This window comes from Paenibacillus sp. E222 (assembly GCF_013401555.1).
Classification (GTDB): domain Bacteria; phylum Bacillota; class Bacilli; order Paenibacillales; family Paenibacillaceae; genus Paenibacillus.
Genome location: NZ_CP058552.1, coordinates 3,978,813 through 4,094,155 on the forward strand (window position 1 = coordinate 3,978,813; position 115,343 = coordinate 4,094,155).

111 protein-coding genes, 1 pseudogene and 1 other annotated feature (1 of these 113 only partly in view) are annotated in these 115,343 nt (G+C 45.4%); of the genes and pseudogenes, 83 read left to right on the forward strand and 29 right to left on the reverse strand.

Annotated features, from left to right (window positions below; translation table 11 throughout):
- Positions 1-103: 103 nt before the first annotated feature.
- The 3 genes from HW560_RS17970 (at position 104) to HW560_RS17980 (ending at position 2,308) form a co-directional block, all read left to right on the forward strand.
- Positions 104-838 carry an SDR family NAD(P)-dependent oxidoreductase gene (locus tag HW560_RS17970; RefSeq protein ID WP_179264108.1) on the forward strand — a complete coding sequence of 245 codons (735 nt, stop codon included), beginning with the start codon at positions 104-106 and terminating at the stop codon, positions 836-838.
- A gap of 73 nt (positions 839-911) precedes the next feature.
- Positions 912-1,511, forward strand: coding sequence for an NADPH-dependent F420 reductase (locus tag HW560_RS17975; RefSeq protein ID WP_179264110.1), 600 nt, complete (start codon positions 912-914; stop codon positions 1,509-1,511).
- Positions 1,512-1,753: 242 nt separating this feature from the next.
- Positions 1,754-2,308 (forward strand): TetR/AcrR family transcriptional regulator, encoded by a 555-nt coding sequence (locus HW560_RS17980; protein ID WP_218834968.1) that lies wholly within the window; start codon positions 1,754-1,756, stop codon positions 2,306-2,308.
- A gap of 185 nt (positions 2,309-2,493) precedes the next feature.
- Here the strand turns inward: HW560_RS17980 and HW560_RS17985 are convergent, their stop codons facing one another.
- The gene (locus HW560_RS17985; RefSeq protein ID WP_179264112.1) at positions 2,494-2,766 is read right to left on the reverse strand and encodes a hypothetical protein; all 273 of its coding nucleotides are present in this window, start codon (positions 2,764-2,766) and stop codon (positions 2,494-2,496) included.
- Between the two features lie 531 nt (positions 2,767-3,297).
- Here HW560_RS17985 and HW560_RS17990 point away from each other — a divergent pair.
- The 10 genes from HW560_RS17990 to HW560_RS18035 all read left to right on the forward strand — a co-directional run bounded on the left by HW560_RS17990 (position 3,298) and on the right by HW560_RS18035 (position 11,556).
- On the forward strand, positions 3,298-4,338 hold the full coding sequence (locus tag HW560_RS17990; protein ID WP_179264114.1) for an SPFH domain-containing protein: 1,041 nt from the start codon (positions 3,298-3,300) through the stop codon (positions 4,336-4,338).
- Positions 4,335-5,438, forward strand: a complete 1,104-nt coding sequence (locus HW560_RS17995; protein ID WP_257031356.1) for a diacylglycerol kinase catalytic domain-containing protein — start codon at positions 4,335-4,337, stop codon at positions 5,436-5,438. The genes HW560_RS17990 and HW560_RS17995 overlap by 4 nt, the downstream gene beginning before the upstream one ends.
- Positions 5,439-5,542: 104 nt before the next feature.
- Positions 5,543-6,274 carry a ZIP family metal transporter gene (locus tag HW560_RS18000; protein WP_090900344.1) on the forward strand — a complete coding sequence of 244 codons (732 nt, stop codon included), beginning with the start codon at positions 5,543-5,545 and terminating at the stop codon, positions 6,272-6,274.
- Positions 6,275-6,463: 189 nt separating this feature from the next.
- The gene (locus tag HW560_RS18005) at positions 6,464-7,072 is read left to right on the forward strand and encodes a hypothetical protein (RefSeq protein ID WP_179264116.1); all 609 of its coding nucleotides are present in this window, start codon (positions 6,464-6,466) and stop codon (positions 7,070-7,072) included.
- A gap of 39 nt (positions 7,073-7,111) precedes the next feature.
- A complete protein-coding gene (locus tag HW560_RS18010) occupies positions 7,112-7,762 on the forward strand; it encodes a hypothetical protein (protein WP_179264118.1) in 651 nt (216 codons plus the stop codon).
- Positions 7,759-8,319, forward strand: a complete 561-nt coding sequence (locus HW560_RS18015) for a hypothetical protein (protein WP_257031357.1) — start codon at positions 7,759-7,761, stop codon at positions 8,317-8,319. Before HW560_RS18010 ends, HW560_RS18015 begins: the two co-directional genes overlap by 4 nt.
- A gap of 77 nt (positions 8,320-8,396) precedes the next feature.
- Positions 8,397-9,149, forward strand: coding sequence for an SMI1/KNR4 family protein (locus HW560_RS18020; RefSeq protein ID WP_179264120.1), 753 nt, complete (start codon positions 8,397-8,399; stop codon positions 9,147-9,149).
- 3 nt (positions 9,150-9,152) lie between these two features.
- A complete protein-coding gene (locus HW560_RS18025) occupies positions 9,153-10,454 on the forward strand; it encodes a beta-propeller fold lactonase family protein (protein ID WP_179264122.1) in 1,302 nt (433 codons plus the stop codon).
- 44 nt (positions 10,455-10,498) lie between these two features.
- The gene (locus HW560_RS18030; RefSeq protein WP_090902493.1) at positions 10,499-10,927 is read left to right on the forward strand and encodes a hypothetical protein; all 429 of its coding nucleotides are present in this window, start codon (positions 10,499-10,501) and stop codon (positions 10,925-10,927) included.
- Positions 10,928-10,944: 17 nt separating this feature from the next.
- Positions 10,945-11,556, forward strand: a complete 612-nt coding sequence (locus HW560_RS18035) for an SMI1/KNR4 family protein (RefSeq protein WP_257031358.1) — start codon at positions 10,945-10,947, stop codon at positions 11,554-11,556.
- 101 nt (positions 11,557-11,657) lie between these two features.
- On the opposite strand, the gene HW560_RS18040 is transcribed toward HW560_RS18035, so the two are convergent.
- Positions 11,658-11,945 carry a hypothetical protein gene (locus HW560_RS18040; RefSeq protein ID WP_179264124.1) on the reverse strand — a complete coding sequence of 96 codons (288 nt, stop codon included), beginning with the start codon at positions 11,943-11,945 and terminating at the stop codon, positions 11,658-11,660.
- 25 nt (positions 11,946-11,970) lie between these two features.
- Here HW560_RS18040 and HW560_RS18045 point away from each other — a divergent pair, with 25 nt between their 5' ends.
- The 3 genes from HW560_RS18045 (at position 11,971) to HW560_RS18055 (ending at position 13,543) form a co-directional block, all read left to right on the forward strand.
- A complete protein-coding gene (locus tag HW560_RS18045) occupies positions 11,971-12,486 on the forward strand; it encodes a hypothetical protein (protein ID WP_179264126.1) in 516 nt (171 codons plus the stop codon).
- Positions 12,470-12,634, forward strand: a complete 165-nt coding sequence (locus HW560_RS18050; protein ID WP_179264128.1) for a leucine-rich repeat domain-containing protein — start codon at positions 12,470-12,472, stop codon at positions 12,632-12,634. Before HW560_RS18045 ends, HW560_RS18050 begins: the two co-directional genes overlap by 17 nt.
- Positions 12,635-12,838: 204 nt before the next feature.
- A complete protein-coding gene (locus HW560_RS18055) occupies positions 12,839-13,543 on the forward strand; it encodes a cupin domain-containing protein (RefSeq protein ID WP_179264130.1) in 705 nt (234 codons plus the stop codon).
- A gap of 144 nt (positions 13,544-13,687) precedes the next feature.
- Here HW560_RS18055 and HW560_RS18060 read toward each other — a convergent pair whose 3' ends face one another.
- Positions 13,688-14,734, reverse strand: coding sequence for an aromatic ring-hydroxylating oxygenase subunit alpha (locus HW560_RS18060; protein ID WP_179264132.1), 1,047 nt, complete (start codon positions 14,732-14,734; stop codon positions 13,688-13,690).
- Between the two features lie 360 nt (positions 14,735-15,094).
- On the opposite strand from HW560_RS18060, the gene HW560_RS18065 reads away from it, so the two are divergent.
- Entirely contained in the window at positions 15,095-15,541 is a 447-nt protein-coding gene (locus tag HW560_RS18065) for a carboxymuconolactone decarboxylase family protein (protein ID WP_090900316.1), read from the forward strand.
- 36 nt (positions 15,542-15,577) lie between these two features.
- Positions 15,578-16,504, forward strand: a complete 927-nt coding sequence (locus tag HW560_RS18070; RefSeq protein ID WP_179264134.1) for a sigma-70 family RNA polymerase sigma factor — start codon at positions 15,578-15,580, stop codon at positions 16,502-16,504.
- A gap of 86 nt (positions 16,505-16,590) precedes the next feature.
- On the opposite strand, the gene HW560_RS18075 is transcribed toward HW560_RS18070, so the two are convergent.
- Both HW560_RS18075 and HW560_RS18080 read right to left on the reverse strand, forming a co-directional pair.
- Positions 16,591-17,547: a hypothetical protein gene (locus tag HW560_RS18075; RefSeq protein WP_179264136.1), complete on the reverse strand. Its 957-nt coding sequence runs from the start codon at positions 17,545-17,547 to the stop codon at positions 16,591-16,593.
- A 213-nt stretch (positions 17,548-17,760) separates the two neighbouring features.
- Positions 17,761-18,387 (reverse strand): spore coat protein, encoded by a 627-nt coding sequence (locus HW560_RS18080; protein ID WP_179265846.1) that lies wholly within the window; start codon positions 18,385-18,387, stop codon positions 17,761-17,763.
- Positions 18,388-18,536: 149 nt separating this feature from the next.
- On the opposite strand from HW560_RS18080, the gene HW560_RS18085 reads away from it, so the two are divergent.
- Positions 18,537-19,070: a hypothetical protein gene (locus HW560_RS18085; protein ID WP_090900308.1), complete on the forward strand. Its 534-nt coding sequence runs from the start codon at positions 18,537-18,539 to the stop codon at positions 19,068-19,070.
- Between the two features lie 34 nt (positions 19,071-19,104).
- Positions 19,105-19,833 (forward strand): DUF1361 domain-containing protein, encoded by a 729-nt coding sequence (locus HW560_RS18090; RefSeq protein WP_090900305.1) that lies wholly within the window; start codon positions 19,105-19,107, stop codon positions 19,831-19,833.
- Between the two features lie 119 nt (positions 19,834-19,952).
- Here the strand turns inward: HW560_RS18090 and HW560_RS18095 are convergent, their stop codons facing one another.
- Entirely contained in the window at positions 19,953-20,927 is a 975-nt protein-coding gene (locus tag HW560_RS18095; protein ID WP_111620674.1) for a serine hydrolase domain-containing protein, read from the reverse strand.
- Positions 20,928-21,249: 322 nt separating this feature from the next.
- Here HW560_RS18095 and HW560_RS18100 point away from each other — a divergent pair, with 322 nt between their 5' ends.
- The 4 genes from HW560_RS18100 (at position 21,250) to HW560_RS18115 (ending at position 26,989) form a co-directional block, all read left to right on the forward strand.
- Entirely contained in the window at positions 21,250-23,586 is a 2,337-nt protein-coding gene (locus HW560_RS18100; protein ID WP_179264138.1) for an ABC transporter permease, read from the forward strand.
- 10 nt (positions 23,587-23,596) lie between these two features.
- Positions 23,597-24,361: an ABC transporter ATP-binding protein gene (locus HW560_RS18105; RefSeq protein WP_179264140.1), complete on the forward strand. Its 765-nt coding sequence runs from the start codon at positions 23,597-23,599 to the stop codon at positions 24,359-24,361.
- A 28-nt stretch (positions 24,362-24,389) separates the two neighbouring features.
- Positions 24,390-25,715, forward strand: coding sequence for an MFS transporter (locus HW560_RS18110; protein ID WP_179264142.1), 1,326 nt, complete (start codon positions 24,390-24,392; stop codon positions 25,713-25,715).
- Between the two features lie 200 nt (positions 25,716-25,915).
- Positions 25,916-26,989, forward strand: coding sequence for an ankyrin repeat domain-containing protein (locus tag HW560_RS18115; RefSeq protein ID WP_179264144.1), 1,074 nt, complete (start codon positions 25,916-25,918; stop codon positions 26,987-26,989).
- Between the two features lie 135 nt (positions 26,990-27,124).
- Here the strand turns inward: HW560_RS18115 and HW560_RS18120 are convergent, their stop codons facing one another.
- Positions 27,125-28,657 carry a hypothetical protein gene (locus tag HW560_RS18120; RefSeq protein WP_179264146.1) on the reverse strand — a complete coding sequence of 511 codons (1,533 nt, stop codon included), beginning with the start codon at positions 28,655-28,657 and terminating at the stop codon, positions 27,125-27,127.
- A 306-nt stretch (positions 28,658-28,963) separates the two neighbouring features.
- Between HW560_RS18120 and HW560_RS18130 the strand changes: the two genes are divergently transcribed.
- The 3 genes from HW560_RS18130 (at position 28,964) to HW560_RS18140 (ending at position 30,876) form a co-directional block, all read left to right on the forward strand.
- Positions 28,964-29,206, forward strand: coding sequence for a hypothetical protein (locus tag HW560_RS18130; protein WP_179261362.1), 243 nt, complete (start codon positions 28,964-28,966; stop codon positions 29,204-29,206).
- 223 nt (positions 29,207-29,429) lie between these two features.
- Positions 29,430-30,014, forward strand: coding sequence for a cupin domain-containing protein (locus tag HW560_RS18135; RefSeq protein WP_090900280.1), 585 nt, complete (start codon positions 29,430-29,432; stop codon positions 30,012-30,014).
- Between the two features lie 169 nt (positions 30,015-30,183).
- Positions 30,184-30,876, forward strand: coding sequence for a hypothetical protein (locus HW560_RS18140; RefSeq protein WP_090900277.1), 693 nt, complete (start codon positions 30,184-30,186; stop codon positions 30,874-30,876).
- Positions 30,877-30,961: 85 nt separating this feature from the next.
- Here the strand turns inward: HW560_RS18140 and HW560_RS18145 are convergent, their stop codons facing one another.
- Positions 30,962-31,849 (reverse strand): LysR family transcriptional regulator, encoded by an 888-nt coding sequence (locus HW560_RS18145; RefSeq protein ID WP_090900275.1) that lies wholly within the window; start codon positions 31,847-31,849, stop codon positions 30,962-30,964.
- Between the two features lie 112 nt (positions 31,850-31,961).
- Between HW560_RS18145 and zwf the strand changes: the two genes are divergently transcribed.
- The 4 genes from zwf (at position 31,962) to HW560_RS18165 (ending at position 37,050) form a co-directional block, all read left to right on the forward strand.
- Positions 31,962-33,479, forward strand: a complete 1,518-nt coding sequence (gene zwf / locus HW560_RS18150) for a glucose-6-phosphate dehydrogenase (RefSeq protein ID WP_179264148.1) — start codon at positions 31,962-31,964, stop codon at positions 33,477-33,479.
- A 33-nt stretch (positions 33,480-33,512) separates the two neighbouring features.
- Positions 33,513-34,178: a fructose-6-phosphate aldolase gene (fsa, locus tag HW560_RS18155; protein WP_063563123.1), complete on the forward strand. Its 666-nt coding sequence runs from the start codon at positions 33,513-33,515 to the stop codon at positions 34,176-34,178.
- A 60-nt stretch (positions 34,179-34,238) separates the two neighbouring features.
- Positions 34,239-35,657 (forward strand): NADP-dependent phosphogluconate dehydrogenase, encoded by a 1,419-nt coding sequence (gene gndA, locus HW560_RS18160; RefSeq protein ID WP_090900269.1) that lies wholly within the window; start codon positions 34,239-34,241, stop codon positions 35,655-35,657.
- A 289-nt stretch (positions 35,658-35,946) separates the two neighbouring features.
- A complete protein-coding gene (locus tag HW560_RS18165; RefSeq protein WP_179264150.1) occupies positions 35,947-37,050 on the forward strand; it encodes a metallophosphoesterase in 1,104 nt (367 codons plus the stop codon).
- A 146-nt stretch (positions 37,051-37,196) separates the two neighbouring features.
- Here HW560_RS18165 and HW560_RS18170 read toward each other — a convergent pair whose 3' ends face one another.
- The gene (locus tag HW560_RS18170; protein ID WP_179264152.1) at positions 37,197-38,222 is read right to left on the reverse strand and encodes a hypothetical protein; all 1,026 of its coding nucleotides are present in this window, start codon (positions 38,220-38,222) and stop codon (positions 37,197-37,199) included.
- Between the two features lie 275 nt (positions 38,223-38,497).
- Here HW560_RS18170 and licT (HW560_RS18175) point away from each other — a divergent pair, with 275 nt between their 5' ends.
- The 4 genes from licT (HW560_RS18175) to HW560_RS18190 all read left to right on the forward strand — a co-directional run bounded on the left by licT (HW560_RS18175) (position 38,498) and on the right by HW560_RS18190 (position 43,636).
- Positions 38,498-39,340, forward strand: coding sequence for a BglG family transcription antiterminator LicT (gene licT / locus HW560_RS18175; RefSeq protein ID WP_053780809.1), 843 nt, complete (start codon positions 38,498-38,500; stop codon positions 39,338-39,340).
- A 144-nt stretch (positions 39,341-39,484) separates the two neighbouring features.
- Positions 39,485-41,404, forward strand: a complete 1,920-nt coding sequence (locus tag HW560_RS18180; protein WP_179264154.1) for a beta-glucoside-specific PTS transporter subunit IIABC — start codon at positions 39,485-39,487, stop codon at positions 41,402-41,404.
- Positions 41,405-41,454: 50 nt separating this feature from the next.
- Positions 41,455-42,918 (forward strand): glycoside hydrolase family 1 protein, encoded by a 1,464-nt coding sequence (locus HW560_RS18185; protein WP_179264156.1) that lies wholly within the window; start codon positions 41,455-41,457, stop codon positions 42,916-42,918.
- A 124-nt stretch (positions 42,919-43,042) separates the two neighbouring features.
- Positions 43,043-43,636, forward strand: coding sequence for a 5' nucleotidase, NT5C type (locus HW560_RS18190; RefSeq protein WP_090902484.1), 594 nt, complete (start codon positions 43,043-43,045; stop codon positions 43,634-43,636).
- Between the two features lie 30 nt (positions 43,637-43,666).
- On the opposite strand, the gene HW560_RS18195 is transcribed toward HW560_RS18190, so the two are convergent.
- Positions 43,667-44,548: a helix-turn-helix domain-containing protein gene (locus HW560_RS18195; protein ID WP_179264158.1), complete on the reverse strand. Its 882-nt coding sequence runs from the start codon at positions 44,546-44,548 to the stop codon at positions 43,667-43,669.
- A gap of 137 nt (positions 44,549-44,685) precedes the next feature.
- Here HW560_RS18195 and HW560_RS18200 point away from each other — a divergent pair, with 137 nt between their 5' ends.
- The 10 genes from HW560_RS18200 to HW560_RS18245 all read left to right on the forward strand — a co-directional run bounded on the left by HW560_RS18200 (position 44,686) and on the right by HW560_RS18245 (position 56,869).
- A complete protein-coding gene (locus tag HW560_RS18200; protein WP_179264160.1) occupies positions 44,686-47,397 on the forward strand; it encodes an alpha-L-rhamnosidase in 2,712 nt (903 codons plus the stop codon).
- Positions 47,398-47,576: 179 nt separating this feature from the next.
- The gene (locus HW560_RS18205) at positions 47,577-47,972 is read left to right on the forward strand and encodes a VOC family protein (protein WP_109998375.1); all 396 of its coding nucleotides are present in this window, start codon (positions 47,577-47,579) and stop codon (positions 47,970-47,972) included.
- Positions 47,973-48,021: 49 nt separating this feature from the next.
- A complete protein-coding gene (locus HW560_RS18210) occupies positions 48,022-48,549 on the forward strand; it encodes a GNAT family N-acetyltransferase (protein ID WP_090900242.1) in 528 nt (175 codons plus the stop codon).
- A 151-nt stretch (positions 48,550-48,700) separates the two neighbouring features.
- Entirely contained in the window at positions 48,701-49,789 is a 1,089-nt protein-coding gene (locus HW560_RS18215; RefSeq protein ID WP_179264162.1) for an acyltransferase, read from the forward strand.
- A gap of 181 nt (positions 49,790-49,970) precedes the next feature.
- Positions 49,971-50,531 (forward strand): DEAD/DEAH box helicase family protein, encoded by a 561-nt coding sequence (locus HW560_RS18220; protein WP_090900236.1) that lies wholly within the window; start codon positions 49,971-49,973, stop codon positions 50,529-50,531.
- 23 nt (positions 50,532-50,554) lie between these two features.
- The gene (locus HW560_RS18225) at positions 50,555-50,860 is read left to right on the forward strand and encodes a DUF456 domain-containing protein (protein WP_090900233.1); all 306 of its coding nucleotides are present in this window, start codon (positions 50,555-50,557) and stop codon (positions 50,858-50,860) included.
- A 700-nt stretch (positions 50,861-51,560) separates the two neighbouring features.
- Positions 51,561-52,400, forward strand: a complete 840-nt coding sequence (gene licT / locus HW560_RS18230) for a BglG family transcription antiterminator LicT (protein WP_179264164.1) — start codon at positions 51,561-51,563, stop codon at positions 52,398-52,400.
- A gap of 365 nt (positions 52,401-52,765) precedes the next feature.
- Positions 52,766-54,682 carry a beta-glucoside-specific PTS transporter subunit IIABC gene (locus tag HW560_RS18235; RefSeq protein ID WP_090900227.1) on the forward strand — a complete coding sequence of 639 codons (1,917 nt, stop codon included), beginning with the start codon at positions 52,766-52,768 and terminating at the stop codon, positions 54,680-54,682.
- Positions 54,683-54,716: 34 nt separating this feature from the next.
- Positions 54,717-56,159, forward strand: a complete 1,443-nt coding sequence (locus HW560_RS18240; RefSeq protein ID WP_179264166.1) for a 6-phospho-beta-glucosidase — start codon at positions 54,717-54,719, stop codon at positions 56,157-56,159.
- A gap of 311 nt (positions 56,160-56,470) precedes the next feature.
- Positions 56,471-56,869 carry a RidA family protein gene (locus HW560_RS18245; protein WP_090900221.1) on the forward strand — a complete coding sequence of 133 codons (399 nt, stop codon included), beginning with the start codon at positions 56,471-56,473 and terminating at the stop codon, positions 56,867-56,869.
- Positions 56,870-56,989: 120 nt separating this feature from the next.
- On the opposite strand, the gene HW560_RS18250 is transcribed toward HW560_RS18245, so the two are convergent.
- Together HW560_RS18250 and HW560_RS33900 are read right to left on the reverse strand one after the other, a co-directional pair.
- Positions 56,990-57,901 (reverse strand): S8 family peptidase, encoded by a 912-nt coding sequence (locus HW560_RS18250; protein ID WP_257031359.1) that lies wholly within the window; start codon positions 57,899-57,901, stop codon positions 56,990-56,992.
- A gap of 21 nt (positions 57,902-57,922) precedes the next feature.
- Positions 57,923-58,150 carry a hypothetical protein gene (locus HW560_RS33900; protein ID WP_257031360.1) on the reverse strand — a complete coding sequence of 76 codons (228 nt, stop codon included), beginning with the start codon at positions 58,148-58,150 and terminating at the stop codon, positions 57,923-57,925.
- A 220-nt stretch (positions 58,151-58,370) separates the two neighbouring features.
- Between HW560_RS33900 and HW560_RS18255 the strand changes: the two genes are divergently transcribed.
- The 4 genes from HW560_RS18255 (at position 58,371) to HW560_RS18270 (ending at position 60,431) form a co-directional block, all read left to right on the forward strand.
- The gene (locus tag HW560_RS18255) at positions 58,371-58,895 is read left to right on the forward strand and encodes a GNAT family N-acetyltransferase (protein ID WP_090900215.1); all 525 of its coding nucleotides are present in this window, start codon (positions 58,371-58,373) and stop codon (positions 58,893-58,895) included.
- 90 nt (positions 58,896-58,985) lie between these two features.
- Positions 58,986-59,846, forward strand: coding sequence for a Cof-type HAD-IIB family hydrolase (locus HW560_RS18260; protein WP_179264168.1), 861 nt, complete (start codon positions 58,986-58,988; stop codon positions 59,844-59,846).
- Positions 59,847-59,878: 32 nt separating this feature from the next.
- Positions 59,879-60,139 (forward strand): hypothetical protein, encoded by a 261-nt coding sequence (locus HW560_RS18265; protein WP_179264170.1) that lies wholly within the window; start codon positions 59,879-59,881, stop codon positions 60,137-60,139.
- A 109-nt stretch (positions 60,140-60,248) separates the two neighbouring features.
- Positions 60,249-60,431 carry a YjfB family protein gene (locus HW560_RS18270; protein WP_024630505.1) on the forward strand — a complete coding sequence of 61 codons (183 nt, stop codon included), beginning with the start codon at positions 60,249-60,251 and terminating at the stop codon, positions 60,429-60,431.
- Between the two features lie 114 nt (positions 60,432-60,545).
- Here HW560_RS18270 and HW560_RS18275 read toward each other — a convergent pair whose 3' ends face one another.
- The 6 genes from HW560_RS18275 to HW560_RS18300 form a co-directional block, all read right to left on the reverse strand.
- Positions 60,546-61,271, reverse strand: a complete 726-nt coding sequence (locus HW560_RS18275; RefSeq protein WP_179264172.1) for an HAD family hydrolase — start codon at positions 61,269-61,271, stop codon at positions 60,546-60,548.
- A 73-nt stretch (positions 61,272-61,344) separates the two neighbouring features.
- Positions 61,345-62,394, reverse strand: a complete 1,050-nt coding sequence (locus tag HW560_RS18280) for a zinc-dependent alcohol dehydrogenase (protein WP_079693960.1) — start codon at positions 62,392-62,394, stop codon at positions 61,345-61,347.
- 239 nt (positions 62,395-62,633) lie between these two features.
- A complete protein-coding gene (locus tag HW560_RS18285; protein ID WP_179264174.1) occupies positions 62,634-63,872 on the reverse strand; it encodes an aspartate aminotransferase family protein in 1,239 nt (412 codons plus the stop codon).
- A 90-nt stretch (positions 63,873-63,962) separates the two neighbouring features.
- Positions 63,963-65,171: an MFS transporter gene (locus HW560_RS18290; protein WP_179264176.1), complete on the reverse strand. Its 1,209-nt coding sequence runs from the start codon at positions 65,169-65,171 to the stop codon at positions 63,963-63,965.
- A gap of 271 nt (positions 65,172-65,442) precedes the next feature.
- On the reverse strand, positions 65,443-66,078 hold the full coding sequence (locus HW560_RS18295; RefSeq protein WP_179264178.1) for a DUF1963 domain-containing protein: 636 nt from the start codon (positions 66,076-66,078) through the stop codon (positions 65,443-65,445).
- A 72-nt stretch (positions 66,079-66,150) separates the two neighbouring features.
- Complete coding sequence (locus HW560_RS18300; RefSeq protein WP_179264180.1) at positions 66,151-67,035, reverse strand: hypothetical protein; 885 nt, start codon at positions 67,033-67,035, stop codon at positions 66,151-66,153.
- A gap of 200 nt (positions 67,036-67,235) precedes the next feature.
- On the opposite strand from HW560_RS18300, the gene HW560_RS18305 reads away from it, so the two are divergent.
- On the forward strand, positions 67,236-67,931 hold the full coding sequence (locus tag HW560_RS18305) for a pseudouridine synthase (protein WP_179264182.1): 696 nt from the start codon (positions 67,236-67,238) through the stop codon (positions 67,929-67,931).
- 100 nt (positions 67,932-68,031) lie between these two features.
- Here the strand turns inward: HW560_RS18305 and HW560_RS18310 are convergent, their stop codons facing one another.
- The 3 genes from HW560_RS18310 to HW560_RS18320 form a co-directional block, all read right to left on the reverse strand.
- On the reverse strand, positions 68,032-68,955 hold the full coding sequence (locus tag HW560_RS18310; RefSeq protein ID WP_179264184.1) for a DMT family transporter: 924 nt from the start codon (positions 68,953-68,955) through the stop codon (positions 68,032-68,034).
- Positions 68,952-69,803 carry an AraC family ligand binding domain-containing protein gene (locus HW560_RS18315; protein ID WP_179264186.1) on the reverse strand — a complete coding sequence of 284 codons (852 nt, stop codon included), beginning with the start codon at positions 69,801-69,803 and terminating at the stop codon, positions 68,952-68,954. Before HW560_RS18315 ends, HW560_RS18310 begins: the two co-directional genes overlap by 4 nt.
- A 205-nt stretch (positions 69,804-70,008) precedes the next feature.
- A complete protein-coding gene (locus tag HW560_RS18320) occupies positions 70,009-71,136 on the reverse strand; it encodes an NADH:flavin oxidoreductase (RefSeq protein ID WP_257031361.1) in 1,128 nt (375 codons plus the stop codon).
- Positions 71,137-71,361: 225 nt separating this feature from the next.
- Here HW560_RS18320 and HW560_RS18325 point away from each other — a divergent pair, with 225 nt between their 5' ends.
- The gene (locus tag HW560_RS18325; protein WP_090900174.1) at positions 71,362-71,946 is read left to right on the forward strand and encodes a TetR/AcrR family transcriptional regulator; all 585 of its coding nucleotides are present in this window, start codon (positions 71,362-71,364) and stop codon (positions 71,944-71,946) included.
- A 148-nt stretch (positions 71,947-72,094) separates the two neighbouring features.
- On the opposite strand, the gene HW560_RS18330 is transcribed toward HW560_RS18325, so the two are convergent.
- A complete protein-coding gene (locus tag HW560_RS18330) occupies positions 72,095-73,348 on the reverse strand; it encodes a cytochrome P450 (RefSeq protein WP_179264191.1) in 1,254 nt (417 codons plus the stop codon).
- Between the two features lie 97 nt (positions 73,349-73,445).
- On the opposite strand from HW560_RS18330, the gene HW560_RS18335 reads away from it, so the two are divergent.
- From HW560_RS18335 to HW560_RS18345, 3 genes are all read left to right on the forward strand, one after another.
- The gene (locus HW560_RS18335) at positions 73,446-74,603 is read left to right on the forward strand and encodes a YhgE/Pip domain-containing protein (RefSeq protein WP_179264193.1); all 1,158 of its coding nucleotides are present in this window, start codon (positions 73,446-73,448) and stop codon (positions 74,601-74,603) included.
- Positions 74,604-74,674: 71 nt separating this feature from the next.
- Positions 74,675-75,220: a PadR family transcriptional regulator gene (locus HW560_RS18340; protein WP_177185748.1), complete on the forward strand. Its 546-nt coding sequence runs from the start codon at positions 74,675-74,677 to the stop codon at positions 75,218-75,220.
- Positions 75,221-75,250: 30 nt separating this feature from the next.
- Positions 75,251-75,562 carry a Dabb family protein gene (locus tag HW560_RS18345; RefSeq protein ID WP_256222145.1) on the forward strand — a complete coding sequence of 104 codons (312 nt, stop codon included), beginning with the start codon at positions 75,251-75,253 and terminating at the stop codon, positions 75,560-75,562.
- Between the two features lie 117 nt (positions 75,563-75,679).
- On the opposite strand, the gene HW560_RS18350 is transcribed toward HW560_RS18345, so the two are convergent.
- Positions 75,680-76,735: an S-layer homology domain-containing protein gene (locus tag HW560_RS18350; RefSeq protein WP_179264195.1), complete on the reverse strand. Its 1,056-nt coding sequence runs from the start codon at positions 76,733-76,735 to the stop codon at positions 75,680-75,682.
- Positions 76,736-77,089: 354 nt separating this feature from the next.
- Between HW560_RS18350 and HW560_RS18355 the strand changes: the two genes are divergently transcribed.
- A complete protein-coding gene (locus tag HW560_RS18355; RefSeq protein WP_179264197.1) occupies positions 77,090-78,406 on the forward strand; it encodes a nucleobase:cation symporter-2 family protein in 1,317 nt (438 codons plus the stop codon).
- Between the two features lie 157 nt (positions 78,407-78,563).
- Here the strand turns inward: HW560_RS18355 and HW560_RS18360 are convergent, their stop codons facing one another.
- Complete coding sequence (locus tag HW560_RS18360; RefSeq protein ID WP_179264200.1) at positions 78,564-79,004, reverse strand: YhfM domain-containing protein; 441 nt, start codon at positions 79,002-79,004, stop codon at positions 78,564-78,566.
- A 224-nt stretch (positions 79,005-79,228) separates the two neighbouring features.
- Here HW560_RS18360 and HW560_RS18365 point away from each other — a divergent pair, with 224 nt between their 5' ends.
- From HW560_RS18365 to tyrS, 4 genes are all read left to right on the forward strand, one after another.
- Positions 79,229-80,698: a protein adenylyltransferase SelO gene (locus HW560_RS18365; RefSeq protein WP_090900150.1), complete on the forward strand. Its 1,470-nt coding sequence runs from the start codon at positions 79,229-79,231 to the stop codon at positions 80,696-80,698.
- Positions 80,699-80,764: 66 nt separating this feature from the next.
- Positions 80,765-81,223, forward strand: coding sequence for an Imm63 family immunity protein (locus HW560_RS18370; protein WP_179264201.1), 459 nt, complete (start codon positions 80,765-80,767; stop codon positions 81,221-81,223).
- Positions 81,224-81,228: 5 nt separating this feature from the next.
- Positions 81,229-81,678 (forward strand): DMP19 family protein, encoded by a 450-nt coding sequence (locus HW560_RS18375; protein ID WP_179264203.1) that lies wholly within the window; start codon positions 81,229-81,231, stop codon positions 81,676-81,678.
- 99 nt (positions 81,679-81,777) lie between these two features.
- Positions 81,778-81,999, forward strand: a binding site (T-box leader).
- Between the two features lie 126 nt (positions 82,000-82,125).
- On the forward strand, positions 82,126-83,385 hold the full coding sequence (gene tyrS / locus HW560_RS18380) for a tyrosine--tRNA ligase (protein WP_090900141.1): 1,260 nt from the start codon (positions 82,126-82,128) through the stop codon (positions 83,383-83,385).
- Positions 83,386-83,531: 146 nt separating this feature from the next.
- Here tyrS and HW560_RS18385 read toward each other — a convergent pair whose 3' ends face one another.
- The 4 genes from HW560_RS18385 to HW560_RS18400 form a co-directional block, all read right to left on the reverse strand.
- Entirely contained in the window at positions 83,532-83,810 is a 279-nt protein-coding gene (locus tag HW560_RS18385; RefSeq protein ID WP_024630486.1) for a YxcD family protein, read from the reverse strand.
- Between the two features lie 5 nt (positions 83,811-83,815).
- The gene (locus tag HW560_RS18390) at positions 83,816-84,322 is read right to left on the reverse strand and encodes a hypothetical protein (RefSeq protein ID WP_090900138.1); all 507 of its coding nucleotides are present in this window, start codon (positions 84,320-84,322) and stop codon (positions 83,816-83,818) included.
- A gap of 98 nt (positions 84,323-84,420) precedes the next feature.
- A complete protein-coding gene (locus HW560_RS18395) occupies positions 84,421-84,987 on the reverse strand; it encodes a PadR family transcriptional regulator (RefSeq protein WP_090900135.1) in 567 nt (188 codons plus the stop codon).
- A 174-nt stretch (positions 84,988-85,161) separates the two neighbouring features.
- Positions 85,162-85,737 carry a beta-class carbonic anhydrase gene (locus HW560_RS18400; protein WP_090900131.1) on the reverse strand — a complete coding sequence of 192 codons (576 nt, stop codon included), beginning with the start codon at positions 85,735-85,737 and terminating at the stop codon, positions 85,162-85,164.
- 223 nt (positions 85,738-85,960) lie between these two features.
- Between HW560_RS18400 and HW560_RS18405 the strand changes: the two genes are divergently transcribed.
- The 20 genes from HW560_RS18405 (at position 85,961) to glnA (ending at position 111,071) form a co-directional block, all read left to right on the forward strand.
- A complete protein-coding gene (locus tag HW560_RS18405; protein WP_090900128.1) occupies positions 85,961-87,475 on the forward strand; it encodes a carboxypeptidase M32 in 1,515 nt (504 codons plus the stop codon).
- Between the two features lie 147 nt (positions 87,476-87,622).
- A complete protein-coding gene (locus tag HW560_RS18410; protein ID WP_090900125.1) occupies positions 87,623-88,627 on the forward strand; it encodes an ABC transporter substrate-binding protein in 1,005 nt (334 codons plus the stop codon).
- A 30-nt stretch (positions 88,628-88,657) separates the two neighbouring features.
- A complete protein-coding gene (locus tag HW560_RS18415) occupies positions 88,658-89,452 on the forward strand; it encodes an ABC transporter ATP-binding protein (protein ID WP_090900123.1) in 795 nt (264 codons plus the stop codon).
- 38 nt (positions 89,453-89,490) lie between these two features.
- Entirely contained in the window at positions 89,491-90,282 is a 792-nt protein-coding gene (locus HW560_RS18420; protein WP_371121628.1) for an ABC transporter permease, read from the forward strand.
- Between the two features lie 454 nt (positions 90,283-90,736).
- Positions 90,737-91,714 (forward strand): aromatic acid exporter family protein, encoded by a 978-nt coding sequence (locus tag HW560_RS18425; RefSeq protein ID WP_090900120.1) that lies wholly within the window; start codon positions 90,737-90,739, stop codon positions 91,712-91,714.
- Positions 91,715-91,789: 75 nt separating this feature from the next.
- Entirely contained in the window at positions 91,790-92,350 is a 561-nt protein-coding gene (locus HW560_RS18430; RefSeq protein ID WP_076289080.1) for an outer spore coat protein CotE, read from the forward strand.
- 112 nt (positions 92,351-92,462) lie between these two features.
- On the forward strand, positions 92,463-93,713 hold the full coding sequence (locus HW560_RS18435; RefSeq protein WP_257031362.1) for a putative amidoligase domain-containing protein: 1,251 nt from the start codon (positions 92,463-92,465) through the stop codon (positions 93,711-93,713).
- A gap of 200 nt (positions 93,714-93,913) precedes the next feature.
- Complete coding sequence (gene mutS / locus HW560_RS18440; RefSeq protein ID WP_090900117.1) at positions 93,914-96,715, forward strand: DNA mismatch repair protein MutS; 2,802 nt, start codon at positions 93,914-93,916, stop codon at positions 96,713-96,715.
- A 21-nt stretch (positions 96,716-96,736) separates the two neighbouring features.
- Entirely contained in the window at positions 96,737-98,944 is a 2,208-nt protein-coding gene (mutL, locus tag HW560_RS18445) for a DNA mismatch repair endonuclease MutL (RefSeq protein WP_179264205.1), read from the forward strand.
- 17 nt (positions 98,945-98,961) lie between these two features.
- A complete protein-coding gene (locus HW560_RS18450; RefSeq protein ID WP_076289083.1) occupies positions 98,962-99,747 on the forward strand; it encodes a class I SAM-dependent methyltransferase in 786 nt (261 codons plus the stop codon).
- A complete protein-coding gene (gene miaA / locus HW560_RS18455; protein ID WP_373565003.1) occupies positions 99,731-100,678 on the forward strand; it encodes a tRNA (adenosine(37)-N6)-dimethylallyltransferase MiaA in 948 nt (315 codons plus the stop codon). Before HW560_RS18450 ends, miaA begins: the two co-directional genes overlap by 17 nt.
- A 242-nt stretch (positions 100,679-100,920) precedes the next feature.
- Positions 100,921-101,142, forward strand: a complete 222-nt coding sequence (locus tag HW560_RS18460) for a hypothetical protein (RefSeq protein WP_109998341.1) — start codon at positions 100,921-100,923, stop codon at positions 101,140-101,142.
- A 233-nt stretch (positions 101,143-101,375) separates the two neighbouring features.
- Positions 101,376-101,618: an RNA chaperone Hfq gene (gene hfq, locus HW560_RS18465; protein ID WP_017687918.1), complete on the forward strand. Its 243-nt coding sequence runs from the start codon at positions 101,376-101,378 to the stop codon at positions 101,616-101,618.
- A 167-nt stretch (positions 101,619-101,785) separates the two neighbouring features.
- On the forward strand, positions 101,786-104,443 hold the full coding sequence (locus tag HW560_RS18470) for a penicillin-binding protein 1A (RefSeq protein WP_179264209.1): 2,658 nt from the start codon (positions 101,786-101,788) through the stop codon (positions 104,441-104,443).
- Between the two features lie 283 nt (positions 104,444-104,726).
- Complete coding sequence (locus tag HW560_RS18475; protein WP_024630470.1) at positions 104,727-105,290, forward strand: ribonuclease FAU-1 family protein; 564 nt, start codon at positions 104,727-104,729, stop codon at positions 105,288-105,290.
- Positions 105,291-105,399: 109 nt separating this feature from the next.
- A complete protein-coding gene (locus HW560_RS18480; RefSeq protein WP_109998339.1) occupies positions 105,400-106,371 on the forward strand; it encodes an AAA family ATPase in 972 nt (323 codons plus the stop codon).
- Between the two features lie 120 nt (positions 106,372-106,491).
- A complete protein-coding gene (hflX, locus tag HW560_RS18485; RefSeq protein WP_076289089.1) occupies positions 106,492-107,778 on the forward strand; it encodes a GTPase HflX in 1,287 nt (428 codons plus the stop codon).
- An 84-nt stretch (positions 107,779-107,862) separates the two neighbouring features.
- Positions 107,863-109,116, forward strand: coding sequence for a methionine gamma-lyase family protein (locus HW560_RS18490; RefSeq protein ID WP_179264211.1), 1,254 nt, complete (start codon positions 107,863-107,865; stop codon positions 109,114-109,116).
- 83 nt (positions 109,117-109,199) lie between these two features.
- Positions 109,200-109,613 carry a MerR family transcriptional regulator gene (locus HW560_RS18495; protein WP_063563200.1) on the forward strand — a complete coding sequence of 138 codons (414 nt, stop codon included), beginning with the start codon at positions 109,200-109,202 and terminating at the stop codon, positions 109,611-109,613.
- Positions 109,614-109,742: 129 nt separating this feature from the next.
- Complete coding sequence (gene glnA / locus HW560_RS18500) at positions 109,743-111,071, forward strand: type I glutamate--ammonia ligase (protein WP_076289091.1); 1,329 nt, start codon at positions 109,743-109,745, stop codon at positions 111,069-111,071.
- A gap of 69 nt (positions 111,072-111,140) precedes the next feature.
- Here the strand turns inward: glnA and HW560_RS18505 are convergent, their stop codons facing one another.
- Positions 111,141-111,446: a tyrosine-type recombinase/integrase gene (locus HW560_RS18505; protein ID WP_257031363.1), complete on the reverse strand. Its 306-nt coding sequence runs from the start codon at positions 111,444-111,446 to the stop codon at positions 111,141-111,143.
- Positions 111,447-111,680: 234 nt separating this feature from the next.
- On the opposite strand from HW560_RS18505, the gene HW560_RS33905 reads away from it, so the two are divergent.
- The 4 genes and pseudogenes from HW560_RS33905 to HW560_RS18520 form a co-directional block, all read left to right on the forward strand.
- On the forward strand, positions 111,681-111,914 hold the full coding sequence (locus HW560_RS33905) for a CD3324 family protein (protein ID WP_090900093.1): 234 nt from the start codon (positions 111,681-111,683) through the stop codon (positions 111,912-111,914).
- Positions 111,915-112,076: 162 nt separating this feature from the next.
- Positions 112,077-113,096, forward strand: coding sequence for a phosphotransferase enzyme family protein (locus HW560_RS18510; protein WP_090900090.1), 1,020 nt, complete (start codon positions 112,077-112,079; stop codon positions 113,094-113,096).
- 781 nt (positions 113,097-113,877) lie between these two features.
- Positions 113,878-114,066 (forward strand): annotated as a pseudogene (locus HW560_RS34445) (peptidase G2 autoproteolytic cleavage domain-containing protein); the annotation flags it as partial.
- Positions 114,067-114,777: 711 nt separating this feature from the next.
- Positions 114,778-115,343 carry the 5' portion of an abortive infection system antitoxin AbiGi family protein gene (locus HW560_RS18520; RefSeq protein ID WP_090900084.1) on the forward strand. It continues 304 nt past the right edge of the window, so only the first 566 of its 870 coding nucleotides appear in the window; its start codon is at positions 114,778-114,780; its stop codon lies beyond the right edge, outside the window.

Sequence of the window (115,343 nt, forward strand, 5' to 3'; positions counted from 1 at the left end):
CATATACAGCATTTGGTGACTGGATCAGTAAAATCCATAAGGTACAGCAATCTGTGCAAATGGGCCAGAGAAGCTGTCCAACACAATGAAAGGGTGTAAATTCATGAGAAAGCTTGAAGGTAAGGTTGCAGTCATCACGGGGGGCGCTACCGGCATCGGCCTCGCCGCAGCAAAACGATTTATCGAGGAGGGCGCCTTCGTCTTCATCTTCGGCCGCAGGCAGGAAGCGCTCGACTCCGCTGTGGCAGAACTTGGGCCCAACGCCCGCGCGGTGAAGGGCTCGGTCTCCGATCTGGCCGACCTCGACCGACTCTACGCGGCGGTGAAGTCCGAGCGCGGAACTCTTGACATCGTCTTCGCCAATGCCGGGGCGGGAAGCCAGCTTCCGCTTGGCGAGATCACCGCTGAGCACATTGACGAAGTCTTCGATACCAATGTGAAGGGTTCTATCTTCACTGTCCAGAAGGCGCTGCCGCTGATGGGCCAGGGAGGTTCGATCATCCTAACGGGATCGAGCGCTGGAACCACGGGCGCCCCGGCAATGAGCGCCTACAGTGCGAGTAAGGCGGCAGTGCGCAACCTCGCGCGGACCTGGGCGGAGGACCTGAAGGGCACCGGCATTCGGGTAAACGTACTGTCGCCCGGAGCGACAGCAACCGAGCTCGCGAAGGAATCGCTAGGCGAGGAGGGCCAAAAAGTCTTCGCCTCGATGACTCCGCTCCAGCGCATGGCTGATCCGGCGGAGATTGGGGCGGTGGCCGCCTTTCTCGCATCATCGGACAGCAGCTTCATGACTGCCAGCGAGGTCGCCGTCGACGGCGGTCTAGCGCAAATCTGACACGCTCGCCTGACCGGACACTCCATTCGATATGCGGAGCCCGTAGGGCGTGTAAACCAAAGGAGAAGAATATATGAGTTACGCAATTATTGGATTCGGTAAGATCGGCCAGGCTCTTGCTAAGGCGTTTGCCCGAAGTGGCATTGAAGTATCCGTTGCAACCACTCGCGACCCGGAAAGCTTTGCATCCGCTGCGGCCGCGATCGGACCAGAGATCATTCCCAAAAAATTGGCAGACGCCGTCAAGGCGGACATCATCTTTCTAGCTGTCCGTTTCGAGTCGCACCCCGATGTCGCGAAGGCGCTCCCCAATTGGCAGGGGAAGACCATCGTCGATGTAACCAATGCCTACGGTGTGCCTCCTGAGGAACTGGGAGGACAGCCTTCTTCCAAGTTCATCGCGCAGGCCTTCACTGGTGGACGATTGGTCAAGGGCTTCAACCATTTGGGGGCTGCCGTCCTTGAGCAAGATCCGGCTGTTCATGGTGGCAGGAGAGTCGTGTTCCTGGCGAGCGACGATGACGGCGCAGCAGCGGAGATTGGTGTGCTTGCGGAAAATCTCGGTTTCGCGCCGATCAAACTTGGCGGGCTTTCGGAAGGCGGACTGCTTGTGCAGGCGCGCGGAAATAGCTGGGGTCAACTGATCTTTAAGGATTTGTTCAAGCTCGACTGATGGATCGTGATCGCAAATTCCGATGCAATCTTGCCTCGTGGACAAGGGGCAGCCACAGTTTGATTGAAGTGGGGGCGACGCCGGTAGACAGACGATTGCCGATCATCTGGCGGAGGAAGATTGAATTTGATATAATGATTTCGATGGAATGTCCCAAAAACAAATCTTTTTGTGGTTTTTACAGATCAAGTTATAACTAGGCGTATGCCGAGAAAAGTCGCGTATTTTGAGTGGGGTGAAACATGATGCGAGCCGACGCCAGAAAAAATTACAGTCATCTACTTGCAGTCGCGCGTGACGTCGTCGCCGAGCATGGTGTTGATGCGTCCATGCGAGATATCGCCCGCCGTGCCGACGTTGGGTTGGCCACATTGCTTCGTCATTTCCCGACGCGGGAAGCCTTGTTCGAAGCGTTGCTGCGTACGAATCTGGAGGCACTGACGCAGAAGGCAGGCGAACTGGAAACGTCGAAACCACCTGACGAAGCGCTCGTGTCCTGGGTTCGCGAACAGGTGGCTTTCGTCCAAAGCTATAGCGGCGTTGTCGCCTTGATGGCGAGCGCCCACGCGGACCCGGACTCCGCACTTTATGCTACATGCGTAGCGGTTCACTCAGCAGGCGAGAGACTATTGCTCCGAGCTCAGACCGAGGGAACGGCTCGCGCCGATATGAATGGGGACGACTTGTTCGCCCTGATATCGGCGCTCGGCTGGCTTGTCGGCCAACCTTCATTCACGCCACGGACCGATCATCTCTTCAATATTATCACGAGTGCCATCTATGCTACCGGAAAATAGCACCCTCCCTGGAGGCCTTAGAGTCTTTCATTGTCGAAATGAAAAGCAAATTCAAATCTGAATAATGTCCTGCAGTTGGGGGCATGCCTCTTTCAGATCGATGCATAAATAAAATCTCGCCAGTACTGGCGGGATTTTATTTTGCTAGGACGAAGCGCCATATTATTATTGCTGAAAATGAATCTTTACTTGCGTAATTTTCGGTTGCGTCTGCGATACTTTGTGTTTCGCTTTAAACTTCTTCTTGATTGCATGTTTAAATCGGGTGGACACAGAGGCAGCTGCGGCGGTTTCGGATCATTGTTATCGTCTTTAACAGCTTTTGCAAAGAGGATGAATTCCAGGCAACTGCAGGCGAATTCAACCGTTTCTTTCGCACCCTGGAAACCCTTGCACCAAGGAATACCCTTTCCCCATTCGACCACGTGATTCACCATTTCCATCCATTGTTGTTGCATTTGTATTCCTCCTCATTATGATTTTGTTACAATATTCTTTTGTCAAAATCTTTAAAGACTCCTAACAGAGATGCGAGAATTTTAAATTTTTTGATGAATATATCGTATCCTTCCTTATAAACACCTCCGATTCTGTATATTCCAGGATTCCATCGCTACTGTGTCTAACCATTCAGGTGCCTGTTTTTCCCGTTATCTAAATAAAGCGAAAAGTTCAAAGTTTACTCCAAAAATCTCAAAAAATATGAGTACCGCAAAAAATTAGGCAGAACTGGCCAACGTGTTACGCGGGGAGCTCGTAGGCTTGATCGAGTCATTTTATGCCTACCGAGCGAACCGGTTCGATTATATAGCTGCCTCTCGATTTATCCATAGAAAATGGACCTGCTTTAAGGCTTCGGCCTAAGGTAGGTCTTTTTTTGATGTAAAAAGCAAAAAAAAAGTTGTTAATGTCATATTGACAATATCAAATCCGTTTGTTATCATTTCGATAATATCATAATGACATTATTAAGAAATGGGGAATGAACGATGTTTGGATTCCGATTCGTGAAGTTTCAACCCAGTGAGTACGTAATGAAAGTGAAGAATGGGCAGGTACAGCGTCAAGGTGTAGGTTTATCCTTTTATTATTATGAGCCAACGACATCGGTGGTGGTTCTGCCTGTATCTTCGGTGGATGTTCCCTTTATGTTCGAAGAAATAACAGCCGATTATCAAACCGTGACAGTTCAGGGTCAACTGAGCTATCGTATCGTTGATTATATGAAAATCACCCAAAGCTTGAACTACACGTACAATTTGCGCAAAAACAGATATATTTCCGACGATCCTGGCAAGTTGGATCAACGTGTAATTACGATCGCCAAGGTGCTGACCAAAAAACATCTGGAGCAAATGCCGCTGAAGGAAGCCATTCAATCGAGTGAACGGCTGGCCAGCAGCATGAAACGGGAAGTGGTGCAGAGTGAGGAACTGGAGAAATTGGGCGTAGAACTGATGAGTTTGTCCATTCTGGCTATTTTGCCCAATAAAGAGACGATGCGTGCACTGGAAGCACAAGCGCGGGAAGAGATTTTGCGTCAAGCCGACGAAGCACTGTATGTACGTCGCAATGCATCCATTGAACAGGAGCGGAAAGTGAAGGAGAATGAGCTAAACACGGAAATTGCCGTGGAGACGAAGAAACAGCAGATTCGAGAAGCGCAATTACATGCCGAGCGTTCGGTGAAACAGAAACAAAATGAGATGGAACAGGAACAGCTCCAATTCAATACCGCGATGGAAGAACGGAAGCAACAGCTCATTGAATTAACGATTGCCAATCAGAATGCCGAAGCTGATGCCAAAGCCTATGAAATTGCTGCCGTGATGAACTCGTTACAACAGGTGGAACCTAGCGTGCTACAGGCAATGGCTAACATGGGTATGAACTCGGATAAACTGATTGCCCTTGCATTCCAGGAACTGGCTGAGAATGCCGGGAAAATTGGACAGCTTAACATTTCGCCGGATCTGCTGCAAGGATTGATGAATCCACCAACAAGAGAGCAGGGAGGTCGGGCACGATGAGACTTGGGAAGGCAAGCCAGACTGTAGCTGCACACACTGGGGGAGGAGAACCCATGACCGAATACAAGTTGATTCTGGTCAAACGCAGAACAAGGCTGGAAGAATTGGTGGTCCGCTATAATACGGTCCAACAAGCCCAATTCTACATTGAACGCTTGGGAGCAGACTTCAGTGATTACCTGGAGGAGGACAGACGTTATCATCATTCGGTGCAGCAGGCTCAGCAGCAGCTCAGCCAACTGGGGCGGGTTCAGACCATTGATCGGGAACATGTGCCCAATTTTATTTTTGGAGCACAGGACATTGTGGTAGTGATCGGACAGGACGGACTGGTTGCCAATACACTCAAGTATGTAACCGAGCAGCCGCTCATTGGTGTAAACCCTGATCCGATGCGTTGGGATGGGGTACTGCTGCCATTTACGGTGGAGGATCTGAGCTTTATTATTCCTGATGTTATTCGTAAACGCCGCTCCCTGAAAGAAGTGACTCTGGCCAAAGTGGAGCTGAATGACGGGCAGTATCTGTATGGCGTCAATGATCTGTTCATTGGCCGGAAGACGCATGTATCCGCTCGTTATGAAGTTCGTATGGGTTTAACGGTAGAACAACAATCCTCGAGCGGAGTGATAGTATCCACGGGAATGGGATCGACGGGCTGGTTCAAAAGTGTGCTGGCAGGTGCTGCTGGAGTCGTGGGCTCGGAAGCGTGGCAGCACATCCAATCGGGTGAAGCATTCATCCCCGATAGAGACAGCAGAAGCTCTCATTCAAACTCGAACCCTGGAGGGAAAGGTTATTCAGAAGCACCTATCGCTGCGACATCATCTGCACAGGGGAGTATGAGCGGCATGAATCACTTCGGCTGGGACGCGCCTTATCTGTATTATACAGTACGTGAACCTTTCCCCAGCCGGACGACAGCAGCCAATCTCGTGTTTGGACAGATTCATCCGAAACAGCCTTTACAGATTGTCTCCCAGATGCCGGAGGATGGCGTTATTTTCAGTGACGGGGTAGAACAGGACTTTCTCGAATTTAATTCCGGGGTAGAAGCTACTATAGGTATAGCGGAGAAGCGTGGGCGGCTGGTAGTCTGACCTTTATTTCCAAACCGTTTTTGGTCATGTCCCCTGTTTTTGTTCTCTATGCTCCGGTTAATGGAGTGATAGATCATATATGAACATGAGAGGGGTCATCCCGGATGTGGACTGCATTCATGTGGGGCGGCATCTCCGCCTCGGCTGTTGTCATTGGAGCACTTGCCGCGCTATTTCTGAAAATTCCGAAACGAGTTATTGGCTGGATTATGGCTTTTGGTACAGGGACCCTGATTGGTGCAGCCGCATTTGAATTGATTGGGGATGCGCTCAATGATGGGGGGATTGTGCCGACGGCGATTGGATTTACCTCAGGGGCCGTAGTGTACACGCTGTTCGATTTGCTCATTTCCAGTAAAGGAGGAGCCGGGCGCAAGCGTTCGGAAAACGCCGGTAACGGAGATTCCAGCCAGAGCGGACTTGGTATTTTTGCAGGGACGGTTATGGATGCCATTCCCGAATCGATCATGCTGGGGGCCAGTCTACTCGCCGGGAACGGTGTCAGTGTGGTGTTGGTTGTTTCTATCTTTGTCAGCAATATTCCTGAGGGCCTCTCCAGTACGGTTGGATTACAACGCAATAAATACACCCGCTCCAGAATTATCCTCATGTGGCTGGGTGTACTGATCATCTCTGCACTTGCAGCTTTGGGCGGATATTTGTTCCTGGAGCAGCTTCCTGATGAGATGGCCGCGGCTATTGGGGCATTTGCCGGAGGGGGCATTATTGCGATGATCTGTTCCACCATGATGCCGGAAGCGTTCGAAGAAGGTGGGCCGGTAGTAGGTTTTATCGCTTCGATGGGATTGCTTGTATCCCTTTTGCTTGACCTTTGATTCATTCAGTTATATGGGAGAGAAGAGTACCTTTCGGATGATGATCTGGAATAAGGTGCTCTTTTTTTACGCTGTGTTTTCTTGTGCTAAGCACTGGAGTTACATATAATTTTAGGTAGAACAACTGGCAAATGTTGAGTGATTGCTTTTAGCGATGGTTAATATGCAGGGGAAAGGCGGGGATTAAAAATGAAACGTTTCGAGGATGAAGGCGCTTATAAATACAGCTTCTACGCTGTTCTTCGCCGGGGAGAGCAGGTCGATGTGAAATGTAAATCATGCGGCGGGCATGCCTTTATTGTCATAGAAGAAGATCATTTGGCATGGAAATGTTTGCAGTGTTACGCTCATGGAATTCAAGGGACGGAATACGATTACATGGCCAAGAACAATTGCGTCCGATGTGAGCGCTGGTTCAATGTTGAAGTGACGGATGAGAAAAAGATAACTCACAAAGCGTCACATATCGAATGCCCGCACTGCGGGACTATTAATCATGTCGAATTACATAAAAAGCGAGCATACCAAGAGTGTTATCCCGATATTCAGGATGGGTGCGATCCTGTGTTTAATATGGAATTGTATTTTCTAGACTATATCAGAGGTAAGGTGCTGTGGGCTGTTAATCGGGAGCATTTAAACTATCTGATCTCATATATTTCGGCTGATTTGCGCGTGAAACCTGGAAATGTACCTTTGAAGACGGCTTCACATTCCATCCCAGCTTATATCAAGAACGCCAAGAACAGGGAGCTAGTTGTCCGCATGTTGACCAAACTTCAGCATAAGACTGGATAAACGGGGATATGGCGAGGCGTAACGTTAAGGAGGACAAACATGAAATTCCGTTTAAAGATTACGATATTTGCAGTGATCATAGGCATATTACTCATTCCAACTTATTTCATTTTACAGACGTATGGTGTGTTTCAAAAAGAGAAGGTACTCTCTGATTATGCTCTGGCTGTCGACGTGAATGGCAAATCCTATGAAGCCTGGCCGCTCATCAACAGTTTTGCGGCCATGGATAAGGAGGAAGACAACAGGCAGTTGTATTACCGTGTAGATATGAATCATATTCAATATCTTTTTCACATCGCGTATCAGGAGTTTGATGTTAAACCGAGTGAAGAGAATCCCTATCTGGCGGGTAAAGTGAGCTATCACTCCACAGAAAATGAATATGTAAAATCCGAAAAGCAATATACCAATGCCAACGATTTTACAACGGCGTTGAATTTTTATAATAAGGACAAAGAGGTGATTTATACTTATCAAAATACTGGAAAAGGGGATGGAAAGCTGGTCCAATCCATTATTCATCAGGGGATGAGTCGTTCTAGCAATGGAGGCAGCGAAGCTGCTCGTGATCCTTATATCAACGTTACGGCTTTGTTCCGTGATAAGTTAGGCATCGATGTGAAGCTGGATGTGGATGAAGAACATAAAGTTGTAACCATTCGAATGAATAAAGCGGAGGCGAGATGATGAATTTATTTGGTGTACATAAAGGACCTACCTATTTGGAAGGTTTGGTTCGGGAGATTTCGGATGTTCAGACTCATGAAGTCGAATGGAAAGGCAAATTGCAAACGAGCGATGGACATGACAAGTTCCATATTTTTTATTATGGTGACTTAACCGATGATGATCTGATAACCTGGCATGATTCGACACCACTCATTGTATATGCAGAGCATACCTTAACAGGGGAACGTTACTTACTCATCGATTCAGCCAAACACGGTTATGATGCCATGCTGTGTGAGACATATCCAGAGGAAGACCTGAATAACAGGCCGCTACGTCCCTATCTGGACGTCGAAGGGGAAGACATATTTGAAGTACAGCTATCTGCCTTTTACAACGTACCGTGGGATGATGAGTTCGGGGAAGATGTGGATGAAGACGGAACCTACGAATTAGTTACGGGAGAGCGCAAGGATTTTGAGCAGGTGAAACGTGACGGATATGATGCATTTGCCATTAGCATTGTAAACCGCAAGGGTGTACTAACCGAAATTGTGCAGGAAGAATTGGCCTAGCCTTAACCTGGCTGAATTGCTAATCGATTGAATGAACTGTCTTGATTGAACGAAACGATCGTAGGGAGATGTCGTGAATGTATATAGTAACTCGTGCGTTGAAGCCCGTACCGGCTAAGGAACTGGATCATTTTGAAGAACAGTATTCCATCTCGTTACCTGCGTCATATCGCCAATGGCTGGAACAATACGGGGAAGGCACGTATACGGGCTGGATGAATGTGCAGCGGCCGGATCAGGAGGTACTGAAACCTTTTGCTGAATATGATTTTTGGATGCACACGGACGACACACCGGTTACTCAGAATCAGCTTCAGGAGTGCATCAGTATCGGCAGTTCGGTGGATGGTGATTTCCTGGCGATTCATCCAGAGGTGAAGGGATTGTTATGGTTCCCGCGTCATGATGAGCATATTATCCTGTGGACGTGCTCAGAAGCTGACTTTGGAGAGACACTGGACCGGATCTATTGCGGATATTACCATCAGGATAAACCGCTGACCCCGGCGTATTTTGAACCGTGGAACGAGCTGCGAAACCATACGTTCTACCACTTGGTTAACGTTGAACGTGGAGGCTCCATGAAAGAACTGGCCGATTTGTGTAAGAGCAGATTCAAATGGGATGCAGTGATGGAAAATGAGTACACATGTAAACTTTTTATGGTCTCCATGGGTGGATATGTACGTTTTAATTATGCGAACGGCAGGGAAATTGCGCTTTTCTATGAAGAGATGCACGGGACGGAAGGTGCGAGGGATCACGATCTGGATCAATTTTTGCTGGCACATCATTGTACAGTCATCAATAGAGGCGGAGTGGAGGAATAACATTTGCGTTGGTTGAAAGAAAATATTGCAGAAACATGGCGTAATGAAGGCAAAAGATACGCAAAAGATGTCAATGCATTTGTACGCAGAGGCATGGCAGGAGAGCAAGTAGATGAATCGGAGCTGGAGGCGGATGGAAGAACCTCGATCAGTACTGAAGTGTGGAATATGGTGAAGCAAGCCAATCTTCAAGGGGATGTGGAACGGCTTCGACTTGAACTGCCTGCTGCAACCTGGCCAATGAACGAACATTTTCAATCTGCCATGCAGGCGGTACGGGTGATTGGTTATCTGGATGCGGAAACAATGGTCTTCACAACCGGCACCTTCACGGAGAATGGCTGTGTATATACGGCTGATCAAGATGGATGGCTGCCTTTCTCTCAGTATACCTTCGCAGGCTGTTCGCCAAATGGTGAAGACTATGCGCTGGCCGGATCGGACGGTATTCATATCATCAGACAACCAGATCGCCATCTGGAAGGACAAGAGCTTGCGGTGTATCGCTGGGAAGATATCCAATCCAGTATTCAGAAGGCTCTGCCGCGCATCGAATCCCTTGCTGACAGCGAGCATCCGGAACGCACACTTGAAGGACTTATTCCTTTTAATGATGGAAAATCCGTTCTTATCTTCTCCAATTATGGAATCTACATGGTAGACCAAGATCAGGTATCCCTGCTTCACCCGGATCCGGCAGAGATCGAAGAATATGAGTTGGAAGATACGCAGATTGATATGGGTCATGCAGCAGTCTCACGGGACGGTCGCTGGATTGCCTACGGCAGCCAGGTCAGTAACCATATGGTACTGGATCGCAAACAAAATAAGACGTATTCCCTTTATCCTGAATCCAGCTATCCTCATTATGCGGTATTCACTGCTGACAGCTCAGAGGTATGGTTTAATGCCTGTCACTTTTATAACGGTGCTACAATACAAGTTCAGCTGGAAACGATCGATGGTAATGAAAATAAAGAAGATTGGCCTGTAATGGATGAGAACGCCCGTGTATACGCTGCAGTGGAATTGGATGCAGGCATGGTGCTTGGTGACGCATATGGATATTTATACTGTGTGAATGGTGACGGGCAGGAAGTGTGGAGACATTTTGTAGGCAGCACCATCTATTCCTTGGCAAGCTCTCCTGACCAGTCCAAACTTGCTGTCGGTACGTTCGGAGGCATGCTGCATATTCTTGATCTGCACTCGGATCAGATGGATGAGTATGGCATAGGCACAGGCACCCTCCGTGAAATTGAGCGCTATGTGTTATGGCGTGGAGAAGAACCTTTACGTTGGTGAACACCAATGATTGTAGATCAAGATTGGATAAAGTAGGGATTGAAATGAAGCGTGAAGAAGCAGTGATTTTGTTGAAATGTCATGCCTTTACTTACGATGATCTGAATCATTCGAAGATGGAAACCGGTTTTCTTGGTAGCTTGCGCCCCTTTCGCGGTAACCTGAATGAAGAAAATTTTCATGAACTCATGGAAATCCTGCATGTCTTGGCTCCTGAACTAAAACAACCTACGTTGGATCGTGAAGTTATGGCTTCACTATGGGGAATCACCCACCTAGGACGTGCTTGGGCTGTCGAACCTGAAGGCATGTTGCAGAGTAACAACTTGATCACAGATGATCAAGTTGCGTTGATGGAACGTTGGCTGGATCTGTTTTCCTACGCTGTTATGGTCCTGATCGAAGGCGGAGGGGAAGAAGAGGCATTCTGGGGATATCAGGAATATGTACGGGAACGGGTAGAGAAGAGTTGAAAAGGGAGGGATCCATCATGACATCTGAAATGAATGCAAAATGGAATGAATTGTTCGATACGCTGAATGAGCTTTTGAACGAAAAAATCCAAGATGATGAAATTCGGCAGTTATACGACGAATACCAGCATCAGGAGGGTGCTTCTGAGCAAAGTCTAACCGCATTTGAAACGGAGTATGGCGTCCGGCTGCCGGAGGATTTCCGTGCCTTCTATAAGCGTAAGGACGGGAGTGGTTATGCATTTCATATCTTGTATCCGGGTGATGCGGAGGCAGAGGAATGTACTCCGTTTTATCTGATGTCGTTGAAGGAAATTCGGGAAACCAAACAATACTTCTGTGAAGTAGATGAGAAGTTGGATGAGTACTATTCTGCGGAAGAGATCAGCAAACTGGACCCGGAGATTAAGCCTTACTTATTCCATAAAGCGTGGATTCCTTTTGCAACGATGGCGGGAGGCTCCCTGTATTTGATGCTAGATTTTGATCCGACAGAGAAAGGAACCCACGGGCAAGTGATTATGTATGTGCATGATCCGGACTTTGTTTATTATGTGTCGGAGACGTTTATAGATCTGTTGGAGATGTCCAATCGTAATCTGAAGATCATGGATGAGATTGAATATTGAGCAGGCAGAGAGCCGTTCAAATGAAGGGAATCATGAAGTGTAACAAAAAGTTAACAAGGACAGGAGCTGCCGGTGGCAGCTCCTGTATTGCCCTTTTACGATTAGAAACGATGGCCGTGGAAACCTCCGCCAGGTCCACCAGGTCCACCAGGTCCTCCGCCATGTGGTCCGCCCGGATAGCCGCCTCCAGGAAATGGGCCGTGCGGACCTCCCGGGTAACCGCCATGCCATCCTGGGCCTCCGATATGTCCGATGGGAAAGGGCAGTGGAAACGGTACGATGGGTGGATAGGGATAAGGGTAGGGGTAGGGGTAGGGCGGCGGTGGATAATAAGGGTAAGGATAACCCGCAGTTGGCGGGATAGGAACTGAACCAGGTCCGTATGCCATGTTGCATGCCTCCAGTGTTTAATTGATGATATTAGCCTATGCAGCGATGCAATGGAGTGACACAGAGGGGTTAATAGAACGTGGTATGGGTGAAGGGGGATATGATGTGGTTGCTGTATCGTTTCATACTGATCCAAGAGGCGCTGCCTATGAACATTTAATTGACGAGTTGATTGAGAAAACAGATCGTTTTTTGCTGGTGGACAGAGGAAGATACGATGACCACGAAATACCAGGGGTTTCAAGAGTATTGCAGAGACTGAAGCCTTACCTTATTGAAAGCTGTACGATGGAAGAAATGATAATGCAAAGTGGAGCCATGTATTCAGAGGGGATCTATTACATATATCGCTGTACACCGAAATCAGGGCAGATCCTTAAGGAAGAAGCAAATCGTTTTCATGACTGGTTGTACCCATCACTGCCGGATGATCTTTGTTTTTTGAAAGAGGATGGGAGCGATTTTTTCTCTAGTGTTGCTCATGAGAACATATATGGAATGGGGATTACACAAGAAGAAGCTAGTGAGTTTAAACATTAGTTATTCTGGCATACGCGAGCTTCCTCCTGAGCTGGAGAAGCTGGAGAATCTGCGTTATCTGGGTGTGACGAACAGCTTAATTGAAGAGACTCCTGAATTTGTGTCGCGGATGACTTGGTTGCAGCATGTGGACTTGTCCTGTACATGAGTAGGCGTCAGTTCGGAAGAGATTTTGGCGAAAAAAGATGATGAATAACAACAACAAACCAATCCTGACGAGGCTTCCTGTGTCAGGATTGGTTTGTTCTGTAAATGTATCTTCCTCAGAAATGGGCTCACGCATAGTAGCCCAGAGCATAAGCTGGCGTATAGGTTATCACCTAAACCGAGAGCGAAGGGCAGGCGTTTTATTTTGGCAACTTCCTATATGGACTATACCTTACCAACCACCCAATTTACATTTGACGTGAACCAGAATCCTTTCTTCAAAAAAGACGGAAATAACTATATTAACTTTCTCTCCATTCATCAATTAAACACATTGGGAAACGTATCCTTGCTGGATATTTTTCTTAGCACAGGCAATGTGGTTGAACCTCATATTCATCAGAATGCAACCGAGCTGGTGTATTGCATCAGTGGTTCCGCCGTCGTTTCCCTCATCAATCCGTTTACCAATGAGTTGTTAAACTTTACGATTACTCCGGGTCAAGTAGCGAATGTTCCACAAGGTTGGTGGCACTATGAAATTGCAACGGTAGATCAGACCCACCTGCTCGCTATCTTCGATGCGCCGGTTCCTGAAGCTATATTTGGTTCGGATATTTTACGACTGACACCTGCCAGTATTCTGGCCCATACGTATTGTTTGGATGAGAATAAGGTAAAGGATACACTTGCTCCCATTCAAAAAACGGTAATTGTTGGGCCGCCAGTGGACTGTGTAACTCAAGTTTCTCCGGCAACAAACATTCCTGACTCGAATAGCCATCCCAACGTTCAGCCTTATGTGAATCGACTTCCATATTGGGGAACCTGGGTTGATCCCCGTATTATCCACGAACCCGGTTGTCCGTATTATACCGAACCTCCTATGAGCACGGATAATCAAGGGTAAGTGACTGATATAAGGCGTTTAAGTGGGGTTCATCCCAGTACATTGTCACAAGTGAAAGTATAGAAATTATACAAAAAAAGAAGCGTCCGAGTTCGGAGGAACGCTTCTTTTTTTGTCCATTTGTTTTCCATAGTTGTTTTCCATTTATGATGTATAGTTTCTTCCCAATCCAAGCTCCGTCAATAACTGACGATAAGCGATCGAGGTACGGTCTGCGGGAATATGCGCTTCAGCATGCAGATCCAGTGGTAAATCCTCTGGCTTTTGGGATTCCACCATTTCTCGATCTTCCTCAAATACTTGCAAATTAAACTTGATTGTATCTTCAATTGGAGCATCCTTGTCAAAGTTACGGGTAATCGGACAGAACAATCGCGTAAAACGTGCGGAGATGGGAGAGGCACAGTTGAGAATGTTTAGCTTGTCGTTCTCTGGGAAGTGAACGGTAAGTGATGCGGCGAATGGTGGAAATACGCGGAATTCACGCAGCCACTGAAAACCCTCGGGTGCCACGTTGTCCTGCCCTTTGCCATAGTTGCTGACAGAACTCCAGTATTCGGCAAGCAGTTCATTGCCTTCTCGTTTTACTTTGTACTGGGGTACTTCCGTGTTGTTCCGGTCCCCGAACGTCTCGGTATGCACGTAGGCAAAATGGGATACATCCAGAAATCCTTCCATTTGACGTCCGGCAGAACCTGCGATATCAAAGTTAGGAGGAAGGATATTCATATAATCCGGATCATCCCATCCCGGGAATGCAGGAATCTGCTCGTCGGTACCTGCGAGTGAAGTCCAGATCAAGCCATAACGTTCAACCGCAGGATATACGATAAGTTTCAGTTTGGGAGAGATTTTGGAGCTCGGGTGTGCAGGTACGGCGGTGCATTTACCCTCACAGTTGTAACGGAAACCATGATATGGGCAGACAATTTCCCCATTTTCTACCCAACCTTTACTGAGCGGAGCACCACGGTGAAAACAAAGATCCTTGGCAACGACAACTTTGTCATTGCTGCGATACAGGACCAAGCGGACATCAAGCAATTGAGCGGAAAGTGGTTTATCTGTCACTTCGCCTGCCTGGGCAACTGGATACCAATATTGAGATAGTACATGCCAGTCTTCAGGGGAGAACGTGCAGCCGCGAGGCAGTTCGGATGTAAGTGGAGGATTGGAATTGGAAGTTATCATGGAAGTCACTCCTTGCTAGGATAATGAATCGTTCATTTTTTATGTCAGGAAAGTTTACTTTGTAGCTGTATGTTACTACTCTTTTGTTTCGTGTATCAATATGTATCCTGATTATTTGTTCAAAATCACAAACAAAACATCAAACAGCTAACATAAATACGGAAAAATCTTGTTTATACATAACGCATTACGTGAACTATATTCATACCTAGCAAGGTCCATTCAGGTTACTCATCTTAACTTTGCCGAGTTAAATTCTGTGCCCAAAATATGCTGAAGAAATTTTTTTATAGAAAAGTGTCACAGATGTGAGCCTTGATTTGTCTTCAGGTTGTAGACCAAAATACGGAGGCGAATGCAATGAGTTTAAGAGTGAATTATAGAAGGGCTAACCCGGGTGCTTTCAAAGCAATGATGGCATTGGAGCAGCACATTTCGGGTCAGTTTAAAGACAAGCCATTATATGAGCTGCTGAAAATCCGTGTCTCGCAAATCAATGGCTGTGCGTTCTGTCTCGATATGCATGCCAAAGATCTGTTGAAGCTTGGAGATTATGCCGATCACATTTTGCTGCTGAGTGTGTGGCGCGAGGTGCCTTTGTTTACGGAAAAAGAACGTGTTATGCTGGAGCTGGCTGAAGCAGTAACACTTATTTCGGAGCAAGGCGTACCACTTGAATTGTATGAAAAAGTTAGAGAGCATTTCAGTGAGGCCGAACTGGTGGATCTGATCATGGCGATTAATACCATTAATAGCTGGAACCGGATTGCCATTACAACAGGGATGTACCCTGGCTGCTTTGAATAAGTAAACTTTCGACCATCTGCCAGAGGAGGCCATCTCATGCAATTCAATTCCCTCACCAATGAGCCAGAAGTGTCTTCTCTGGAAGTTGGTGAATTGTATATTCGTTACAAAGCCTACGCCTTTTCCATTGCTTATCGCATGCTTGGCAGTGTTGTGGAGGCTGAAGATATGGTGCAGGATTGTTTTACGGAACTTCAGAGCAAGTCTCTTGATGATATCCGTAATGCCAAGTCCTATATTGCTAAACTAATCGTAAACCGAAGTCTGAACCTATTAAATTCTGCCCGTAATCAAAGGGAAAGCTATGTTGGAGAATGGCTTCCCGAGCCAATGAGTGACAGTGAAATGGGTAACATCCCGGAAGAAACTGTGCAGCAGAAGGAGATGATTTCCTACGCTTATCTGGTTATGCTGGAACAGCTTTCCCCGATGGAGCGAGCCGTTTTGGTGCTTCGTGAGGCATTCCAGTATGATTATACGGAAATAGCGGAGTGGCTGGGCAAATCAGAAAGCAACTGCCGTCAGATCTTTAGCCGGGCGAGACGTAAGCTTCCCGACAGACCTTTGCCGATGGAACAGAGTTCTGCGAATTATGCTGCAAAGGAGCAATTGCTGGCTCGTTTTACAACCGCTTTTCTAAATTATGATGTCTCCGAGATGCTCGAGCTTCTTGCTGAACAACCCGTATTTACGGCAGATGGCGGTGGACGTGTGCATACGGTTATGAAAACGATGAGAGTTCGTAAGGGCGTACTTGCCTTGTTGACCTCTCGCCGGGTGCTTACCCGATTGCGAGAACGAGAGTGGGTGCCCACATTTATTAACGGAGAGCAACACCTTGCGTTACTGGAAAACGGACAGTTGTCCGAAGTGCTGTGTTTGGAGCTGGACTCTCTTGGAGAGCGAATAAAGGGGTTCTATCTTGTTGTGAATCCAGACAAACTTACATCGGTATCGAGATAATACTTTTTTGGAATGGAATTAGTAGGGCTCAAGGCTTGCTAAAGCGGCACATCCTGTAAAGAGGAGTGCCGCTTCTTTTTTATTTATTAATCATTGGCAAACAGGCTTTCAACATGGTCAGTGATTTCTTTGATTTCTGGGGTAAGTTCGTCGTTACTCTTATCGAGAAGATGCAAAATCTTATCCACTGTATCCAGAAGTACACTCTTCGTGTTAGGCTCCCTATTTGCCACAGCCTTCTCGTATGCTTTTTTCACTTCTGGATCGATAGTACGAATTTCTTCTTCCGTGTACCAGTTATAGGCGGGAGAGTTATCACTTCCATAAAACAGGTAATCAACATACAGCGAATTCTTAACTGCTGACGTACGATTAGAGCTTGGGAAGTTGTTCAGGAAAGCCTCCTTCTCTAGAGTACGCCGGATGAGTTCATCCCAGGTTATGATAAAGGCCGCATCGGAAGTTGTGGGCTGGTTGGATTCCGCAGCCATAATATCAATGTAAGCAAAAATGTCAGGTTTCACGTAGGGCTGAAACTTTTTGTACATCTCATAATTGATGATGGGATAGTATAGACCTTCACTGGTTTCCAGTTTGAATCCCAGATCGGAAGCTTCCTGCAAGAGCTTGCGAACCGTCGGATCTTTAATCACTTTGAGCAGACTGCTATATGTAAGCTTTTGTTCATAACCTATGCTGGAATGGGCTTCATAGAGAACACTTTGAAACAGTTCCGTATACATTTTTTGATCCAAGTCAGCCAGTCTGATCTTTTGCAAATTCTCCAGTTGAAGGGTCATCAAGGTAGCCTGCCAAGGGCCGACTTCATCGATATGATTCAATAGATATTTACGTGCCTGATCCAGGCTGGGTGTGGATTTCACTGCATTTTTTGAAAATATTTGAAATTGTTGATATACCGTTTTGGAAGCTGGGTCAGGTGCAGCCAATGTAGTTTGAGATGTTGTCAGAGTTGCACAGATGGCTGTAAAGCTTAATGTGATGGCCAGAAAACCAAGTTTAATCGATGGATTCAATCGCATCCAAAAACCTCCCATGTTACATGATGAGTAGTGTGACCACATTCTGATTAAACCAGTTTCTGGTAATTGAATCAAGGTAGAATTCCTTAAAAATAAAATGTGTTACCCAAGGTAGCTGCAACATTGGATGATTCTGGAAACAACAAAGAACAGCATCTTTCAACCTTGAGTGGGTTGAAGATACTGTTCTTTGTTGTTCAAACTCATTTTATATTAATGAAGGGGCGGTTTATTATGGGTTGGCATCTGAGGTGCACCATTTGCTGGAACGTATGCCTGAAGCATCTGCGTGGTATCATTTGCATTTAGCTGAGGCACTTGATAATAAGCGTTTTGATTTTGATACATGAAAATTTCGTAGGCCATCTCGATAAACTGTTGAACCTGCGAAGCGATGACTCGGCGCACGGCTCCATTCGTAATTTCAGGAGCAGACATAGCCAGCAAGGAGGCGTGAGACTTAATCAGTCCCAGCATATGACCGCTGATGCCTGCATCTTTCACATCCGAAAGGGATTGGTTTGGCTTTTTTGGAGCGGACGGCTTCAGGCCATATACAGGAGGTACGATGTTTGGAATCATGTAGGTTGCAGTCTCTTGCTGCGGTTTGTGTCCAGTCGAGAAACATTCTGCAGTCAAATTGTATTGGGACAACATGAAGTTGTATTGACGATCAAGGATATCCAACAGTTCGTTGTCTTGTACAAACGTCCTGAAGATCATGTATTGATCCAACACGTTGATGGCTCCTGACAGAATTTCATGCATATCGAACATTTCATGTCCGCCATGGTTCATCTGAGGTGTGAAGCCAGGATTTGCATTAGTTGCAGGTTGCATTCGGTTTGGAGGCTGTATTGAATTTGGATTCATTGTGAATTTGATTCTCCTTTGGGAAATGGTATGATCTTAGTATGGTCTTCAACAGTAAAATTATGTAATGTGTGTTGGTTTTAAGCGAAAATAGAGACAGGTATGGTGGTGGTTGGATGGAAACCGATTGGAGTGTTCCCAAAGCGTTATTCGTTAAACATTATGGGAGCGCTGTTCAGATGCATCGTGGTGGAGTTTATACAGAGTATAAGCAATGGGATGTGCCGCAGGAGCTGGAGCAGACATGGATGGATGAAAGAATAGTTCAGTTAACCTCTGAATTATCTATAATGAACTGGGACGCGATTGATGAGCTTACGTCAATTGCCAGATATCATGCGAATCCGCTAATTATTAATGCAATCACAGCATTCGCATCAAGACAACTGACGAGTGCGGACAGTATGGTGCGTCTGATGTATGCGGAACGTGTGATTGAGTTGATTAAGCGATATGAATCGATTATTCCGGTGCATAAGCTGCGTGAAGCCTATCAACTGACAATGAACTTGTTGGAGGATGTAGTAACGAAACCGTTGGTGCTTGATCCGGGACATGAACTACAGCAATATGGGTTAAAGGATAAACGTGGACTGAATCTGCGTGTGGAAAAGAACAAGGAAGAGATCATCCGATATTTTCGGAACTGAATGTATTTCATTGAATCAAGCGAGGTAAATATCATTGAGAAAATTGAACTATATCAAAATATTTATTTTCCTTAGTGTGGTCACAGTGGTGACTATAGGTTTGTATTACGCGGCAGCGGATTGGCTGGAGCAGCGCTATTTTCGCTTCCTTATCTGGAATCTGTTTTTGGGCTGGATTCCGTTTGTATTCTCCTATGTGGCCTATGGCTTTAGCCATGCTAAATGGAAAGGGGCAGCAGGGTTTGCCGTTGCAAGCGGACTGCTCTGGCTATTGTTCTTTCCGAACTCGTCTTACATTGTAACGGATCTTGTTCACCTGACGGCACGCAGTTCCCGCTATTATGACGGCGGCAATGGATTGGACTACAAGTACTGGTATGATTTAATTGTGGTCTTGATGTTCGTTTGGACAGGTTTATTGCTCGGATTTCTGTCGATGTATCAGCTTCAGGAAGTGATTCATCACAAAATGGGGCGATGGGTTTCATGGATCTTTGTGCTTGGAGGTTGTGCTCTGGGAAGTTACGGTGTCCTGCTGGGACGTGTTTATCGCCTGAACAGCTGGGATGCGTTAACCAATCGAGAGACGCTGGTTGAACTTATGCATGAGAGTGTAAGTCGTCCATCGCTGGCTTTCTGTATGTTCTTTGGTACGTTTATTCTTACGATTTACGCAACGTTATACTATCTAATTAATACAAGAACTTTCCGTGATAGGAAGACGGAGGTCGGAAGTTCGGAGGCTGATCTGCAAAGCTTGTGATATACAAGAGTATGGCATGTCTAGTTCTAATAAAGCTAAACAAATAACCCTCAACTATTCGGGAACACGCCCAAATGGTTGGGGGTTATTTATTATCCATTAAACGAAACGTAAGAATGTTATAGGCATTTTAACAGTTCAGGTGCAATCCGTTTGGGGAATACATCCAGCGGAGGTTTTTCCTTCTTTCGTTTGTCATTGGTGAGCACGGCAACGAGTTCCAGAGCCGGGACGATATATACAAATTGACCGCCAAATCCACGGGCGTAGTAATAGTGAAGTATGGGAGCGGGCTGTTCCGCAACCTGAGCTTCGGAAGTTTCGTTGGTGTAGGCATCCACCCACCAATGCCAAGCGTAACTGCCATGATTGGGTGGGGTAACTGGAATGGCAGGTTTTGTAGAGCGGCTAACAAGATCACTCGAAATCAGCGACTGCCCGTCCCACATGCCTTGTTGCAAAAACAGTTGTCCGAATTTCAGTAAATCCTTCGGCAACATCTTTAAGCCGAACCCCCCGGTATGTACCCCCTGTGGGTCGCTTTCCCATTCATACTGTTGAATTCCCAGTGGGCAAAATAGATAACGTTCCGCAAACTCAGCTACGGACATACCTGTACTATGCATGAGGATGGCAGACAATATCTGTGATACCCCTGAATTGTATTCCATATATGTACCTGGCACATGACTTAAGCGTTGCTCCAGCGCAAAATTCACCCAGTGATCTGTACGCGTCATACGCGGAAATGAATTCTGTCCTCCGAATTCATCCCAGTTGAAGCCAGCCGTCATGGTTAATAACTGCTCCAACGTTATTTCCGGTTTGCGGGGGTCAGGGTCTGATATCAGCTGTGGGAAGAAGGTGGAGATCGGCGTGTCAGCCTCAGGCAGCACCCCTTGATCCATAGCAATACAGATGAGCGCGGACAGCACACTTTTGGTACAGGAATTGACTTTGGCAATATGGGTTGCTGCTTCTTGATTGCGGTAGTGCTCGTATATGATCTCACCACGTACGCTGACTAAACAACTGCGCAGATCCAGCGGCGGGATCATTGGATGCAACATGGATGGTATGGATGAAGGATTCATAGTGTCCTTTCTTATCGGGGACTTGTCCCATAAATTGAGTGTTCATTAGAAAAGGTTTGAATCATTATCTTAGCATATGAATAAATAAGTTCTCAATTCATCGACCTCAGGCTCTGGGAGTAGTAAGAACTGGACCGCAGACTGATTCAGATGTTCATATTTATTGGTACAATCGGGGCACATAATAAATGGGGTTATTTTACAGAAAAAAAGGAACATGAGCTTTGGTCCGTAGGGTTTGACATATCGGTAAAAGTAATTACATAAAGTGTACCTGATTATTCCAAAGTAGTGTTCCATGCAAAGGAGCTAGTGGTTATTCATGCTATTACGTATGCTGAGAAATGATCTTATGAGGAAAAAAGGAATCAACATCGCTCTATTTGTTTTTATTTTACTAGCGGCTTTACTTGTTTCTTCAGGTACAAGAATGATTATGGAGCTAACAAGTTCAATTCACCATTTATTTACAGAATCGAAGACACCTCATGTTGTGCAAATGCACGCAGGGAAACTGGATGAAATGAAGGTGAATGAGTGGGCACAGGCCAATGAGATGGTAGATAAACACCAGATCGTAGAAATGATTAACATAGACGGTGCTCATTTGTTTTTTGGAGACGAGGCTGAGAAAAACAGCATCATGGATCTTGATTTTGTTGTACAAAATCAGGATTTTGATGTTCTGCTGAATCTGGATAGTGAGATAGTGCAGGTGAATGATGGAGAAATTGCGGTTCCCGTTTATTATTTGCAGCAAAAGAAATTGAGCATTGGTGACCCTATTCATATTAAAGACGGTTCTTTCAGCAGAACATACAAGATCGTGGATTTTGTACGTGATGCTCAAATGAATCCATCGATCATTCACTCCAAACGTTTTGTCATCAGTCAGGGTGAATTCCAAGCCTTGAAACAAAATACGGGAGAGTCGGAGTATCTGATTGAATTTCGACTTAGAGATTCCAAGATGATCAGCGAGTTTACCCAAGCCTATCAAAATACGAGTTTACCGAACGCTGGTCCTGTGGTGAACTACAATCTGTTTCAGTTGTTGAATGCTTTGACCGATGGGGTTGTGGCGGCTGTAGTCATTCTGGTCAGTTTGATATTGATTGTGATCGCTGTACTCTGCATTCGTTTCACTATGCTCGCTACCATTGAAGAGGATTATCGAGAGATTAGCGTCATGAAAGCTATCGGCATATCTGAGCGTAATATTAAGAAACTCTACTTGAGTAAATATGTTGTTATGGCAGGATTGGGCTCTATCTCAGGTTTTCTTGCATCACTATGGATTAACAATCTGTTCATGTCCAATATGATACTCTACATAGGGGCAGCTCCCAAAACATGGCTGCATTACGGCATAACATTGTTTGCGGCTGTCTTCATTTTTGCCATCGTTGTATTTTTCTGCAACCGTGTGCTTCGGCGTTTTAATTACATTTCAGCCGTTGAAGCATTACGTTCGGGCAGTATGGGTGAGACGAGAATAAGTCAAAACAGACTGAACCTTTCCCAAAATCGGTGGTTATCGGTTCCGGTTTTTCTGAGTTTAAAAGAAGTCATCCAACGAATGAAAATGTTCCGTTTGCTGTTGTTTGTGTTTATTATAAGTTCATTTATTATCATCGTACCTATAAATTTCCTCCATACTTTACAAGCTCCTAGCTTTATTTCTTACATGGGTGTAGGTCAAAGCGATATGCGTATTGATCTGAGACACTCTGAAGATATCGAACAGCGTTACGCTGAATTAATTGATTATGTTCAAAAGGATAAGAACGTACTTCGATACTCACCTCTTGTCACAAGCCAATTCAAAGTGTTGAACAGTGAAGGTAGCTATGATCATTTGAGCGTAGAGACAGGTGACTTTGATGTTTTTCCTTTGTCTTACGTGAATGGCGAGGCACCGAAAAATGAAAATGAAATTGCTTTGTCTGATGCGAACAGTAAAGACATGGAGAAGAAGACAGGAGATTCCTTGGTACTGATCGTAAATGGACAGGGAAAAAAAATGATAGTCAGTGGTGTATATCAGGATGTGACCAACGGTGGAAAGACTGCCAAAGCACGGCTGCCCTATAACAAGGATCGTGTGCTCTGGTATGTCGTAAGTTTGGATTTGAAAGATGACGGTAGTAAAATCTCAGATAAAATTGCGGAATATGAGCAAGCGTTCTCACCTGCAAAGGTGACCGATTTAAAAGGCTACTTATATCAAACACTTGGAGGAACGATTCATCAGCTTAAGCTGGTTGCGGTGTTGGCGCTTGTTGTAGCAGTATTGGTTACTATCCTGATCACATCATTATTCCTGAAAATGGTTGTCGCAAAGGACAGCGGTGATATCGCGATTTTCAGAAGTTTGGGATTTGGCCTCTCCACAATTAAATACAAATATGTATCGATGTCCCTTATTGTTTTGGGTGTTGGGGTCCTTGTAGGAACGATACTATCAAATACGGCAGGTGAGTGGTTGATCAGTGCAATAATGGCTTCTTTCGGGGCGTCCAATATCGTTTTTGTCATTGACCCGCTACAAGCGTACGTACTTTGTCCGCTGCTGCTGGCAGCAACGATTATCTGTACCGCTCTAATCAGTATTCAATCCATCAAAGAATCCAGCATTTCCAAAATGATTATCGAATAGGGGGACAACCATGACTATAATCCTGGAAGCCAAAAACGTGAACAAATCGTACAGTACTGGTGAGCATGAGAAGCATCCTATTTTGAAGGATATTAATTTTCAATTGAAGAAGGGCGAATTTGTCTCCATTATGGGTCCATCGGGCTCAGGAAAATCAACCTTGTTATACAATGTCAGCGGCATGGATCAGGTAAGTAGCGGGAGTGTTTATTTTGCTGGCAAGAAAATTTCGGAGTTCTCAGAGAAAGAATTGGCACAGCTTCGCTTGAATAAGATGGGCTTTATATTTCAGAACATACATCTGTTGAAAAATCTGAATCTACTCGACAATATCATTCTTTCTGCCTATCTGGCCAAAAAAAGTAGTAGAGATTCCATTAATAAACGAGCGCTCAATCTGATGGAAAAAATGGGGATTGATGAACTAGCCAACCACAATATCACCCAGGCATCGGGTGGACAGTTGCAACGGTTCGCCATTTGCAGGGCACTGATCAATCAGCCTGATATTCTGTTTGGCGACGAACCCACTGGGGCACTGAATTCACGTTCAACCAGTGAAATTATGGATATTCTAGGAGATATTAATGCTTCTGGAACGACCATATTAATGGTTACCCATGACGTCAAGGTCGCCGCGCGATCTGAACGGGTTTTATTCATGATGGACGGCAAACTGGTGGCAGATCGTAATATGGGCAAGTTCAACAAGCAGCATGATCTTAAAGCGAGAGAGAGCAGCTTAGGTAAGTGGCTTGCGGATCACGGGTTCTAACACGGTTTATTGGAGAGGAGCTTAACCAATGAAACAGACGGAACACAGGTCATTTGGCAAATTTCTGATCGTATGGTTCGGACAGCTCATATCTACCATGGGAATCGGAATGACGGCATTCTCCCTTGGTGTTTACGCATTTGAGAAAACCCATATGGCGACAGCTGTGGCACTGATTACACTATTTACCTTTTTGCCTAATATCCTGTTGCGTCCTATAGGTGGAGTCCTTGCAGATCGTTTTGACCGGCGCATGATGATGGTCATAGGTGATCTTGGTTCTGCCGGTGGTCTCGTTTTTATCTGGATCATGATCCTGACGGGGGAGATTGAACTATGGCATCTGTATGTTGGTGTTGCTTTCAGTTCCATATTCTCGGCCATTCAAAGTCCAGCGTACAAGGCTTCAGCTACCGATTTGCTTGATAAAGATCAATATTCAAAGGGCAGTGGCTTGGTTCAGCTCGCCGAATCATCCAAGTTTCTATTTTCACCCATAATAGCGGGCATTCTGCTCAGTATAACAACCATTGAAGTCATTCTAGTCATTAATATGTTGACGTATCTGGTTGCCATTCTAGCGGTGCTTGCTATTCGGAAAAGCATTAAAGCAGCGCGAAGCGATGCCGAGAGGAAGCCTTGGCTTGCTGAACTTAACGAAGGCTGGATTGAAGTCACGACAAGTAAAGGCGTGCTGCTCCTTGTTATTATTATTTCGATTGTCACGTTCTATCTGGGATTCCTCGAGACGCTCATTGGTCCTATGATCTTATCATTTTCGGATTCAAGGACACTTGGAACATTTCAATCTGTGAGCGCGATCGGCATGCTGATCAGCAGTCTGTGTATTGGCATGTTCACCCTAAGTAAAAAATATTCAAAAATACTTGTTCTGGGTCTGGTTCTATCCGGATTATCATTCTCCCTCTTGGGGGTTTCCACCAATATTTATTTCATTATCTTTGCAGGCTTCCTGTTTTTGGCCTCCCTGCCTTTTGTCAACATGAGTGCAGACGTATTGGTGCGCAATAACATATCCAACGAGAAACAAGGCAGGGTGTGGGGAATCATCGGCATTTTATCACAATTGGGTTTTATTGTATCCTACAGCCTTGCAGGATTTTTGGCAGACCGTGTCTTTAACCCGCTTTTGGTGGAAGGTGGAGCACTTGCTTCGACCGTAGGATCATATATCGGCGTTGGTCCGGGAAGAGGCATTGCGTTGTTGTTTATTATTGCAGGAATATTTGTTATCGCTATTGCAGCTATCACTTCTCAACTTAAATCCATTAAGGGGTTAGAGAAGGGGATTGATATTGTGTCAACAGACCCAACGAATTTAGCGCATGATTGAGTTGATGTGATGTAGTTTAAAGGATGATATTGGCCCCGGAACTTTATGTTTCGGGGTTGGTGTGTATGAAAGGCTTTAGGACTGGAATCATGATTTTGGTAGAGGGTTTGTACAAATGAAAAGGATAGCAGGTATACTAGTAGTAACGAGCATCAGGGGCTTTTATTTGTGTAGATATTAACCAGGGGGAGGTTACACCTTTGTTCAAAATCGGAAATCAAGGTACGTTTGAAACGTTGCCTGATGAAGCTATGGCGATTTACAAGGGAGATGTTATTGCTGTAGAAGAATTCATTAAACATGGTATGGATCTTGAAAAAGAGATTACGCTCAGCAAATACATAGCATTGACACCATTGGATATTGCCCTAATCACCAATCAACTTCCAGTCATTAAGGTTTTGGTGGAGCGCGGAGTGAACCTGAACGTGAAGGATAATCCAGCAATCCTCAAAGCGGTCAGATATGGCGGGGAAGAGCTCATCCGATATTTGCATCAGAAGGGTGCCAAGTTGAACAGTTTGAGCAAGGTGAAGTCGAATGCATATGATGAAGCCTATTACGGTAACAAAAAGAATATCGCAGTGCTGAAGGACCTCGGACTGGATATTCAAAAATATGGTGGAAAAACACTGCGAAGAGCAGTGTCAGATCACGATCTGCAAACCATTCAGTATTTACTGGATGAGGGTGTAGATATTAACTATAATGAGCCGGATATGGTGTATCCATACAAGGCTACACCGCTTACGGTAGCTGCTCGCAACAACAATATGAAGATGGTTCAATTTCTGGTAGAGCGTGGAGCGGATGTAACTATTCAAGAGAAGGATGGGGAGCGGGCGTATACGATTGCGGTCAGTCAGAAGAATGCGGAAATGGCAGAGTATTTGAAATCTCATGAGCCGCAAGACTTTCACAGTCTGAGCAATAAATTGCATGTGCTCAAATCGTACAAGCTGCCTGATGTATTAATCCGTTTTCTAACGGAAGGTCCGCGCAGAATCGACTTGCCGGACAATCCATCCGGCGTGGGATACATCGAATTCTTCCATCTGATCGATACGGTAGAGATGAAGCTGGGCAGACAGAAACTGCTGCGCATATCCTCTGACGTGGATCAGTACTCCCATATCCTGATCGTCTGGAACCCGAGCAAAAAAATGATTGGGTTCGCTGACATTGAACATCAGGAGATTGGAAATATATGCACGTTCCCTGAATTTCTAGCTGACCCGGGTGAGAAGATCACAGAATTCTTCGATCAAATGTAGCTAAGCATGGATGCAATTATTAAATATTTATTCACTGATATATATAAATTAACAAGAAAGAGCCGGATTCGAATGAATCCGGTTTTTTTTTTTTTTTGTATTACTTGTTCGATTGTTTAGAATTTGCAATACAAATTAGAAATCCCTCAACAGATCAAACACCTCATATAACGCCTCATGGTTAACTTTAATAGTACTCTCATTACCAAGTTCCTGTTCCAGTTGATCAAGCAAGCTCGCAAGAACAACATAGATTTCTTCACGTTCAACCGTTTCAATAAAGCCAGTTTTAGCATCCATTTTGTTGAAGGTTTGTGTGTAGTTTTCAAACATGGAAAATAGCTGTTTCTGGATAACTTCGTTGCTTATCTGGCTTTGAGCCAGCTGACGAATTTTCTTGAGACATTGTTTATACAGTTGTGCTGCCTTCTTGGCATGAGCAGACTTTATATGATCCCGTCCGTCCCAGTCTCGAAAAGGATTCGTTAGATTCTCTGCGAGCCATTCCGGTTTTCGCGGTTTACTGATTTCGAGTTCGAGCCCGGCTGCGGCTGCTTTTTTATATCTCGTTTTAATTGATTTGGCGGCTTCTGCTGGCAAACTGGTTAGCCATAGTTTCGATAGCTTAGGGAATTGTTCTGGGTTAGGGAACTGTTCTCCAATGAATCCGAACAAGTCATATGTACTAAATTCCTGTAACGCCTTCAAATGCTGAATGGATTCAAGTTGAATCAGACTGCCTGGTTTACCCCACAAACGCAATTCCGTAAGTTCCGGATAACGTTTCACAAGGGGGGCTAAATCCAGCTCTGTGATTTCTCTAATATGTAAGCCATCCAGACGTGGAACTCCGTTGATATGTGGCAGACTCGCAGCAACATTCAATGTTAACCATTTTCCATCCTCATGAGCATCAATACAAAGGCTGGCAGACAGGTTTCCTGTAAAATTCAGACTTTTCATCTTGGTATTCAAAGTGAGACGTTCCAATCCGCTGACATCGATGACGAGTTTGGTCAAATGACTTTTACTGAGGTCCAGCGACTTTTGACCGTGGTTCGTGATATGGAGTTCATTGATAATCGGCTCCTTGGTTAGGAAGGGTATCAGTGATTCCGGATATCCGTCCATTTGAATATTTGTCAAACAAGGCAGTTTGGCAAGTTCGGCCACATCTTCTTCAGACCTCGGCTTGAAATTGCGTATTACACTCGAATTGCGTCTCATCATCTGATGGCCAACCGAGATCTCTTCAAAGTCTTCAGCGGCTTTCTTAAACCGTATTCTTCTTGTTTCATCAATGGCATCCCATTGACGTTGCCGGTACAGACTGTCCCCAATCAGCCATCCTCCGCTATAACTATTTGTCTGTTCAGTGACAAGCGGAGGGATATTACCTGCCAGAATAAAATTGGAAGGGACATTGGCATTCACAAAGGTATGATCCAGCCGATTTTTCCAGAAATAAAAGCTGCAAATGAGCGGTTTCATCTGATGAAGTTCCGTTTCATCGGGCCGCTGATCTCCTGTCCAGTCCAATTGCAGGATTGCAGCAAGCTGGCGTGATCCCTTACTCCCGGTTTCTTTCAGGCCAGTTACCTGGCAGGCAGCATATTGTTGTAAATTTTCGACGTATACACAGTATATGTCTCCGACCGTTGGGACCATGATGTGCTCCTTTCGTTTTGCATAAATCAATGCTAAGCTTCTTGTAAACTAGAGATTTTGCAAAAATGATAATAAAAGAATTATATCAAAGGCGTTCGATCACATCCATTTTGGATAGAGCCATATTTGAATCGATAGAAATCTGAATATCTAAGGGAGGTTATTTATGACTACAGGTATTAGCCGTAATAAAACGCTGGGTGAATTTTTGAAATCTCGGAGGAGCCGGATTCAGCCAGAGCAAGCCGGGATCACTCCAGTTAAGTGAGGAAGAGAAGGACCATCTATTTCGTTTATGGGACCCCAATGCAGAGCATGTATTCCCTGCCTCCGATTCACATCTCGAAGCGAGATGGCGGAGCATCATTATTCAACTTGCTTACCCGTTTTCGAATGAAAGTAAAGATCCCTGGTACTCGCAGTCTGGAGAGAGTTCATGAGAATCTGGGTGCATTGCAGGTTTCTTTCACCAAGGATGAATGGGCTGAGATTGAACGAATATCTCCTAAAGGATTTGCCGCAGGGGGAAGATACCCGGGACTTGCCTAATATAAAGCAAGACTATAGATAAAACACTTAACGCCCCAGACCTGTTTTCAGAAAAGGGTGTTTTTGTGTTTTACTTGAGAGTGGATGATTTTCACCTAATTGACAGATGAAATTACTCGGCTGGATAAAAATTGCAATGGAACCGTGTCCTCGGTATTATCTCCGCTAATTAACGCATACAGTACAACAATGAGATGTACGCCTACAAGGAGGAAACAGCGGTATGACTAATCCGATTCTGCAAGCCCCGAATGTTCAGCTGGCGGCCGATTCGACAGCGGTGTTGAATTATCAGCGTGATTCGCGCAATTATATTACCCAGTTATTTGGACCGCAGCTGCCTACGATCAAAAATGGATTCTTCAATGTACACATGAGCAAAGGTATTATTGTGCAGCCACACTGGCATACAAATGTGACCGAGATGGTCGTTCTGATCAACGGGGAAATTACCACCTCTGTCTACGATCCGTTCAAGCGGGAGCGGATTAGTTATCACTTGAAGCCAGGTCAGGTTTCGATATTCCCTCAAGGATGGTTTCACTGGTTTGTGGCGGAGACTGATGAAGTACACCTGTTGACGATTTTTGATCAACCTACACCGGACATTGTGCTCGGGGCAGATTTCCTGGTTGCAACGCCGCCTGAAGTTGCCCATCGTGCATACTGCATTGATGAGGAGGCATACGCAAAGGCAGTAGCATCAATTAAAAATGACGCTATTTTGGGACCACCGATTGGCTGTGTGGATTCTGTTTCCGATCAGGCAATCAAAGCATCCAAATCCTCCAAAAACTCAAAGGGATAACATCAACACGTTCTCCTATCCAATGACCGATTCAGGTCCGTGACCGGAACATTTTCCGAGTACGGGCCTATGTTTTGTTCCAATTAACACATTCCGAATTCTCTGTTAAGATAGGCATAACACTGGTTTGTTACAGTAGTAGCACTCAAAGAATCTGGAGGGACGATCCATGACCATGACTGAGCAGGAAATGCTGGAAACTGCGATGAGCTATGCACCTGTATTGATGTTTGATCGCAATGAACCCTTTTACCCTGATTTTGTAGGCGTTTCCATTTTGGATCAATCAGGACCTTCACCGTCATTCCAGCGTGAAATTCATTTTCCGGTTGAGGCGGTCCAATATGTGATTGAATTTTCGATTTGGTGGGATTATGAAATTGGACATTTGTACGAAATGGAGCATGTGTGGATATATGTGGGTCATGATGGTGAAGTCGTGGACTGTGAAGCCAGCTTCCATGGCAAAGTACTTCGGGGATTGCTGAAGGATCGAGTGAATGTGGTTGGACGCCATGTGTATCTATACTCGCAGCCAGGCAAACATGCTTTTTCTCCGATCCCTGTGGTGTTTGAACTTCTGCCAGATTTGTATAGTGCAGCAGGCGCCAATGCGGGGTGTGACGGTCTGCTCGTGAACGAGATGTTCAAAGGTTATTTCGAAACCAATGAAGAGATTGATGCCAGCGTGCGGAGTTTCCTGCAGACTAAGGCGTTTGTTCCCTCTATGGAGTTTGAAGAGTTTTTGCTTGAGCCGAGTCTATTCATGCCCTGGGAGCAACTGTTTGCTATGATTCCTGAGAGAATTGAGAGTAGATTGAGAGAACTTGAATCAGGTAGAGTTGGCAGGTTGTTTACTTAGGAAAATGAATATAACAAAAAGTGCTTCATCATCTTTTTAGGATGACGAGGCACTTTTTTTGTAAACCAGTAGAACAACGAGTTTCTTAATCTGCTTTGAAAATGAGATCCATAAACCGGTTGGCTGCCAGGGAAATCGGCATATTACGTTTTGTCATGATGCCCACATGCGAAGGGGGCAGGGCAACATCCAGCTGAATTTCGAAGAGAGAACCTTCTTCCAGCTCTTTGGAAATAAATTCACGGGTGACATACGATATGCCCAATCCCCGCCGTGCAAATTCAATTAACAAATCGACACTGCCGACCTCAATCTCGGGCTTGAGGGTATAGCCATAGCTGTTGAACAGCTCCGTGATCGCCATCCGAACCCGGCTGTTTCTGGAGAAAAGAATCAGTTGATGCTCCAGCAGCATGTCCAATGTCATAACTTTATCCTTCAGTTGAGCATAACGTTCACCCGCAACGAAGCAGTCTTTGAGCTGGATACTTTCCCTGACCTCAAGCTGTGGATCAACAATGGGCATCCGCACAACACCCAAATCAATTTTACCTTCTTTCAGAAAGGTAATGACTTCCGGCGTTGTCCCATGACTTAGATGCAGCTTGATGTTAGGGTAGAGCACATGGAATTCTTCCAGATAGGACAGCATGTAATGCTTGAACAGCGAATCACTGCCACCAATCCGTAGTTCTCCGTTGTCTAAACTCTTCAATGCAGCCATTTTCTCCTCGGCCAGCGAGATCAAAATCTGTGATTGTTCAATATACGAATAAAGACTTACACCTTCCTGTGTTAGCGCAACTCCCTTGGAGTTCCGGTAAAACAACGTGAGACCAAAGCTTTCTTCCAGCTGTTTAATGGCATGACTGACACTTGGTTGAGTAATATATAGCGCTTTGGCGGCTTGGGTCAAACTGCCTGTTTTGGCAGCCCAATAGAATACCTTATATAATTCATAATTTGTCGTCATAGATATTGTCTATAGCTCCTGTGAAATATATTAATTACTTGTATGGCTATAAAACGTATTATAGTGTAACTACAGCAAAGAAACCAGAGTTACTTGGAAGGAGAATAGTGAGATGGAACCAACGAGCATTATTTTATTTGGTGCGACTGGCGATTTAGCCAAAAGAAAAATATATCCAGCCTTATATAATTTATACATTGAGCAGAAACTTCCGGCATCCTTCTCGCTGATTGGTTTGGGACGCAGAGAATGGTCTGATGAATTCTTTCAGGCACAAGTGGAAAAATCATTAAATGAATTTTCCAGACGCCCGGCTGATCCCCAAGTTGTGAAATCTTTCGTGCAGGCTTTCCGCTACAGTGTATTGAATATAAGCCATAAGGAAGATTATATAGAGCTGTTAAATTTGGTTGAACAAAGAGAGGCTGAACTTGGCATTCCGTCCAATCGTCTGTTCTACCTTTCGGTTGGTCCAGAATTCTTTGAACCCATTGCAGAGAACATTCAGGAAAGTGGACTTGGATCAACTGAGGGCTGGAAACGCCTTGTGATCGAGAAGCCATTTGGACATGATCTGCAATCGGCTCGTGACCTCAATCGCAAATTAAGCGAAGCGTTCACCGAAGAAGAAATTTATCGAATTGACCACTATTTGGGCAAACCGATGGTACAGCGTCTTGAAACCTTGCATCAGAGCAATCCGATCATGAAGGCGTTGTGGAACAACCGTTACATCTCCAATGTGCAGATCACCGCTAATGAGACTGTTGGTGTGGAAGAACGGGCATCCTATTATGATCATGTAGGCGCCGTGCGTGACATGTTCCAGAATCATATGCTGCAATTGCTTATGATGATGGCGATCCAGCTTCCGTATAACAGCACCTCGGAAAAAGTCGGTTTGAAGAAAAAACACATCATGGAATCAATCCAGCCACTGCAAAAGCAAAACGTGGGTGCAAGTGTCATTCGCGGACAGTATGCTGAAGGAAACATCCAAGGCAAATCCGTTAACGGATATGCAGCTGAGCCGGGTGTTGCCGAGAATACGATGAATGATACGTTTATTGCTGCCAAATTGCAGATTGATGACTTCTTCTGGCGCGGAGTACCATTCTATATCCGTACCGGTAAACGAATGAAGGAGAAATCCACTCGTATCGTCATCGAATTCAAGGAACCATCCGGACAGTCCAACGTGGTTAACGGTTCCAAACCGAATCTGCTTGTGATTGAGATGAGTCCTGACCAGAGCATGACGCTGCAGCTGAATGCGAGCGACCCGCAAAACAAAGGGGAGTTCAAGCCGGTTCATATTGATCTGTCACCAGATCGCGAGGATCTGGCGGAGGCTTATGAGAACTTGATTCATGATGCATTGCATGGTGATCCAACGTTCTTTGCTCATTGGGATGAAGTAGAACTGTCTTGGGCTTGGGTACAACCTATTCTGGATGCATTCCAGGAGAATTTGCTCCCACTTCATCTGTACCCGGCGGGAAGCTATGGACCCGCAGAGTCCGATGCGATGCTCGCTGCGGAAGGGCACCACTGGTGGTTTGATCAACCTGCCGATCAGCAGGCTGAAGATGATATTGAAGTTCCTATGGCTGTTAATGCTAATCTGTAACCTAAAAAACATATCCTTTGGAGGTAATTGAATATGAAATTTTTCATCGATACAGCAAACTTGGTAGACATCAAAAAAGCTTACAAAATCGGCGTCCTGTCTGGTGTAACAACAAACCCGTCATTGGTAGCCAAAGAAGGCGTGAAATTCGAAGACCGCATTGAAGAAATTTTGCGTGAAGTACCTGAAGTTGAATCCGTATCTGCGGAAGTAACACCAGATGCGATCACAGCTGAAGAGATGATTGCTCAAGCAGACGAACTGATCAAAATCAATAACAACGACAAAAACATCACCATCAAGCTGCCAATGACACTTGCAGGACTGGAAGCTTGCCGTTACCTGACCAAAAAAGGCGTGAAAACCAACGTAACGTTGATCTTCACCGTGAACCAGGCGCTGCTTGCTGCTCGTGCAGGTGCAACATATGTATCCCCGTTCCTGGGACGTCTGGATGACATCTCCGAAGATGGCGTTCAATTGGTTGCTAAAGTTGCTGAGCTGTTCCGTACACATAACCTGGATGCACAGATTATTGCGGCTTCTGTAAGACATCCGGACCACGTTACACGTGTAGCAATGGCAGGAGCACATATCGCTACTGTTCCATTCTCCGTCATTGAACAAATCTCCAAACACCCGCTGACAGATCAAGGCATGGAGAAATTCGCAGCAGACTGGAAAAAAACGGTTCAATAATAAAGGATTGTTGATTTCCAATTTTAAACTACTATATATAAAGAGTATTGGGAGGACATAATGAGTAAACAACAGATCGGTGTCATCGGACTTGCAGTAATGGGTAAGAACCTTGCCCTTAATATTGAAAGCAAAGGATTCTCCGTATCGGTATATAACCGTTCCCCGGAGAAAACGAACGATCTTCTGAAAGAAGCCGAAGGCAAAAACCTGACAGGCGCATTCACGATTGAAGAGTTCGTAGCTTCCCTGGAATCCCCGCGCAAAATCCTGATCATGGTGCAAGCAGGTAAAGCAACGGACGCTACCATTGAACAACTGCTGCCACACTTGGACGAAGGGGACATCATCATTGATGGAGGAAACGCATACTTCCCTGACACCCAACGCCGCAGCAAAGATCTGGAAGCCAAAGGTTTCCGTTTCATCGGTGCGGGTGTATCCGGTGGGGAAGAAGGCGCGTTGAAAGGCCCGGCAATCATGCCAGGTGGACAAGAAAGTGCTTATCAGTTGGTAGAACCGATCCTTACAGCGATTTCGGCCAAAGTAGGCGATGACGCCTGCAGCACATATATCGGACCAGATGGTGCCGGACACTATGTGAAAATGGTGCACAACGGTATCGAGTATGGAGATATGCAGTTGATCGGTGAAGCATATCACTTGCTCAAATCCGTGCTGAATGTGTCCGTTGAAGAATTGCATGCAATCTTCTCTGAATGGAACCAAGGTGAGCTGGATAGCTACCTGATTGAAATCACAGCAGACATCTTCTCCAAATACGATCCGGAAACCGGCAAACCCATGGTTGATGTCATTCTGGATGCAGCTGGACAAAAAGGAACAGGTAAATGGACAAGCCAAAGCGCGTTGGATCTCGGCGTACCATTGTCCATGATTACGGAATCCGTATTCTCCCGCTTCTTGTCTGCGATGAAAGATGAGCGTGTGGCAGCAAGCAAAATCTTGAATGGACCTGCGGTTGAAGCATTCTCTGGCGATAAAAAAGCGTTCATCGAGAATGTGCGCAAAGCCCTCTTTGCAAGTAAAATCGTATCTTATGCACAAGGTTTTGCTCAAATGCGTGCAGCTTCAGACGAATATGGCTGGGATCTGAAATACGGCAACATCGCCATGATCTTCCGCGGTGGCTGCATCATCCGTTCGCAATTCCTGCAAAACATCAAAGAAGCATATGACAAGGATGCAGCATTGAAAAACCTGCTGCTGGACCCATACTTCCAAAATATTGTTGAATCCTACCAAGGTGCTTGGCGTGAAGTCGTTGCAGCTGCGGTAACTCAAGGAATTCCGGTTCCTGGATTCTCCAGCGCGTTGTCTTACTATGACAGCTACCGCACTGAGCGTTTGCCTGCGAACCTGCTGCAAGCACAACGTGACTACTTTGGCGCTCACACATTCAAACGTGTGGACAAAGAAGGTTCATTCCACTTCCAATGGATGGACACTAACGAGTAATATGTAATTCGGGATCATTCAGCATTCCTGTGTTCGTTCATGATGTTATTCAGTCATGAGCGGACGCAGGAATGTTTTTTTTATTCAGATGACATGCTATGGGTTGACGTATCGGCTGATATATATGATTGGAATTCAAGTATCCCAAATTGTAATAAAATGTACGCATCTGAGGAATGGAAACAGATGTCCTGTCCCCTTTAAGTACGTTATACTTGTTCAGATGGACTGGAATTCGGTTAAGAGAAAATTCAGCAATCAACTTATTGACGTGGAGGTTAGCGGAGGCATGTTCGTACTTGCAGGCATCTTGTTTTTGATTGTGTACGGTTTATTAGTGTTTTACATAGGATGGAGCGGGTGGAGCTGGATGAAGCCGGTTGTATCTGCGAGATTTCGTTGGTTTTACATCGTTGCGCTTGTATTCCTTGCAATTTCATTTATACTGGCAAGATTGTTTGGAAGTGTTTCCTTCCTGAGTGTTATTGGTTCGTATTGGCTTGCAATCTTTTCTCTGCTGTTATTAATTTTGCCAGTGGTTCATCTAACGCTATGGTTACTTAGACTAACGCGTATTCCAAGACATTACGCTCATAAATGGGCAGGTGTGGCCACCCTTGTACTTTTGCTGTCTACGCTGGGTTACGGTATCTATAACGCTTATAGTCCAGTCGTAAGACAATACAGCATTCAGATTGATAAAAAAGTGGAAGGTGTAGACAGCCTCAACATTGTTATGGCTGCAGATATGCACTTTGGTCTGTTGTCCGGCCCTGCACACGCTAAACGTATGGTGGAAGAAATTAACGCACTGAAGCCGGATTTGGTGCTGTATCCTGGTGATATTATCGATGACAACCTGGATATGTACCTCAAGAGTGGGATTGCGGATATTATCAGCGGCATTCAGGCCCCTTACGGAGTGTACGCTTCACTGGGCAATCATGACAAGTATAATGGTCCGATCGAGGATCTGATTGCTGCTCTGGAGAAGAGTAATATGCAAGTTCTGTATGATGATAAAATTACATTGGACGATAAGATTACGCTGATTGGACGGAAAGACCGGACAGAGAAGGATCGTGCAGAAGTAGCGACGTTGATGCAGGATACCGACTTGAGCAAGCCTGTGCTCATGATGGATCACCAGCCTTATGATTTGGATATTGCGGAACAGAACAACGTAGATTTGGTTGTATCTGGCCACACCCATCGTGGTCAGATCGCCCCCGCTCAGTTTATTACTAAGGCCATCTACGAGAATGATTGGGGTTATCTGCAAAAAGGGTCCATGCACTCTATCGTCACCTCTGGATTTGGCTTCTGGGGACCTCCGATTCGAACAAGCAGTCGATCCGAGATTGTACAGATTCATGTGACGTTCCAGCAATAATCAGCGATAATAGTAACTATGAGCCCTTCCGTCGAAGGGCTCATAGTTGTAGTTGTACTCCATTCCAAAAGACGACGGATAGACTGTTTTCAGGTGATTGCTTTTATACAAGGCCCTTGTATCCTGTTGTATCTCCAGATGGCTGACTAATTCCGCACACCGTTCGATGGCTGAACCTCAAGCGAATAGAATACCCCTTTTTTGTTGATTTCCCCGACAACGGTAGCAGCTCCTTTTTTCGTAAAGGTGTACTTATTTTCTTTAATTGTGACCGTATAGCCTTTCAGTTGGATGCCAAAAAGGGATTTTACTTTCGGTGATGCAGCGGACAAGGCTTGTGATTTGCTCAGCTTAGGTTTGGCGAAGGATTTGTTGAAATCCTTGTACCCGCTCCAGTCCTTGCCAAAATCATTTTGGATTGCCCACACCTTGCCTGTCTTGGCTCCAATAAATACATGATTAATATCACCGTCATCGCGATAGTTCCAGAAGGAGTCTTTTCCTTTTTGCTGACGCAGCACAAAATCAAACGCCTTCGTTTGTGAAATGCCCAAAGTTTTCAATGCGTTTCTGGCTTTGTTGGTCAGGGAAGCATCAGCGTTTTGCAGGGCGTACGTGAAACTGGCTGTAATTTCATTGTTGTTGTCTACATCGATGTAAACACTTTGATGTTCTCCCCAGATTACCCAATAGTTATTGAGCCCGCCTTCTTTGCCTGTATTATTGACCCGCCACACGGCATCAGGCTTGAAGGTTTGCTTGGGGTCAAACGATTTCAGAAAGGTGTCTATTTTGAGACGAAGCGCATTATCCATAAATGTATGTATATCTGAAGCTCGGTAGATCAGGACGGTCGACTCTACACGGTCTTCTTTTTCATTATAGACCTGCGAAGATGTAGCGGTTGCGGCTCCCTTAACGATGCCTTCCACCGACAACTCGTCATCGCCCAGCCCTGGACTGGAACTGGTGAATTGCACCGTCTGTTTACCTACCAAAGCTGTGATGGCTTCGGTTAATCGTTTCATCGCTGTTTCATTGAGATTCAGGGGAGCCTGGGTATTTGCTATTACTGCTGAGGAATTGCTCTGCGTTGCTGCGGATATGGGGGTTGCGGATAATAGCAGGGTTATGGCTGCAAGAGTTGCTGTAACGGATTTGAATTTGTTCATTGTAAAGAATCCTCCTGTTTGTTTAATTGATAAAAGGTAAACAATAAAGCTTATATTCCTTTTGACGTGGAATTTAAGGGGAATGTTGCATGTATATGGAATGTAGTGAATTAGCAGTGGTAGCATTTTGGGTTGACACCGTTTTCAGGTTGTGATAAATTATACCCGAGGCTTGTTACCGGTAATGCGGGCAAAACCACTATGGAAATGATTTTTATTATTTCTATTTTGGTTTTGCCCTTTTTTGATCCTCAAAAAAAACAGGTGGGTCCAACATGATTATTAAACAGATATTTAATAACAATATTGTCAGTACCGTGGATGACAAAAATCAGGAACTGCTGATCCTCGGCCGGGGTATCGGATTTAAGTTCAAGGCGGGCGATGAGATTGATGAAGAACGGATTGAGAAAGTCTTCCGGCTTCAGGATGCATCGATCTATGAGAAGTTCAAGTCCATCGTCACAGAAGTGCCGATTGAAATCCTGCAGGCGACAGATGATATTGTGACACTGGCACGTACGCAATTGAACAAAACCATCAGTGACGGGATTTATGTCTCACTGTCGGATCACATTCATTTTGCTGTCCAGCGTTTGGAAAAGGGAATGATTACACGAAATCCGCTCTCTTGGGAAGTGCAGCATTTCTACAAGGCCGAGTTCGACGTGGCCCGGGAAGCGCTCACCCTGCTGAAGGAAAGACTGGATGTGGAGTTTCCCAAAGATGAAATTTGCAACATAGCGCTGCATTTCATCAATGCCGAAGTCAATGATTCCATGAACGACGTCACCCATTTGATGCAGCTGCTGCAAGAGATTATGAACATTATCAAATATCACTTCAATGTTGAATTGGATGAAGATAGCGTCAACTATTTCCGTTTCATTACTCATTTGAAGTATTTCTGCCAACGGGTAATTACTCACTCTTCACACGACGATGCGGAGGAGTATTTATATGAAGTTGTACGGAAAAACTATCCCGAAACCTTCAAATGTATCGGCAAGATTGAAACATTTATCCATAAGAACTACCAGTATGATATGACGCATTCGGAACAGTTGTATCTGACCCTTCATCTGGAGCGGTTAATGAAACCGAAGCGTGAGCAATGAATGATAAGAACATGAACCAGAACCTAACTAAATATCAAATGGGCTTGTTACTGTTCAATCAGGCAATACCCGAATGAATGACACGTAGAAGACGTGGCTATTTGTTCGGGTATTTTTTATTGGAAAAATGAGGAGGAAACGATCATGAAACATCAGGAAACGGCACAGGAAATCATCAAAGCCGTTGGGGGAACAAACAATATCAACTCGGTATATCATTGCGTCACACGACTGAGATTTGATCTGAAAAATAACGATAAAGTGGATAATAACTCACTCAAGAAGCTGGATAAAGTCATGGGAACGAATATCTCTGGAGATCAATTCCAGGTGATTATCGGGAATGACGTATCCAAAGTATTCGATGCTATGGTGAAGGAACATCCGGCAATACAGCAAAGTACAGAAAATAAACAAGCTAAACCGGAAAAAAATAAAAATGTAATTCTCAATATTTTTGAGACGATCGCAGGTGTCTTCGCACCAATGCTGCCAGCAATTACAGCTGCGGGTATGCTCAAAGGATTGCTTGCATTATTCGTATCTCTGGAGTGGATGTCAGCAGGTACTGACACGTACCGTATTCTTTCAGCCATTGGGGATGGCGTATTCTACTTCCTTCCGCTGCTAATTGCGGTTAGTGCCGCTCGCAAATTCGGCAGTAATCCGTTTGTAGCCATTGCGCTAAGTACTGCGCTGATGTATCCCGATATGGGCGCATTGCTATCCAGCGGTGAATCGGTTGCGTTTATTGGCATTCCGGTAACGGCTGTCAGTTATGCCTCATCGGTTATTCCGATTTTGCTTGCCGTATGGTTAATGTCTTATGTTGAGAAATGGGTTGACCGCGTTATCCCGGCAGCATTGAAGCTGCTGCTTGTGCCACTGATTACCTTGCTTGTTATGGTTCCGGTAACACTGATTGCGATCGGTCCACTGGGTACATTTGTAGGTAGTGGCTTGTCCGGTGGTATTAACTGGCTGCTGAACGAAGGCGGATTAATTGCAGGTATTGTTCTTGGAGGCGCGATGGCGCTCATTATTATGACAGGTATGCACTATGCGCTCGTACCGATCATCCTGAGCAATATTGCTACATTAGGCTTCGATAAATTCTTGCCACTGACGTTCATCTCCAATATGGGACAGGCCGGAGCGACGTTGGGCGTATTCTTCCGTGCAAAAGACAAAAAGCTCAAAACCGTTGCATTGTCGACCAGCTTTACAGCTCTGATGGGTGTAACCGAGCCAGCTATGTACGGCGTGAACATGAAATATAAAAAACCGTTCGCTGCTGCGATGATTGGTAGTGCCGTGGGTGGCGGATTCGCTCTTGCTTTTGGAGCCAAAGCTTATGTGCTTGCGGGTAACGGTGGTCTTCCGGGTCTGCCATCCCTGATCGGACAAACCTTCTGGTACTCCTTTGGCGGTATGATACTTGCCTTTGTAGTAGGTGCAATTGTGTCTACTGTGTTCGGGATCAAGGAAGAAGAGGGTGATGCAGAGGCGTTGGCTCAATTCTCACCAGGCGCTTCTGCGGCACCGGCGGCGGCACCTTCCAGCAATGCTGCAAACGTGAACGTGGACGATATGGGTGCTCCAATACCAACGAATGATGCGGTAGCCATCGCACCGATGACGGGTAAAGCAATCGCACTTAAAGAAGTTAATGATCCAACGTTTGGCGATGAATTGATGGGTAAAGGTGTGGCATTTGTTCCAACGGTGGGCGAACTGGTGTCACCAGTTACAGGTACCGTCATGAATGTGTTCAAAACGAAACACGCGATCGTGGTCCGCAGTGATAACGGAATGGAGCTTCTGATCCATGTGGGGATTAACACCGTGAAACTGCGCGGACAGTATTTTGAAGCCCATGTCGCTACGGGAGCACGTGTACAGGTAGGAGACAAGTTACTCACGTTTGAACTTGATCAAATTGCCAAGGAATATGACATTACAACGGCGATGGTCGTTACGAATACAGCAGATTACAAGCAGGTTCTGCCTGTGAAATTGGGTGCAATTTCGATCGGTGAAGAAGTATTGAAGGCTGAAATTTAAAGCCGAAAGACGAACTTAAGACGACATCCATAAGAAGAGGAGAGATATGCATGATCAATCGACAAGGGTTTCCAGAAGGTTTTCTGTGGGGCGGCGCAATTGCCGCCAACCAGGCTGAAGGTGGATTTGATGCAGGGGGTAAAGGCTGGTCCACAGCGGATATGGTTCCTTATTTTGAGAAAAAGGATTACACCAACCTTAGAGAACTGATGCACGTGACCAGTGCAACGGTTGAGAAAGCGATGGCTCATCACAGTGCGAAGGGATACCCGAAGCGTTACGGTATTGATTTCTATCACCGCTTCAAAGAGGACATTGCGTTATTCGCTGAGCTTGGTTTCAAGACATTCCGTCTTTCCATCAACTGGCCGCGTATTTTCCCGAACGGGTACGATGCTGAGCCGAATGAAGAAGGATTGCGTTTCTATGATGAAGTGTTCGACGAATTGCGGAAGCACCATATCGAACCTCTCGTGACGCTCTCTCACTATGAAATGCCGATGTCATTGGTATTGAAGTACAATGGCTGGGCAGGACGGGAAGTGATCGGGCATTTTGTAAGATACGCCGAGACCGTGATGAATCGCTACAAAGACAAGGTGAAATACTGGCTGACGTTTAATGAGATCAACACAACCATTATTGAGCCATTCACGGGTGGAGGCATCATTGAAGATCGTGTCGATAATGTGATGCAAGCTTCCTATCAAGCACTTCACCATCAGTTTGTTGCCAGCAGTCTGGTAACGCAGAAGGCGCGTCAGATTAACCCTGATTTCCAGATTGGCTGTATGCTTGCGCGCATGATTCACTACCCGGCCACGTCAAAGCCGGAGGATGTACTGCAAGCTCAGATCGATAATCAGCTGAACCTGCTGCATACCGACGTACAGGTGCGAGGCAGTTATCCTACCTTCATGGCTCGTTATTGGGCTGAGCATGGCATTTCCATTGCGATGGAAGCTGGAGACGAAGCGATTATGAAAGAACATACGGTTGATTTCATCTCGTTCAGCTATTACACATCGCTGGTATCCGCAGTGAATCCGGAGGAATATGGGGTAACTGGGGGCAACCTGTACAGTACGATTAAGAACCCGAACCTGGAGCGTACAGAATGGGGCTGGCAGCTTGATCCGATCGGACTTCGTGTGGCGTTGAAAGAGCTGTATGATCGTTATCAACTGCCGTTGTTTGTCGTGGAGAACGGACTTGGTGCCAAGGATACAGTTGAGGCCGATGGTTCCATTCATGATGATTATCGGATTGATTATCTGAGAAAACATATTATACAAATGAAAGAAGCAGTCATGGATGGGGTAGACCTTATGGGGTATACCAACTGGGGTGCGATTGATATCATCAGTGCGTCCACTTCTGAAATGTCCAAGCGTTATGGCGTAATCTACGTCGATCAGGACGACAACGGACAAGGCACATTGAATCGCTATAAGAAAAAGAGCTTTGGTTGGTATCAGAACGTCATCGCTACGAATGGCGAAGATTTGGGCTGATTTCGGGGGCAGTCCTTGCGCAGCAGTTATTGCGGCGCAGGGGCTGCTTTTTATTTTGAGGTCAAAAAGGATAGCGCTGTTACATTGATGATGATATACTGTGATCCTATTGGAGGGGATAAAGATGAAGAAACCTATTATTGCTGTAGATATGGATGACACCATATGTCATCTGGTCAAGCGAGCCATCTATCATAACAATATCCATTTCCCAACCCATCCGCTGCGATATGAGGATATGATACATTGGGATACATCCCATTTGCGCCATCCGGATTGTACACATGATGTATTTTACGGTCGACCAGGGCTGTTTGAGGAACTGGAGATTTACGATGAATATGTGGTAGAAGAGGTGGAAAAGCTCCATCAAGCCTATGATCTGCTGATCCTAACCGCGGCTGAGCCCAAAACGGTTGTAGAGAAGTGGAATTGGCTCCAGAAGCATATGCCATACATATCTCCAGAACAGTTTATAACCTGTAAACGGAAGAACTTGATTAACTTCGATCTGTTAATTGATGATGGAGCACATAACCTGATACCTGCGATGAATGACGGAAAAAAAGTCATCTGTATCCCTCATCCTTGGAATATAAATGAACGGGAGCAGCATCAGTTTCCGTTGATGACGTCTTGGAAAGGTGCAAAGGCTTATGTAGATCGTCTGCTTGAAACAGAACAGGAAGAAAGCCGATTTTATCCAATAAAGGGATGAACCCAGAGAAGGAACGGAAGGTAGGAACACTTAATTCAATGGTTCTGCTCTGAAGTTCCTGCGATAGCCCTGCGGGGTTTCTCCTGTAATTCGTTTAAAGACGGCGTAAAATGAATCTACATCCCGGTAACCTACAAGTTCAGCAATTAAACTGACTTTATGTTGTGAATTCTTCAGCAATTCACAGCTTTTTTGTATGCGCAAATGTTGCAGGTAAGAACCAAACGTCCGCCCGGTATGGGTCACGAACATGCGTCCAATATGTCTTTCGCTCCAACCAGAAATATTCACCAGTTCGCTTAAACGGATTCGTTCGTGAACATGCTGGTCCAGGTAATGAAGAATATGTTCCATATCAGTCGCATGTTCCTTCACATTACAGGTAGCTTGATGAAACTGTCTGTACGTTGTCACGACGAGTTGGCTAACAAGCGTGTACAGGATCGTGGAAGAACCGATTCCCGGAACGGCAGATTCACGGTACAGCTTTACCATTAATTCCTCCAGCAGTTGGCTATAATCTGTGATGGATACATAAGGAATTCGATTCATCTCCAGGTCTGTCAGATGGTTTTGAATCTCAGTCTCCTGAATCATAATGGACAAGGTGTGGATCAGTTCGGAATTGAACAGACAGTTATAGATAATGAGTGGATGCTCTGATACATTTGCGGTAGCCGGACGGAACACATGAGGTACGCCGACCGGAATGACAAATAACATGCCTTTGTGTACCGGAATAATATCGTCACCAATGTGATGAAAGCCCTTTCCTTCTGCCACATAACTATACTCAACAAACTCGTGTGCGTGAAAAGGAACCACAAAATCCTCGGAACATCGGTTCACGAACAGCTTCAGATTATTTTGAAAAAAGGATTCGCTCTTGAACAGTTGTATGGTTGGATTCACGAGACAGCCTCCTTGGTTGGAATGACCAGATTACCGGGTTAAACTGTCCTCATTGCCGGGTATTTCCGATCACAGAATCGATATAATTATATCGTAACCTTGAATAGGAAACCACGATGGAAAGGGATGTTTCTCTGATGTTGACCGTAAGTCATCTGCGTTGTGAGTATAGAATAAATCCGATTGGACTAGATATCACGTCGCCCAGATTAAGCTGGCATTTGCAATCCGATCACAGAAATTGTGTACAGTCAGATTATCAAATTCAGTTGTCACGGACGGAAGATTTTGCTCAGATGGAATGGGATTCTGGCAAAAAAAGCTCTGATCAGTCCATTCATGTTGAACTGGATCAATGGGTGCCCGAAGCACGAACCCGTTACTATTATCACATTCGTGCCTGGGATCGTGCAGGAGATGAATCAGACTGGTCGGAGACAGCGTATTTCGAGACGGGATTCATGGGTAGGGAAGATGCCTGGCAGGCGGAGTGGATCACAGTCGATCCTTCCTCTCAGCAGGATGAGTCTTGCCCACGACTGCGTACCTTGTTTGAACTGATAAAGCCTGTAACATCGGCAAGAATTTATGTGACAGCACTTGGATTGTATGAACTTCATCTGAATAACCAGAGAGTGGGTGAAGCATACTTCACCCCCGGCTGGACCAGTTATAGTAAGCGATTGCAGTATCAGGTCTATGATGTTACCGATCAGCTTCAGAATGGACAGAATATACTCGGTGCTTATCTGGGAGATGGCTGGTACAAAGGACATTTGGGATGGGAGAAAAAGCAGAAGATATACGGTACGAACGCAGGCTTGCTGCTGGAACTTCATATTCATTATACCGATGGTTCAGAAGAACGTATTATTTCGGATCGAAACTGGAAGAGTTCCCCCAGCGCCATTCGCAGCTCGGACATTTATATGGGCGAAACGTATGATGCACGTATGGAATCTGAATGGCAGGATTCATCCTCAGTCCAATGGTCGCCAGTACGTGTGCTGGATTACTCGAAGGAGATTATTATTGCACAAGAGAACGTTCCCGTAACGCCAATAGAGCAAATTAAACCGATTGCTTTGCTTACAACTCCACTGGGAGAGCGTGTGCTGGATATGGGACAGAATATGGTCGGTTGGGTAAGATTCAGCATTCAGGGTGAAACGGGGCACACCGTTGAGTTGCTACATGCCGAGATATTGGATCATAAGGGTAATTTCTACACTGAAAACCTGCGTGGGGCAACGCAGTGCATTCGTTATACCCTAAAAGGCGGTGCAGTAGAGACGTACGAGCCACGTTTCACATTTCAGGGATTCCGTTATGTGAAGTTGATTGGATTCCCGGACGAGATTCGGCTCGAGGATTTCACCGGTGTAGTGCTGCATTCCAATATGGAGCGAACCGGTGATTTTAAAAGTTCCAGTTCACTCGTGAATCAGCTTCATCACAATATATTGTGGGGGCAAAAAGGGAATTTCCTTGACGTACCGACAGATTGTCCGCAGCGGGATGAGCGGCTGGGCTGGACGGGAGACGCACAGATGTTTATACGCACATCCTCATATCTGATGAACACAGCGCCTTTTTTCACCAAATGGCTGAGGGATCTGCAGTCCGATCAGGGAGAGGATGGAGGCATTCCTTTCTATGTTCCTGATTTGAGGAGCTCGACGTCAGACGGATGGGGGGATACGAATCATTCTTCCGCTGCCTGGGGGGATGCCGCAGTGATCTGTCCATGGACGATCTACGAGATGTACGGGGATGTCAGGCTGTTGGCCGAGCAATATGACAGCATGAAGCGCTGGATTAATTACATTCATGCTCAAGGAGAGAATCCTTACTTGTGGAATACTGGTTTCCACTTTGGGGATTGGCTCGGGCTGGATTCCAAGCCGGACAGCTATATTGGAGCTACAGATAAGGATTTCGTAGCAACTGCATTCTATGCTTATTCGGTTTCTCTAACACGGAAGGCTGCTGAGGTGTTGGGGCATACAGAAGATGTAACTTATTATGATAAGCTGCATGACAACATTGTTGCTGCATTTCAAAATGAATTTGTGACACCTGCGGGCAAACTTGCAGTCCCCACACAGACCGCGCATGTGCTTGCTTTGCATTTTGACCTATTGGATTCTACAGCTCGGAAACGGACCATTGATCAATTGGGAAAACTGGTTGCGGATGCAGGAAACCACTTGACCACCGGTTTTGTTGGAACACCTTATCTGAATCCGGTATTGAGTGATACGGGGCATCATGATCTGGCCTATACGCTGCTCTTTCAGGAAGACTATCCATCCTGGTTATATCAAGTGACACAAGGTGCGACTACGGTTTGGGAGCATTGGGACGGAATCAGGGAGGATGGCAGTCTGTGGAGTGCAGACATGAATTCGTTCAACCATTATGCTTACGGCGCCATAGGGGAGTGGTTATATCGTTATGTTGCCGGAATTAACACAGATGAGCAAGAGCCAGGGTTCCGCATCGTACACATTGAACCCAAACCAGGACCTGGACTGGAGTGGGTGGAAGCGAGCTTCAAGACCATGTACGGTTCTGTCACATCCAACTGGTATCACCGCGATAATAACGAGATGCAGGTACATGTGACCATTCCTGCCAATACGACGGGCACGGTCCTTCTTCCTGGAGCAGATGTGCAGACGGTTGTGGAGAACGGAAAAGCTTTGGATCAAGTAGCGGACATTCATGAAATTCTAACGCAGGGATCAGATGTACGAATTGCTCTGGGCTCAGGAAGCTACCAATTCACATACAAGGTACTTGAAGCGGATCAGGAAGTCCACGCACAACAGGTGGAGTCAGTATAACTGGGTGTATTAGAGGAATCTGCCAACAGGATCGTGAACTAATATAATAGTGAAAGCTGGACCCGAGTAGAGGATCTGCACACGCAGGTTCTCTTTTTTTTTACTTGGAAAGAGACACTTTTCAGCATTTCGATACGAGGCTCAAAAATTAATGATGCAATGAAGGGAGAAGGCTATATTTGACGACTGGAAAAATATTAGGTATTGCATACAATGTCATTCCTGTATCCAATGTTGAACAGTCCGCCGCTTGGTTTGTCAACCATTTTGGATTTAATATTAGACAGCCAAGAGAAGGCTATATCAGCCTTTTTAGAGACAATAGACCGATTCTCGATCTGATTGAAAGTGATCATGATTCCAGAGCCGTATTCCAAGTGAAGCAGAAAAAGAGATGGGTGATCACCTTTTTCACGGACGATATCGTTAAACTCCATACTGAACTCACTGCTGGTCATGTCCGTGTTGGGAAAGTTAGTGATGAGGGCATATACGGAAAGTTTTTTACTTTTGAAGATCTGGACGGTAATCTGTTCGACGTCTGGGAGCATCACGACTGTGAATTAATATATTAGGGTGAAGGAGCATAGCAATATCAATATGAGTAAGGAGGACGTATGCAGAATGAGCAAAGAAAAAGTCAGACTGGTTAAACCTTCAGCTGAATACAAAGAAGCGTATGTAGCATTTTATGAAGATTGGGTTGCAAGCGGAGAATCAATGGTACCGTGGGTCATTACGAAAGAGCCTTATCCTTATGAAGAGATGTTAGCTTTTTTGGAACGCAGCGAACAAGGCATCGATATCCCGGAAGGCTGGGTCAGAGACAGTACATACTGGCTCGTGACGGAGAGTGAGCGAGTTGTTGGAGCCGTAAATATACGACATGAATTGAATGAGAAGCTGTTCCATAGCGGAGGGCATATTGGTTATGGAATTCGTCCAGGCGAGCGACAGAATGGATACGGTGCGGAGATCCTCAAGCTTTCCTTGGAAATTACCAAACATCTCGGAATTACCAAAGTATTAGTCGTATGTAACGCCCATAATGAGGCATCCAGAAGAGTTATTCTTCGTAACGGGGGCATTCAGGACCAAGACTATGTAGAGCCTGACGGAAATATCGTTGAGCGGTTCTGGATAGGTAAATAGCTAATGTCGAATAATGCTGAAAATTGGGGTGATTTAACGAAAATAATATAGATTATGATTGTATTACTAACGTTTGCTGATTAAAATAAAGCTTAGAATCTGGATTGCGGCCGGAAACTATCATCCTATCAGGCATAAGTGAGGTTTTACTATGAATCAACCGGTTAATCGGCCCCGGCATATTGAGTATCTGGATCTCTATCGTGCTTTTGCAATTATGGCAGTGGTCGCCATTCATGCGACTTCAACAGCCGTTGCACATTATCCCAAGCACACGTTGGATCATAACTTTTATTATTTTTGGAACAGCTTTCTGCAATTCGCCGTACCTGCATTTTTGTTCTTGTCCTCATTGGTGTTGTTTTATAATTACAGCTCCAAGATGAAGGAAAAGGGCTGGATGCTCGCTTTTTATAAAAAGCGATTATTTTATGTTTTTGTGCCTTATCTGGCCTGGTCACTCATTTATTTTATCGTCAAACAATGGCTAGCAGGCAAAGAGCCTCTGGCACATGTGAAGCAGTTCTCGGAGCAATTGTTAACGGGTACTGCACATACGCATTTATATTTTTTTCTGATTATTTTGCAATTTTATGTGGTTTTTCCACTGCTTCTTTCGTTAACACGTTACCGTTTATTTAATCGATATTTACCGTTGTTCTTTATTGCGGCGCAGGCTGTTTTTTACGCACTGCATTTGCAGTTTCATTTCTCACGGATGGGGAGTTTGCTGCCCAGTTACCTGATTGTTATTGGATTCGGTGCTTGGATTGGGTTGAACTTCGATGCGGCATTGAAGAAATTGTTCTCGTACCGTTATGTGCTGATTGCTGCATTGTTGAGCGGAGGAGCAGTCTTTATTTACGGCAATACTTATATAAAAACGGCTTTCGCCGCAACTCCGGCGCTAACCTATACGCTGCTATTTCTATTCCGTAATCTGTTTACCCTCTCAGCCTGCTTACTCTTACTGATCGTATGTGAACGAATAGGTGCATGGAACCAGAATGGATCTAATCGGACAACTCGCATTCTGAACTCTTTGGGTACGGTGGCGTTTGGTGTATTTTTAATACACCCATTAGTGCTTTTGTTCTGGAGAAGAGAGCTTTCCGTGGAACTCGCTCCACACTTCAGCCTGGGCATTATGCTGTCTTATGTTGTGGCAATTCTGCTCTCATGGATGATTGCCATGGGACTTAGAAGAATGAAGTGGGGATGGGTTCTGATCGGACGTTAACGTTGGGTAGACTGTGAAATGATGAATATAAAGTGAAGCCGAAAAGAGAGATTTCAAGCCCTGTAATTTTCAGTGGATGACTTGAAATCTCTTTTTTATTTGTCCAAGAGGCGTTATTATGGACTAATGTCCAGAAAATTCAAGTAATGGTATACATATCGTTGATGTCAGGAGTGATGGGATGAAGTTTATCATTATTTTTGGTCCACAGGCTGTGGGGAAAATGACGGTGGGTCAGGAATTGGAGAAGATCACCGATCTGAAATTGTTTCACAATCATATGACGATTGAACTGGTGTCACCTTATTTCAGTTATGGTACACCTCAAGGAAAGAGACTTGTTAATCTGTTCCGTCAGGAGATTTTTGAAGAAGTGGCGAAGAGTGAGCTGCCCGGTTTGATTTTTACATTTGTGTGGGCATTCGATATAAAAGAGGATTGGGAGTACATACGCAAAGTCAGTGCGTTGTTCGAGTCCAGAGGTGCAGAGGTATATTATGTTGAACTGGAGGCTGATCCGACCGAACGAGTGGAGCGTAACAAGAGTCCACATCGGCTGCTGCACAAAGCAACGAAGCGTAATATCGAATGGTCTGAGCAGGACCTGCTTTCGAGTATGGAGAAATATCGGTTGAACTCAGAGCCCGGAGAAATTACGCATGAGCATTATATTCGGATTAATAACACCAATAAGAGCCCGAAAGACGTGGCGCAGCTAATCCAAGAACGATTCAAACTGTAATTATAAGGGGAGGCGAATAAAGTATGTATCTCATTTTGGCTCTAATAGTAGGATTTGTTCTGTGTCTTCTGTTCCCATATGGTACGATTTTGGTAGGTGCTATTATATTTGCACTTGTTGCAGACAATTATCGTCAGACCATGAGTATGCGCGAGGATATTCGTTCCATTAAGCATCATCTAGGACTGATGCACAAGGGTGAAGCGGAAGAGTACCAGATCGATAAACAGTTAACCGATATGGATCACTTGGACTCGGATCAGTTGAAGATCATTAATCGAAGAATTGAAGCAGAGCTGGAGAAGGAAAGCAAAAAGAATAAATCATGATCAAACACTACACGAAAAGGGAAAAGGATTGGCATGTTACGCCGTTGACTGATGATAGTCTTGAGATGATATATGTCTGCGAAAAAAGTGAGCAAATCGTGACAAAATAATAATAATTAATTTTTTTGTATGCCATTTTTCATCATTCGGACACATTAAGTCCTCCTCTAGGGAGGGCTTTTTTTGTTTATTTATGATCGGAATTCAGCAGGATTTTAAGAGGCGGATAATCAAAAAAATAGCGAATAAGTGCAAGCGCTTTTAATCTGGAATGACGCTAAAATGTTCATAAACGTACTTATTAATTTTGGTTTATAAGTGGACGAAGTGGAAGGTGAGTAGTAGGCTGTCTGACACAGATCTGGTGCAGGCAGGTATTGAAATTATCGATCTAATGCTCTCTGTGTAAGTATAATTCACTGGATAAAACGTCATGCTAAGGGCGTGGTTTGTGAGGGAAGGTAAATAGATGCAGATTCGATATGCGCAAACAGAAAAAATACAAAGCGACTAAACAGTTCCATTTAGACATTCAAAAAATGGTTGTTAGGGGTAAAGCATCATCGATTTTTATGTTGCACAATGTAGAAAAATGTAATACCATGAACGCACATATAGTTAACATTGATGTGAAATGGGCAAGGCCAGTGACCTCGTAGAAGGTACGGTTTGCCTTTTTCTGTATATTGGAGTGGATAAAGTGAAGATCGAGAAGGTGTTAAACAATAATGCTGTAGTTGCGATGAAAGACGAACGTGAAGTCATTGTCATTGGCCGGGGAATTGCTTTTCAGAAGCGAGCCGGTGATGAGGTGTCCGAGCAGCATATTGATAAGATATTTACTTTACAGAATGAAAATATTCAGGAAAATTTCAAGGCATTAATCGCGAGCATACCACTGGAATACATGAAAGTGTCTGAGGAGATTATTGCCTATGCCAAGCTGAAACTGGGCAAGAAGCTCAATGAGAGCATCTACCTGCATCTGACAGATCATATTCATTTTGCCATTGAACGTTATCGTAACAATCTGCCCATCCGTAATGGATTGCTCTGGGAGACCAAGCAGCTTTACAAGGATGAATATGAGGTAGGGCTGGAAGCGCTAAATATGATTTGTGATCAGTTTGGTGTGCTTTTGCCGGAAGATGAGGCGGGTTTTATGGCACTTCATTTTGTGAATGCAGCACTAAACGAAGAGATGCCTAACATTCGAAGTATGACGCAGGTCATGCAGGAGATTCTGACGATCATCAAATATCATTTCAAAATGGACTTTGACGAGAACTCACTGAATTATTATCGATTTGTGACCCATCTGAAGTTTTTCGCTCAACGGCTGGTAAAAGGCAAGCATTACAAGAGTAACAACGACGATGAGTTATTCGAGATGATTCAGAAAAAGTATCCAGAAGCGCACAAGTGCTCGGAGAAAATTCGAAAATTCATTGAAAACAACTACACGTATCAACTGACTAACGAAGAAATGATGTATTTAACCATTCATATTGAGCGTGTGGTACATGCCACATCTGAGTAACGATATTACAAAATAAAGATTCTTAAAAAAACGCTTGCAATAGTTCAGAAGTTATTATATTATGAATCCATAAAGTAAGCGCATACATCAATCGGATTGTAACTGTTCAATCAGGCAATTCCGATACTTCCGACCACTCTGGTCCGTAAAGATGGGTTGCAACTTACTTTAAGATGAAGTTGTTAGTGTAACAACTGAATATCGCTGTGTACAGCCTTACAGGGTTGCAACCGTTAAGGGCAAAACCTGAATTGCTGAATATCACGACTTGTTTCCGGATTTTTCGGTACGTTGTGTATGTTCAGTAGTTCAGGTTTTCTTTGTTTCACAAGCATCGGGAGTCTACTTAGAGAGGGAGAATTACTATGAACTACGATCAACTGGCCAAAGACATTTTGTCTGGTGTAGGTGGAGCTAAAAACGTAAACAGTGTATTCCATTGCGTAACCAGATTGCGTTTTAAACTCAAAGATGAAAGCGTTGCTAAAACGGAAGAACTTAAAAATCTGCCGGGTGTCATTACCGTTATGCAGAGTGGTGGACAGTATCAGGTCGTAATCGGCAATGAAGTGCCGGATGTATATAAAGCCGTAGTAAAGGCAGGTAACTTGTCTGCTGAAGGTCAAGTAGATGAGACAGATTCAGATTCAGGTCCAAAAGGCAGTTTGTTTAACCGCTTTGTAGATATGATTTCTGGTGTATTTACTCCAGTGCTTGGATTACTCGCAGCGACGGGAATGATTAAAGGTTTCACTGCTATGTTCGTGTCCTTGGGTTGGGTAGACAATACTGCTGGTACGTATGCATTATTAAATGCCATTGGGGATTGTTTATTCTACTTCTTCCCGATCTTCCTTGGATACACAGCTATTAAAAAATTCGGTGGAAGTCCATTCCTAGGTATGGCCATTGGTGCATCATTAGTCTATCCAACACTTGCAGGAATTCGTGCTGGAGAACCGTTGTACACTTTATTTGCAGGCACACTGTTCGAATCACCGATTCGGATCGAGTTTCTAGGTATACCGGTTATTTTAATGGATTATGCTTCATCCGTTATTCCGATTATCTTAGCAACGTTCTTTGCGGTCAAAATCGAACGTTTCTTCAAAAAGGTTATGCCTAAAGTAGTCAGCAATTTCCTAGTTCCATTTTGTACTTTACTAGTTATTGTACCACTTACGTTCTTGGTAATTGGGCCGGTTGCGACATGGGCGGGTCAACTGTTAGGTGCATTTACATCTTCGATTTACGGACTGAGCCCTTTACTTACAGGACTTGTAATCGGCGGTTTGTGGCAAGTATTCGTCTTGTTTGGACTCCACTGGGGACTCGTTCCATTGGCATTCGTTAACCTTGCAACGCTTGGTTATGATTCGATTCTGGCATTGTCATTTGCAGCTTCCTTTGCTCAAATCGGTGCAGTGCTTGCGGTTATTCTGAAAACGAAAAGTCAAAAAATAAAAACACTCGGTGCACCTGCGTTTATATCTGGTATTTTCGGTGTCACTGAACCAGCGATTTACGGCGTAACATTGCCACTGAAAAAACCGTTTATCATGAGCTGTATTGCTGGTGGTATTGGTGGTGGTATCCTTGGTTTTGCCGGAACTAAAGGTTATATAATTGGTGGTCTTGGAATCTTCGGTTATCCGAGCTATGTAAGTCCTACAGAGGGTATGAATTCCGTATTCTTCTGGACGGTTGCAGCAACCATTATTGCATTCATCCTTGGTTTCATCTTGACGTATGTTGTTGGTTTCAAAGATCCGGTGGACAAAGCGGCTACACCAGCTCCAGCCCCGGTACTCGATCCAAACCCGAACAACAGATATGAAATTTTCAGCCCAATGGCTGGTGAAGTGGTTGAACTGAAAGAGATCAATGATGTTACCTTTGCAGGAGAGCATATGGGTAAAGGGATTGCGATTCGTCCAACCAGCGGCAGAGTTGTATCTCCAATCACGGGAGTTGTACAAACGGTATATCGCACCAAACACGCTATTGGACTTGTAACGGATGATGGTGTTGAGATGCTGATTCATATCGGACAGGATACCGTGCAATTGAAAGGTCAGCATTTCACAGCTCATGTAAAAGATGGCGACCGTGTTAATGTGGGCGATCTGATTATGGAATTTGATCTGCAAGCGATCAAGGATGCCGGGTATGAGACAGTTACACCGATTATTATTACGAACACGTCCAATTATCTGGATGTAGTGGGCACGAAAGATGCATCTGTGAAAGAGAAAGATAAATTGATCACAGTGCTCGGTTAATTAAACGTTCATTATGGATAGGAGGCAGATGTGAATGTATGAAAAATTAACAGCCTTCCCGGAGAATTTTCTCTGGGGAGGAGCAACGGCAGCGAATCAGCTTGAAGGAGCCTATCTTGAAAGTGGCAAAGGGTTAACTACAGTCGACCTGATCCCCACAGGGGCTAATCGCTTCCCTATTGCTTTGGGTAATCTCGATTCATATGAGCCGAAAGATGGAGAGTTTTATCCTTCGCATGAAGCGATTGATTTTTACCATCGGTATAAAGAAGACATTGCGCTATTCGCGGAAATGGGATTCAAGTGCTTCAGAATGTCCATTGCCTGGGCACGGATTTTCCCTAATGGTGATGACGCTGAGCCGAATGAGGCAGGATTGCAGTTTTACGATGATGTCTTCGACGAATTGTTGAAATACAATATTGAACCTGTGGTCACCATCTGTCACTTTGATGTCCCTGTGCATCTGGTCGAAACATATGGCGGTTGGAAGAACCGTAAGATGATTGGTTTCTTTGAGACTTATGCAAAGACTTTGTTTAATCGTTACAAGGACAAGGTCAAATACTGGATGACGTTTAATGAAATCAATATGCTGCTGCATCTTCCGTACATTGGAGCTGGTATTGTTCTTCAGGAAGGTGAGAATAAAGAGCAGGTTCTCTATCAGGCAGCGCATCATGAATTGGTTGCGAGTGCTCTGGCTGTAAAGGCCTGTCATGAGATCATTCCAGGTGCACAGATTGGCTGCATGCTAGCAGCGGGCATGGTTTATCCGTACACTTCCAATCCAGACGATGTATGGAAAGCCATGGAGCAGGATCGGGAGTCGTTCTTTTTTATCGATGTTCAGTCCAAAGGAGCGTATCCTGGGTATACGAAGCGTTTCTTCAGAGAAAACGAGATCGTCATTGATATGCAGCCGGAAGATGCAGATATTCTCATGCAGAATACAGTTGACTATATTGGATTCAGTTATTACGCCAGTCGCTGTACAAGTACCGATCCAGAGATTTTGAAGGATTCGACCGAAGGTAATGTGTTTGGTTCAGTGAAAAATCCGTATCTTCAAGCTTCCGAATGGGGCTGGACGATTGATCCGAAGGGTCTTCGAATTACCTGCAACCAGCTGTATGACCGTTATGGTAAACCATTGTTTATTGTGGAAAATGGACTTGGCGCAACGGATGTGTTGCTGGAGGATGATACCGTTGAAGACGATTATCGTATCGACTATCTGAATCGTCATTTTGCCGAGATGGCTGAAGCCATTCAGGACGGGGTTGAGCTTTTGGGTTACACGAGCTGGGGACCGATTGATCTGGTCAGTGCGGGTACCGGGGAGATGAAAAAGCGATACGGTTACATTTATGTAGACCGGAACAATGACGGAAGCGGCACACTTCGCAGAGTGAAAAAGAAAAGTTTCCATTGGTATAAAGAGGTTATTGCCAATAATGGAGCGCAATATTTTTAACTCCAGGTGTAGTCCCTTTTGAGTATACGAAGAGCAGTCTCGTTGACGCGGGATTGCTCTTTGCTTATAGGGATGAATTTGACTCATGATTTGTTTCACATATATAATCAAGAGATCAAGAGAATCTTGTCACTTAAGAAGGGAGGAGCATCCAATCATGAAGAAAAAATCACTTGCATTTATATCTACGGGATATGGATACTCCACTGCTGTCTTTTTCTAGAATCTATTCCAAGGGAGAAGTGCGCCCAAATTAGGAAGAAAACTAGGGAATAACGCAGAAAAATCTTAAGAATGACGAGGTAATCAACATGAAAATCGACAAAATTACTAGAAAAAATCCAGCTAATATGCCAGCTCCTGTAGGACAGTACACGCATATTACAAGAATTCCGAGGAATGCAGAGTTGTTCGTGACGTCGGGTCAAATTGGAGCAGATCGTAGCGGACACTTTCCAGAAAGTCTGAATGAACAAGTCACGAATACATTCAATAATATTAAAACAGTACTCGAATCCGAGCATTTAGATGCCGAACATATTATCAAAGTTAACATATGGGCAACGGAGAAAATCGATTGGGATTTCTTATACGCTGAGTGGGGACAATTATTCAGTCATGATTATCCTGCGATGACAATTGGATATATTACGGAATTAGGTTTACCAGAAATTAAAATTGAAATCGAAATTTGGGCAGCAAAAGTGTAGAACCAATTAAACTTATTTAAACCATGGAGCTTCAATAGAAGCACCATGGTTTTTTTTGGTTTCTTTATTCGTGAGAAATGGTATGGCGATCATCCATGCCATTATGAGTGAATGTAAATGTTATGGCACTTGCAGACTCTGATAGGCATTCAGTCGCCCATACGTCCAGTAGACACCGGAGCCGGATACGGGATCGGATGCGAAGCATAGGGCATCGCGAATCTGGGCATTGGTTTTCCCTTGAGCAGCCAGTAATGCAGCCACTCCCGCTACATGGGGAGCCGCCATGGACGTTCCGCTTAGATAAGCATAGGAGCCGCCCAGGTATGTGGACAAAATGCTATCACCCGGTGCAGCCATATCTACCCACGATCCATAGTTTGAGAAATTCGATTTGAGATCGGAAGGATTGGTTGAAGCTACCGCAATGACGTTGGGATAAGATGCAGGTACAATCGGATACGAAGTATTATCATTACCTGCTGCCGCGATGATGACAGCGCCCCGATCCCATGCATATTGCACGGCAGCTTGAAGGAAAGCTTCTCCCGTTGGCCCACCGAGACTCAGGTTAACGACTTGAATACCGTTGTTGGCCGCGTAAACAAGTCCGTTTCCGACGTTGCCCGTTGTACCTTGTCCATTGTTGTCCAACACTCGTAGCGGGACAATCGAAGCGAGCGGTGCCACACCAGCAATGCCAACTCCATTATTGGTTATAGAAGCTGCAATTCCAGCTACATGGGTGCCGTGCCCGTTACCATCTTCGGGAATACTATCATAATTAACGTAATCGTATCCGGGAAGGAGCTTGCCAGCAAGCTCAGGGTGGTTTAACTGCACGCCAGTGTCAATGATCGCGATTTTCACCGAGCTGTTACTCTGGGAAATATCCCAGGCAGCAGGAGCATTGATTTTTGGTAGATTGTACTGGTAAGGAAAAAACGGGTCATTTGGCGTAAATGATGCCTGTAGGTAGTAGTTCGGTTCAGCGTGCTCGATGAGCACATGGTCCTTGTAGTGCTTCAACATACGCTGCATTTTCTTTCTTGATTAAATGCGATACCAGCCCAGATCTTCATACGTTTCGGCTACGTTACATTTTGCTTTTTTATGCAGAGTGTACATCTCGTCGGATGTCGTACCTTCCTTGAACTTGATTAACAGCTGCTTGGGTGCGTGGGGATGAAACTTTTTGGCTGCAAGTTTATCTTCCACATAACGATATACGAACCCAATGGCCAGCAGAGCTGCAGCAGAGATTCCTAGCGATAACCACATATGTTCTCCTCCCTCGAATTTTGATTGATGACACGCCTTATCGTATGCAATCCCTATCAAATCGCGCGGGCTTTCTTTTATTTTGGTTAGTCGTTTAGATAGATTGATAGGAAGAGTTTATTTCGGTAGAATTGTAAACAGAGAGCGAACTTGCGCTTAGTTGGATTCGTATACGGAGCTGAAAAGGGGCTCGAAACTAAAGATAAGGAATGTGGATTTTATGACACACCTTCAGGCCACACCGAGAGTGATAGCTATTCAGGAACACCAAATGAATGATGCAATTGATTTTGCCATGCGTGTTCGCAAAGAAGTATTTCCAATGCTGGATCATGGGAAATTACCTGTAGATCTGGAGCAATTCAAAGAACGTTATCTGGATGCAGCCGATGCTATATTTCTGGTTGCTGTCACCGAAGACAAAGAGATTGTGGGTTCCATTGGCATCCTGCCTTATAATGGGCGTATCGAAGTTCTGAATGGACGATATCCTGAGCAGTCTGCTGCCGAAATTGTGAAATGTTATGTGGATTCTAAATATCGCAGATACGGTATCGGTTCACTCCTCGTAAGAGAACTGGAGAACGTGGTGGCAGAACTGCACTATACAACGTTGTATTTGCATACACATCGCTTTTTGCCTGGAGCCGTGGATTTCTGGAAACGTCAGGGATATGTGGTTGTAGTGGAGCAGGACGATGATTGGCAGACGGTGCATATGGACAAATTGCTGCAAAATAAGTGATTATGACTATGATTACTTTGATGTACGAACTGTGGATACCGAAGGGAAGATAGCGTGATGCGCTTGGATTACTTTAATGGGGGATACGAGATGAGTACAACGAATCGAAAGATTGTTTTTATAGATATTGATGGCACATTGGTAGATGATGACGGTAATATTCCGTTGTCTGCACAACAGGCGTGCAAACAGGCACGTGAAAATGGACATTTGCTCTATTTATGTACAGGGCGATCGAAGGCGGAAATCTACGAATCGATATGGGATGTAGGATTTGACGGTCTGATCGGTGCCGGTGGTGGATATGTTGAATTCGGTCAGGATGTGCTGTATCACAAAAGGGTAACGGCAGAAGATGTACGGCATATGGTCGCTTTCTTCAATGAACACCAGATTGACTTCTACCTGGAATCGAATTCGGCCTTGTACGCAAGCCCCAATCTTCAACCTCATCTGGAACGTCGTATCTATGGTGATGTGGAGAATGATCCGAATGCCAGAGCAAAAAAAGAACAAAAGCCGCATCCGTTTATTGCCGGTTTGACTTATGGTGAAGCTGATTTATACAAGGACGACGTGAACAAAGTTTGTTTTCTGGAAAGCTCCACAATTCCATTCGATCGAATCAAGCAGGAGTTCGAAGGCAAATTCGAAGTCATTCAGTGCACGGTGCCCATCTTCGGGGAAGGAAGCGGTGAACTGATGATCCCGGGCATTCATAAAGCCATTGCAATTGCAGATCTGTTGGAGCATCTGGATATGTCACGTGAAGATACACTCGCCATTGGGGACGGCATGAATGATGCCGAGATGCTGGAGTATTGTGCTGTAGGGATTGCGATGGGTAATGCCAAGCCAGGTCTCAAAGCCATTGCAGATGATATAACTGGAACTATTGAAGAAGATGGTTTATACCACAGTTTTGTAAAATATGGATTGATTGAGGCCTAATCAACCCCAAACGAGTGGAAGAGGTGAAACCCATGTCGGAAGGAATAAAAGTGGAGCTGGAAATTAGTGCATTCGGTCAGGAAACCGTGCCATCGTACGATGATTCTTTTCGTAAACATGAGATCGCAAGAACTCGGATTTTACCTAAAGAAACAACTTTAGCGCAACTGGAAGAGATGGTGAAGGAAATGATGGCAGAGATCAAAGAGGATTTTCAGCAACCCGAACAGTTATTAGCCAAAGTAACCTTAAGAGCCAAAGAAACGGATGGGGTATTGAAATATTTGGGTTAGGGCGAATGTTAAGCTGATGAATATGAAGGAGAGGATTACATATTTTCTCCCATCTGACCGATATAAAATAGGTATGCCTATAGACCAGAAAACGAAAGGAGTGCAGAACATGGATATTGCAGCATTATCAATGGCTATGAGTCAAGTCTCAGTGGCACAGTCGGCGAGCTTGCAAGTCATGTCCATGTCGAAAGACATGGCAGAGCAGCAAGGTCAGCAACTAACAGAAATGTTAAAGTCGGTTCCTGCTCCTCATCCCAATCTGGGTGGAAGTCTGGATATTTCGGTCTAGAAGATATTTGAGTTTTCGTTCTCGCGTTAAATATGCAGCAAGCAGAACCCAAACGGCTTCAATTCCAAGGAATTGAAGCCGTTTGGGTTGTTTATTTTCGTTTTAGATGATTTCCTACAAGCTTGGCGATCTGCCTTTCAACGGAAGTGTCTCTTTCAGCGTCCATAACTCATCGTAACTGGAAATCTGAAGATCGGCTTTGGATAAGTCCTGGTCACCTGATCCCGGATTACGGTATCCGATGCAGCGCATACCTGCACTTTTGGCGGCCTGAACTCCATTGCGCGAATCCTCAATGACGAGACAGTTCGAAGGGGATGCTCCAATCATTTCAGCTGTAGTCAGGAAAATATCCGGAGCCGGTTTGCCGTTTGTAACTTCCTCACCTGTCATTCGGACCTCAAAGTATTTTCCAAGTCCGGTCTTGTCCATGATCAGGTCGATCAGTGCACGTGGAGATGAAGAAGCAACGGCTATCGGAATGTGCTGCTCATGCAGCCAGCTTAACCAGCGTTCAACGGAAGGCATGGCTGTTAGCTTCGGGTGAGCCAGCATCGTCTGCATCACATTATGTTGATGGTAGGCGAGGGCTTCTTCCACGGTAGCCGTCAACTGGTGCTTGTCCAATACTTGCCGCCACATCGATTCCAGCGTGACTCCAACATAGGTGTGATGTTCTTCCTCCGTCATCTTCGCGCCGAAATGGGCAAAAGAGCTGCGTTCAATCTCGAAATAAATCGGTTCGCTGTCAATCAGTACGCCATCCATGTCAAAAATGACCGCCTGAATGCTGTCATCCTTCGACTCTCCCAGCCCTTCAAACTCCTTGTTTGCTACCATATGTTGTATTCCTCCTCCAGGATTCTGTAAGCAATTATCTCTAATTTATCTCAATTATGATGAACTTGCTACATTAGATACTGGAACCGCTGGATTGCAGCACCACTTTGATCGCATGTGAAGAAGCTTGAAGTGTACGCCCCTGAATATCGCAGCCAAGCGTGCGGAATGCTTCTTCGTAATCCTCCAACGGGAACGAGTGGGTGATAATTTTTTTCGCCGGGATAATCTGTTGCTCAATCATGTAATGTGCTGTTGCGAATGTGCCCAGGGAGTCGATGGAGCCAATGATTTTCAGACTGCGGTCCACAACTTCCTTGGGATTGAACGAAGTGTTTCCATCTCTCAGACCGACCAGCATGAGATAACCGCCGCTGGCGAGTTGCGAAAGCACTTGTGTACCCACGACACCTGTCGTATCCACAATCATATCAACCTGATTGGTTGTGGGTGCCAGTGATTCTATCGCATTTTCAAAGGATGAATGAACCTCCCATCGGTCCGGTGCAATCGAACCTGCAATAGCCAGACGTTCTTCCGAGATGTCGACGAGACAGCCAGTGACACCTTTGGAAGCGAGGGCATAGCTGTAAAGAATGCCAATCGGGCCCGCACCGAGGATAATGGTTCTAAAATTCGGCAGCAGATGGATCTGATTAATACCTGTAAGCATGCAGCTCAGAGGTTCGGTCAGCGTCGCTTCCTCGTAACTCACATGGTCCTTCAATTTATACAAAAAGCGATCCTCGGTTACATAATAATCCGTAAATGTACCGTCAGCGCTCACACCTGTCTCTGTAACCGATTTATGTGTGCAGTGATTTTGTCTGCCTGTTCTGCACATGTCGCATTGCCCGCAATAATAGGTAGGATCGATGACAACCCGGTCGCCCGGTTGTAGTGTTGTTACAGCAGAGCCCACAGCAATGACTTCCCCGGCAGACTCATGACCAAGAATGACGGAAGGAACCGCATGATATTTACCGCTGACAATACCGAGGTCGGTACCGCACACACCTGTTGCCCGGATTCGAACCAATACTTGATTGTCTCTTGCGATTTCCGGAACAGGTCGTTCTTCAAGCACTACATCCCAGGCCGATTTGTATACCAATGCTAACATGTGAAAACCTCCTTATTATAATATGAAATGTAACTATAGCGATTCATTTTAAAAACAGTTTCTGACAAGATACGAAAGTAGTGAAGGGGACGAAATCGATTCTGGAGAAGCGGAGCGTTCGCCTTTATCAACGGATTTTTCCCTTGGAAAAGGGAAATCAAAAAAATCCGGGGATAACAGCGATCAGAAGAACGATTCGTAACCGAAACGACCACTACGAGCAATGGCATTGAAATGTTTTAATGGACGCTGGCAAGCACCGAATCGAGTCGCTCTACAATTTCAACCAACTCATCTTCTGTTGTGGTTAGCGATGGTCTGACCTTAACTACGTTCCCGAAGCCATAACGTGACCCTCTTAAAATCAGATGCTCATCCGTGAAGGCACGGTCAATAATGGCGTTGGTTTTATCCGTATCCGGTTCATTATTGTCACCCACCATTTCTAATCCCCACATCAGCCCGACTCCGCGAGCTTCACCGATGCTTGGATATTTCATGGCCAAATCTTGCAGTAATCCACCTAAAATTTCACCTTTGCGTTTCACGTCATCCAGGAATCCAGGTTCGGATACAACCTCCAGGGTAGATTTGGCAGCGGTTACGGAGATCAGATTGCTTCCTGAGGTGAAGGAATGTTCATGCTTTTCCAGTACATTCAATCGGGACTGCATCAATACCGCAGCAACAGGTACACCGATTCCGCCGAGACCTTTGGCAAGGGTAATCATGTCTGGCTGGATATCGAACAGTTCGCTGGCGAACATATATCCAGTACGTCCGATTCCGGTCTGCACTTCGTCGGCAATAAGAATGATGTTGTACTCATCACACAGTTTACGCAGGCGCTTGAAATATCCTGCAGGAGGAATGATATTGCCGCCATTGCCGAGGATTGGTTCAATAATCATGCAGGCGACTGAGCCGGAGCTCGCATATTCTATAGCATCGGAGATAGCTTCAACGCATTGATATCCGCAGTCTCCGTTTGGAGATTTGAATGGGCAACGATAGCAGTATGGTGCAGGTACATGAACGGAGTTGGCAACAGCCGAGTTGGGGAAACGTTTACGCCGGAAGGCATTTCCCGAAATCCCGGTTGCAAATTGGGTCTGCCCATGATGGGACAGGTACAGGCTGATAATGTCTGTGGATTGCGTGTATTTCTGTGCAATTTTGGTGGCACATTCATTGGCGGTTGAACCCGTAATATCCCGCATCCATCCGGCATTAATGTCGTTTGGAGCATATTCAATCAGATGATCGAGCACTTCATCCACATACGGTTCTGTGAAGGAGGAAGACATATGCGTCAGATTGCCGACTTGTTCCTGAATTTTGCTCACGACATGCGGGTGATTGTAGCCCAGTGACAGGTTAAATGTACCGGATACGCCATCCAGATATTCAACGCCAGCATCGTCAATCAACTTAATCCCTTGTCCGGTTCTGAAGCGGTTTTTGGTTAAAGTTTGCATACGATTCCCTCCATAAATGTAATGTACTAGCCTGAACGATGATCAATAATTCCGGATTACGCAGGCATCACCCCTCTCAGGATGCAACGTTTAAATCTCTTTACTCTGATGTGCGAGAGTTCCACTTACGCTGCTGTTCCTTACATTCCAGAGATGAGAGAGTACGAGAGTGAGGAGCAGAATCAGACAAAATCCGGCCAAAATCCAGACCGTGTTCACTACAGGCCACGTACTCATGCTCCATCCGGTGACATACTGTAGAATGGCGCCACCGATGCCGCCTGAGGCAATCAGGATGCTGGTTGTGCGCTCAGTCATGCCCGGGATCAGAATGTTGGCATAGACCAGTGCGATACAGAACAGTCCTGACATGAACAATCCAGTTCCGAAGATTAGCAGATATGTTGCCCATTGGCCTGTAACGAACACCATGGCAACGGCGAACAGAAGTGTTCCTACCGTACTCCAGATCAGGAAAGGCATGTAGTTGACGGCCTCGGCAATTTTTCCCGAAAAAAGACGACCGATAATCATGGCAATCCATAGAATGGATACGCTGAGTGAAGCGACGGATTCCTGCAACTGCAAACGTTCGACCAGGATGGAAGGCAGGAAGTTCATCAGGCCTAACTCCAGACCCATGTAAACGAAGAAGAAGATGACGAAAATGGTGAGCAGCCCCAGATGTTTTCTGGAATACTGGGCCCTGCCCGTTGCATGTCCAACGGTATTTTCACCAGCTTGTTTCAGATAAGAAGCGGCGGAGGTGGGCATGGTTACCCATAGCAGAATGAGAATAAGGGATAACGCGGAAACGGTATAAAACGTAAGATGCCAAAGATCCAGCCAAATGTATAAGGCAGCGACTGCCGGAATGAGAAGTGCTCCGAGGGCAAAGTACACATCAAGCTTGGACATGGCGACTGCTTTCTGATTTTCCGTAAATTCTATCGTAAACGCACCAACGGAGGGTTCAATGATGCCAGACCCAAACCCGACAATAATGGTTAGAAGAAGAACAACTGTCCAGGATGGCAAAAATCCGAGAACGGCATAGGCGGCCACAATACAGATCAGTGCGATGGTTAACATGGATTTTCTGCCGATGCGGGCAGTCATGGAAGGAGCAACAAGCACCCCGACAAGAAAACCGAGGAACTGCAGAAACAACAAAAATCCGCCATCACTATAACCACGCTCGTAATGTGTCAATAAAACGGGTAGAAGTGCACCGAGTACAACGCTGGTTATGCCGATTAACAGATAAAAACCGCAGCTTAAAGCGAAAATTCTTCTCATAAGTTGTCCTCCTAAGATGGATATAAATTTTATATTATGTAAATAATGTTTCTTTCGTATATAACTTATACCATAATTATGCAATTGTACATGCTTTTTATTGTAAAATAATGTTAACTTTTGACGAATGAATGATCTTTCTCACACAATGTTCAACCTAAAACGATTTCGTGTCGAAACAAAAAAAGTTTCTTGTCAGTAATAGACAGGAAACTTCTTGACGTTCGGGAACATTAATCCGAATATGATTTAACTTAAGCAATCGTCCCCACTAAGCAGTCTGCACGAAGAAAATCCCATCCAAGGGAGCCTGAGCAGATGCAGGGCCAGTTCGTAATAACAAATATCCGGTTGCATCGGAAAGTCCCAGTATATCCTGATAGGGATCGGGGAAATCCGCGGAATAAATCTGACCTACGAATTGATAGTCCTCTAACAAATGGCTAATTCCATTTACACCGTTAGGTAGCATGGAAGAGAAAAATGAAAAGGCAGGGAAATCCTGTTCCTCAATCTCCATTTCCGTCAATCTTACTCCGCATAAAGGAATGGATTGAATGGGACATACGGAAGTCAGTGGCTCTGAAGTTACGGATACGTATGTACTTCCAGCGAGAATATTCTCCTTCCACTCCAGCTCATCTCCCGCATAGGTTACCTGATCCAAAAAGTAATCTGAAGCGGAATAAGTGGAGAAGACCGAGATATACTTATCCGGTGGCAAAGAAGAAAGGATATGGTGCTGTTGTAAAAGTGTATTGCAATCGATGGAGAACAAATGCAACAAGGGCTGGCCCTCCGAATTAAGCGGCCAATTCGTAACATATGCAACTTCTCCGCCAATCCATATGCCAGTATTCTGGTTCAGAACATCAGGGTCAATTAAAAGTTGGGTAACTTTGTGCATGGGAAACTCCTTTTTATCTGGATTAAGCTGTTTATACAAACATCAATCATCAAATTTGACCGGCCGGTACGTTTAATCTTTGACTTGAATCACGTGTCCAAACAGCTTGTGCGCTTTGTCCCAATCGACGCCAAGTTTACCTTGCCAGCCGGCCCAAGGCATCTGCATATCAGAGCGGCCTTTGGTATTGTTAAGCTGCAACTCACCGTTCAGGATATGCTCGTTGTTGGTCCAATGGTCTGTACTTAGGGAGAGAACCTGATTGGGCAGCACACCTACCCTGGACAGCGCTTGAAGAATACTTCGACGAATCCCGGCGTGTCCTTTGACCAATTTCTCTGCAGTGAGTCGTTTCTCAAATTTTCCCGGGGATTCTTCGGCGTCAGCTTGATCCAGCATGTAAAGCAGTTGATTGAATGTGCTGATATCCTCGGAAGTCGCTTTAATGGGTCCTTGCTCAAGTAAGGTGACAAACTCTGTCAGATCGGCGTATGCACCTACGCTTGACCCACTGTAATCATAACCCTGGTGGAGGGCGTATCGGATACTGGATAGATTCTTCCAGCTCTCATCACTATGACTGAAACCGCAAACTCTGCAAGCAAGAAATTGTTCGGTCTCTTCGTAAGCATGCGCCTGCGAGTGAGTCATCATATGGTAGCTTGCGAGCGTAGATATGCCTCGTGGATAACTGCCTCCGACCCCTGCAATAAATGCTTGGGTAATCGTGGACCAGGAAAGACGTTCATTCTGCTGGAAAGCGATTAGTTGTTGAATGATATTATCATGGTGGATTAACTCCAGATCATTAGCCACCCAACCTTGTGCAGCCAGTAGCTCCTGTTCGGCTGGAGTTAGTGTATCCGTTTGATAGATCATTACTTCTCGTGCTCTGTCATAATCACCATTGGTGTGTAGATATAACTTTTTAAGCACTCTCATGCACTTTTTGTCCATGGTTAACTCCTTTCCAAAGTTAATTTTTAATCTCCTATGTACTTACGTATAACAATTCATTTGCTTCGTTTCATTATAAGTGAGATGATGTGGGATGAAAATCAGTACAAGGTACTAACCCATTGAACGGAGAAGATGAACTGACAACATGAACTTGCTAATGGACCAGCGGCAATATTACAGATGAGAAGTGGTGGAGCATGCGAATTAACAAATACATCAGTGAAACGGGATATTGCTCCCGCAGGGAAACGAACCGATTAATTGCAGCCGGGCGCATCACGATTAATGGCAAGGTATGTGAAAAAGGTGCGGACGTAGAGCCTGAGGATATCGTGCTCATCGACGGTAAGGAGATTCCTTACAATGATCGCGAGCCTGTTTACCTTGCTCTGAATAAACCTATCGGCATTGTCTGCACCGCAGCGGAACAGGTGGAGGGAAACATCATTCAGTATGTGAATTATCCCTCGCGTATCTTTGCGATTGGCAGGCTGGATAAGGCGTCCGAGGGTTTGATTTTTCTGACGAATGACGGAGATATTGTGAACAAGATGATGCGTTCGGAGCATAACCACGACAAGGAATACGTAGTGACCGTCGACAAACCTGTGACAGACGAATTCGTACGGGCGATGTCGCAAGGGGTTGAGATTCTGGACGTGGTGACGAAGCCGTGTGAGGTATATCAGCAGCATAGTGAGAACGTATTTCGTATCATTTTGACTCAGGGGCTTAATCTGCAAATCCGCAGAATGTGCAAGGCTCTGGGTTACAGAGTACTCAAGCTGGAGCGCATCCGAATTATGAATGTTACGCTGGATGGACTGGAACGTGGACAATGGAGACATCTGAAGAAGCAGGAGTTGGAGAACCTTCTATCCATGTTGAATTAGGGAAAGGCATCGAAGCAATGTCCCCGGCAAAATGAGGAGAGGCACTAATCCGTCATGGATTAATGCCTCTTTCTTGAGTTATGGACGATGAAGTCTTATATTATTGAAGTTTTGGCAACGGATTACGCATTCTTTTTCTTTGTACTTTCTTCTCTGATATAAATGACCCGAGCAACGTTAATAGAGCTCCGAGCAGCGTTATCCAGGTAATCCGTTCATGTAGAATCAGTGCAGAAGCGACGACAGTTATGACTGGCACCAAATAAATGTACACACTTGTTTTGACGGCTCCCAGCAGACTCACTGCCCGGTTCCAGGTTACAAAACATAAGGCCGAGGCACCCAGCCCGAGAAAGAGAAGATTCGAGAGGTTGGCCATGTTGGCGAAGCGCCCAAGATCGAAGTGGAATTCGAACAGGAACAAAGCCGGCAGCATGAATAATAGTCCATAAAAAAATACTTTGCGTGTTGCACCGATGGTGTGATAGGGAAGTTCACCTATTTTGCGCATGATTACTGAGTAGATCGCCCACACAGCAGGTGCTACGAAAGCGAGCAGATCGCCCAGCGGATTTAGTTGCAGAATGAAACTGCCGTTGAATCCAATCAGGATAATGCCAGTCAAGGCAATGGCGAAGCCTACAATAAACCGCTTGTGCAATGTCTCTCCATCCAGAAAGAAATGTGCAAGGACTGCCGTAAAGAAGGGGGCAATTGAAACAATAACACCTACATTGGAAGCGAGGGTGTACACCAGTGCAATATTTTCAATAAGAAAATATAACGTAACTCCGCATACTCCAGCACCGATAAACAGCATTTCTTCTCGGAGCGAGGTAATTCGCATCAACCGTGGATAGATCAGGAAGAGCACTACATAGCCAATCACGAAACGGAAAAAGAGAATTTCCACCGGGGTGAAATCGATCAGCAGCACCTTAGTGGAGATAAACGTTGTTCCCCAGATCAGGATCGTAAGTAAGGCCAGCAGGTGTCCAGTGGAGGGTTTGTTCTGACCTGTCATGACAGATCATCCGCTGTGCGATTTGAATCCACTTCATGGTTGAAGATGCGTCTGTATTGCTTGGGTGTCAAGCCAATCAGCTTTTTGAAAAAATTCGTAAAGTGACTCTGGTCACTGAAACCGGTCTGCGCGGCGACCTCAATTGGGAGATTGCCTTGTTCCAATAGACGTTTGGCCTGATTGATGCGAATCGTTTCCAGGTAGCGGTAGGGAGATATCCCTTTTTGACGGGTAAATAAACGCAACAGATGATACTTGCTCAGTCCTGTTAACTCGACCAGCTGGTTCAGCGTAATGCTCTCCATATAATGAGTCTCTATGTACTCGCATATACGTCTGATCTCGATGGTGACGTCCTGGGCAGAAACGGGTGGATCGGCATCCGCATATTCTCTCATCAGTTGTTCCAGCAGAAAGAGCAGCAGCTCTTCTTTGTGAAAGTCAGCTTGCTCTTCCAAAATCATCTGATGCAGTTCGTGTAAGGAACCAACATGTTCGCTTTGGTAGAGAACAGGAGAAGTAAATCGGGGCAAGTAATCTTGTCCTGTAATTTCCTGTACATACTGGTGCATGACCTCAGGTTGAATGTTGATGCAGCGATAATCCAGAGTTCTGCCGTCCACCTGTTCGCAGGCATGGGGATCATGCGGATTAAAAATAATCATGTCTCCAGTGTTCAGCATATATTCTTCGTTATTACATACGAGATGGCGCTTGCCTTGCTCAATAAATCCGATGACGTAATAGTCATGAAAATGATTGGGGAATTTCTGCATAATGCCTTCGAATTGATAGGCTTCGAGCTGTAAATCGGTATCGAACACGACGGTTCGCACTTCGCGAGTCACCTGCTGCACCTTCTTTCTGGTAAGTTAAATGTCATTATAATATGAAAAGAAGGAACTTTCTTGGACGATATTGCTCGCTTTGTTTTGTTCAAACATGTAAAAAAGCCAAAATACCCGCTGTCCCTAACTAGATGGATGACGAGTATTTTGGTTCAATTATAGCTCATTTAATGGATAACCATATGAATTTGAACCGAAATTATTCTTATAGCAACGTAGCAAGTGCTTCTGGTGAAAAGGCCTGAATTTCATTCACACGGCCATCACGGATTTTCACGGCCCACGTCGGATCAGCAAGTAGTGCGCGTCCAACGGCAACCAGATCAAATTCCTCCTGTTCCAACCGATGAAGAAGATCATCCAAATCCTTATGTCCTGCACCTTTACCTTCCGTATAGAGACTGGTGAATTCATTATCCAGACCGACAGAGCCCACAGCTATCGTTGGTTTGCCTGTCAGTTTTTTCACCCAGCCAGCAAATCCAAGTTTCGAACTATCAAATTCCGGCTCCCAGAAACGTCGGGTAGAGCAGTGGAATATATCGACGCCGGCCTCTACCAGCACATTCAGGAATTGCTCCAGCTTATCCGGTGTGTCCAGCGGTTTGACGTCATAATCACTCATTTTCCACTGCGACAAACGGATGGCAATCGGATAATCGGGACCCACGGCTGTACGAATGGCTTGAATAAGTTCGGTAGCGAATTGCGTTCGCTTGATAAGATCGCCGCCATAGCGGTCTGTCCGTGTATTTGTTCTGTCCCAGAAGAATTGGTCAACCAGGTAACCATGTGCTCCTTGAATTTCAATGCCGTCAAACCCAAGCCGTTTGGCATGAACTGCTGCGTCCACAAAAGCTTGAATGATGTTGACGATTTCCGCCTCGGTCATTGGTGCACCGGTCAAGTTTCCCTCAAGATCAATACCGGACGGCCCAATGGACGGAACTTCCGGATAAGGCTGTGATCCCGCTGGACGAGCCATACCCATATGCCAGAGCTGTGGAAAAATCTTGCCCCCGGCTTCATGGACTTGTCTGACGACTTCTGCCCAGCCGTTTAATGCTTCTTCGCCATGAAAACGGGGCACGCGTGGTTCGCTGGTTGCCGCCGGATGGTCAATAGTTACACCTTCGGTAATAATAAGTCCGACACCATTTTCGGCACGTCTGCGATAATAAGCTGCTACATCGGAGCCTGGCACACCATCTGGTGAGAAAGCCCGACCCATTGCGGGCATAACGATACGTGACTGCAGGGTTAAATGATGAATTGTATAAGGTTGAAACAGTTTTTCCGTCGATTGGACTTGTTGCTGCTGATGATTACTCAAGTCAAACACCTCCATAATAGTGCACCTCCAAGCGGGGTACGAGTGCAATAGTATCAATGGAGAATGCCTGTATCAACCGACGATTTAACCAATGTGTTGCTTAAGCGAAGCGACCATAATAATGTTGGTTTAACCCTGAATTACTTGTTGACCTAACAGGAGCTATTTATAATAGAGGCATTGAGAAGGTTGATTACAAGATCGATTAAAAGGGGTACTTTGTATATGTCAGGTGAGTTTTCTCCAAATCCCAATGACCCGCGGGTGATTCGAACCCGTCAATTAATTCAGGATGCGTTTTTTTATCATTTGAATAAAAAGGATTTCTCTGCTATCACGGTTCAGGATATTACGCAAAAAGCGACGATTAACCGGGCCACATTTTATGCCCATTTTGCAGACAAATATGAACTGCTTGAATCCGTTTTGTCCTATGCTTTCCAAGAATATGTGCTCAAACAGATTGATGTAGAGGCACATTTGACCGAAGAGACCTTGAAGCAACTGGTGATCTCGTTATGTAATTATCATGATTCAAGCAACCAGTGTATCAAGAAATATGAGTCCGTAGCGCCAATCTTTGAGGAAAACATTAAGGCTCAGTTAGAAAAGCTTGTTCTGGAGCTTGCCATGAGTCAAACACATGGTGCGGAGCCACCCAGAACATTGGCGTATTTGGCAACGATGCTGAGCTGGTCGATCTATGGGGTGACGTATCGTTGGAATCTGGAGGAGAGGCAGGAATCCCCGGCTGAGTTGGCCGAGCGAGTGGTGCCGTTTATGATGAATGGAACAGGTTTGCTGAATTAACGAACGGTAGAATTGAAGGATAGAGGATATCTATAAGGATAAGGGTAGAGAGAAAGAGCAGATGGGATCTGCTCTTTTTGTTTTGATAATATCGATAGAACTTATAGTAAAGATGACATATCCATATAAGCATTTACGTCAGATGTAATTACCTAGACAACTTCATCGGAAGGCTTGTTAAAGATTGTCCGGCCGCAGAAGCGGTCAGGTTTTCCTCCAGATTGAATCCTTGCACGGGTTCAATGCTGGTGAACGTTTTGAGAAATGCGGTCAGTACAATTTTGGCCTCTAGACGGGCCAGAGGAGCCCCCAGACAGAAGTGAGTACCAAAACCAAACGCAAGCTGTTTATTATTGTTCGCTCGATGAATATTCAAAGTGAACGGATCTTCGAACATGGTCTCATCCATATTGGCTGCACTCATCCACGCCACGATAGCGTCTCCCTTTTTCAGTTTAACTCCGAGCAGATCGTTATCCTCTTTGACCATACGGTCCATTTTGCTGATGTGAAAGCGATATCTCAGCATTTCCTCTACCGCGGCGGGGACAAGCTCAAGGTTATCCCTGAGTTCGGCATACAATTCCGGTTGGTCATACAGAAGAGCATAGAACGAGTTGGCCAGCAGGTTGCTTGTGGTTTCTATGTCGGCTCCCAGAATAAACATGGTGGTTCGCACGATCTCTTCATCCGTAAAGTGCTCGCCATCCAATTCCACCTGAATCAGGTCCGATATGATATCTTCTCCCAGATTGGACCTTTTGGACACAACGAAGGGATACAAGTACTTGAAATATTCTTCCCCGGCTATCTTTTTCATTTCGTTAATTTGATCAAAAGTGGCATCGGTAGTAGGCATAAACATGGTGTCCACCCAATCCTTGAACAAATGACGATCTTTGGAAGGAATGCCGAGCAGGTCCGACATGATAATGACAGGAAACATGCTTGTATAAGCTTCAACAATGTCCACTTCTGATTGACCTTCAAATTCGCTGATCAGCTCTTCAGCCACAGCCTCGATTCTCGGTTCCCAGAGCTTGAGACTTCTGGGTGTAAATGCACTTGCCAGCAATGATCTCCGCTTGCGATGTTCCGGCGGATCTACGTTGTGAATATCCAGCTTGTCCGGCATGTGATGCTCACTGTCCGCACCTTCTTCTTCACTTGAATATCCCACGTTAACAATAGATCTTTTTCTCACACTGGAGAAGTGCTCGTGATCATTAAGCACGGTTTTGACAAGATCATACCTGAATACATGCCAGGAATCGGTCTCTTCATTGTAGATGACGGGTTCCTGATTCAACATGCTGCGATACCAACGGTAGGGACTGAATTCTTCTTCTTTCGATTGGAAATTCGTGATTTCAGACAGAGAAATAATAGAGCTCTTCGTCATTCGTTTCGCCTCCTTGGTTGGTCTCATTGACAAATATAACAAACAAGAGTACTTTAATTCAAGTAGTTTAAATTGAGATAACAAGGTGGAATAGAGAGTGAAGAACATACTGAAGCACGGTGGAGTCAAGGCAGGCATATTTATGATCGTTTTTTACCAAATTGTAATGTTGACCGTTTTCATGTCGGGGTATAGCGCAATCCCCAAAAATGTAACGAATCTTACGGTCGCTATTGTCAACGAAGACCAGCAATCCGGAACTGAATTTGTACAAAAGTTGCAAGAACAATTGCCATTTAAAGTCGTTACCAACGAATCATTAGAACAGGCGAAGACGGGGCTGGAAGACCGGGATATTCATATGATCATACGTATACCGGGTGATTTTACGGAGAAACTGTCTGAACAGGACGGTAAAGCTCAGTTACAATACCTGATTAATGAATCGAACCCAACAACAATCACGAGCTCCATGAAAAATGTGGCAGCTGAAATCACCGCGCAGATGGGTGCACAGGTTCAGGCACAGAGCTTCGAGGGTGTGTTGAGCAGTATGCAAATTCCTGCCGAGCAATCGAAACAGATTGTGGAATCCACTATGGGCAAAGTGTCATCCGACATCGTTCTGAGCAATCCGCAGCCAGCAGGCATGCAGAATCAGATGGCACCGATGTTCATCACCATGGCGCTCTATGTTGGAGCCATGATCTATGCGATGCAAAGCATTGGCGGAATGAAGCAGCTGCAAGGACAAATGGGGAAATGGAACGCATTTTTTGCAATGCGAGGTACGAATTTGCTTGTTTCCATCGTTGCTCCACTCGTAGGGATCGGCATTTATTTTATGGTGCAGGGGTATGGCGTGGACGTGTTTATGAAAATGTGGATGGTCCACAGTTTACAGCTGTTTGTGTCAATTGAGTTCACCAGCATCTTTATCATGCTTCTCGGTCAAGGCGGAATGCTGGTCAATATGATATTTGTACTCAGCCAGTCCATTGCAAACGGGACGTCCATGTCACCGGAGATGATGCCAGCATATTTCAAATTCGTGAGTCAAATTACACCGATGTTCTATTCAACACATCTGGATTATAATATTCTCTTTGGCGGAGGGAAGACGGTAGAATATGCGGTTGGACTGGCATTGGTGGGCTTGGGAGCCTTTGTGATCAATACAGCCATTCATCATTTCAAAAAAGCCAAACAGACTGATATAACACAGGAGCCTGTACAACAGCCCGTTATGATATAAAATAGAAGTGATAAGGGTAGGCGATCAGGAAGAAGCTGTACCCTTGGAAGAGCAGAATGGGGGCAGTCACAATGTCGATTCAAATTTTTATACTCGGTGCACTAAGTGAGGGGAATTGTTATCCCTATGATATTAAGAAACGAATTGGGAAACATCTGGATCAAACGGATGCCAAGATTACGGAAGGCACCATTTATTATAATTTTGAAGTGTTGCTGAAGAAGGGCCTGATCGAGAAGGTTGAAACGATTCAGACTGAAAATCGACCGGATAAAACGACATATGGAATCACCGAAAAAGGACGTCAGTCCCTTGAAGAGAGCATATATAAGGTGTTTCAGAAGTTTACGAATGTACAGTCCTTATACGCTGCGTTGGTTCATTTGGATAAGGTGGATAATCAGAAAATCGCATATTTGATTGAGGATATTATTGAGAAGATGAATAAGAGGCTGGAATACATTGATTCTCATACACCTCAGGAGATTGATGTGCAGGAGGATCTGAAAGATGCACTCCTGTTAATGCGAGATCATGCCTACCACTCTATTCAAAGTGATATAATCTGGCTACAGAAGCTGCTGCATCATGTTCAGAGCAGAGTATTAAAAAGCTGAATAACTTGTTAAAGGAATGAGGAGGAGAAAATGATGTATGAACATTTGGTCGCATTTAAATTGAACGATAAAATCACTACGGTCAAACAGCAAGAATTGGTGGCTCAATTGCTCGCTTTACAGGAACAAATTCCTGGAATTGTGGATCTGACCGCAGGCGTTAATGTAACAGAGGAGACGGATCATATTCAGGGCTTCACACTTGGCCTGAGAGTGACGTTTGAAGATCAGGAGGCACTGCGTGCTTATGGCCCGCATCCTGCACATCAGGCATTTGTAACCTCTCTGAATGAGTGGGTGGAGAATGTAATTGTGGTCGATTATCCGATCCCCTCAAGATGAGGGGCTTGGAATCACTGGTTGCCTGAAATAGCTGTTTAATGGTTTATTGAAATAACAAAAAGCACTGAACCCGGTTCAGTGCTTTTTGTTATTTATCAGTGTTTCTGATGTTATCCCTCATATGGTAAAAACCGCGTAGATTTTCCAGGTGTTATCATCCATTTTCTTGAGCCTATACAACCCGTCTAATGAAATGGTTTCTTCGTTTAGGTCCTTACCTGCATTGATGCTCGTTTTAATTTTGCCGCCATTCGCTTCCAATACGGCATATTGATTGGAGCGCTCCACAATGGAGAAAACAGGTTTGGAGATCCAATCAATATCCATCTGGCTTTGCTCATCCAGAGCGGATGTCAGATCTTCAAGTGAAGTGAGATTAAAGGAGAGCTGATAACCGGTGTAATATGTAGCATAGATATCAGACACTTGATTGTAGCTGTGTTCAGACATCGACGTAATCTCCTGTTCGGTTGCGTTGGAAGCCAGAGTAATCAGTTCAGTTGTATCAGGAAGCTGGGTTTGTTCCAAACGTAAAGCCCGCTCTAGCATGACAACCGATTGGGCGCGAGTGGCTTTCGCAAACGGTTGAAACGTGGTGGTCGTCATACCCGAAACGATCCCTGCTTGACTTGCTTTTGCAATGGCCGAGGCTGCGTAATAGTTGGGGACATCCTTAAAGGTTTTGGCAGAGCCTCCAAATTGGATGGAGCTGGAGAAAGTCCGTACAACCATAACGGCAATATCTCCGCGGGTGATAGGGAGATCTGGACCAAATTCAGTACTGGATATGCCTCCAACTACGCCAAGTGAACTAGCGATCCGGACCGCATCGGCATACCATTTGCCTGCGTTCACATCATTAAAGGCTTTCCCTTGAGCAGTGCTATGTAGCCCTGCCGCCTGTACAAGAATAGAAACAAATTCTGCACGGGTAATGGGATGATTGGGCTTGAGAGCCACTTCGCCAGTACTTAGGGGATACCCGTTTAGTAAATCAGCATTAACGAAGTTGTCAAGGGTATCGTATGCCCAGTGATCGTCAATGTCTGTTGGATAGTATAAGTCCAACGATTTGTAGGAATCGGCAGCAGCGGCCTTATTCCAAGGACAGGCTAGTAACACTAAAAGCATGGTTAAGTAAAATAGGGTGATACCTTTAAAATTTTGTCTCATCTAGGAAGTTCCTCCCGAATTTCTCAAATTTGCCGTTAATCATCATAACAGAGATCAAGAGATTGATCTAAAGGAAATCTTTACTACTAAATCGTGACGTGTATTTATCCTTGGCGAAGAAGTATGAAGAGTGCAACGTTATTCAACTTTTGTTGTTATATTAACTGACATATAATAGGTCGATTATGTGTTAATTTTGTATAAGAAGCATAAAAAGACTGAATCTATTTATATTTTGTAACAATTCCGCAACATGAATCATGGAACTTGAAGCAATTGTTTATATAATGTGAATTAACATAACATGATTTTTGCAGCGGTAAAGTGATTCTAAATTACAGGGGGCAGGTAGGGATGAGAGAAACCAAGAGAATGAGGATTTTTTCACTGGGAATTCAGCACGTATTGGCGATGTATGCCGGGGCCATTTTGGTTCCGCTGCTTGTGGGGAGGGCGCTAAACCTGACTGCAGAACAATTGGCGTACCTGGTATCGATTGACCTGTTAACCTGTGGTATCGCGACATGGCTTCAAGCACGTAAAGGGAAGCACTTGGGGATTGGCTTGCCAGCAGTTCTTGGAAGCTCATTTGTTGCTGTGACTCCCATGATTGCGATTGGATCACAATATGGAATTCCGGCCATTTACGGTTCCATCATAGCAGCAGGGATATTCATCGTAATATGTGCTGTCTTCTTTAGTAAAATCGTCAAACTGTTTCCTCCCGTCGTGATTGGAACAGTCGTAACCATTATTGGTCTGGCGTTGATTCCAACCGGCATCAAAAACATGGCAGGCGGAGCAAACAGCGAAAATTTCGGAAGTCTGGACAATCTGGCTCTCTCTTTCGGGGTGCTGCTCTTCATTCTGGTGCTGAATCGATATGCTCGCGGCTTTGTCAAATCCCTCGCAGTCCTCCTTGGTATTATTGTGGGTACCCTCGTCGCTGCCCTCATGGGGAAAGTGAATTTCAGCTCTGTACAGGAAGCCTCCTGGTTCCATTTGCCCCAGCCCTTTTATTTTGGATGGCCTACCTTCGAAATCGGTCCGATCATTACCATGATTATTGTCGGCACCGTTGTCATTATCGAATCTACAGGTGTGTTTATGGCCTTGAGCAAAATCTGTGATCAACCGATTAACGAAAAGGATTTGGCACGAGGATACCGCGCAGAAGGTCTGGCATTTGTACTTGGTGGTATCTTCAATGCTTTTCCGTATAACACATTTGCTCAGAATGTCGGTTTGGTTCAGCTCTCCAAAGTGAAAACGACCAATGTGGTTGTTGCAGCCGGAGGTATTCTGATTTTTCTTGGACTGATCCCCAAAGTTGCGGCATTCGCAACGATTATTCCCAGCGCGGTACTCGGCGGGGCAACGGTTGTTCTGTTCGGCATGGTAGTCTCATCCGGGATTAAAATGCTGCAACAGGTGGATTTCAGCAAGCAAACGAATCTGTTAATTGTTGCTTGTTCGGTATCGCTCGGCCTTGGCGTTACGGCTGTACCTGATCTGTTTGTCCAGCTGCCTCAAAGTATTCGCATTATTGTTAGTGATGGTATTATCACAGGTAGTCTGTGTGCCATCCTTCTCAATATCTTCTTTAACCTTGGATTAAAAAAAGAGAGTCTGCCCGTACAGCCTGTACAGGCTCAAGAAGCACATACGTAAAATTGTCTTGTTACCAGGTATGCGATCTGAATAAATGGAACAGACCCAAGATGGTATTCATTGAGGTGGAATGATCGGAATGACACCCCTCGCAGTGAACCTTTTGGGTCTTTATGTTGGGTAAACTGCAGAGTCCGTAGAGTAAAATCGGGTATTTTTATTCAACATACCCCGGAAGCTTTTCCCCTGTGATAAGTTCGAAAAGTTTGGCAGATTTCTTCTTAGTTAATTGAACATAAGTAGGCTTGCTTTCAATAATGATTTCAACTTGATCCTGATTAGGACTGATCCAGAGGCTATAGATGACACTTTTATCTGAGGAATCTGTGTTCTTTTTCTCGAAAAAGAATTTATAATCCGGAGGCCGTACCATATCCGCTATAGTATTGTTCGATGGGATAGAGGCGGTGATGTTCCTGATGGCTTGCACCTGTGCTGGATCGGTAATTTTTCTATACAGGGTGTATTGATTGGAGTTCTCAACCGGTTGTTGAACGATAACCTGATTTCCCTTTGATTGTATGTTGTCCGCTGAACACCCGGTAAGGCACATAAATAAAAGCGTCACACAGCCAATCACATAGATATATTTTCTCAATCTGATCCCCCCTTGAAACTTAAACGGTGCCTGGGGTATGAAAGTTACAGCAGGATGAATGCAAAAGGGATATAAATATGCTAAAGTTTCATCATGAACATGCTACATGTTCTTCCCGTTGAATTTCCATGCGACTACATAAATGAGCATTGGTTCACAAGGCTAAAATAAAACGAAGAGATATCCTGATATCGCTTGGTTACAGAAAAGGAGTTGTGATTACCATGCAACAAGAAACGTTGAAAAAAGGCTGGCACTTTGACAATAGTTATGGACGTTTGCCACAGACCTTTTTTACAAATCAGGGTGCGGTACCTGTTCAATCACCAAAATTGATCATCTTCAATACATTGCTTGCAGCCAGCCTGGGGCTGAATGTTGAGGCACTGAACACTGATGAAGTAGCGGAGGTGTTTGCAGGAAACCTGATTCCGGAAGGTGCCGAGCCTCTGGCTCAGGCCTATGCAGGTCATCAGTTCGGCAATTTTAACATGCTTGGTGATGGACGGGCTTTGCTGCTGGGAGAACAGATCACGCCACAAGGCGAGCGAGTGGACATCCAGCTGAAAGGTTCGGGAAGAACCCCATATTCTCGTGGAGGCGATGGACGTGCTGCCGTTGGACCCATGCTGCGAGAGTATATTATTAGTGAAGCGATGTATGCACTGGGGATTCCAACAACGCGAAGTTTGGCGGTTGTGTCTACTGGAGAAAACATTACACGTGAAACAGAGCGCCCTGGTGCAATCCTGACACGAGTAGCTTCAAGTCATTTGCGTGTAGCAACCTTCCAATACGCAGCCAGATGGGGATCAATTGATGAGCTCAGAGCATTGGCGGACTATACACTGAAACGGCACTTTCCCGATGTTGCCGAAGCCGACAATCGCTATCTGCAGCTGCTTCAGGAAGTCATCCAGCGGCAGGCTTCACTTATTGCTAAGTGGCAGCAGGTTGGTTTCATTCATGGCGTAATGAATACGGATAATATGGCCATCAGTGGTGAAACCATCGATTATGGGCCGTGTGCATTTATGGATGCCTACAATCCAGCGACAGTATTTAGCTCCATTGACACGCAAGGTCGATATGCTTATGGAAATCAACCGTATATTGGCGGCTGGAATCTGGCTCGATTTGCCGAGACGCTACTGCCACTGCTGCATGAGGATGAAGATCAGGCTGTACAAATCGCCCAGGATGCCATTGCACAATTCTCTGAATTGTATCATCACCACTGGCTCTCGGGAATGCGGAGCAAACTGGGCTTGTTTAATGAAGAGGCTGAGGATGAAGTGCTAATCAGGGATCTTCTTGAATTGATGGAGAAGCATACTGCAGATTACACAAATACGTTTCTCGCACTAACCTTTGATACGCTTAACGGATCTCCCTTGTTCGACACTTCAGAGTTTGCAGAATGGAATGAGCGTCGCCAGGCAAGATTGGGCAGACAACAGGAAGGGAAAGAAGAATCGCAGCAATTGATGAAGTCTAACAACCCTGCGGTGATTCCTCGTAATCATCGGGTGGAAGAAGCACTGGACCGAGCAGAGAATCACGGGGATCTTAGTGTGATGGAGAAACTTCTTGCAGTTCTTTCCAACCCGTTTGCACATTCTACCGAACAGGCTGAGTACGCGGAACTGCCTACGCAGTGCGATACCTCCTACCGGACTTTTTGTGGAACCTGATTGAAAAATTGTTATGAAGAGGCTGCCATTGGCAGCTTTTTCATTATCATGTCGAAAGGAGATTTTATGTCCAACATACGAAGCAAACCAGAGATTGCAAAAACTCTTTTTCAGTTGCTTGAGCGCACATCCTTCCGCAGGCAGGAGATGGAGAACTATGTTAACCGCTTGTTTGAGAGCCATAAATGGGAAGGTGTTCCATATGTAGAGAGTGAAAAGAATGCATATATAGTTCGTATATACGAGCGTGGCATGGTCATGTTGGAAAAAAGAATGAAACAGACAGAAGAAGTAATCTACTGGCTGCTGGAGGATATCATTTTTACGGCAGCGCATGTGGAATTGCTGAAACGATATGGTGTGGATAATAAACAGACACACTTGAATTACACAAACGCAGTGACGCAAGAATTGACCCAAAGTGTTGAGAAGGCTTTCCAACAGCTCGGTGATCCTTACTTGTATTGGCATCAGACGGGTAAACGGCATGATCTGGAGAGGCTGGAACCAAGAAAAGAGAGGTGATTGACGTGAGTGAACAGGATATTAATGATGTGTGGTATGAATATGCGTTAACCTTTGTGGGGAAAAAGAATGAATCCGCTCAGGGCTGGGCTGCGTTAACAACGAATGAACAGGAAATTGCTGCTTTATGGCTGCTAGAGGTGGATGTCTTTAACGGTGGTTTTGTTCAATTTTTCTGCAACTGGGGAGAAGAGGCGTACCTTTATGCGTTGCGGGCATTACATACGATTGGTGCGACTCAAGTGTTGGATATCATTAAGTCAGCATACGGCTGCATTGAGCATTTGGAAGAGGATGAAAGACTTACCGGACTGTGGGATATTCCTAAGTTTCTAACATCAGAGGAGGAACACCAGCTGGATACGCTGGATCAGCAATTTTGGAATAATGAAGATCAGATTGCAGAAAAGGCATATGCATATTATCACAGGAAGTTGAACATGATGTCTTTATAAGTTAGGCATAGGCGCTCATCTGTTGCTCTATCTAAAGTTTAAATACTTGGTCTTGCAATGATATTAACGTTCGGCTATACTGGCTATAAATTGAATACATGAATTACGTTGATAGAGCGCAGTAGCGGCTTTGTCCCTGTTACAGAAAGTCAGGGGTTGATGGAACCTGATACATACAAGGGCTGCGAATTACACTCTGGAGTACTTGGGTAATGCCAAGCGGAATGGCAAACGATATTTTGCTGAAAGCGGTATGGACAGCGTGTGAGTTGTTGTCTGTGCAAGTTGGGTGGTACCACGGTTATGATAATCGTCCCTATGTCTATTGAAGACAAGGCGGCGATTTTTTTGTGTCCAAAAAAGGCTCACCTGGCTTAGCTCCTTGTGAATTCACGTTTAACGTAGATCATGGCCTAATACCATTGCATAGAGAAGGGGTTGTTTGTTTTGAATATTATTGATGAACTGGAATGGCGTGACGCCATTAATCAACAGACGGATGCGGAGGGTCTGCGTGAGCTGACCGAGACGACGTCGGTTTCATTGTACTGCGGGGTTGACCCTACAGGAGACAGCATGCATATCGGACATTTGATCCCGTTCATGATGCTGAAACGTTTCCAACTTGCTGGGCACCGTCCAGTGATTCTAATTGGTGGGGCAACAGGAACCATTGGTGATCCAAGTGGTCGTCAATCGGAACGTTCCCTGCAAACGTTGGAAGAGGTACAGGCCAATGTGGATGCTCTGACTGCACAAATGAAAAAGCTCTTTGTAACGGATGGCGACAATCAGGTACGTATGGTCAATAACTACGACTGGACACACAAAATCAATGTAATTGAATTTTTGCGTGACTACGGTAAAAACTTTAATCTCAACACGATGCTGGCTAAAGATGTAGTTGCGAGCAGACTGGAAGACGGAATTTCGTTTACCGAGTTCTCCTACCAGATTCTCCAATCGCTCGATTACCTGCACCTGTTCCAACATGAGGGTGTACAGCTGCAAATCGGTGGTTCCGATCAATGGGGCAACATTACAAGCGGTCTGGACCTGATCCGTAAAAAAGAAGGGCCAGAAGCTAAAGCTTACGGTCTGACGATCCCGCTTATGCTCAAATCCGACGGTACGAAATTCGGTAAATCTGCAGGCGGTTCCATCTGGCTGGATGCGAATAAAACGACTCCATTCGAATTCTACCAGTTCTGGGCGAACACGGATGACCGTGATGTAATTAAATACCTGAAGTACTTCACGTTCCTAAGCAAAGAAGAGATTGAAGCTTTGGCTGAAAAGGTAGAAGCGGAGCCGCACAAGCGTGAAGCACAAAAGGCACTCGCTGAAGAAATGACGAAATTTGTTCACGGCGACGATATGCTGGAGCAGGCGAAACGCATTACCGCAGCACTCTTCAGCGGAGATATTCGTTCCCTTACAGCCGACGAAATCGAGCAGGGATTCAAAGAAATGCCGACCTTCGAAACCGATGGTGAAGCGAAAAATATTGTAGATTGGCTCGTGGATCTTGGCCTGGAACCATCCAAACGTCAGGCGCGTGAGGATGTCACCAAAGGGGCTATCTCCATGAATGGTGAGAAAGTGACGGAGCTGGAATTCACGGTCTCTGCAGAGCACGCAATCGGCGGTAAATTCATCATTATCCGCAAAGGCAAGAAAAACTACAGTCTGGTGAAATTGAAATAGCCACAGGATTGTAGTATGAATCTTGGGAAGGTAATAGCGAAGGCATTATCTTCCCAAACAACACCAAAAAAGGACCGTCCCCAATCATGTCATTGACATCATGGAGACGGCCCTTTTTATATGCCATCCGCAAATGGCTTATTCATTTATTGATTCACAATCGCTGTGATCTCTTCATCCAGATCCAGTCTTACATTCTCACGGTAAGCCCGAATGTCGTATTCACTGTGCAGGTAGCGCAGGATCGCTTCGATCATGTTGGATTCGACCAGATACTGACTGCGGCCTTGAATCCAGACTTCAGCGGAATATCCCGTATCTTCTTCCCAGCTCAGTTCCACATTGACATCGGTTGGGCGAACACCCTTGCGTTCAGCCATGTGAATACAGATCGCGTTGACAATTTCATCCATACTCAGAACCATAGAGATTAGTACCGTCCGTTTCTGTTACGGTCATCATCATCACGATCATTACGGCGGTCATAACGACCATCTGCTGCTGGTTTACGGCGATTCGTAATGGCTCTGAACAGGGCCATTGCCAGCATTACGATCAGCATGATTGCAGCTACGTTTACGAGCAATCCAAGAATGTTACCCAGAGCGCCCATGCCACCGAACAATCCGCCGAACATCATACCAGCAAGACCACCCAGCATCATACCTTTCATGAATCCACCGCCACCACCGAAGAATCCGCCACGGTTCGTTGTAGCTGCTCCATTGCTGGAGTTGTTATTCGTATTCGATTTACTCACATTACTGTTGGAATCGGATTTCTTAGGTGTGTTGGTATAACTTTTGGTTCCCGATTTGAAACCGCCACCACGTCTAGCGTCAGCAGAATCCGGATTCGCGACTCCGACTGTTGCAAACAGCAATGTAAAGGCCATGAAAACCATCATGAGATGTTTAATTCCGAATTTTTTCTTCATTGTAAAGATCGAACCCCCCGATAAATTTGTTTGATTACCCCAAAAATGGGCCTTACTCAAGTAATACGGTCAACTTGCAGGAACGTTTCAAATTTTGTTTATTTTTCTGAAATACTTGGACAAGGGTCCTGAATTGCCGCTTGACCATCCAGTAGCTGGGTTACCCAGTTACACCATTCGATACCCGTTTGTGCGTTCATCAACCCTTTTTGTACCAGAATGTAACTTCCGAATTCCCGACTGCCTACTCGCAAATGATCCTGAGGGATTCGGGACTTCAAATCTTCGAAATAACGGATGCGTTCCATGAACCAGTTTTTGCGCTCATTCAAAATGCGTCTCATGCTTCCGTCTTCCGCAATGCCTACACATAAAATGCGCAGATTGAACTCGTCGCGCGTAACTGGAGCGGTAACGGGAGTGGTCATCCATCCCAGCAGTTTTTCAATACCTTTCTCCGTGACTGCATACATTTTCTTGTCTGGTTTGTCAGACTGTTGTACCCAGCGGGAGGCTAAAAGCTCATCGTTTTCCATTTTGGAGAGGAGGGGATAGATCTGACTGTGTTTAGCCTGCCAATGCGGCTGGATCTTCAGCATTAGATCATAACCTGATGACTCCTCGCGGGTAAGAAGCCCGAGCAATCCGTAGGAAAGTATGTTCATGCACATGTCTCCTTAATATTAGGGCTGGGCCAGCGAAAACAAAGCAAATTGTTCTCATTGACCGCTTTCATAAAAGTGTACACTGAAACTGTATGGTTTGACAACCTGACAGAACAACTGCCTCAATTTAGACAAAAAAAGAGTGCGGACCCTGAGGTCCGCACCCAAAACCATTTAGAGAGATGTCTGTTGCCCGTACCCATCTGCGACAAGATCAAGTTCACCCGTGTAGGAGTCGATGACCATGCCGTGAACGGGTACAGTAGGTGGAAGCAATGGATGTTTCTTAATCACTTCCACAGTATGTTTTACCCCCTCTTCAACGCTGTCAAACCCGCGTAGCCACTTTTGTAAACGTATGCCCGAGTTCTCCAGTGTGCTCATGACTTCCTCGGATACACCCCGTTCAACCATATGTCCAATCATAGTCTCTGCATGCAGGGAAGCCATACCGCATTCCGTATGTCCAACAACCAGTACTTCATCGGCACCAAGCTCATAGATGGCAACGAGAACACTACGCATAACAGACCCGAAAGGTTGAGAGATGATTGCGCCAGCGTTTTTGATGATTTTCACATCGCCATTTTTCAGGTTCATGGCCTTGGGCAGCATTTCCACCAGACGGGTATCCATACAAGTGATGATGACCATCTTTTTGGTTGGGAATTTGCCAGCCGTATACTTTTCGTATTCTTTAGTCTCGACAAATGATTTGTTGTAAGCCAGAATCTCTTGAATGTTGTTCATGTCCATTGCCTCCTGTTATCCAATACGATGAGCACGGCCACTTGCATTAAATGCAGCTTGTCCTACGCCCTTTGGTTTTTTATTATACCACGGTCAACAAATTGCATTATTCCTCGGTTTGGAGGAATAATGCAATTTGTATCTGTTAAAAGTTGATTATACGCAATGCAAAAAGTATCATCAATAGGGAAACCAACATTTTTTGAAGAGGTGGACGTTAACCATGGAACAACAAACACAGCAACAGCTGGAATCCTTCCGTAATCTGGCTCGCAAAATTAAGAGTTATCATGAAGCCATTGGTTTGCTTCACTGGGATCTGCGCACAGGTGCGCCCAAAAAAGGTGTCCCGACACGTTCGGAAACACTTGGCATGCTGTCGACCGAAGCATTCAAACTGCAAACCTCAGCTGACATGAAATCCTACCTGGATACATTAACAAGTCCAGCGGTGCTGGAACAGCTGGAAGATATCGATCGCCGTCAGGTGGAAGATTGCCAGAAAGAATATAATCGCAGTCAGTCCGTACCACCGGAAAAAGTACAAGCGTATACCGTACTTACCGCCAAATCGGAAACGGCTTGGGAAGATGCCAAGCATAATAGCGATTTTGCAGGTTTCTCGCCCTACCTTACCGATATTGTGAAGCTCAAACAAGAGTTCATTGACTACTGGGGTGTGAAAGATACTCGTTATGATACCCTTCTTGACATGTATGAGCCAGAACTGACGGTAGAAAAGGTGGATGCAGTATTTGCCCGTCTCAAAGCCCGCTTGGTGCCTCTGCAAGAGAAGATCAATGCGTCGGCCAACAAACCGGAGACAGAGTTCTTGAACCAGCTGTTTGACAAGGATCAACAGGAGAAATTCAGTTTGTTTATTCTGGGACAAATGGGTTACGATTTTGAAGCCGGCAGACTCGATGAGAGTGTTCACCCGTTCGCAACGGGCCTGAATCCAGGAGATGTGCGGATCACGACAAACTATTTGCAGGATGATGTGACGAGTGCGGTCTTCAGTTCACTACACGAAGGCGGACACGCCCTGTATGAGCAAAATATTGACGACAGCCTGGCTGGTACTCTTCTTGCCGAAGGAACGTCCATGGGAATCCACGAATCCCAGTCGCGTCTTTGGGAAAATATGATTGGCCGCAGTCTTCCATTCTGGACGCGCTATTATAAAGATCTGCAACAGCACTTCCCTCAATTAAACGAGGTTGAGTTAGAAGATTTTTATCGGGCAATTAACCGGGTTGAAAGCTCTCTGATCCGGATTGAGGCAGATGAGCTGACGTACAATCTGCACATCATCATTCGTTATGAAATTGAGAAAATGCTGTTTAACGAAGGCCTGGAAGTTAAGGACCTGCCGGAGACCTGGAATGCAAAATACAAGGAATATCTTGGCGTTGTGCCGCCGAATGATGGTCTGGGTGTGCTTCAGGATGTGCACTGGTCGGGTGGTGACTTTGGTTACTTTGCTTCTTACTCGCTCGGCAACATGTATGCTGCACAGATTCTACATACACTGCGCAAAGAAATGCCGGAGTTCGATGCCCATATTGCTGAAGGTAACCTGATTCCAATCAAGGAATGGTTGACTGACAAAATTTATCGTTATGGCAAAAGCCGCACTCCTTCCGAACTGATTGTGGCCGTAACGGGTGAAGAGTTGAATCCGGACTATTTGGCCGATTATCTGGAAGCGAAATATACCGAGATTTACAAGCTGTAGTACAGCTATAACATCATCATCTAACTCTTGAAGAGCGGGGCGTCTTTGCCCGGCTCTTCTTTTGCATGCAAGTTCTTAACCTTTTGCTGGGCATCAGCATATCCATAGTAGAGAAAACAGCTGAAACCAGTGAAGGAGGGAAATATCATGAAATACACGCCCTGGTTCATCCGGGCCATCGTCATTTTGCTCATTATCATCGTAGCTCTCACCAGCTGCAATAGAGATAAGGATGAAACCAAAATTACGATTGGTGAGGTCACACGTTCTGTGTTTTACGCGCCTGAGTATGTGGCCGTGGCCCAAGGTTTTTTTAAGGAACAGGGGCTTGAAGTGGACATTCAGACGACGGCTGGCGGAGACAAAACGATGGCTGCATTGCTTGCAGGCTCAGTAGATATCGCACTGGTCGGAGCAGAGACGTCTATTTATGTCTATCAACAAGGCGCAGAAGATCCGGTCATTAACTTTGCCCAACTTACACAGACGGACGGAACGTTCCTGTTTGCCCGCAATCCCGAAGGCGACTTCAATTGGGATCAATTGAAACAGAGTACATTCCTTGGACAAAGAAAAGGCGGTATGCCTCAAATGGCAGGCGAATTCACGCTGAAAAAACATGGCATTGATCCGCAGAAAGATCTGGAACTGATTCAAAATGTGGATTTTGCCAACATCGCTTCTGCATTTGCTTCAGGTACGGGGGATTATGTACAGCTGTTTGAACCTCAGGCGTCCATTTTTGAGAAAGAGGGCCGCGGCAAGGTTGTAGCCTCGTTTGGAACGGAAAGTGGTCATCTGCCTTATACGGTCTTCATGACCAAACAAAGTTATATCAACGACAACAAAGACATTGTACAGAAGTTCACTAACGGCTTGCACAAAGCACAAGCATGGGTGGATTCCCACACCGCTGAAGAGATTGCTGAAGTCATCAAACCTTATTTCAAAGATATCGATCCAGCCATTCTGGTAAGCAGTGTGAACCGTTACAAGGAACAGGGCACCTATGCAACCGATCCAATCATTGATGAAGACGAATGGAATAACTTGCTGGACGTCATGAGTGCTGCGGGAGAATTGAAACAGCGTGTGGATTCTCAATCGATTGTGGATAATTCCTATGCAGAACAAGCAGCATCAGCGAAGTAACCAGGTATTCAGGAAAGGACGTGAGCATGTATGCCTGAATCCGAAACGGTGATCAGACTGGAAGGAATTTCGCAAGTTTATGTCAGCGAGCGTGAAGCATCACTGGTTATCGAAAATTTGAATCTTCAGGTCGAGCAAGGAGAGTTCGTTAGTCTTGTCGGCCCAAGCGGATGTGGTAAAACGACATTGCTGTCGATCATCGCCGGGCTGCTCACACCGACCGCAGGCGAGGTCAAGGTTAAAGGGAAACGCATCGAAGGTCCGTCTGCCCAGATCGGCTATATGCTGCAACAGGATTATCTGTTTCCATGGCGCACCATTTTGGATAATGCCCTGATCGGACTTGAACTGACAGGTACGCTCAATGAACAGAGTCGTGAGCGCACACGTGAGCTGCTGGCAGGTATGGGTCTGGCTGGCACCGAAGCCCAGTATCCTTCCGAGTTATCCGGGGGCATGAGGCAACGGGTGGCTTTGGTACGTACACTGGCTACGGACCCGGGAATACTGTTGCTGGATGAACCCTTTTCCGCACTCGATTATCAAACCAAGCTGCAGCTGGAGGATCTGGTCTCGGACACATTGAAGAAATCCGGCAAAACCTCGGTGCTTGTTACCCATGATCTGTCGGAAGCTATTGCCGTCAGTGACCGCGTCATCGTGCTTGATCGCAATCCGGGGCGCATTCGGAAGCAGTTTATCATTCCCGAAGATCTGCGGAACGCACAGCCTTTTCACGCGAGGGAGCAGCCAGGGTTCAATGAGCTGTTCCAGGCGTTATGGAGTGAACTGGATCAGTCCGGAGGAGGTGAGAAGAACGGGTGAATCAGACGAACCAGAAGCAGGAGATGCGTGATGATTGGATGAGACAGCTGCACCAAAGTCATATTCAACAGGTTGCCAGATGGCGACATAAAGTGCTGGCGGTGCAGCTGTCCATGCTGGTGTTTATGTTTTTGCTGTGGGAACTGGCGGGAAGGTTGCGCTGGATTGATGTGCTTTTGTTCAGTTATCCGAGCAAAATTTTCAATCAGATCTGGAAGGACATCGTCAGTGGAGAACTATGGGCGCATGTTGGGGTAACCGTTGGGGAAACGGCAGTCGGCTTTTTGCTGGGGACACTCGTCGGAACACTGCTTGCGGTTCTGATCTGGTGGTCTCCTTTTTTGTCCAAAGTGCTTGATCCCTATATGGTTGTGTTCAACAGCATGCCCAAAGTAGCGCTGGGTCCAATCTTTATCGTTATGTTTGGTGCAGGATTTACGGCCATTGTCATGACGACGTTATCCATTACAGTCATTATTACTACACTTGTCGTGTATAACAGCTTTAATGAAGTAGATCAGAACTATATTAAGGTTATCCGTACGTTTGGTGGCGATCGCTCCGAGATTTTCAGCAAAGTCGTATTGCCCGCTTCGTTTCCTGCCATTGTCTCTACCTTAAAAGTAAACGTGGGCATGGCCTGGGTCGGTGTGATTGTGGGTGAATTTCTGGTCGCCAAGCAGGGATTGGGCTATCTGATCATTTATGGATTTCAAGTGTTCAACTTTACCCTTGTTTTATCGAGCTTGTTGATTATTGCGGCTGTAGCCACAGCGATGTACCAACTCGTTGTATATGTAGAACGAAAGCTGCTGGCAGGACGCAGGTAATTCTGCACAGCATGTGTGTGCAAAATAGAACGCTTCATGATATGTATACAATTTCACAAGAGGTGTCACGTTGCCGGAACCCGTAAAATCAAGTACCATACTAATACGAATATTCCGCGCAGTCCGGAATGAATGCGACGATTGGAGAAGAGGGCCCAGAGGCTTCTGTCGCATCAAACAAATTGCCAGCGTCCCTCATCCGGGGCGCGTTATTGAGACCGACATGCATATGCGTGTCGGTTGATGTCGTTTATGAGTGTAGAAGCGAATTGCGATATGCGGTTGTTTCGAAATGATTCTTTTGATTAGATAAGAAATGGTTTTTGGCAGGATGTGTAATACTAAGGATATGAGATATGACGATACACGCTGTCAGGCATTGGACAAGCGCTCACCTGGATAGGTATGGCTCGCTGGCTTTGACATTTTTGCAGCTTAGAGGAGAGGGAGTTAGATGGGTTTTAGGGTAATTAAAACCGCAATAGCCGCGCTGATGGCCGTGCTGATTGCGGACTGGTGCGGCTTGCCCGGACCAACATCGGCGGGCTTGTTAGCCATACTCGGCGTTGATGTGACACGAAAAAGAAGTATTCGCACCATATCTGCGAGATTTTTCGCTTCCGTAGTGGGGCTTTTATTTGCAAGTGTACTTTTTCACTTTCTTGGCTTCCATTATTGGGTGCTGGCGGTCTACATACTGATTGCATTCCCGGTTATCGTTCGGGCCGGATTCAAGGAAGGCATTGTGACGGGTTCTGTCGTGGTGTTCCGGGTATTTAGCGGCGGTGAAATGGACGTACAGGTGGTTTTGATCCAAATTGGGCTGCTGTTGATTGGTCTCGGTTCCGCGATGGTTGTCAATCTGGCCTATATGCCGGCTGCGGACCCGCAGATGCTGCGTATTCGCAAAAGAATTGATGAATTATTCTCGGTTATCTTCAAGGAGTTTGCAGCCACGCTGCGCAATCCAAACGAAGTATGGGCAGGAAAAGAGCTTATTGAAGCCGACAAGGCTGTACTGGGCGGCATTGAAGCGGCCAAACGTTCATTGGAGAATCAGGTCATCCACCCGAATGAGGGATGGAGTGTTTACTTTTATATGCGCAAAACGCAATTGGATTCCATCCAGCATATGATGCATCTGGTATCCCAGATCTATCAGAAGATGCCGCACGCCGAAATGGTATCGGAGCTGTTCGACCAGCTCAGTCAGGATGTGCTCACTGAATCTTACACTGGACGTACAGAAAAACTTCTCGCAGATGTGCAAGAAGAATTCAAGCAAATGGAATTGCCGGATACAAGGGAAGAATTCGAGATTCGTTCCGCGATTCTCCAGCTGTGCCGGGAACTCGCGCTGTATCTGAAAATAGCCAAGAAGGACAAAGCACCGTCTCCGGTATCGGACCGGTCCCAATCTACAAATGAATAATAGAAAATAGTTGTCACCCTAGACGGATGCCCTGCATACACTTGTAAAGAATGATTGTATGGAGGAGGTTTAAAGATGTCATTGAGTCATAAACATCAATGTAGAGAGATCATCACGAAGGCGATCTGCGGCAAAGGTCGTAAGTTCTCTACCGTAACACATACCGTGACTCCGCCACATGGTCCGACCAGTATTTTGGGGGCTTGGATTATCAACCACCAATATGAAGCCGTATCAGCGGGGGACGGAATTGAAGTTATTGGTACTTACGATATCAACATTTGGTATTCCTATGACAAAAATTCACAGACGGATGTAGCCAAAGAAACGGTGTCGTATGTAGAACATGTGCCTTTGTCCTATCTGGACCCGAAACACCGGGCCGCCACTGTGGAGGTATCTGCGGATGCAACGCAGGAACCAAGCTGTGTGGAAGCCACGGTGTCGGCAGGTGGAGGCAGCGTAATTATCCGGGTGGAACGGGAATTCGCTGTTGAACTGGTCGCCGAGACCAAAGTTTGTGTGAAAGTGTGCACGGATGGCTGTGGAGATTACGAAGACAAGGATTATGACTACGGCAGTGGTGATGGAGATTATGATGATCTCGATCCCGACCTGCTTGACGATGAGCTGTAAGCTCAGCGATCCGGATTCATAAACTTAAGGTATTATATGCGCCGCGAGCGGCAGTGAAGAGGGCGTAAGCCCTCTTTTTTCATTTTGGGCGACAATTGGGAGGAGGGACAGGATGAATGTGATCGATGAGGCCGAGGAGGCGGTGCGCCGATATGAACGCATGCTCCCTCGTGAACGGGCAGATCGACTGAAACGATCCGGAATTGAAGTACTGGCATCGCAGGGCAGGCGTGACCGGGAGTTGGGTCTGCGTGTACGTTACGATGTGGAGATATGCTGTCTGCAAGCGATTCGCATCAAACGTAGGGACACCAGTGGCATGGGGGGAGCGCAAGAACGTGTGCTGGATCGTGAAGCGGCATCAACGTTATTCAAACGCATTGAACGGCTGGCCATCAAAGCATTGTATACGGTTGGACTGGATCACGGCGCTGTAAGACTGGAAGCGTCAGGAAAGAGCGGTTGTGCTGTCATCTCGATTGACCCAAGGCCATGGAAGGGCATGACGGATCTCTCTGCCATGTACCGTGCAGGCTGGGAACAGCTTCAGACCGAACTGGATGAAGAGCGGCTTCGTAATGCAGCCCCCATCCTTGGAATGGACCCTGAATTCCTGCTTGTGCAGATGCCAGAATCCAAAATCGTGCCCGCCTCCAGATTTCTCGAACGAACAGGTGTAGCTGGTTGTGACTCCGTAACGATCAATGGACGACGAATATATCCTGTAGCCGAACTGCGACCTGCCCCCAGCTCCGAGCCGCGTGAATTGTTGGCTCATCTGATGAGAGCTTTTGTGGCCGCATCGCGCAGTATTAGTGATCACTCGCTAATCTGGCAGGCAGGGGGAATGCCCCAGCGCGGCTTGCCACTCGGCGGACATATTCATTTCAGTGGCGTTACACTAAACGGGGAGCTGCTGCGTGCACTTGACAATTATCTGGCGCTGCCGCTTGCCGTTCTTCAGGACCCACGAGGTTCGGGCAGGCGTCCACGTTATGGGGTATTGGGTGATTTTCGACTGAAATCTTACGGTGGATTCGAATACCGCACGTTACCTAGTTTTCTGGTATCTCCTCTGGTTGCCAAAGGTGTTGTTGCTCTGGCTGGTCTTATCGCGAGAGGCTACCATCAGCTGAGTCAACGACCTTTGTCGAAGGCTGCAATTCATACTGCCTTTTATGAAGGAAACCGTGAAGTAATGCAGGCGCATATTCCGGCATTACTGGATGATCTGACGCAAATGGATGGTTATAACCGCTATGAACGCTACGCCGCTCCATTAATTAGCCAGCTAAGACTGGGCAGGACGTGGGATGAGAGTCGGGATATACGCAAACTCTGGAATATTCGAGCAGGTTCATGAAGAGTGGGCACTTTTTTGGTATAATGAGAAATAAGTTGATTTTGATCATCGTTACGGAAGAAATGGAACAGCAACCTGTGAGGGAAGCGGCAGATGCCGAAACATGAGGCGGTGGCACGAATAAGTTGCCTGACCGCCTTATTGCTCCTTCCGGGACTGCTTTCTCTTCCTGACAACATTGGAACGGATGGAGGATACTCATGGCTCAGTATACGCCAATGATTCAACAATATTTGCAAGTGAAGGCCGAAGCGCAGGACGCTTTTCTTTTTTTTAGATTAGGTGATTTCTATGAAATGTTCTTTGAAGATGCAGTTAATGCTTCTCGTGAGCTAGAAATTACATTAACAGCACGCGCAGGTGGGGGAGAAGACAAAATCCCGATGTGCGGTGTGCCTTATCATTCGGCTGACAATTACATACAGCGCTTGATTGAAAAAGGATACAAAGTAGCCATCTGCGAGCAGATGGAAGATCCGACAGTAACCAAAGGCATGGTACGGCGAGAAATTGTACGAGTTATAACACCCGGAACGGTAATGGAAGGCAAGACCTTGGGGGATAAGTCCAATAACTATATGGTTTGCCTGACAGGGAACCAGAACACCATTGCACTGGCTGCCTGTGACTTGTCCACAGGGGAGCTCTACGTCACCTCTGTTCCATACTCGCAAGAGTGGCTTAAGGATGAGATCGGGATCTACGAACCTTCGGAGCTGGTGGGTGATGCTGCGTTGCTGGATACGGTGGCTGTCCAGTCATCTCCAATTGGTCGGCCTGTAGTATACACACCATGGACGAAGAGTAAGGAAGATTTGGTGCGTCAGCAATTCGGCGAAGCGGTATGGGCACGTTTGGAGCCTGAACGTCAAGCCTGTATAGCGCGGCTGTTCTCCTATTTAAGTGAGACACAGAAACGTTCACTTGGACAATTGACACAGGTTTCAACGTATGAGCCGGATCACTTTATGATTCTGGACCCCTTCACTCGGCGTAACCTGGAACTGGTGGAAACCGTACGTGAACGTTCGAAAAAAGGTTCACTGCTCTGGCTCCTGGATCGCACAGAGACGTCCATGGGTGCCCGGATGCTGCGCCGTTGGGTGGATAAACCCTTGCTGCAAAAAGGCAAAATTAATGAACGTCTGGAAGCGGTAGATACGCTGTATAACCAGTTTATATTGCGGGAAGATCTGCGTGCAGAACTCAAAGACATCTACGATCTGGAACGCCTGGTGGGGCGGATTGCCTTCGGTAACGCCAACGGTCGGGATCTGAATGCACTGAAGATGTCACTGGACAAAATTCCAGGGCTACGTCAATATTGTGCAGATTCGCCTTCCAAGACGCTGCAGCACATTGCTGGCATTATGGATGATTGCAGTGATCTGCGAGATGCAATCGGTCAGGCTATCGTTGATGAACCGCCTGTATCTGTGCGTGATGGCGGCTTAATTCGTGAAGGGTACCACGAGCGGCTGGATGAGCTCCGGGAAGCCTCGGTGAATGGTAAGCAGTGGATTGCTGAACTGGAAGCCAGAGAGCGTGAAGCGACTGGCATTCGCTCGCTGAAAATCGGTTACAACAAAGTATTTGGGTACTATATTGAAATTACCAAGTCGAACCTGGCTTCTCTGCCAGAAGGCCGTTACGAACGGAAACAAACGCTTGCGAATGCTGAGCGTTATATTACACCGGAACTGAAAGAAAAAGAGACGCTGATTCTGGAAGCTCAGGACAAGATGGTCGATATTGAGTACGGCTTGTTCGCGGAATTACGGGAACGGCTCAATCAGGAGATCGCCAGGCTGCAGAAGCTGGCTGAGCTGGTCGCGGAGATTGATGTGTATCAATCCTTTGCCGTCATCAGTGCAGAACGCAATTTCGTACGGCCTACATTGACCGATGGTTACGATCTGGTCGTGGAGCAGGGGCGCCATCCGGTGGTTGAAGCAGTGATGCGAGATGGAGCTTTCATTGCCAACAATACTGCGATGCAGAAGGAAGAGGCGCGCATTCTGCTGATTACCGGTCCGAATATGGCGGGGAAAAGTACGTATATGCGGCAGGTGGCGCTGATTTCGATTCTGGCGCAGATCGGCTGTTTCGTGCCAGCTGGGCAAGCTGAAGTGCCGATTATGGATCGTATTTTTACACGGATTGGTGCGGCAGACGATCTCATCGGCGGACAAAGTACGTTTATGGTGGAGATGGCCGACATTCAGGTCATGACGGACAAAGCAACACCACGCAGTCTGATTATTATTGATGAATTGGGTCGGGGAACGTCTACCAGTGAGGGAATGGCGATTGCCCAGTCTGTCATCGAATATGTGCATGATATCATTGGGTGCAAAGCGCTTGTATCAACCCATTTCCATGAGCTTGCTCATCTGGAAGAGAGTTTGGACAAGCTGGCGAATTACTCCATGGCCGTTCAGGAGAGTGGGGACAAGGTTAATTTCCTGCGTAAATTGATCGCCGGGGCTGCCAGCAGCAGCTACGGAATCTATTGCGCACGGCTTGCAGGTCTGCCGGACAGCATCATTGAGCGGGCGAATGGCTTGTTACACGGTTTCGAACATGCGGCCGCTCAGGTTGCGGTTGGAAGTGAATTTGCCGGGAAGGACAAGCAGCAACGTGATGACCATGATCAGCGCGTGGAGTTCCAGCCGACAGATCATTCCTCATTAATCCGTGAAGGTGAGTCTGCGGAAACTGTTGAATTGGCTGTTGCAACTGAAGCTCCAGAACAGAAACAACAGGACAAAAAACAAATTGGGAAGCAGCAGTCAGTCTCCAAACATGCTGATGTGGTTCAACTGTCCATCTTTGGGGATGAAGAGCCAAGTGTAACTCCGAAAACGGAGGTTGTTGCCCTTGACAAGCCTGCCCGGGAGTTTATTCGTAATATGAAGGATATTGATGTAATGAACATGACGCCACTTCAGGCGATGCAAATACTGAATGATCTCAAATTAAAGGCACAGCAATTATCCTGAGTATAGGGGAGGGGAAATCCTGTGGAGAAAATTCATGTGCTTGATGAACATATTGCCAACCAGATTGCGGCAGGTGAGGTGGTCGAACGGCCAGCTTCAGTCGTTAAGGAGCTGCTCGAAAACTCGGTGGATGCAGGCGCCTCCAAAATTGATGTTACGGTGGAAGAGGGCGGACTGCTCCGTATTCGGGTCAAAGACAATGGTTCCGGTATCGAACCGGAGGATATGGAAAAGGCCTTCTATCGTCATGCAACCAGTAAAATAGCTCATGGCCGCGATCTGTTCCAGATCACAAGTCTTGGATTCAGGGGAGAGGCCTTGGCGAGTATTGCCGCTGTCTCCAAGGTGGAAGTGTTATCGGCCAGCGGGAATGACGGGCGAGGGCGCCGAATCGTGATTGAGGGCGGTAAACTTCTCTCACATGAGGATGAAACCTCACCCCAAGGCACGGACTTTGAGGTAAAAGAACTATTTTTCAATACGCCAGCTAGGCTTAAATATATGAAAACGATCCAGACTGAGTTGGGGCATATCTCGGATGTTCTCTATCGCATGGCGATGTCTCATCCGAATATCTCGTTCACGCTGCGACATAATGAAAATACGCTGCTTCAGACGCTGGGCAATGGGGATCTGCTGCAAGTGGTTGCGGCAATCTACGGTACAAGTGCCGCCAAAGCGATGCTCCCCATTCAGGGAGAGAGTCTGGACTATCATGTGAGTGGGCTGATCAGTTTGCCGGAATGGACTCGTGCGAATCGTGGCGGCATGTCGACCATTGTAAATGGACGATTTATTCGAAATTATGGGCTCAACCAGGCTATTTTGAAGGCGTATCATACGCTGCTGCCCATTAATCGGTTCCCGCTTGTCGTGGTGCAATTGGAAATGCATCCGTCCCTGGTTGATGTGAACGTGCATCCGGCGAAGCTGGAGGTTCGTTTCAGCAAGGAAGCGGAGCTGTACGAGTTTGTGGAAACGACACTGCGTGGAATCTTGCGGAAGGAAGTGCTCATTCCACAGGTAACCAAGCAGCAAATCAGACGTGGAGATAACAGTTCCTTTATCCAGGAACAATTTCTGTTCCCCAGAGGTCCTCTAAAGGACGAAACAGAATCCGCGGGGTATGGGCAACAGGGTCCATTAGGGATAACTGCTGGCCTCGATAAAACGACTTCAGAGGACGATGATCTGGATGCTCCGGCTGATGTGCAATCACTTTCTGATGGAAAAGGTGAGGGCCAGATGCTGCCTTTGCCTGAAGCTCCACCCGAGATACCACCAGCCTATGATCCATTTGGGATGTTAAGCGGGGACCCAGGCTCTAATGATGTTCTGAAGCAAAATTATAGTCCTGACGAAAATTCCCATAGTGATCCAGCTTCTGCTGTGGGTGGAAATACCGGTGCTGCTACAGATCGTGCTGCGCAAGATGCCATACCTTCAACTGAGGATAAGGGGATATCGACTTCACACGCTCAGGCTTCTACGTATCGTTCCAATTCGGTGAATTCTCCGGTCAGAGAAGGACGTTCATCGTATAATCCATCTGCGGTGGCTGCAAAAGGAGAGCGAAGCTGGAAGGCTCCAAATTTACCGGATTCGGCAAGGTTGGCATCCGCCGTTAAGTCGGATGCTTCTATGCCTGCGTTTCCCGAACTAAGCCTGATTGGGCAGCATCACGGGACGTACTTGATTGCACAAAATCAAGATGGTCTATATCTGATTGATCAGCATGCGGCTCATGAACGGGTGAATTATGAGTATTACTACGAGCAGTTTGGCAATCCGGCTCAGGCTTCGCAGGAGCTGCTGCTGCCCATTACACTGGAGTTCACACCATCCGAGACCGAAAAGCTCAAAACAAGACTGGCTTGGTTCGAGCAGGCGGGTGTGTACTTGGAACATTTCGGTGGGCAAACTTTCCGGGTCCGTTCCCATCCGTTCTGGTTCCCCAAGGGGGACGAGAAAGACATTATTGAAGAGATGTCAGAATGGGTGCTGAGTGAACGTAGTATTGATGTTGCCAAGATGCGAGAAGCGGCGTCTATTATGTGCTCTTGCAAGGCTTCTATTAAAGCCAATCAGAAATTGACGGATCAGGAGGCGGAAGTGTTGATTCAACGCCTGGGTTCCTGCCGTCAACCGTATACTTGTCCACATGGGAGACCGATTGTGGTGTCATTTTCAACCTATGATCTGGAGAAATTGTTCAAACGGGTCATGTAGCTATTTAGGAGGAAGTTATGTATATTACAACCGGTGAAAAGGAAGCAGGCCACCTTGTGGAACGTGCACGAAACCTGGCGGAAACAACAGGAGGGACCTATGTACCGCGCAAAAAAATGTCTTTACCTGCACTGACTGCACATTATGGGATAGATGAAATTGTAGTTGTGCTTCAGGGCAAAGTTCGTTTATTTCGTCCGGATTCACCGCTGCTTGAGTTTCACCCCAGTATGGGATTTGTTCGGGCCAAACGTGTGTTAAATGGAGAAGCTGATCCGATGCTGGACGCAGGGGCGATCCTGGAAGGGGATACCGTTATCGATTGTACAGCAGGATTGGGCACCGATGCACTGGTATTCTCGGTTGCTGTAGGCAAAAGCGGTCGGGTCATCGCCTGTGAAAGCTCACTCCCACTGTACACCTTATTGGTAGAAGGCATGTCTCAATACGAGAGCATTAAGCCTGCGGTAAACGAAGCTTTCCGGCGTATTGAGCTGCGGCATGCGAATCATCTCGATTTGCTGCGTTCCTTGCCAGACCGAAGCTGTGACACGGTATATTTCGATCCGATGTTTCGTGAACCAATGCTTGATTCAAGCGCCATACAGCCTTTGCGAGATTATGCAAATCCAAGTGCACTGGATGAACAGAGTATTATTGAAGCGAAACGAGTTGCCCGCAAGCGGGTAGTGATGAAAGAGAAGCGCGGCAGCGCAGAGTTTACGAGACTCGGTTTTGAAGTGCACGACCGGGGCAATGCAAAAACACTGTACGGAGTGATTAATGTTGAAAGCGGAAGTTAAACCGAAGCTGCTTGTGCTGGTCGGACCAACAGCAGTAGGCAAAACGAGAATGAGTATTGAGCTTGCACAGGCGTTCAATTGCGAGATTATTTCGGGGGATTCCATGCAAGTATATCGCGAAATGGATATCGGGACAGCCAAAATTACTCGCGATGAAATGAAGGGTGTGCCCCATCACCTCATCGACATCCATGAACCGGAATACCCCTATTCCGTGGCGGAATTTCAGGAAAGCTGTACACGTCTGATTGGGGAAATCCATGAGCGCGGCAAGTTGCCTTTTATTGTTGGTGGTACGGGTCTGTATGTGGAATCGGTATGTTATGGCTTTCAATTCTCGGACAGCGGCTCGGATGAAGCGTTCCGGGATGAACAGTTTCGTTATGCAGAGCAACATGGCCCGCAGGCGTTACATGATAAGCTGAGGGTCATTGATCCGGTTAGTGCAGAACGACTGCATCCGAATGACCAGCGCCGAATTGTTCGTGCACTGGAGATCTATCACCTTACTGGTGAGAAGTTGTCCGAGCAGCTGGCTTCCCAGAAAAAAGAGTCTCCATATGACCTGCTTATTGTGGGTTTGACCATGGATCGTCAGAAGCTGTATGCCCGCGTGGAAGAGCGAATTGATCTTATGATCGAGCAGGGTCTGGTAGATGAGGTCAAGTCCTTACTGGAGCGCGGCGTAGCGAGAGGGCATATCTCCATGCAGGGGCTCGGTTATAAGGAAATTGCGGCTTATCTTCAGGGTGAAGTAAGCTGGGATGCTGCGGTGGAGTGGCTGAAAAGGGATACGCGTCGTTTTGCCAAGCGGCAATTGTCCTGGTTCCGTCATATGAAGGACATCGAATGGGTGGATATGACGGAAACCGAAGATTTTGCAGGGAATTATGCCGAAGTATGTGAGATGATCAAACGCAAGTTTGACTGAATATAGAAGGTGGAATTTGCCATCTTTTTAGGACTTTAGAACCTCTATCTTTTAGCAATAAAAGGTAGAGGTTTTTACTTTTTTATATAAAACAATGTCAATATATGAGGAAATAATCGGAGATCTATACAAATTTAAACAAAGAAACTCATTGTGAAAAAATAACATAAATATTAAAATGTATTCAAATGACAGGCTAATTGATTTTGATTCTAAGCTAAAGTGGGAAGGGGGAAGATTTTATGAGTGCAGAACCGAGCGGAGTGGCAAGTTTATATCTCTTTTTCTCAGGGTTATTTGGAATTGGCTTTGCCATTGGAGGTCTTATCGCCTTAATTTGGTTAATTATCGTTCTAATCAATACCAATACATACCTGAAACTCTTAATCAATGATAGAAAAAATCGGAAAAATATTACGTTATTCAGAGAAAAAGAGAAACCGTATACAGATCCGGAAAATTAGAAGGGAATCGTGGGGAAAGGTAGAATTTGTCCCTCTTTTGCAATTCTGACAAGCGGTGTATAATGGATAAGTCCTCTAGTTGCAAGCGAAGCTCAGGCATAGGTGCAAAATAGCAGGCAAGGGGTTTTTGTGGATTATATGAATCCGTTCATGATATAATAGCACGAAAGCTACTCAGCGATATTGAATATTACTTAATCACGAATTCAAATGAACCAATGGGGGTACGGCTAATGAACAAGTCCATCAACATCCAAGATACGTTCTTGAACCAACTGCGGAAAGAAAACATTCCAGCTACGGTCTATCTGACCAATGGCTTTCAAATCCGCGGAACGATCAAGGCATTTGACAATTTTACGATCGTCATTGACAGCGACGGACGCCAGCAAATGGTCTACAAGCACGCCATCTCCACGTTCACGCCGCAACGCAGCGTATCGCTGATGCAGCAAGATAATAGCGGCGAAGCTTAAAAAATTACGAAACCTTTTTATCAACCATTTCGTCTACAAGTATAGGAATTGAAACAGAGCAACCTGAATAAGGGTTGTTCTTTTCATTCCGGGCAAAATAAGCTCAATGGAGCTTGAGCCAGCAGACGAATAGAAATTATGCAATTGAAAGGGAGTCAGGAGGTAACATGCCAAACGATCCGTTGTCGAGGTCTAACAATCGCAACAGTAATAACAAGTCAACCAAAAAAGCGAAGCCAAAGACCTCTAAAAAGAAAAAAATTACGGGTAAACGCGTTGGATGGACACTGTTTTTCACCATGGCCATCGCCATATTCTGTGCACTGGGTGGATATTTATTTATTATGGTGAGTGGCGAAAATCTGCTCAAAGCCAACATGGACAAAACAACAATTAATGAAACTTCAAAAGTATATGACCGCAACGGCCAGTTAATGGGCGAGTTGTCCATTCAGAAGCTGGAGCCGGTCAAAGAAGAAGATATTCCGGATTTAGTAAAGGAAGCTTTTGTTGCTACGGAGGATAAACGATTCTACGAGCATCAGGGCGTGGATATCTGGTCCATCGGACGTGCGGCGGTAAAAGACGTCATGGCCCGCTCCATGGTGGAAGGTGGCAGTACGCTGACACAGCAGCTTGCGAAAAATATGTTCTTGTCCCGTGACAAGACCTTCTTCCGTAAAGCGACGGAGGTTTCCATTGCAATGGCATTGGAACGCAAGTACACAAAAGACGAAATTCTGACGATGTATCTGAACCGGATTTTCTTTGGTCATCAGCGTTATGGAATTAAGGCAGCGTCTGAATTTTATTTTGGGGTGTCTGACCTTAATGAGCTGAAGATTTGGCAAATTGCTACGCTGGCTGCGATGCCTAAAGGGCCTTCTGCCTATAACCCGCTGAGCAATCCCAACGATTCCAAGGCCCGTCGTGGTGTGGTATTGCAGCTGATGTATGAGCAAGGTTACATCACCAAGGCGGAAATGGATGAAGCCAAAGAAGTAGATTATGATTATACACCGCCTGAAAAAGAGCAGAAATATCAAGCCTTTATCGACTATGTTCTTCGTGAAGCAGAGAAAGTGACTGGTAAAACGGAGGATGATCTGAATATCGGCGGGTACAAAATTTACACGACGATGGATGCTCAGGCTCAAACAGCCATGGAGAGTGCGTTCTCGGATGATAGTTTGTTTGAGTCAAGCAAAGATGATCAGCAGGTTCAAGGCTCCATGGTAATTATGAACCATGAAAATGGCAGTCTTGTCGCCTTGCTGGGCGGACGGGATTATCAAACGAAGGGCTATAGCCGGGTAACACAGAGCCGCAGACAGCCTGGATCGGCATTCAAACCGATTGTGAGTTATGCACCGGCTCTTGAATCAGGTAATTACAATGCAAACTCACCTCTCAGTAATGAAAAGCAATGCTTCGGGAATTACTGTCCGGGTAACTTGCATGGGTATTCTTCAACCATTAGCATGACGGATGCCATTACAAAATCGGAGAACATCCCGGCAGTATGGCTCCTGAACAAAATTGGTGTGAATACAGGTGTTCAGTTTGCCAAAAGCGTAGGTATCCAGCTTACGGATGAAGACAAAAACCTGGCGATTGCGCTGGGGGGGCTTAGTAAAGGTACGAATACGCTGGAAATGGCGCAAGCCTATAGCGCATTCGCCAATCTGGGTGAGTACCAGCAGGCGTATTCCATTAAGGAAATTAAGGATAGCGCGGGGAAAACGACCTATAAACACGATAAATCGGAAACAACGCGTGTCATGAGTGAGCAGAATGCGTATTCCCTGACTCAGATGCTGCAAAATGTAGTAAATGACGGTACAGGTCGTTCGGCGCGTCTGGATCGACCGGTTGCAGGTAAAACGGGAACCGTTCAAAGTGGTATTTCCGGCAACAGTTCCAACCGTGATGTTTGGTTTGTCGGATACACGCCAGAATGGACAGCTGCCGTATGGATGGGTTACGACAGTCCCGATGCAACCCATATGCTCAAGAATAGCAGTAAGCTGTCAGCTGCGTTCTTTGCCAAAGTAATGGGGGATGCATTGAAAGGCGTTCCTGTGAAGGACTTCAAAGCTCCAGCAGGAGCCCAGACACCTCCGCCGGAAAAAGAACCGGAACAACCAACACTTTCAGTGAGTGGTTTGAATGGTGCGTATGATCCATCTACGCAAACTGTATCGCTGAATTGGACTTCAACGGGAGATTCCTCGACACAGTATCGGATTTACAGAAAAGAAACATCTGAGGGACAGTTCACTCACCTCATTGATGCTGTTGGTTCGACCAGTGCGCAGGATCTAAGTGCACTCCCTGGTCTCACTTATGAGTATTATGTGACAGCCTATGATCTGGCTTCAGGACAAGAGACGGATCCGTCCAATACCATATCGCTGATGATTGAAGCAGAGGAATTGGAACCACAACAGCCAGATACGGGCACGGAGCCAGGAACGGAACCGGGTACAGAGCAGCCAGGAACAGAAAATCCAGACAACGGTTTGCCGGGGAATGGAGGTTCTGAGGGTAACAATGGCAATGGAAATGAAAATGGCAACAATGGCAACAATGGTAACGGGAATAATGGAAATAACGGCGGGACAGGTCAAGGGAACGGACAGACCGGAGAAGGAAATACACCACCAGGACAGGGAACAACAGAACCTGGAGGTACCGGTGAAGGTTCCAATGATGGGTCTGTAACAACACCGGGTGAAGTAGTCACGCCACCAGATAGTGGGAACAACGGTAACAGTGGAGAAACGAATGCACCGACAGATTCTCAAGCTGGAACTGGCGGTTAACAAGAATAAGCCGCATTAAATAATTACAACCAAAAACCTGCTCCCCTCATATTGGGGAAGCAGGTTTTTGGTGTTTGTAACATTTGAAGTTGAACGAGAGCGCTCTAACAGATGAGGCAAAGCTTGATTTTGAGTGTATAACTTAAATATGGTAAGCTGTAACTATTCGTAATACGTTGTGCAAAGCGGATTTCGGGACTTGTGGAATCGGTAATGCGGACGTTATTCGCTGTTCACCAATATCAGCAGGTCACGGACCTGTGGTCGGCAAAGAGGGGTTCGTATGAAACGGAAATTCGGGGACCGCGCGAACTGGCGCCGGATTACGAACCGACAATTTACATGCCGGTTCGTTCAATCCAAAATTTTTACGGGTTACATTACGTTGTATACGATACAAGATTTGAAAGAGCCTTTATGGAAAACCTATGGAGGGAGCACCTTCTGCATTGCGGATAAAGGTTATTCCTGGTTGCAGTATTATCCGAAAGGCGAGCATTTTGTTGTTACGGCCATGTTTGACGATCAGGAGCGGATTGTTGAATGGTACATTGATACATGCCGCAGCCAGGGCATAACCGATCAGGGTGTCCCGTGGTTTGATGATCTGTATCTGGATGTCGTTGTCCTCAAAGATGGAGAAATATTTTTGCTGGACGAGGATGAACTTGAAGATGCTCTTTCACGTAAGCACATTACGACGGGGGATTATGATCTGGCGAACCGGACAGCAAAGGATTTGTTGCATGCCATTGATGCACATGTGTTTCCATATTTCCAACTGTCCTTGAAGCATAGACAAACCCTGTTTGAGAATGGGGAGTTCCGAAAAAATATTCAGATTTGAGTCATGGAAAAGTTACAGAATTCTTCTCCATCCTTCTAATATTAGAGCACCTGATAGAATACATTAATAATCAGGAGAGTTCAGCCCGATAAAATAGAGGTGATGGCGAATGAACGGACGGGTCATGGCTGCAGGAGGGCAACCGGGAGGCAGACCATCCAGACAAATTAATGTTGTTTTGCGTAACCAGGAACCTCAGATGCTGGTCAAAGAAGAAGAGACAGCCATACAAGCAGCAAAAGGCTTAGCTAAACATGCGCATTTTCAAGAAATTCAAGGTGAGTTAGAGCAACTGGTTGGACTGGAAAATATCAAGGATTTAGTATTTGAAATCTATGCTTTCTTACAGATTGCCCAGATGCGTACCGAGGCTGGATTGATCAGTGGGGCGCACGTGTATCATATGATTTTCAAAGGCAATCCGGGAACCGGAAAAACAACGGTAGCACGAATTGTTGCGAAGCTTTTTCAGAAGATGGGTGTATTGAGTAAGGGTCACTTGATTGAAGTGGAACGTGCAGACTTGGTCGGAGAATACATTGGGCATACGGCACAGAAAACCAGAGACTTGGTCAAGAAGGCATTGGGCGGAATTTTGTTTATTGACGAGGCGTACAGTCTGGCTCGCGGGGGCGAGAAGGATTTTGGGAAGGAAGCGATCGACACTCTTGTGAAGTCAATGGAAGATAATAAGAATCAATTTATCCTCATTTTGGCGGGATACTCGGAAGAGATTGATTTTTTTCTACAGACGAATCCCGGATTACCTTCCCGTTTTCCGATTCAGGTTGAATTTCCAGACTATAGCATTGATCAATTGATTCAAATCTCCGAGATTATGGCCAAGGAACGTGACTATATTCTCATGCCACAGACCATACTCAAACTAAAGCAGCATCTGCTTCAGGAAAAAAATGAATCTCTTCATGCGTTCAGCAACGCCCGATATGTCCGAAATGCCATTGAACGATCGATACGCCATCAGGCAGTTCGACTATTGGAACAGTATACCCAAGGGAGTCCGGGAAAACTGGAGCTGATGACCATTCGCACAGAGGATTTGAAGTTTGAGCAAAAGTAAGCGATAATATAATTTTTAATGCAGCCGGCCGGGTTAACCGGTTCGGCTTAAAGCATGCCATGTAAGCATGGTGGCACAGAATATATACGGAAACGTAAGTAGAAGGAGTGAATATACACGATGACAAATGGCACACATGATACAGATATGGTGAAGAAGGATCGCGCTGTGTTGGTGAGTCTGGTTACCGATGAGGTCAAACGTTCGGGTATTAACCCGGAGTACTCCCTTGAGGAGTTGGTAAAGCTCGCCGAGACGGCAGGTGTGGAAGTGCTGAGTGTATTGTCACAGAACCTGAAAACCCGGGACACCAAATGGTTCATTGGTAAGGGGAAAGTGGAAGAACTTCGTGCAGTAGCTGAGGAAATGGGAGCAACAACAGCTATTTTTGACCAGGAACTGTCCGGTGCTCAAGTTCGTAACCTGGAAGAAGCGTTGGATCTCAAAATTATTGACCGTACCCAACTGATTTTGGATATCTTTGCGCAGCGTGCCAACACGAGAGAAGGTATTATCCAAGTTGAACTGGCTCAGTTGAGCTATTTGCTGCCACGTTTGTCGGGTCACGGCAAGAATTTGTCCAGACTTGGCGGCGGAATTGGAACGCGGGGTCCGGGTGAAAGTAAACTGGAGACAGATCGTCGACATATTCGTGGTCGCATTGATGACTTGAAGCGTCATTTGGAAGAAGTGACACGTCATCGCAAGCTGCACCGGGAGCGTCGCAAAAAGACGGGGATCGTTCAGGTAGCGCTTGTAGGTTATACGAATGCGGGTAAATCCACCTTGCTTAAACAATTAACGGCGGCAGATGTGTATATTCAAGACCAGCTGTTTGCCACACTGGATCCAACCTCTCGGACGATGGAACTGCCAAGTGGTAAAGAAATTGTACTCACAGATACGGTTGGCTTTATACAGAACCTTCCTCATGATCTGATTGCGGCTTTCCGTGCAACGCTGGAGGAAGTGAATGAAGCGGACCTTATATTACATGTGGTCGATGCATCGTCTGCAATGCGTGAAGATCAGATGAAAACGGTACACACCATTTTGCAGCAACTGGGTTCAGGGGACAAGCCTCAATTGGTATTGTATAACAAAAAGGATGCTTGTACGCCGGAGCAGCTTGAAATGCTTCCTTTGGATAAAGAACATATCAAAGTGAGCGCTCTGGATGCTGATGACTTGCAGAAAATTCGGGAGCTTATTCAGGCTGAATTGACCGGAGACACGAAACGGTTCCGTATTCCGGCTGAGCGTGGAGATCTTACGTCTGTACTTTACAAAATTGGTGATGTGGTTGAGACCACATTTGAAGATAATGATGTAATTTATGAAGTGGAACTGCAAAAAGGCGAATATGAGAAATTCGGTTATTTACTTGAAGATTTCATACAACTGTAACATCGATGACATATTTGTATGATAAGTTGACACGATAATTGATATTTGACGTCAGATTCGTGCTATGAAGGGGAATGAAGCAAGATGGCAAGCTTTGATTCAGAGATTATTGAACTTCAACAACAGGTTGAACGCCAGATTGAGGGGCAATTGCAACAGATTGATCGGATCACCGATCATAACCAGTGGAAAGTAATCAATGCGTTTCAACGCAGAAAAGTCAGTGATTTTCACTTTGCGGGTTCAACGGGTTACGCGTATAACGATCGCGGGCGTGAGGTGCTTGATGAAGTATATGCCGATGTGTTTGGTGCAGAGGCGGCACTGGTGCGTCCGCATTTTGCATCAGGTACACATACTATTGCTACAGCTTTGTTCGGTGTGCTCCGTCCAGGTGACGAGTTGTTGTACATTACGGGTAAGCCCTATGACACATTGCATAAAGTCATTGGCAAGCCTGGTGATGGAACAGGATCGTTACGGGATTTCGGCATTGGTTATCAAGAGACGGCTCTGTTAGAAGATGGCGGAGTAGATTGGGCAGCGGTCGAGAAAAGCATCCATGCAGCGACAAAAGTCATTGGCATTCAGCGCTCCAGAGGATATGATTGGAGATCTTCCTTCTGTATTGAGGAAATCGCTGATATGGTTGCACGTGTAAAGGCGATCAAGGAAGATGTCATCGTATTTGTGGATAACTGTTATGGTGAATTCACGGAGGAACATGAACCAACTGAAATCGGGGTAGACCTGATGGCAGGATCACTGATTAAGAATCCCGGTGGAGGTCTGGCGGAAACCGGAGGATACATATGCGGGAAGGAAAAGTACGTACAATTGGCAGCCTATCGTCTGACTGCTCCCGGAATTGGCGGTGAGGTTGGTGCGATGTTGGGAACAACTCGTGGCATCTACCAAGGACTTTACATGGCTCCGACAATTGTGGGACAGGCCATTAAAGGGAGTATATTCGCTGCAGCGATGTTTGCTGCATCCGGATTTGTAACCAAACCGGCATGGAACGAAATGCGTACAGATCTGATTCAAGCTGTTCAATTCAGTTCGGCCGAGCATTTAATTGCCTTTGTGCAAGGAATACAGCGGGCTGCTGCAGTAGATAGCCATGTTGTTCCTGAACCGTGGGACATGCCGGGTTACGAGCATCCTGTCATCATGGCGGCAGGTACGTTTATACAGGGCGGAAGCCTTGAATTATCTGCAGATGCGCCTATCCGTGAGCCTTATATTGGCTATATGCAGGGCGGTTTAACGTACTCTCATGTTAAATATGGCGTTTTGATGGCACTACAGACCATGAAAGAACGTAAATTATTGTGAGTTTATCTAACACATCATTGACACTTAGTAATAACTAAATGTACAATAGAGTGAAGAATAGATGACTGGAAGGTTGATGAATGATGGGTGACGAAATTCGCAGAAATATGGCCTTATTCCCGATAGGTATTGTAATGAAACTAACGGATCTGTCCGCGCGTCAGATTCGTTATTATGAGCAGCACAGTTTGATTGTTCCTGCGAGAACGTCAGGTAATCAGCGTTTGTTCTCTTTCAATGACGTAGAACGATTGCTGGAAATCAAGGCTCTGATTGAAAAAGGAGTTAACATTGCGGGCATTAAACAAGTGATGAATCCTGTATCCAAAGAGTCAGAAGAAGCAACGGTTATTACAGCCGATACGGAAGTGAAACGCAGAGAGCTGTCGGACTCCCAACTGCATCGTCTGCTTAAACAACAACTGGTGTCAGGTAAGAGACCTGGACAAGTATCTCTCATCCAGGGAGAGCTTTCCCGATTCTTTAATAAAAAATAAGTTCGTATAACCTCGTAGGTCAGGGGAAATCCTGCTTTTGGGTAGGAGGACTCCTTGACCCGTGCAATATTCTAATGTACAAATATAACAGGCAAGCCAAATACGCAGAGAAGAAAGGGAGAGGGTATCGTGAGTTTTACTAAAGAAGACATACTACGCATCTCAAAAGAAGAGAATGTACGATTCATTCGTTTGCAATTTACCGATCTGCTTGGATCAATCAAAAACGTTGAGATCCCTGTGAGCCAGCTTACCAAGGCTCTGGACAATAAAATGATGTTTGATGGATCTTCCATTGAAGGTTATGTGCGTATTGAAGAGTCCGACATGTACCTCTATCCTGATCTTGATTCTTGGCTCATTTTCCCTTGGGTAGCCGAGAACCGTGTTGCTCGACTGATTTGCGACGTATATCTTCCGGATGGTAATCCGTTTCCAGGAGATCCGCGTGGCATCTTGAAACGAAACCTGAAAGAAGCCGAAGAAATGGGATTCACTTCCTTCAACGTCGGTCCTGAACCAGAGTTCTTCTTGTTCAAAACAGACGAAAAAGGAAACCCGACTAACGAACTGAATGACCAAGGTGGATATTTCGACCTTGCGCCTACGGATCTTGGTGAAAACTGTCGTCGTGACATCGTTATCACACTTGAAGAAATGGGCTTTGAGATCGAAGCTTCCCACCATGAGGTAGCTCCAGGTCAGCATGAGATCGACTTTAAATATGCTGATGCTCTTAAAGCAGCAGACCAGATCCAAACGTTCAAACTTGTTGTTAAAACGATTGCACGTCAGCATGGTCTACATGCTACCTTTATGCCGAAACCGCTGTTTGGTATGAACGGTTCCGGTATGCACTGTAACCAATCCTTGTTCCAAGGTAAAGTGAACGCATTCGTAGACGAGTCGGACGAGCTGGGTCTGAGCAAAACTGCACGTCACTTCATGGCTGGAACTTTGAAGCATGCGCGTGCGTTTGCAGCAATTACGAACCCAACTGTGAACTCATACAAACGTCTTGTACCAGGTTATGAAGCCCCTTGTTATGTAGCATGGTCCGCCAGTAACCGTAGCCCAATGATCCGTATTCCAGCTTCCCGTGGTCTGAGTACACGTGTTGAGGTTCGTAATCCGGATCCGGCTGCTAACCCTTACTTGGCTTTGGCTGTTTTATTGAAAGCAGGTCTGGACGGAATCAAACGTGAGCTTTCCTTACCAGCTCCGATTGACCGCAACATCTACATCATGTCAGAAGAAGAGCGTGTGGAAGAAGGCATTCCAAGCTTGCCAGCTGACCTGAAAGAAGCATTGAACGAATTGATCCGCAGCGAAGTTATCTGTGATGCTCTCGGCGACCACGCCCTGGCTCACTTCTACGAGCTGAAAGAAATTGAGTGGGATATGTATCGTACACAAGTCCACCAATGGGAACGCGATCAATATATCACGTTGTACTAATTAAAAAAACCTTGTAACTACGGGGTTTTGAAGGAATGAGCCGGGGGACGTTTGGAGGGAATTGCACTTCTATTGAGGTTGCGTCCCCCAAACGTCCCCCGGTTTTTGATTTTCTGATCCAAAAATACGGGAAGTGTACTCTCCATACTTATCAATGTTCCGCTTTTCTAGCTTTTTAGAAATATGAGCATACACATCGGATGTAATTTGCACACTGCCATGCCCAAGCTGCTCTTGTACAAATTTGATGTCAGCCCCAGCTTCTAGCATGATCACAGCATAGGTATGTCTCAAGGAATGAATTGTTAATTCCTCACTCAAACCAGCCTTTCTCAAAATTCTCTTTGAAGCATTAAAGAGACTAGATTTAGGCATCGGACTACCATCATTTCCTGCACAAGACCAGGTTTAAATCGTGTCTGTACATTGACTCCCCTAAATTGATCTTATTTTGATTCTGCCATGAAGCATGATATCTCAAATCATTTATGATTCCGTTACTTACGCTAATTGTGCGGGTAGAATTTCCGGTTTTTGTATCTCCGAAAAGTTCGTCCTCGTCTTCAGCTTGAAAATCGAGTGTTTCATCCACGTATCACTAGCGATCATATGGTTCACCTACTAAATGAAATACAAAAGTATATGAACGGTGGATTGGTTTACATCCCTAAATCAAAAGGTTTGCGTAAAAAATGGGGTGAAAATTCAGGCAGCAGAAAAATTTTGAATCTTAGAAATGATGAAATCCGGCAAAAGTTTCTCGATGGTGACACTATCGATCAACTTTCAGATCGATTTTGCCTTTCAAGCGATACTATTAAAAAGATCGTTTATACAAAATAATAGTTTAACAAAAGTCGCATTGGAAGAAATTCTAATGTGACTTTTTTGTGTATAGTATAGTTTAAATTGTTTACTACATATTTTTAAGCTTTTACTATCGTTACAATAACATATAAAAGAAGTAGTTGATTTTACTTCATAAAAACTGCAGGGGGATAACAAATGAATGATTTTTTTAGATTTGATACTGATGAAGAACGGCGGGCGTTATTAATCAGAGCAAGGAAAGTCGCTTTATCTGCAATTCGAAAGTATGCCTTAGAATGGGATAGCATCCAGTTTATTCAACTATCCGATACGATCACGTATAAAATTGAAACCAGTACAGATAACAATTATTTACTTCGCATTCATTCGGACCGATTAAGCAGAGAGGAAATTCGTTCGGAACTCCTACTGTTACAAGCACTGAACAAATCGAAAGATCTAAATGTACCAGAAGGGATGGCAAGTTGTGATGGTATTTATGTATTGGACATCGAAACAGAGATAGGATATAGGCGCCCTTATGTAACGATGATGCGGTGGATAGAGGGTGAAAAAGCAGCAGGTGAATTTACAGATAGTCAAGCATATAATATAGGTGTATTGATGAGCAGGCTCCATGCAGCAGCAAAGGATTTCAATCCACCTTCTGATTTTGTAAGACCTACTTGGGGAGTAGAAAGTTTTAAACGTGAAATGGGTAAGTTGGAACTTTACTATGAACGTTTTTTATCCGAAGAGGGATGGAAGCTGTATCAAGATGCAGCTGAGAAGGTTGTATCCCAACTTACCACTATGCATCCAAGTGAACATAACTATGGGCTCATTCATGCTGATTTACATACCGGTAATATGGTTTTTAAGGATAATGAACCCTATCCGATTGATTTTGGAAGATGTGGGTACGGATATTATCTCTACGATATGGCAGGCACCATATTGGAGCTTTGGCCAAAGCATCGATGGATGCTTATCCAAGGTTATGAGAGTATTAGGAAGTTGGAAACGGACTATATTCGGGATCTGGAATGTTTTTTTGTCATGTTCATGATCGAGAATTGCTGCCATCACTCCTCTGATCCAAGAGAAACAACCAGTTTAATCGATGAACAAAAGTATGCCCAAGCATACATAAGAGAATATTTAAATGGTAATCCATTTTTATTCGAAGTGATCGAGCCTGTAAATGTGGATTAATACTAACCGATAACGGGCTAAAATAATGATATCTTATGGTGATGATTTACAATAGGTCGCTGTTTAGAGTGTTTGTTCATATCATCAAGTTTTAAAAACGTGAGCTATGACTTCGAGTTTATATAAGATCTACTTGTGTACTTAGCGCTGAAACTTTTCTGTTTATTATGAAGATTTATACTTATTCATGAAGTTTGTCCGATCCAGTTGTTCTTCAGCTTCTCTAGTTCCCCTTCATTTTCGGGGTATATTTTGACGGAGCTGTTTGGGTCGTTTCGTGATTTTTTAAACTGGCATTGAGTTGGAATGAAGGCGACTCGAATTGGTGGGTCGTCTTTTTTCTTTTCTAGGGGCTTGATGGTTTGCGCCGGATGTTCAGGTCAGCGAGATGCCAAATACGGTTGAGGCATTATGGAATATCGAGCTTTTATATGGAAAGCATCCGTCCTATACGGAGAGTAGGTATGCGGTAAAGTTAACAACAAAGCTGGAGGGGGAGCTTCGAAGTGCTCCTTGGTCATCGATTTGAGGGATAAGTTCGATGAGTTCCTCAGAGATTTTAATGTTTTTGGAAGTATGGAGAAGGCAGAGCTGCATCAAACCATTGATTATGTGAAGCTTTAAACTTCATATTCTGCAGAATTAGCATAATGTATTTATTAAGAACCCCTTTTATATCTTTAAAGCCTCTAATCCAATTGGACACTCGAAGCCACCTCAGATACACTAAATGAAATGAGGAGAGCGTCCATGAAAAGATGGAAACGGGGAGGTTACAGTCCCATCACACACGTTGAAAACAGCATTAATCAATCCTCAGTATGATCCTTTACAGACTTACGTTTCTCGGTTGGAGCGTCCAGAATGGGTAGCTGTAGGAATGATGGGAAAACTTCTGATAAGAAATGATGGCACATGTCGAGAGAACGGGTACTGTATAGAACGTTATTTCATTTTTTTGTATATGTAAAACCGCTTTACAGCGGTGTAAGCGTAAGTTAATCAAATTATCGAACAGAGCAGTAAAATGTTGTTGTTGAAAGATGTAAAAAGGAAAAGCTTTTAGTTAGAATCTGAAAAAGATATTTTAAAGGAATCAACAAAAAACGAGCCTTAGTAACTGAGGCTCGTTTGTGCAGAAGCCACTATTGGCTCCAAAAGTTGTGATTGGTTTAAGACAGTGGTTTCTCACTGACCAAATAGCGATAACAATTCTACCCTATTTCAGAGAATTTGACCATACTTTAGCTTTATAGTTATTGTCCTTGGTTCGAGACCAGAACCGTGCTGGAATGGACAAAAACTTAGTCCGATTGCCGATTAGATATAAATCTAAGCATTGAGCATATCACTTAAAACCTCATTAAGTACCGTAACACATGTAAATGGGCCTTGCAGGGCCAGAATAACGTACAGTTCAATTACGGCCATCCAGACCTAAGTTTGGATGAGAAGGAAAAGAGTTTCGACCAGTAGGCCCGTATCGTCAATAGTTATTAAAAAAACCAAGTTCTTTTGCTTCTTCGACGTTAATGCCTAACCCAAAGTGTCTATCTCTATTTTTCCTTATATCTTTAAACTTATGTAAACCAAAATGCGTCCTCTTAATCCATAAGGTATAATTTTATAGTAAATGATTCTTTCAGTTAGCAATATAACTTAAAATCTATAGGAGACTCTAATGGCCATTGAACAGTATAGTGATATTTTATTGGACTCAGCTCCACAGGTGTCTCAGGCTAACTACACTTACAGACAAAGTGCGAATGTCCTTTTCAATTTCATGCCTAAACTTGAATACCTGAAAAGTAAATTAAGCAAAAAAGCAATGATTCCGAGATTTTATGAAGAGAATATCACATACTTGGATTTGACCGAGATGGATAAAGTTGCATTTCCTATGGTTTGTTTCTGTGATATTCATCTAAACAAATTAACGTACCATATGGGAGGCACCAATAGCTCTGATGGATATGGGCGATACGGAATTGGTATGAGCAAGATGTGGGGCATCCAAGAAGGTGTTCAACCGATTAGTTATATGAATAGTTCATCGGCTTTACTCTCTGACTTCAAAACAGCATTCAAACATGCTATGGAACAAATGCGTGATGGTACTGGGGATGAAATCCTTCATAATCAATTGGCAACACAACTGCTTTTTATCAAACCATTAAACGGAGAAATGGCAAAGCAAAGAGGGACTTCTTTCGAACACATTTCTAAGAATTTTCATGATGAGAGGGA

Coding starts and splice junctions, on each gene's coding strand:
- HW560_RS17970 (WP_179264108.1), top strand. CDS start 104: ATGAGAAAGCTTGAAGGTAAGGTTGCAGTCATCACGGGGGGCGCTACC.
- HW560_RS17975 (WP_179264110.1), top strand. CDS start 912: ATGAGTTACGCAATTATTGGATTCGGTAAGATCGGCCAGGCTCTTGCT.
- HW560_RS17980 (WP_218834968.1), top strand. CDS start 1,754: ATGATGCGAGCCGACGCCAGAAAAAATTACAGTCATCTACTTGCAGTC.
- HW560_RS17985 (WP_179264112.1), bottom strand. CDS start 2,766: ATGCAACAACAATGGATGGAAATGGTGAATCACGTGGTCGAATGGGGA.
- HW560_RS17990 (WP_179264114.1), top strand. CDS start 3,298: ATGTTTGGATTCCGATTCGTGAAGTTTCAACCCAGTGAGTACGTAATG.
- HW560_RS17995 (WP_257031356.1), top strand. CDS start 4,335: ATGAGACTTGGGAAGGCAAGCCAGACTGTAGCTGCACACACTGGGGGA.
- HW560_RS18000 (WP_090900344.1), top strand. CDS start 5,543: ATGTGGACTGCATTCATGTGGGGCGGCATCTCCGCCTCGGCTGTTGTC.
- HW560_RS18005 (WP_179264116.1), top strand. CDS start 6,464: ATGAAACGTTTCGAGGATGAAGGCGCTTATAAATACAGCTTCTACGCT.
- HW560_RS18010 (WP_179264118.1), top strand. CDS start 7,112: ATGAAATTCCGTTTAAAGATTACGATATTTGCAGTGATCATAGGCATA.
- HW560_RS18015 (WP_257031357.1), top strand. CDS start 7,759: ATGATGAATTTATTTGGTGTACATAAAGGACCTACCTATTTGGAAGGT.
- HW560_RS18020 (WP_179264120.1), top strand. CDS start 8,397: ATGTATATAGTAACTCGTGCGTTGAAGCCCGTACCGGCTAAGGAACTG.
- HW560_RS18030 (WP_090902493.1), top strand. CDS start 10,499: ATGAAGCGTGAAGAAGCAGTGATTTTGTTGAAATGTCATGCCTTTACT.
- HW560_RS18035 (WP_257031358.1), top strand. CDS start 10,945: ATGACATCTGAAATGAATGCAAAATGGAATGAATTGTTCGATACGCTG.
- HW560_RS18040 (WP_179264124.1), bottom strand. CDS start 11,945: ATGGCATACGGACCTGGTTCAGTTCCTATCCCGCCAACTGCGGGTTAT.
- HW560_RS18045 (WP_179264126.1), top strand. CDS start 11,971: ATGATATTAGCCTATGCAGCGATGCAATGGAGTGACACAGAGGGGTTA.
- HW560_RS18060 (WP_179264132.1), bottom strand. CDS start 14,734: ATGATAACTTCCAATTCCAATCCTCCACTTACATCCGAACTGCCTCGC.
- HW560_RS18065 (WP_090900316.1), top strand. CDS start 15,095: ATGAGTTTAAGAGTGAATTATAGAAGGGCTAACCCGGGTGCTTTCAAA.
- HW560_RS18070 (WP_179264134.1), top strand. CDS start 15,578: ATGCAATTCAATTCCCTCACCAATGAGCCAGAAGTGTCTTCTCTGGAA.
- HW560_RS18075 (WP_179264136.1), bottom strand. CDS start 17,547: ATGCGATTGAATCCATCGATTAAACTTGGTTTTCTGGCCATCACATTA.
- HW560_RS18080 (WP_179265846.1), bottom strand. CDS start 18,387: ATGCAACCTGCAACTAATGCAAATCCTGGCTTCACACCTCAGATGAAC.
- HW560_RS18085 (WP_090900308.1), top strand. CDS start 18,537: ATGGAAACCGATTGGAGTGTTCCCAAAGCGTTATTCGTTAAACATTAT.
- HW560_RS18095 (WP_111620674.1), bottom strand. CDS start 20,927: ATGAATCCTTCATCCATACCATCCATGTTGCATCCAATGATCCCGCCG.
- HW560_RS18100 (WP_179264138.1), top strand. CDS start 21,250: ATGCTATTACGTATGCTGAGAAATGATCTTATGAGGAAAAAAGGAATC.
- HW560_RS18105 (WP_179264140.1), top strand. CDS start 23,597: ATGACTATAATCCTGGAAGCCAAAAACGTGAACAAATCGTACAGTACT.
- HW560_RS18110 (WP_179264142.1), top strand. CDS start 24,390: ATGAAACAGACGGAACACAGGTCATTTGGCAAATTTCTGATCGTATGG.
- HW560_RS18120 (WP_179264146.1), bottom strand. CDS start 28,657: ATGGTCCCAACGGTCGGAGACATATACTGTGTATACGTCGAAAATTTA.
- HW560_RS18130 (WP_179261362.1), top strand. CDS start 28,964: ATGCAGAGCATGTATTCCCTGCCTCCGATTCACATCTCGAAGCGAGAT.
- HW560_RS18135 (WP_090900280.1), top strand. CDS start 29,430: ATGACTAATCCGATTCTGCAAGCCCCGAATGTTCAGCTGGCGGCCGAT.
- HW560_RS18140 (WP_090900277.1), top strand. CDS start 30,184: ATGACCATGACTGAGCAGGAAATGCTGGAAACTGCGATGAGCTATGCA.
- HW560_RS18145 (WP_090900275.1), bottom strand. CDS start 31,849: ATGACGACAAATTATGAATTATATAAGGTATTCTATTGGGCTGCCAAA.
- zwf (WP_179264148.1), top strand. CDS start 31,962: ATGGAACCAACGAGCATTATTTTATTTGGTGCGACTGGCGATTTAGCC.
- fsa (WP_063563123.1), top strand. CDS start 33,513: ATGAAATTTTTCATCGATACAGCAAACTTGGTAGACATCAAAAAAGCT.
- gndA (WP_090900269.1), top strand. CDS start 34,239: ATGAGTAAACAACAGATCGGTGTCATCGGACTTGCAGTAATGGGTAAG.
- HW560_RS18165 (WP_179264150.1), top strand. CDS start 35,947: ATGTTCGTACTTGCAGGCATCTTGTTTTTGATTGTGTACGGTTTATTA.
- HW560_RS18170 (WP_179264152.1), bottom strand. CDS start 38,222: ATGAACAAATTCAAATCCGTTACAGCAACTCTTGCAGCCATAACCCTG.
- licT (WP_053780809.1), top strand. CDS start 38,498: ATGATTATTAAACAGATATTTAATAACAATATTGTCAGTACCGTGGAT.
- HW560_RS18180 (WP_179264154.1), top strand. CDS start 39,485: ATGAAACATCAGGAAACGGCACAGGAAATCATCAAAGCCGTTGGGGGA.
- HW560_RS18185 (WP_179264156.1), top strand. CDS start 41,455: ATGATCAATCGACAAGGGTTTCCAGAAGGTTTTCTGTGGGGCGGCGCA.
- HW560_RS18190 (WP_090902484.1), top strand. CDS start 43,043: ATGAAGAAACCTATTATTGCTGTAGATATGGATGACACCATATGTCAT.
- HW560_RS18200 (WP_179264160.1), top strand. CDS start 44,686: ATGTTGACCGTAAGTCATCTGCGTTGTGAGTATAGAATAAATCCGATT.
- HW560_RS18210 (WP_090900242.1), top strand. CDS start 48,022: ATGAGCAAAGAAAAAGTCAGACTGGTTAAACCTTCAGCTGAATACAAA.
- HW560_RS18215 (WP_179264162.1), top strand. CDS start 48,701: ATGAATCAACCGGTTAATCGGCCCCGGCATATTGAGTATCTGGATCTC.
- HW560_RS18220 (WP_090900236.1), top strand. CDS start 49,971: ATGAAGTTTATCATTATTTTTGGTCCACAGGCTGTGGGGAAAATGACG.
- HW560_RS18225 (WP_090900233.1), top strand. CDS start 50,555: ATGTATCTCATTTTGGCTCTAATAGTAGGATTTGTTCTGTGTCTTCTG.
- HW560_RS18235 (WP_090900227.1), top strand. CDS start 52,766: ATGAACTACGATCAACTGGCCAAAGACATTTTGTCTGGTGTAGGTGGA.
- HW560_RS18240 (WP_179264166.1), top strand. CDS start 54,717: ATGTATGAAAAATTAACAGCCTTCCCGGAGAATTTTCTCTGGGGAGGA.
- HW560_RS18245 (WP_090900221.1), top strand. CDS start 56,471: ATGAAAATCGACAAAATTACTAGAAAAAATCCAGCTAATATGCCAGCT.
- HW560_RS18250 (WP_257031359.1), bottom strand. CDS start 57,901: ATGTTGAAGCACTACAAGGACCATGTGCTCATCGAGCACGCTGAACCG.
- HW560_RS33900 (WP_257031360.1), bottom strand. CDS start 58,150: ATGTGGTTATCGCTAGGAATCTCTGCTGCAGCTCTGCTGGCCATTGGG.
- HW560_RS18255 (WP_090900215.1), top strand. CDS start 58,371: ATGACACACCTTCAGGCCACACCGAGAGTGATAGCTATTCAGGAACAC.
- HW560_RS18260 (WP_179264168.1), top strand. CDS start 58,986: ATGAGTACAACGAATCGAAAGATTGTTTTTATAGATATTGATGGCACA.
- HW560_RS18265 (WP_179264170.1), top strand. CDS start 59,879: ATGTCGGAAGGAATAAAAGTGGAGCTGGAAATTAGTGCATTCGGTCAG.
- HW560_RS18270 (WP_024630505.1), top strand. CDS start 60,249: ATGGATATTGCAGCATTATCAATGGCTATGAGTCAAGTCTCAGTGGCA.
- HW560_RS18275 (WP_179264172.1), bottom strand. CDS start 61,271: ATGGTAGCAAACAAGGAGTTTGAAGGGCTGGGAGAGTCGAAGGATGAC.
- HW560_RS18280 (WP_079693960.1), bottom strand. CDS start 62,394: ATGTTAGCATTGGTATACAAATCGGCCTGGGATGTAGTGCTTGAAGAA.
- HW560_RS18285 (WP_179264174.1), bottom strand. CDS start 63,872: ATGCAAACTTTAACCAAAAACCGCTTCAGAACCGGACAAGGGATTAAG.
- HW560_RS18290 (WP_179264176.1), bottom strand. CDS start 65,171: ATGAGAAGAATTTTCGCTTTAAGCTGCGGTTTTTATCTGTTAATCGGC.
- HW560_RS18295 (WP_179264178.1), bottom strand. CDS start 66,078: ATGCACAAAGTTACCCAACTTTTAATTGACCCTGATGTTCTGAACCAG.
- HW560_RS18300 (WP_179264180.1), bottom strand. CDS start 67,035: ATGGACAAAAAGTGCATGAGAGTGCTTAAAAAGTTATATCTACACACC.
- HW560_RS18305 (WP_179264182.1), top strand. CDS start 67,236: ATGCGAATTAACAAATACATCAGTGAAACGGGATATTGCTCCCGCAGG.
- HW560_RS18310 (WP_179264184.1), bottom strand. CDS start 68,955: ATGACAGGTCAGAACAAACCCTCCACTGGACACCTGCTGGCCTTACTT.
- HW560_RS18325 (WP_090900174.1), top strand. CDS start 71,362: ATGTCAGGTGAGTTTTCTCCAAATCCCAATGACCCGCGGGTGATTCGA.
- HW560_RS18330 (WP_179264191.1), bottom strand. CDS start 73,348: ATGACGAAGAGCTCTATTATTTCTCTGTCTGAAATCACGAATTTCCAA.
- HW560_RS18340 (WP_177185748.1), top strand. CDS start 74,675: ATGTCGATTCAAATTTTTATACTCGGTGCACTAAGTGAGGGGAATTGT.
- HW560_RS18345 (WP_256222145.1), top strand. CDS start 75,251: ATGATGTATGAACATTTGGTCGCATTTAAATTGAACGATAAAATCACT.
- HW560_RS18350 (WP_179264195.1), bottom strand. CDS start 76,735: ATGAGACAAAATTTTAAAGGTATCACCCTATTTTACTTAACCATGCTT.
- HW560_RS18355 (WP_179264197.1), top strand. CDS start 77,090: ATGAGAGAAACCAAGAGAATGAGGATTTTTTCACTGGGAATTCAGCAC.
- HW560_RS18365 (WP_090900150.1), top strand. CDS start 79,229: ATGCAACAAGAAACGTTGAAAAAAGGCTGGCACTTTGACAATAGTTAT.
- HW560_RS18370 (WP_179264201.1), top strand. CDS start 80,765: ATGTCCAACATACGAAGCAAACCAGAGATTGCAAAAACTCTTTTTCAG.
- HW560_RS18385 (WP_024630486.1), bottom strand. CDS start 83,810: ATGGTTCTGAGTATGGATGAAATTGTCAACGCGATCTGTATTCACATG.
- HW560_RS18390 (WP_090900138.1), bottom strand. CDS start 84,322: ATGAAGAAAAAATTCGGAATTAAACATCTCATGATGGTTTTCATGGCC.
- HW560_RS18395 (WP_090900135.1), bottom strand. CDS start 84,987: ATGAACATACTTTCCTACGGATTGCTCGGGCTTCTTACCCGCGAGGAG.
- HW560_RS18400 (WP_090900131.1), bottom strand. CDS start 85,737: ATGAACAACATTCAAGAGATTCTGGCTTACAACAAATCATTTGTCGAG.
- HW560_RS18405 (WP_090900128.1), top strand. CDS start 85,961: ATGGAACAACAAACACAGCAACAGCTGGAATCCTTCCGTAATCTGGCT.
- HW560_RS18410 (WP_090900125.1), top strand. CDS start 87,623: ATGAAATACACGCCCTGGTTCATCCGGGCCATCGTCATTTTGCTCATT.
- HW560_RS18415 (WP_090900123.1), top strand. CDS start 88,658: ATGCCTGAATCCGAAACGGTGATCAGACTGGAAGGAATTTCGCAAGTT.
- HW560_RS18420 (WP_371121628.1), top strand. CDS start 89,491: ATGAGACAGCTGCACCAAAGTCATATTCAACAGGTTGCCAGATGGCGA.
- HW560_RS18425 (WP_090900120.1), top strand. CDS start 90,737: ATGGGTTTTAGGGTAATTAAAACCGCAATAGCCGCGCTGATGGCCGTG.
- HW560_RS18430 (WP_076289080.1), top strand. CDS start 91,790: ATGTCATTGAGTCATAAACATCAATGTAGAGAGATCATCACGAAGGCG.
- HW560_RS18435 (WP_257031362.1), top strand. CDS start 92,463: ATGAATGTGATCGATGAGGCCGAGGAGGCGGTGCGCCGATATGAACGC.
- mutS (WP_090900117.1), top strand. CDS start 93,914: ATGGCTCAGTATACGCCAATGATTCAACAATATTTGCAAGTGAAGGCC.
- HW560_RS18450 (WP_076289083.1), top strand. CDS start 98,962: ATGTATATTACAACCGGTGAAAAGGAAGCAGGCCACCTTGTGGAACGT.
- HW560_RS18460 (WP_109998341.1), top strand. CDS start 100,921: ATGAGTGCAGAACCGAGCGGAGTGGCAAGTTTATATCTCTTTTTCTCA.
- hfq (WP_017687918.1), top strand. CDS start 101,376: ATGAACAAGTCCATCAACATCCAAGATACGTTCTTGAACCAACTGCGG.
- HW560_RS18470 (WP_179264209.1), top strand. CDS start 101,786: ATGCCAAACGATCCGTTGTCGAGGTCTAACAATCGCAACAGTAATAAC.
- HW560_RS18475 (WP_024630470.1), top strand. CDS start 104,727: ATGAAACGGAAATTCGGGGACCGCGCGAACTGGCGCCGGATTACGAAC.
- HW560_RS18480 (WP_109998339.1), top strand. CDS start 105,400: ATGAACGGACGGGTCATGGCTGCAGGAGGGCAACCGGGAGGCAGACCA.
- hflX (WP_076289089.1), top strand. CDS start 106,492: ATGACAAATGGCACACATGATACAGATATGGTGAAGAAGGATCGCGCT.
- HW560_RS18490 (WP_179264211.1), top strand. CDS start 107,863: ATGGCAAGCTTTGATTCAGAGATTATTGAACTTCAACAACAGGTTGAA.
- HW560_RS18495 (WP_063563200.1), top strand. CDS start 109,200: ATGGGTGACGAAATTCGCAGAAATATGGCCTTATTCCCGATAGGTATT.
- HW560_RS18505 (WP_257031363.1), bottom strand. CDS start 111,446: ATGCCTAAATCTAGTCTCTTTAATGCTTCAAAGAGAATTTTGAGAAAG.
- HW560_RS33905 (WP_090900093.1), top strand. CDS start 111,681: ATGGTTCACCTACTAAATGAAATACAAAAGTATATGAACGGTGGATTG.
- HW560_RS18510 (WP_090900090.1), top strand. CDS start 112,077: ATGAATGATTTTTTTAGATTTGATACTGATGAAGAACGGCGGGCGTTA.